This is a genomic window from Ruegeria sp. YKSF070 (genome assembly GCF_059612725.1).
In genome coordinates this window covers 1-85,834 of the sequence record NZ_JBXWRD010000015.1, presented here as the reverse complement: position 1 = coordinate 85,834, position 85,834 = coordinate 1, and the positions used below count along the sequence as shown (strand labels likewise).

Below are 85,834 nucleotides of genomic sequence, written 5' to 3'. Positions count from 1 at the left end.
TCCGCGCCCCTTCCGAGTTTTCGATGACTTTCGGCTGGGCGCCGTCCATGATGGCTACACACGAGTTGGTGGTGCCCAGGTCGATACCGATAACTTTACCCATTTGTTCGATCCCTTTCTCTTCAAGGCGATGGCTCGAGACCTGAACCCGTTTTGGCATTCCGGCCCCGATCTGTTTGCGCAATGGCCTACACCACGGCGCGTCCCGGCGTATATAGGGGGCGGAAACAGGTGCTGCAAGCATGCAGAATTGCAGGTTTTCGCGAATCTGCATGCTTTTTGACAAGGCTTCGTCAAGGAAAGGGTCTGGCAGGGAATGACCATGTTGAACCTGCGCGGTGTCGAAATTCGCAAGGGCGCGCTCGACGGGCCGGCCCAGGCACGGCTAATCGAGGCGCTGCGCCCGGTTCTGAAGGCCGCGCCGCTGTTTACGCCCACCATGCCGAACGGCAAACCGCTCTCGGTACGCATGACCTCGGCCGGGCCGTTGGGCTGGGTGACGGACAAGGGTGGCTATCGCTATCAACCGACCCATCCCAAGGGCATGGCCTGGCCCGCGATCCCGCCCGAAGTGCTGGATCTGTGGCATGGGGTCACCGGGCAGGACCACGTTCCGGATTGCTGCCTGATCAACTACTATGGCGAGGGCGCCCGGATGGGCCTTCACCAGGATCGCGACGAGGCCGATCTGACTTGGCCCGTCGTGTCGCTGTCTCTTGGCGACGATGCGCTGTTTCGGATCGGGAACACCACTCGCGGCGGAAAGACCGATTCTGTCTGGCTCAATTCCGGCGATGTGGTGGTGATGGGTGGGCCGGCGCGGCTGATCTATCACGGCATCGACCGTATCCGGTTCGGCTCGTCCCGGCTGTTGCCCAAGGGTGGGCGGCTTAACCTGACGCTGCGGGTGGCGGCCTAGTCCGCCAACAGCGTGCAGCAGCCAGCATAAAGCGATCCATTCAGCATCAGCCCCACATCCAGCCCATAGGCCCGGTCGGACATGCCGTCATGGCACTGCATCTGTCGCAGGATGGCAACGTTGTGGCCCAGTGGCAAAGCGAACCGGTCGATCACTCCCACTCCGGGTTGAAGCAGACCGGCAGGCAGGTGCTGTTCGGCCTCGCCCATGACCTGAAATCGCGCCGCCACCCCCTGTTCAACGGTCAGCGACCAGAACGGCTCAGTCCCCGAACAGACAAAGCGCGGAGTCATCCAGACCTCGGCCGCATCGGGCTGCCGCCGCATGTATCGCATGGAAACCCAGCCACTCATCTCGTTCACATTCACCCGGCCCCATTTGCCGTCAAGGGTCAGATCGACAACTTCGACCCCGACCGCATCGGGCGCCAGCGAGCCGATCACCCCGGAACTGGCCGAGGGCTCTGCCCGCACGTTGAGCACATCGTCGGCGGCAACACCGGTTACGTCATAAAGCGCCGGCACCGGATTGGCGGCAAGCGGCCCGGCCAGAACCAGCAGGAGGGCAAAAAGCCACCTCATCGCCGCGCGTACCAGCTGGCCGAGACGTGCCGGCGCGTATAGAATTCGCCCATCAGCCCGATCATGATCAGGATGATCCCCAGCCACAGCGCATAGTGCCAGTTGCTGTTGTGCGGGAAATAGTTGCGGAACACGAAGCCGCGACACTGGTCGATAGCGTGAAAAAGCGGGTTCCAATCGAACATGGCCAGCATGTAACCCGGCAAGGTATTGGCCACGAACATCTTGCCCGAGGCAATCATGTTGGCGCGCTGATAAAGCGTGGTCATCACCCCCACCAGCATCGGCGCCCAAGGTTTGATCGACAGAAAGACCAGTCCGACCGCAAATCCAGTGAACCAGGACAGCATCAACATGCCAAACGCACCGGCAGGATCGGCGATCTCGATAGGCTTGAATATCACGTGATAGCCAAACAGGATCAGCAGCAGCGTCAACAACTGCATATAGAGCGACCCCAATGCCGCCGAGAGGATGGCAACGATCGTATTCATGGGAGCGTGTTTCATCATGGCGCTGTTGGGCCCTTCGGCGCCGGCCACCGCGCCAACCGTCTTGATATGCGTCATGAACAGGAAGATGCCGGACATGATGTAGAGCAGGAAATCGCCCCGGATCGCCGATCCGCGCAGCCCCAATATCTGGAACATCAGGTAGAACACCATGACAAATACCAGAATCTGCATCATGTTCTTGGCCATCGCCAAATAGGCGTTGGAATGGCCCTGGCGCACACTGCGAACCGCGTTGTGAAAAATGAGCTCGGCCATGGTGATGGCGCCGCTCAACATTGATTTGTGTCGCCGATATCGAAACACGTTGCTGCTTTCTGTCGAATTGCCCAAGCCTTGCACGGAATTCTTGCCGTTCCGTTGCCATCACAGCATAAGGGCACCTGCATCTTGGATCAACAAATCCCACGATCGGAGCATTTTTGTGACCTACGAGGAACTAATTCCTGTCATCCGGCGGCTCGCGCTCGAAGCGGGCGACAAGATCATGTCGATCTATGACGCCGACGATTTCGCGGTAAAGGTGAAATCCGATTCCAGCCCGGTGACCGAGGCGGACGAGGCCGCCGACGCGCTGATCTCGGCCGGGCTGCGCACGGCATTCCCCGATATCCTGCTGGTGACCGAGGAACAGGCGGCCTCGCACAGCCAGACAGGCGACACCTTCCTGATCGTCGATCCACTGGACGGGACCAAGGAATTCATCAACCGGCGCGGCGATTTTACGGTGAATATCGCGCTGGTCGAGAACGGCGCGCCCACGCGGGGCGTGGTCTATGCCCCGGCCAAGCGACGGATGTTCTACACGCTGGCCGATGGTTCGTCGGTCGAAGAGACTGGAGCGCTGGACAAGCATTTGCCCGGCGTTCTTAACACGATCCGGGTAGCCGAGGCCGATAATGCCGCGCTGATGGTGGTGGCGTCCAAGTCGCACCGCGACCAGGCGACCGAGGATTACATCGGAAAATACGCCGTCAAGGACAGCAAGAGCGCCGGCTCCTCGCTGAAATTCTGTCTGGTGGCCACGGGCGAGGCGGATCTTTACCCGCGTGTTGGCCGCACCATGGAATGGGACACCGCCGCCGGTCACGCCGTTCTGGCCGGAGCCGGGGGCAAGGTGGTACGTTTCGACAATCACCAGCCTTTGACCTACGGCAAGGAAGGCTATGCCAACCCGTTCTTCATCGCCTACGCGCCGAGCGTCACCCTCAAGGAAGCCTGAATGTCCGTCCTCATCGCCATTCCCGCCCGCTATGCCTCGACCCGCTATCCCGGCAAGCCTTTGGTCAGCCTGACCGGCGCCAGTGGCAAGGAAATGACGCTGATCGAACGCTCGTGGCGGGCGGCGATGGCGGTACGTGGCGCCGACCGGGTGGTGGTCGCCACCGATGACGACCGCATCCGCGAGGTGGCCGAAGGGTTCGGGGCCGAGGTTGTCATGACCTCGTCCAACTGCGTCAACGGCACCGAGCGCTGCGCCGAGGCGCATGCTGCGCTGGGCGGTGGGCACGACATCGTGGTCAACCTGCAAGGCGATGCGCCGCTGACGCCGCACTGGTTTGTCGAAGACCTGATTTCGGGGCTGCGCGCCGCGCCCGAGGCCGACATCGCCACGCCGGTGCTGCGCTGCGACGGGATGGCGCTGAACAGCTTTCTGAACGACCGCAAACATGGCCGCGTCGGCGGTACCACGGCGGTGTTCGCCACCGACCGCAGCGCGCTGTATTTCTCGAAAGAGGTGATCCCCTATACATCGGAGGTCAATGCCGACGACGCCCCCACCCCGGTGTTTCACCATGTGGGCGTCTATGCCTATCGGCCCGGCGCGCTGGCGGATTATCCGACCTGGCCGATAGGGCCACTGGAAACCCTCGAAGGGCTGGAACAGCTGCGCTTCATGGAAAACGGGCGCAAGGTTCTGTGCGTCGAGGTCGAGGCGCGCGGGCGCCAGTTCTGGGAGCTGAACAACCCCGAGGACGTGGCCCGGATCGAAGAGATGATGGCCGCGATGGGGCTGGACTGACACGAGGGACCGGATGACCAGCAGCCCCGCACCGCCGCTATCGCCGATCGGATGGGCCGATGCCTATCGGTTGCGGTGGAAACGGCGGCGGTTGCTCTGGCGCGCTTTCCGCAGCCGCCACGCGCTGACCGCGCTGTCCGACCGAACCGCAGCGATCCGACCGGGTCAGGTTCTGGCCGTTACCACGCTCAGGAACGAGGCGCTGCGCCTGCCCTGGTTCCTGGACTACTACCGCAACCTCGGTGTCGATCATTTTCTGATGGTCGACAACGGCAGCGACGATGGCAGCGACGAGCTGCTGATGGCGCAGCCCGATGTCTCGCTCTGGCGGACCGGGGCCAATTACCGCGACTCCCGCTTCGGGCTCGACTGGATGACATGGCTTCAGATGCGCCACGCGCACGGGCATTGGTGCCTGATGGTCGATGTGGACGAGCTGCTGGTCTATGCCCATCATGACCGCCGCGACCTGCATGCATTGACTGGCTGGCTGAATGGGCAAGGGCGGGACAACTTTGGCGCCCATATGCTGGACCTTTACCCCAAGGGGCCGGTCGCGGCGCAGATCCATGCGCCGGGCGACGATCCGCTGGATGTGCTTCACTGGTTCGATGCCGGCCCCTATCGCGCCCAGCGCCAACAGCCACTGGGGAACCTGTGGGTTCAGGGCGGCGCGCGCGAGCGGATGTTCTTTGCCGATGAGCCGCGCCGGTCACCGACACTGAACAAGATACCGCTGATCCGCTGGGACAGACGTTATGCCTATGTGAACTCGTGTCATTCCGCCCTGCCCCGCCGACTGAACGCGGCCTATGGCGGGCCGGGGGACAGCGCGCCCTCGGGCGTGCTGCTGCACACCAAGTTTCTGCCCGACATTGTTTCCAGATCGGCCGAAGAAAAGACGAGACAGCAGCATTTTCACACGCCTGCCGATTTCGACCATTACTATGACGAGCTGACCGCCTCTCCCGATTTCTGGACATCATCCTCGACCCGGTTCGCGGGCTGGACGCAATTGAGTGCGCTCGGGCTCCTTTCGCCCGGAGGTTGGGACTAGAGCCAGAATACAACCGAGACCGGGGGAAAGTCACGGTTGCGGCATCAGGATTGATGTAACGCTTTCTAAACCCGTTGCTTCCATAGATGTTTCAGTGACATAAACGGTCAATACCAATTGGGTTTGTTGGTTATAAGTACCGGGCATGCTCGCGTCATAAGAAGAGTGGATAGCAGCGTGAGCCTTTGGGAGTCCTATCGGATGAGAGTGCGGCGCAAGCGCCGTCTTTTGCGTTGCATCCGCAAGTCCCGTGAATTGCGCGCCGTTCAGAACAATACCGCCGCAATTCGACCCGGCGACGTGCTGCTTGTCAGCACCGTGCGGAACGAAAAGATCCGCCTGCCCTATTTCTTGCGTTACTATCGGGAACTTGGGATCGACCATTTCCTTTTCGTGGACAATGACAGCACGGACGGCACGCTCGATTATCTCAACGGACATCCCGATGTGTCGGTCTGGCACACCACGCACAGCTACAAGTCCGCCACATTCGGCGTTGACTGGATGAACTGGCTCAAGCGGAGCTATGCCCACGATCATTGGGTTCTGGTTGTCGATCCCGACGAATTCTTTATCTATCCTTTTTGCGATACCCGCCCGATACAGGCGTTGACAGACTGGCTCGACAATTCCTCGATCCGGTCTTTCAGCGCGATGCTGATCGATGTCTATCCAAAGGGTCGGATCGACAGTGTCCCCTATGCCGAGGGGCAGAACCCGCTGGAGATAGCCAACTGGTTCGACAGTGGAAATTACTCGATCAAGAAGAACCCCGAATACGGAAACCTGTGGATCCAGGGCGGGCCGCGCAGCCGAGTGTTCTTTTCCGACAACCCCAAGAAGGCACCTGCCCTTAACAAGACCCCGCTGGTGAAGTGGAACCGGCGCTATGCATACGTCAGTTCAACCCATACCCTGTTGCCGCGCGGCCTGAACCAGGTTTACGAGGAATGGGGTGGTGAAAAGGCCAGCGGCGCGCTGTTGCACACCAAATTCCTCGACACGCTCACCGCCAAGGCGGCCGAAGAGCTGACACGCCGCCAGCATTATTCCAACTCGGTGGAATACAAGGCCTATGCCGAAAAGGTCGAGAGCCAGCCCGACCTGTGGTGCAAATGGTCCGAGAAATACATCAACTGGCGCCAGTTGGAGATTCTCGGCCTCATGTCCAAGGGGAACTGGGCATGAGCACGGTCGGCATCGTCATGCTGGTGCATACCGCGCTTGATAGGGCGCAGCAGGTGGCCCAGCACTGGACTGCTTCGGGCTGCCCGGTGGTGATCCATGTGGACCGCAACGTGTCGCGCAAGACGTTCAAGGCGTTTCACGATGCCTGTATCAAGGACCCGCTGATCCGCTTCAGCACCCGGCACCGATGTGAATGGGGCACCTGGGGGATCGTCGCCGCGTCACAGGCGGCCTCTGAGCAGCTGCTGGCCGAGTTTGCCGATGTCCGGCATGTCTATCTGGCCTCCGGCTCGTGCCTGCCGCTGCGCCCGGTGCAAGAACTGATCGACTATCTTGCGGCCCGACCGCGCACCGATTTCATCGAAAGCGCGACCACCGCAGATGTGCCATGGACGGTGGGCGGTCTCGACCATGAGCGTTTCACGCTGCGCTTTCCCTTTTCGTGGAAGAAGCACCGCTATCTGTTCGACAGATACGTTAACCTGCAACGGCGACTGGGGTTCAAGCGCCGGATACCCGCCGGACTGGTCCCACACATGGGCAGCCAATGGTGGTGCCTGACGCGGCATACGCTTTCAGCGATCCTTCAGGACCCCGAGCGCGACACTTATGACCGCTATTTCCGCAAGGTCTGGATACCTGACGAAAGCTATTTCCAGACCCTCGCCCGCCAGTTCTCGGCCAATATCGAAAGCCGCTCACTGACGTTGAGCAAGTTCGATTTCCAGGGCAAGCCGCATATCTTCTACGACGACCACCTGCAATTGCTGCGCCGTTCCGACTGTTTCGTTGCCCGCAAGATCTGGCCGCGCGCCGAGCGGCTGTACCAGGCTTTTCTGACAGATCAGGCCGGCGCGATGAAACGGACCGAGCCGAACCCGGGCAAGATCGACCGCATCTTTGCGAAGGCGGTCGAGCGCCGGACCCGCGGGCGCGATGGTTTGTACATGCAAAGCCGCTTTCCCCGCCACGGTAACGAGAACGGCCTGACCTCGAACCCGTATTCGGTGTTCCAGGGCTTTACCGAACTTTTCGAGGACTTCGAACCCTGGCTGGCCAAGGCCACCGGCACCCGCGTGCATGGGCATCTCTTTGGTCCCGACCGCGCGGAATTCGCCGGGGGCGAGCGGTTGATCAACGGTGCGCTCAGCGACAGCGCGATGTTGCGCGACTACAATCCCACCAGTTTCCTGACCTCGCTGATCTGGAACACGCGCGGGGAACGCCAGTGTTTCCAGTTCGGCCCTGCCGACAATCAGGAGATCAACTGGCTTCTGGCGCGTGATCCCAACGCCCAGATCTCGGTCATTACCGGCGCCTGGGCGGTGCCGCTGTTCAAATCGAACCGGAATTTTGCCGACCTCCGCAAGGAGGCCGCGCGCCTGCAACGGATCGAAAGTAAGCAACTGGAGATCCTGCGCTCGGTCTGGACCAAGGCACGGGTGCGGATCTGGACCATGGCCGAGTTTGTCGAGGCCCCGATGGAACCGATCCAGACCATCGTCGACGAAATCGGGCAATCCAGCCCGCGCCGCCTGACCGAGGCGCCGACAATGGTCGATCTGACCGGCTTTGGACAGTTCCTTCAGAACCTCAAGAATCAGGGCATGCACCCCTATCTGATGGGTGACTTCCCGGTCGAACCGGCCCTGGTCAATAACCCCAAACCGACACGCAAACCCTATTTGGTGCGATAAGGACGTATGAGCAGCCCTTTCGATTACTTCGTAGTCTTCGCCGAGATGCGGACAGGCTCCAACTTTCTCGAGGCGAACCTGAACGCGCTGGACGGGGTGGCCTGTGTCGGCGAGGCGTTCAACCCGCATTTCATTGGCTATCCCAACAAGACAGAGATTCTTGATATCAGCCAAGACATGCGAGACGCCAACCCCCAATGCCTGATCGACGCGGTGCGGGACGCGCGCGGGGTGCTGGCCGGGTTCCGGTTCTTTCACGACCACGATCCGCGCGTTCTAGACCTCGTCCTGTCTGATCCGCGCTGCGCCAAGATCATCCTGACCCGAAATCCGCTCGACAGCTATGTCTCGTGGAAGATCGCCAAGGAAACCGGACAGTGGAAGCTGACCAACATCAAGCGTCGGAAAGAAGCGCAGGCCCGCTTTGATGCAGAGGAATTTGCGCGTCATGTCGAGGCGTTGCAGGATTTCCAGGTCTTTCTGCTCAACAGCCTGCAGCGCAGCGGCCAGACCCCGTTCTATGTCGCCTACGAGGATCTTCAGGACCTGGCGGTGATGAACGGGCTGGCGCAATGGCTGGGCGTGCCCGCGCGGCTGGACCAACTGGATGACAACCTGAAGCGCCAGAACCCCAGCCCCGTCACCTCCAAGGTGGTGAATGCGGGCGAGATGGTCGAGGCCCTGAGTGGGCTGGACCGTTTCAACCTGACACGGACTCCCAATTTCGAACCGCGCCGTGGCCCCGCGGTACCGACCTATGTTACCGGCGCGGTGACACCTTTGATCTATCTGCCGGTGCGTGGCGGCCCCGAGGACGAGGTTCGCCGCTGGATGGCAGATCTGGACGGTGTTGTCGATGCGGCGCTGGGCACCGGCCTGAACCAGAAACAGGTACGCGGCTGGCTCAAGGGTAACGAGGGACACCGCTCGTTCACGGTGCTGCGTCACCCTTTGGCACGTGCGCATTCGGCCTTTTGCCATCGCATCCTGAACAAGGGGCCGGGCTGTTTCACCAAGATCCGCAACACCCTGCGCCGACAGTTCAACCTGCCGATACCCGAGGACAGCCCCGGCCCGGATTACGGACGCGCCGATCACCGCGCCGCGTTCGAGGCCTTTCTGGAATTTGTCCGCATGAACCTCGCCGGGCAGACAGCGATCCGCATTGACGGATCCTGGTGCAGTCAGGCTCACGCACTAAACAGCTTTTCCGACTTCGTCAGTCCAGACCTGATCCTGCGCGAAGACGAAATCGCGAGCGATTTGCCTGCGCTGGCCCGCCGCTTCGGCCATGCCGAACCACCCGAGCCGCCTCGTGCCGCCCCCGATACGCCGATCCCGCTGGGCGATATCTATGATGACGCGCTCGAGGCGCTGGTCGCCGACATCTATCAGCGCGACTATGTCCTGTTCGGGTTCGGGAAATGGGCCGGCAGCCAGGCGTGACACAGATTGGCTAGGCCCCGAGATCTGGCATGAGATCAGCGCAATCTTGCGCCACCCATTCCCGAAACGCCCGCAGATGGGGTTCGTCCCAACGGTCACGCATACCGATCAGGACATATCCCCCTTGTGGTGTGACACAGGTCATCTCGGGAAAGGGAAGCACAAGCGCTCCATTCCGCAGTTCTTCGTGACACAGAGCCAGGTCCGCCATCACAACGCCTGACCCCATCGCCGCCGCCCTTGCGGCCATATCCAGATTCGGAAATGTCGGTCCGCTTGCCGCATCAATCCCGCGTATCCCAAAGCTGGCCAGCCAATGCGCCCAGTCCCGGCGCTGCGGAGATTCATGCAACAAGACCATCCGCGCAAGATCTGAAGGTGTCCTGAGGGACTGTTGACGTAGCAAAGCCGGGGAACAGGCCGGGGACAGCACCATTGGGAACAGCGGCATGCTGGTGATACCCGCTGGCCGTCCGTGGACATGTTCGACCGACACACCGAGATCATATTCGGTACCGTCAAATCCCTTGGCGCCGTAAAACTCTGTGGTCATCCGGACACGGATGCCGGGATGCGCTGCCTGGAAGTTCTCCAGTCGTGGAAACAGCCAGCGAATTGACAACGCCGGCGGACAGATGATCCGGATGTCCTGAGTCACGGAAGAGATCTGTTCGGCTTCTCGTCCGATCCGGGCAAACGCCTCGGTCAACACAGGCAGCAACTGCCGCCCCGCCGCGGTCAGATCGACCCCGCGGTGGTTTCGGTGGAACAGGGCAACGCCCAGATGCTCCTCCAACAACTTGATGTGACGGCTCACAGCACCTCGGGTCACGCAAAGCTCCTCGGCGGCCGCAATGTACCCATTGTGACGCGCGGCAGCTTCAAATGCGCGCAGAGCATTCAGCGGCGGCAATCGCATGTGCAAACCCTTTGGATTAGAATTCCTAATCCAAGTTACGAGAAAGCTTGCGTTGAAGGCAAGAGATCGAGGGTCCAGCTTTGGTTATGACCAGATAACCAAGGGGAAAATATCATGAATTCTTGCGGCGTTTACGAAAGCCCTGTGAATGCCACCAAACCGGGATTGCGCGCCTGGTTCTTTCGTTGGATCAGCATTATTGATCGAAAGAGAGAGCGGGAGCGTGCGGTGCTCGAAGCGGATCTGATCCGCCTCGCGGAAACCGCGCCGCATCTGCTGGCGGATATCGGATTTGCGGTGGATCCGCTGCGCAGCAACACAGCAACAACAGTGTGGGTCTCGCCCGACAACGATCTGGCCTTTGAACAACCGGGGCCAGCTGCGATCACGCGCGCAGGGTGATCACCGTTCCGTCGCGCACCATGGCATAAATCTCTTCAATCTCTTCATTCCTGACGGCGATGCAGCCTGCGGTCCAATCCGGTTGTTTCTTCGCCTTCTTGCGGTCGCGCAACAGGTTGGGTTGCCCATGAATGAAGATCTCGCCGCCCGGCTTCTTGCCCATCGCCTGGGCATAGGCCACGTCGCGGGCATTGGGATAGGATATGCCCAGCGACAAGTGGAACGCACTGTTGGGATTGCGGCGGTCGATCAGATAGGTGCCTTCGGGCGTCTTGCCATCGCCTTCGAACTGTTTGTGCCCGGCCGGGGCAAAGCCCAGATCGACCTTGTATTCCTTCAGCACCTTTTCGTTGTTCAACAGGTACATCTTGCGTGCACCCTTGTTGATCACGACCGAGGTGACCGCAGGTCCGTAATAGCGGCGGAACTTGCTGTCCTGACTGCCGCAGGCCGACAGGCCAAGCGCGGCAACCGCACCAAGACCAAAATGCCGACGATCCATAATCACTGCCTCGTTCTTTTTCTCAATGGTCCCCCGAATACCCCGGAATCGGGGCCGGGCAAAATCACTTTTTGGTTTCACCCAATGCGCCAAGCCGCTGTTCGATCTGCTCCAGACGGGCCAGAACCTCGTCCCGATAGGCATCGGTGCGGACACCGTCCTCGGCATGATGGGCGTCCTGCATCGAGTTCACGATCAGACCGACCAGCAGGTTCACCACCGCAAATGTGGTGATCATGATGAAGGGGACAAAGAACAACCAGGCATAGGGATAGACCTGCATCACCGGTCGAACGATGCCCATCGACCAGCTTTCCAGCGTCATGATCTGGAACAGCGTATAGGCAGACAAGCCCAGGTCGCCGAACCAGTCGGGGAAAGAGGTGGCAAAGAGCTTGGTCGCGATCACCGAACCGATATAGAAGATGATGGTCATCAGCAGGAAAACGCTGGCCATGCCGGGCAGCGCGGTGATGAAGCCTTCGACCACGCGGCGCAGGCGCGGCGCGACCGAGATAACGCGAAGCACCCGCAAGATGCGCAGCGCCCGCAGCACCGACAGGCCCCCAGCGGCGGGGATCAGGGCGATGCCCACGATCACGAAATCGAACAGGTTCCAGCCATTGAGGAAAAAGCGCTGCCGCTGCGCCATCAGCTTCAGCGCGATCTCGACGATGAAGATGCCCAGACAGATACGGTCGGCGGCCAGGATCAGCCCGCCCCACCGCTCCATCAGATAGGGCGAGGTTTCCATCCCCAGCACAACGGCGTTCAGCATGATCACGGCGGTGATGAACCGGCCAAATCCGGGCCGGTCGATGAATGCCTGCAATCTCTGCATCGCGCGCTCCTTGTTGCTCAGCCGCCGATATGGACCCGCGAGAAGGACGCCGCAAGCTCCACATGCGCCGACCAGCGGAACTGATCGACCACCTGCACCCAATTCAAGCAATAGCCAGCCTGAACCAGCGTTTTGGCATCGCGGGCAAAGGTCACCGGGTTACAGCTGACATAGGCGATGACGGGTGGTTTGGCGCGGGCCAGCTCGGCCACCTGCGCCTCGGCCCCGGCGCGGGGCGGGTCCAACACCACCGCGTCAAAAACGGCGAGTTCGTCGGGCAGCAGAGGGCGGCGGAACAGATCACGCGCCTCGGTGGTCACGCGTTTCAGGCCCTGCGCACGACGCCAGCCCCGATCCAGCGCGGCGGTCATCGTGGCCTCACCCTCGACCGCATGCACCTCGGTGATCTCGGCCAGCGGCAGCGCAAACGTGCCGCAACCGGCAAACAGATCGGCGACCCGCCTGGCATTGCCCGCAATCTCTCGTACCGCTGCCAACAGCGCCTGTTCACCATCGCGGGTGGCTTGCAGAAAGGCGCCCGGCGGCGGCACGACCGCCGCCTTGCCGAACCGTTGCGTGGGCGGCTGTCGCATGGCGATCACCTCACCCTCCCAGGCCAGCCGGGCCAGCCCCTGCGCCTCGGCCAATTGGCCCAGCGCCACCTCAAGCGGGCCATCAAGCGGTTTGCCACCGCGCACCGCCACGTCCAGCCCGGCGTCGGAGAGGGTCAGTGTCACCGCCATGACGCCCTTGCGACTGCCACCCAGCATGGCCAGCGCCTCGGCCACCGGAATAGCGGCAAGCAGCGCGGGGTCGAGCAATTGGCAATCCGGAATCTCGGTGATCACGTCCGAGGCGCGGCCATGAAACCCGGCAAGCGCACCCTTCTTGGTGCGGCGCACCGCAATGGTTGCCCGACGGCGTGACTGCGGCGGCGAGGTATGAACGGGGCGCATCACCGCCTCGATCCCTTGCGCCGCCAATGCGGCGCACACCACCTCTTGCTTCCACTCGGCGACGAACCGGTCCGAGGCATGCTGCAACTGGCAGCCGCCGCAGGCGCGGTAATGGCGGCAGGGCGGCGCCACTCGATGCGGCGACGGTGTCACCACCCGCATATCGGCCAGCCTGTCGCCCTCGGGCGTGCCGCTGACCACCTCGCCCGGCAGGCTGCGCGGTACATAGATCGGGCCGGGGGCGATCCCGTCGCCCTGATGGCCCAGCCGCGTAATGGTTATCTCTTGTGTCATGGCCGCCTGATACAGGGGCGCGCGCAAGGCGAAAAGCCCTTACTCGGCCGCTTGCGTGCGGATGAACCCGCCGGATTGCCGATGCCAGAACCGGGCATAGAGACCATTGCGGGCCAACAGCGCCTCGTGCGTGCCACTTTCAACGATCCGGCCCCGGTCCAGCACAACGATCCGATCCATTTCAGACAGGGTCGACAGGCGGTGCGCGATGGCCAGTACGGTTTTACCCTCCATCACGCGATGCAGCGCGGTCTGGATCGAAGCCTCGACCTCGCTGTCGAGCGCGCTGGTAGCTTCGTCCAGCACCAGAATCGGGGCATCCTTGAGGATGGCGCGGGCCAGTGCGATCCGCTGCCGCTGACCACCGCTCAGCTTGACTCCGCGCTCGCCCAGATGCGCATCGTACCCCTTGCGCCCCCTGGCGTCGGCCAGATCCTGGATGAATTCATGTGCCTCGGCCTTTTGAGCGGCGGCAATCAACTCGGCCTCGGTCGCGTCGGGGCGGCCATAGAGGATGTTGTCACGGGCAGACCGGTTGAACATTGCGGTTTCCTGCGTGACCAACCCGATCCGTCGTCGCAGGCTGTCTTGCGTCACTGTTGTAATGTCTTGCCCGTCAATGCGGATTTCGCCATTTTCCGGCTCGTAGAGCCTGAGGAGAAGCGAAACCAGCGTCGATTTCCCTGCTCCCGAGGCGCCGACGATCCCCAGTTTCTCGCCCGGCTCGACAGTCAGCGTCAAGGCATCCACCCCACCGGTTTCCCGCCCATAGGCAAAGCCGACATCGGCGAATTCGATCTTACCACTGCCTGCAACCAGCGGTTGGGCATCGTGCATATCCTCGATCCGCTCGACCCGCGCGAGGCTGTTCATGCCGTTCTGAACCTCGCCGAGATTCGCATAAAGGCTCATCAGCGTGAAACTGACCCAGCCGGACATCTGTGCGATACGGATCGAAACCGATCCCGCAACCACCACATCGCCCGCGCTGGCGCCCCCCGCACGCCATAAAAGCAGTGCCGATCCGAGCAGGATCACCGGCAATAGCCCGGCCAGCAGCATCAGGAAGAACCGGAAACTGGCAGAGAGCCATCCGAAATCCAGCGACCGCTCGCGCAAGTCGGCCATGGCATCACGCGCCGCCACATCTTCGGCATCGGCGTGGGCGAACAGCTTGACCGTCTTGATGTTGGTGATCGTATCAACGACATGACCCGATACCATCGCCCGGGCCCCGGCCCGAGCTGCCGACCGTTTGCGCACCCGTGGCAGATACCAGCGGATGAGCAGAAAATAGGCGCAAAGCCACAAAGCAAAGGGCAACATCACCAGCGGATGAATAGACCCTAACAAGGCCAAACTGCCGACAAGAGAAGCCAATGCAAACACAATCGCGCTGATTGTCTCGGACACGACGGAGGTGAGCGCGCTTGCGGTCTGCATCTGTTTCTGCGCGATCCGACCGGCAAAATCGTCGTCAAAGAACCCGACCGACTGGCCCAGCGTCCATCTATTCAGCTTGGCCAACACCAGCGGCGGGATATTGGGCATGACGACATAGTTGTTCGACAGTGCCGACAGGCCAAAAGCAACCGGTCGGATCAGCACAAAGAACGCCCCTGCGGCCAGGATTGCCCCCAGATTGGTCCCGTCAAAAAACCCTTCGGGACCAAGTTCGACCGCCCGGTCGACCACCTGCCCCAGTATCCACGCGGTTATCGCCTCGAACATACCCGCCATTGCCGAAAACAGCGCGGCGGCAAACAAGACCGGCCAGGCACCGCTGAGCGCCCAGCGGATGAACGCCCCCAGCCGTCGGGGTGGGGGCGTATCCGTGTCACGGAACGGGTCGATGAGGTCAGCAAGCCTCATCCATCGACCTCGACATTCAGGAATCCGCCCGATTGCCGTGCCCAGAACTGGGCATAGAGCCCGCCCTGCGCCAGCAGATCGGCATGATCGCCCTCTTCAACGATCCGGCCCTGATCCAGCACCAGGATACGGTCCATCTGCGCGATAGTGCTCAGCCGGTGAGCGATGGCGATCACGGTCTTTCCTTCCATCATGCCGTAGAGCGTGTCCTGAATGGCGGCCTCGACCTCGGAATCTAGCGCGCTGGTCGCCTCGTCCAACAGCAAAATGGGCGCATCCTTGAGGATGACCCGCGCCAGGGTCACCCGCTGGCGTTGCCCGCCGCTCAGCTTGACGCCGCGCTCGCCCACATGGGCATCATAGCCGCGCCTGCCCTGCGGATCTTCGAGGTCCAGGATGAAGTCATGCGCCTCGGCCTGTTTGGCAGCGGCGATCATCTCTTCCTCACTCGCGTCGGGACGCCCGTATAGCAGATTGTCGCGGACCGAACGGTGCAACAGCGCGCTGTCCTGCTGCACCATGCCGATATGGCTGCGCAGGCTGTTCTGGGTCACCCGGGCGATATCCTGCCCGTCGATCAGGATACGACCGCTGTCTGGGTCGTAGAACCTGAGCAGCAGCTTGACCAATGTCGACTTGCCCGCGCCCGAACGCCCGATCAACCCGATCTTTTCACCCGGCGCAATGGTCAGGTCCAACCGGTCCAAACCACCGGCGCCGCGCCCATAGTGATGCGACAGCTGTTGCAGCTCGATCCGGCCCTCGGTCAGCTCCAGCGGCCGGGCGTCCGGCGCATCCACCAGGTCGATGGGCTGGGCAATGGTCTCCATCCCCTCGGCCACCACACCCAATTGGCGAAAGAAACTGGTCAGCGCCCACATGATCCAGCCGGTCATCGCGTTCAGGCGCAGGGTCAGGGCCGAGGCAGCGGCCACCAGACCGACACTGGCCTGCCCCTGCATCCAGAGCGCGATGGCCCAGCCGACGACACCGACGATCAGCAGCCCGTTCAGGGTGACCAGCACCACATCCATGATGGTAAAGATCCGCATTTCCACCTGAAAGGTGCGGCGCGTTTCCTCGATCGCCTCTCGTGCATAAGCCAGCTCGCGATCATCGTGGGCGAACATCTTGACCGAATGGATGTTGGTATAGCTGTCCACCACCCGGCCCGTCACGGTCGAACGCGCATCCGAAGCCGCCTGCGACGCCGGCCCCACCCGCTGGATCGTCCAGCGCACCAGCAAGGCATAAAGCGCGAACCAGATCAGCAATGGCAGCAACAGCCGGATGTCGGCGGCCATAAGCAAGATCGCCGCGCCCAGCAGATAGGCCAGCGAAAACGAGATCGCGTCGAAAACCTGAAAGATCACCTCGCCCGCCGCCGGGGGGGTCTGCATGATCCGGTTGGCGATGCGCCCGGCAAAATCGTTCTCGAACCAGCCGACCGACTGGCGCAACACGTGTTTATGCGCGCGCCAGCGGATCAGGGTGCCGAAATTGGGAAGGATCGCATTGTTCAACAGTAGCACATCGGCCACATGCAGCGCGGGCCGGATCAGCAGGACGAACAGCGCCAGCACGATGAACTCGGTGCCGTAGCGCGCCCAGACCTCGGCCGGTTCGCCGTTCAACACATCGACGACACGACCCATGTAGTAGATCAGCCCGATCTCGACCCCGGCGACGATGATCGACAGCAGCGCGGTCCAGACAAAGACGCGCAGAAACGGCTGGGAGTAATCCAGCATGAAGGGCCACAACCGAGTGGGCGGCGTGTCCGTCTCATCATAGGCGACAAAGGGATCGACAAGATTTTCGAAAAAGCGAAACATAAAGGATGCTCCGTTGAGCAATTAGGGAATATGCGAAAGAGGCGGCGTGCAGGACACCACCCGAACGGGTCGGTCGTCCCAGCCTCAGCTGAACCAGAGCCCGTAATACATTCGCATCCCTCCTATCGGTTTCGCAGCAAACCTAACCTCGCAAGGTTCAGCATGTCACGCAGGATTTGATTGACCTAACGTCAATCTTCTCGAGCCAGCAAATCTGTCCGGCTCAGTGTGAAATCGGATGCGATCCAGCGCGCTTTCAGCGTGGCAAGCCGCGCGCCCAGCGAGGGTCCGGAATAGGCAGGCATCAGATCGCGGGCAGTGACCGGAAACACGGCCGCAGCACCGCGCGCAATCGCGGCGGGCGCATGCGGGTCAAGCGGTTGTTCCAGCAAAGCGGCACGCAATAGAAGCGCATCGCGGGCGGCCTCGGCGCCCAGATCATGCCCCAGCTCTCCGGCCCCGGCTGTGCCCAAAGCAGCGCGGCGCAGCGTGACCAGCGCCGCCATCTGCGCCTTGCTCAACCGGAGCGAGTCCAGTGTTTCGCCGTCGCCAAGTGCAGCCAGCCGCCGGATCGGGTCGGCGCTCAGCCCGTCTTCCAGATGCACCAGCGGCGCCAGCGCCCGATCGTCAGCGCCGGGCAAGAGCTGCGCCAGAACCCCGGCGGCACGCATGGCGGCGACCGAGGGCGCCGGATCGGGCGCGGCAAGCAACTTCAGCATCTCGGCCCCCACCCTCTCGCGCGAGAGGCGGGTCAGCCCGTCGAGATTGCCGGCAATCGCCGCAAGCGCTTCGGCATCGAAACCGGCATCGGCATCGCCATACCATGCGTGGAACCGGAAATATCGTAGCGAACGAAGATAATCCTCGCAAATGCGGTCGGTGGCATCGCCGATGAACCGCACGCGCCGCGCCTGCAGATCGGGCAGACCATCCAGCGGGTCCAGAACCGTGCCGTCGGGCCGGGCATAAAGCGCGTTCATGGTGAAATCGCGCCGCGCGGCATCCTCGTGAATCGAGTCGGAAAAGGCGACCACCGCGCGGCGGCCATCGGTTTCCACATCCCGGCGAAAGGTGGTCACCTCATGCGGAATACCCCCGGCAACCAGCGTCACGGTGCCATGGGCGATGCCGGTGGGCACCGCTTTGATCCCGGCCGCCGCAGCCAGCTCCATCACGCGCTCGGGACGGGCATCGGTGGTTATGTCGATATCGCTGACCGGTGCCCCCAGCAGCGCATTTCGGACACAGCCACCGACGAACAGCGCCTGCGCACCGCCATCTGTCAGGGTCCGGCAGACCCTTTGCGTTGCCGGGTGGGTCAACCAGGCCTCGTTGATACGGGTCACGGCTGCATCCTTTCGGCCAGCCCCCTCAACATCCGAGCGGTGGCGCCCCAGATATAGTAAGGCCCGAAGGGTACGGTGAAATAGTGCCGCCGCTGCCCGCGCCAGCGGCGCGACTGAACCGAATAGTTCTCGGGCCGCATCAGATGCGCAAGCGGCACGCTGAACACCTCTTCGACCTCACCCGGCTCTGGCCGGATGTCGAACGCGCGTTCGATCACTGCTACCACCGGTGTCACGGTAAAGGCGGTCACTGTCTCGTGTGACGGCAGGGTCCCCAGAACGCGCGGCAGGTCTCGTGGCAAACCGATCTCTTCTTGTGCCTCGCGCAGGGCCGCGGCGATGACATCGGCATCGCCTTCGTCCTGCTTGCCGCCCGGAAAGGCGATCTGGCCGGGATGATGTTTCAGCGCCGAGGAGCGTTTGGTCAGGATCACCCGGGGCGCGCCGTGTGCCAACGTCACCGGCACCAAGACCCCGGCGGGGCGCAACTTGCGCCCCTCGGGCAGGACCGTACCGGGATTGAGGTCAAAATCACTCGACCCCGGCCCGGGCCGGGCCAGCGCCGCAAGCAGAGGGTTGACCGGGTCAGTCACCCTGATCCGCCTCGAACCCGACCGAGGCCGGGTCCAGCACGTAATGCGCGCCGCAGAACTGGCAATCAGCGGTCACCGTTCCCTCATCCGTGGTCATGTGACCAATATCCTTGGCGGAATAGATCGACAGGCTCTGGCGTACCCGCTCCTCGGAGCAGGTACAGCCAAACCGCACCGACTGTGCATCGTAGACACGGGGTTGTTCCTCGTGAAACAGCCGTACCAGCAGGTCGGTCGGCGGCAGCGCCGGGCCGATCAACTCAAGATCCTCGACCGTGTCGAGCAGGATATTGACCCGGTTCCAGTTCTCGCCCTCGTCACCGTCCACCAGATCGGCGGCGGTCAGAATATCGCCAGAACCCGGCCCGCCGGCGGCAAAGGGCGAGGCCTTGGGCATGTGTTGCAACATCACGCCACCGGCGCGCCAATGCTCTGGCACACCCGGTTCGGTGGATCTTCCGAACCGCAGCTGAAACCGTGTCGGCAGCTGTTCGGATTGCGCGAAATAGGCCTCGGCACAGGCGCTCAGCGACCCGCCCGCCAGCGGGGTGATGCCCTGATAGGGCTGGGTCCCCTTGCCCTGGTCGATCAGGATCGCGAAATAGCCCTCTCCCACCTGATCGAAGGGGGCGCCATCGGTCAGCCGGTCGCGATCGAAACTAGCATAGGCACGGATGCGCGCCGGCTCGCCCTCGACCTGCGGGGCATAGTAATCGGTGGCGATCATCCGCACCGCGCCCTTGGACTGTACCTGCAACGACAGTTTCCAGCGCAGGCCGATGGTCTGGCCAATCAGCGCGGTCAGCAAGGCCATCTCGGCCACCAGGGCCTCGACCACGGTGGGATAATCATGCTGTTTCAGAATGCCGTCCAGCACACCGTCCAGCCGCGCCACGCGGCCACGCATGTCGGGCAAATCGAGCTGAAAGGGCAGGACCGTGTCGTCCCACGCGATTTTGGTTCCGAGTGTCATGGGTTTCCTTGCACGCCAAGTCTTGGCATATCGCGACCATATAGGGTCGGACAAGCCGCGTTGAAAGGGCCTCTACATGATCAGACGTTTTGGGGAAAGCCCCGAGCCGGGGCGCCGCTATATCCCCCGGGTGGGGGCCTATGCCCTGCTTCCGCGCGGATCGGACCTGCTGCTGACCAGCCAATATGACCCCGATCCCGATCTGCAACTGCCCGGCGGCGGCATCGATCCGGGCGAATCGCCGGTCACAGCGCTGCATCGCGAGGTTTACGAGGAAACTGGCTGGCTGATTGCCGCGCCGCGCCGGGTGGGTGCATTCCGCCGCTTTGCCTATATGCCGGAATACGATCTCTGGGCCGAGAAGATCTGTCTTATCTATCGCGCCCGGCCCGTGCGTCGTATCGGCCCGCCGACGGAACCCGACCACGCTGCCCTGTGGATGCCGGCGCTGGACGCTGCGGGCTTGCTGGGTAATGCCGGTGATCGCCATTTCGCCGCGTGGCACCTGGCGCAGATCAGGGCCCGTTGAACTCGAAGAACGTGGCCGAGACATCGTCCTCAAGCCCGTGTTCGGGCGACATCACCTGCGTCAAGCGCCAGAACAGGTCATCCAAAAACTCCTGCCCGCCCTGTTCCGGATTACACTCGTTGACCAGTGCAAGCAGCCCCTCGGGCTCCAACATCTCGCCATTGGCGAGACGGCACTCGGTAAACCCATCGGAATATAGAAGCAGCCGGTCGCCAACCTCCATCTGCGCCTCGACCTGCGTATAGGGAATGCCCGGCAACAGGCCGATGGGTACGCCGCCCTCGCCGATGAATTCCGCCGTGCCGTTCCGGCGCAAAAGCAGAGGATGCGGGTGGCCAGCCTGCACCATCCGCAACATGCCACTACGCAGGTCCATGATCGCATAGACCATGGTAAAATACTCTTCGATCCCGGTATCGGCGATCAGGCGCGAGTTCAGGGTTTCGGCCACATCCTGCGGCTGGCGCAGGGCGTAGAACTTGTTGAACCGTTTCTCCATCGCGACGTTCTGATCGAAGTACCGGCTGGACAGATAGCCGCCCAGCCGCGCGGTCATCATCGCCGAGGTGATACCGTGGCCCGAGACGTCGATGCTGTAGAATCCGACACGATTCGGTCCGGGCGAGAACATGCCGACGAGATCACCACCGATATGACCGCAGGGTTTCAGCAACAGGCTGATGCGTGACGAACCAAAATCCTGGCTGAAATCGGGCACCAGCGATTCCTGGATCTTGCGCGCCTGAATCAGGTCCTTGTCGATGGCATCGTGGGCGCGTTTCAGGTCGTCCAGAGCCTGTTCGATAACCTCGTTCTTGGCCGAAAGCTCTCGCTGCATGCCGATCACGCGGTCCCCGGCCGAAATCCGCGCCCGCAGCTCGTCCGAACTGACCGGCTTGATCAGGAAATCGTCGGCCCCGGCGTCAAGTCCTTGCGCCACCTCGTTCTTTTCGCTCTTGGATGTCAGCAGGATGAAATAGCAGTATCGGTCAGAATTCAGTTGCCGGAACGCCTCGCAGAAGTCGACGCCGCTCATCCCCGGCATGACCCAATCGCTCAGCACCAGATCGGGCATGGCGCGAGCGCAGATTTCCATCGCCTCCTCGCCGCTATCGGCCTCGATCACCTCGAATCCCCATTTCTTCAGCGAGCTCGACAGGATGCGGCGTTGCAATCGGCTGTCATCGACAACCAGCACCCGGCGGATTGCGCCCAGTTCCATTTCGGTCTGGGCCTCCATTTCCCTACCATGCAACACTGTCGTCTGTCCCGAATTCACCAAGGCCAAGGATACTGGCACGCTAGACAGGCCTCCGTTAACATCTCATGAAAGTGCAAATTGCCGCTTTTGCACCTGCCTCTCTTTACCGGCTGTTTACCCTCGATCTCCTAATGATGGGTGAATTGGGCAGACAGAACGGAGGTGCGCCATGATTCACTGGCCCCGCGTGACCCAATTGCGGGAAGAGGTCGGTGCGGAGGATTTCGACGAGGTTGTAGACCTGTTCCTGGAAGAGGTCGAAGAGGTGATCACGCGTCTTCGCCAGACACCGGACCGCAACTTGCTTGAAAAGGACCTGCATTTCCTCAAGGGCAGCGCGCTCAGCCTTGGGTTTCAGTCCTTTTCCGCCCTGTGCCAAGATGGCGAGCGGCAATCGGCCGCCGGCCATGCGGACGCGGTCGACCTGGATGCAATCATCAACAGTTTCGAGGCGTCGAAATCGGTGTTCCAGTCGGAACTGCCCGGTCATATCTGACCGCGTTCAGATCACGAACTGCGCCAACGTCTCGTTGCGCGTGATGTCGGTATAGGTGAACCCGGCCTCGTCCAGACGAGCGTAAAGGCGCTCGAAATTCTCGGGCTGGGCGGTTTCGATTCCGATCAGGACCGATCCGAAATTGCGCGCCGATTTCTTCATGTATTCGAACCGGGCGATATCATCATCGGGCCCCAGAATGTTCAGAAATTCCTTCAGCGCGCCCGGTCGCTGCGGCAGACGCAGCAGGAAGTATTTCTTGACCCCCGAATAGCGTTGCGCGCGTTCCTTGACCTCGGGCAGTCGTTCGAAATCGAAATTGCCGCCCGAGGTGACGCAGACAACCGTCTTGCCACGGATAAAGCTTTGCACATCCGCCACCGCCTCGACCGACAGGGCGCCTGCGGGTTCCAGCACGATCCCCTCGACATTCAGCATCTCGATGATGGTGGTACAGATCCGATCCTCGGGCATCACCAACACATCGGACATGTGCCGCGATTTCAGCAGTTCGAATGTCTTTTCGCCGATCCGGCCCACCGCTGCGCCATCGACGAAATTGTCCACATGGTCGAGCTTTACCGGATGCCCCGCCGCCAGCGCTGCGCGCAGGCACGCGCCGCCCTCGGGTTCGACAAAGATGCAGTGGCTGCGATCCCCGAACCAGGTTGCCACCCCCGCAGACATCCCGCCGCCACCCACCGGCAGCACCACATGGTCCGGCACGCCACCCAGCTGTTCCTCGATCTCGACGGCCAGCGAGGCCTGCCCCTCGATCACGTCCTCGTCGTCGAATGGCGACAGGAAATGCCCGCCCTCTTGCGCACACCAGGCCTGTGCGGCAGCCAGCGTCTGGTCAAAATAGTCGCCGGTCAGATGAATCTCGACCTGATCGCCACCGAACATCCGGGTTTTTTGTATCTTCTGCTGCGGTGTGGTCACCGGCATGAAGATCACCCCGCGCACCCCCATGTGCCGGCACATATAGGCCACGCCCTGGGCATGGTTGCCGGCACTTGCACAGACGAACAGCGCCTGCCCCGGCTGCTTGCGCATCGCGTTGAACGCGCCGCGGATTTTGTACGACCTGACCGGGCTCAGATCCTCGCGCTTGAGCCAGATATCGGCGCCATAACGCGCCGACAGATGGTCATTGCGCTGCAACGGCGTGGCGGGGAAGACATCGCGCATCGCCTGTTCGGCGGCGCGGGCACGGGTCATGAAATCGCTCATTCCGCCTGACTGCCGCAACCCCGCGCCCGAGGCAAGGAATACATTGGTGTGCTGGACTACTCCCACCGATTTCGCCGCAGTTCGGATGCCGCAACTTGCCCCCAACCGCAAAAACCGCTACGGCCCTTGCGTCATACGTAAATGGGGAAGTCCAATGTCCGCGCCCAAGAAAGTTGTCCTGGCCTATTCCGGTGGCCTCGATACCTCGATCATCCTGAAATGGTTGCAGACCGAATATGGCTGCGAGGTTGTCACCTTTACCGCCGATCTCGGTCAGGGAGAGGAACTGGAACCCGCTCGCAAGAAGGCTGAGCTGCTGGGCATCAAGCCCGAGAACATCCATATCGAGGATGTGCGCGAAGAGTTCGTGCGCGACTTTGTCTTCCCGATGTTCCGCGCCAATGCAGTGTACGAAGGGTTGTATCTGCTGGGCACCTCGATTGCGCGGCCGCTGATCTCGAAACGTCTGGTCGAGATCGCCGCCGAGCATGGCGCAGACGCGGTGGCCCATGGCGCCACCGGCAAGGGCAATGACCAGGTGCGGTTCGAACTTTCCGCTTATGCGCTGAACCCCGAGATCAAGGTGATCGCGCCCTGGCGCCTGTGGGACCTGACCAGCCGCACCCGCCTGTTGGAATTCGCCGAACAGAACCAGATCCCGATTGCCAAGGACAAGCGCGGCGAGGCGCCGTTCTCGGTCGATGCGAACCTGTTGCACACTTCGTCCGAGGGCAAGGTGCTGGAGGATCCGGGCGTCGAGGCGCCCGATTACGTCGCCCAGCGCATCGTCGCGGTCGAAGACGCCCCCGACACGCCCGAGTTCATCGAGATCACCTTTGAAAAGGGTGACGCGGTGGCGATCAACGGCGAGGCGATGTCGCCCGCGACCATCCTGACCCGTCTGAACGAGTTGGGTGGCAAGCACGGTATCGGCCTGCTGGACTTTGTAGAGAACCGCTTTGTCGGGATGAAATCGCGTGGCGTCTACGAGACCCCCGGCGGTACCATCCTGCTCGAGGCGCATCGCGGCATCGAACAGATCACGCTGGACAGCGGCGCGGGCCATCTGAAGGATTCGATCATGCCCCGCTATGCCGAGCTGATCTATAACGGCTTCTGGTTCAGCCCCGAGCGCGAGATGTTGCAAGCCCTGATCGACAAGAGCCAGGAACATGTCACCGGCACCGTCCGGCTGAAACTCTACAAGGGCTCGGCACGCACCGTCGCCCGCTGGTCCGATCACTCGCTTTATTCCGAGGCCCACGTGACCTTCGAAGAAGACGCGGGCGCCTATGACCAGCAAGACGCCAAGGGCTTCATCCAGCTGAATGCGCTGCGGCTGAAACTGCTTGCGACCCGCAACCGTCGCGTTGCTGGCAAGTGAGCGGCGAAGACGATTTTGACGATGATGACGAACTGGACATGTTCGTCGAGGCGCAGGACACCGTCTGGCCCGATGTCCTGCGCGAACTGACCCAAGGACAGAAGACGAGCCACTGGATGTGGTTCGTCTTTCCGCAACTGGCCGAACTGGGCCAGTCGCATATGGCGCAGCTTTACGGGATCGGGGATCTGGACGAGGCGACCGCCTATCTGGCCCATCCCGCATTGCGCGCCCGCCTGATCGAGGTCAGCCGCCTGATGCTGACCCATGCCGGTAAACGGCCCGAAGATATCCTGGGCAGCATCGACGCCAAGAAGCTGCGTTCTTCCATGACGCTGTTCGCCGCGGTGCCGGACGCGCCGGGCGAGTTTCGCGCGGTTCTGGAGGCGTTCTATGACGGATCGCCCTGCCCCCTGACCCTGCGCGCGCTGGGTGCCTGACCCTGCCGCTTGGTCAGGCTTGCCAAGCGCGGGCCGGTTTCTTACCGCTTTTCCCAGCAACATGAGGGGCGCAACATGCTTCAGGATATCGCCGACAAGATGCAAACCGAACTGGCGGGAAAAAGCTTTGACGGATCGCTGAAATTCGATTGCGGCGACGATGGTGTGATCGTTCTGGCTGACAACACCGCCAGCACCCAGGACCGCGACACCGACTGCACCATCCGCCTGAGCCAGGACAACCTGATCAAACTGCTGACCGGCAAGCTCAACCCGATGACCGGCGTGATGATGGGCAAGCTCAAGATCAGCGGCAACATGTCCGTGGCGATGAAACTGGGACAATTGCTGGGCTGATCGCGCCTCAGATCTTCTTCGCCCGCATACGTTCATAAAACGGCATCGCGACCTGCAAGACCGGCTGCAACACCTCTGGAACCTCGGGAAGTTCGCCCTCGGGTCCGGCAAAGCCGGTCGAGTTCCAGACCGCCCCGTACCAATGCCGTGCCCAGACGCCATCATCCTTGTGACCACCCCTGGGCCAGCTCAGCATATGCGGCGACCACGGGACGCCAATCCGGTCGCAGAGCCGTTCCAGCATTCGCGCCGGATCTTCGCGGATATCGTGACTGTCGATGACCACCGGGTCGCCTCCCCAGCCAGACACCTCGTCAAACAGTTCTGCCTGCTGACGAAAGCCGATATCCTCCAGCGTCGGGTTCTCGCGCTTTTCGGCATAGCTGGCGATCACCCGTGCCGGATGGCGGATCAGGAACACGTTTCGCACCGCCCGCATCCAGTCACGCGGGATGCCGGGGATCATGTGCTGGGTCATGTGTTTCTGGTACCAGAACGGCCGCGCACCGGGATTGGACCCACTCAGCGTCGCCGCCACTACCTCTGGGTCCTGTGGCTGTGCGGCCAGCACCTCTTCGCGCATCGGGTGGTTCAGCCCCGTCATCGCCAGATAGGCGGCATAGAAGGGCTCGTCGATCACCGCGCAATCGGTCCGGGCGCCAAAGGCGTACATCATCGCCGTCGACAGGTTGCGCGGCCCCGACCACATGGCGATTTTCATCTACTGCCCTCCGTTTGCGGGTATTCGCCGCACGCTATCGCCCCGCCCGGCGGGTTCCAAGGGGTAAACACCGCATCAACAGCGCGTGACATTCGATGACGGAACCTTGCCGCAAATCCGGTTGCAGGGCAGCCTGATCAGGAACGGAAATGGAGGATCATCATGTTCCCTATCCAGACGCTCAAACCCGTCGCATTGGTGGTTGCCATGGTGCTGGCAACGATCCTGCAAGGGGGCAAGGCCGAGGCCGCAGAGACCGAAACCCTGACCGTTGCAGGCGGTTGTTTCTGGTGCGTCGAGGCCGATTTCGAGAAAGTACCCGGCGTGCTGGGTGCGGTGTCCGGTTATACAGGCGGAACGCTCGACAATCCAACCTACAAGCAGGTCTCGCGCGGCGGCACCGGGCATTATGAGGCTGTGCAGATTCTGTTTGACCCCGACAAGGTTTCGCGCGAACGCCTGCTGCATCTCTTTTTCCGCTCGGTCGACCCAACCGATGCAGGCGGCCAGTTCTGTGATCGCGGTGACAGCTATCGCACCGCGATATTTGTCTCTAACAAGGCAGAAAATGCGCTTGCAACTCAGGCCAAAGTCACCGCAGAAGCGGAATTGGGGCAAGCAGTCGTGACTCCGATCCTGGAAGAAACCCGTTTCTACCCGGCCGAGGCCTATCATCAGGACTATGCCAAGGGCGAAAAGCTGGTACTGACCCGGTTCGGCCCGAAACGACAGAACGAGGCCTATAAACTCTATCGCAAATCCTGTGGTCGGGATGCGCGGGTGAAACAGCTATGGGGTGATGCGGCGCCCTTTGCGGGCAGTTAGAACCGCGCCTCCAATACCTCTTTCAGATCGGGGATCACATCGGCCGTGCCGTGACGCATCACCATCAGCGCAGCGGCGCGCATCGCCTGAGCAATCGCCTGCGGCATCGGCAGGCCGCGATCCATCCCCGACAGAACATAACCGGTAAAGGTATCACCTGCCCCGGTTGTATCGACCGCCTTGACCTTGTGGGCGGAATATTCCGCCGTTTTCCCCTGATTAGTGTCGAAATAGCGCGCGCCTTTCGATCCCAGGGTCACGATGACATGCTGCACCGGCAATTGATCCGGCGACAGGCCGGTCGCCTGTTGCAGCTGCTCGGCCTCAACCGCGTTCAGGATCAGGAAATCGAGCCACGGCAGGACATCCCGCACCGCCTGAGCATCAAAGGGGGCTGCGGCATAGCACACTGTCAGACCGCGCTCCTTGCCCAGCCGCGCCGCTTCGACCTGGGCGCTGGTTTCGTTCTGCATCACCAACAGGTCGCCCGGCGCGGCGTCGGCCAACACGCTGGCGACCCGCTCGGGCGACATCGCCCGGTTGGCACCGGGCAACAGAACGATCAGGTTTTCGCCGCCCGGCTCCACCGCGATGATGGCATGGCCGGTGGGCGCCTCCAGCGTCGCGATATGGCGGGTATCGACGCCATATTCGGTCAGCCGGTCGATGGCCCAGCGCCCATCCGGCCCAACGGCGCCGATATGGCGCACCTGCGATCCGGCGCGGGCGGCGGCCACCGACATATTGGCGCCCTTGCCGCCCAAAAACCGCTCCATCCCCGAAGCGGCCAGCGTCTCGCCCGGCCCCGGCAGATGCGGCACGGCATAGACCATGTCCGCATTGATCGAACCAAGGTTCCAGATCGCCATGGCCTAACCGATCTCGGCCGAGGCCAGCACCGCCATGTTCAGGATGTCATTGGCGGTGGAGACGGTCGAACAGATCTGGATCGGCTTGTCGACACCGGTCAGGATCGGGCCGATCACCGTGGCGCCCGCCATCTCCTGCATCAGCTTGGTCGAGATCGAGGCCGAGTGCCGCGCAGGCACGATCAAGATGTTCGCGGGGCCGGTCAGACGCGAGAAGGGGTAGGCCTCTTTCGAGCGCGGGTTCAGCGCCACATCGACGGTCATCTCGCCTTCGAACTCGAAATTCACCCCGCGCTCTTCCAGCACCTTGGGCGCCTTCGTCAGCTTCTCGGTCCGCTCCGAGATCGGATAGCCGAAGGTCGAGAAACTGACAAAGGCCACGCGCGGCTCCAGCCCCATATGACGCGCCACGTCTGCGGCGCGTTCGGCGATGGTGGCCAGATCGTGCTCGTCGGGCCACTCGTGCACCAGCGTGTCGCCGATCAGCACGATCTTGCCCTTGTGCAGCAGCGCGGTGATCCCTGCCGCCCCATGTGCGGCATCGGCGTCGAACACATGGCTGATCTGGTGCAGCACATGCGCAGATTTCCGGGTCGCGCCGGTCACCAGCCCGTCGCCATGGCCATGCGCCAGCATCAGCGCCGAAAACACGTGCCGGTCGCGCGCGGCCAGTCGGTGTACATCCTTGTGATCAAAGCCCTTGCGTTGCAGGCGCGAGTACAGGAACTCCTTATAGGTCTCCAGATGCGTGGTGTTGGCGGCGTTCACCACCTCAAGCTCACGCACCGCATCGCCCAGGCCTGCGGCTTCAAGCTTGGCCTTCACGTCGTCATGACGGCCCACCACCAGCGCCTTGCCATAGCCCGAGCGCTGATAGGTGACCGCTGCGCGCAGCACGCGGGGATCATCGCCCTCGGCAAAGATCATCCGGCTTTGCGCCTTGCGGGCGCGGGCGTTGATGCCGCGCAGGATGCTGGCGGTCGGGTCCATCCGCGATTTCAGACCCAGCTCATAGGCATCCATGTCGATGATCGGCCGCCGCGCCGCGCCGGTATCCATGCCAGCCCGCGCCACGGCGGGCGGAATGCGGTGGATCAGACGCGGGTCGAACGGGGTCGGGATGATGTAATCGCGGCCAAAGGTCAGGCTTTTGCCATAGGCCATCGCGACCTCATCCGGCACATCCTCGCGCGCCAGCCCCGCCAGCGCATGGGCACAGGCGATCTTCATCTCGTCATTGATGGCGCGGGCATGAATGTCGAGCGCACCGCGGAACAGATAGGGAAAGCCCAACACGTTGTTGACCTGGTTGGGATAGTCGCTGCGCCCGGTGGCAACGATGGCGTCGGGGCGAACCTCGTGCGCCTCTTCCGGCGTGATTTCCGGGTCGGGGTTCGCCATGGCAAAGATGACCGGGTTATCGGCCATGCTCTGCACCATTTCCTGCGTCACCGCGCCCTTGACGCTGACGCCCAGGAACACGTCGGCCCCCTTCATCGCCTCTTCGAGGCTGCGCAACTCGGTCTTGATGGCATGGGCCGATTTCCACTGGTTCATGCCTTCGGTACGGCCCTGATAGATCACCCCTTTGGTGTCGCAGACGATGCAGTTTTCATGCCGCGCGCCCATGGTTTTCAGCAGTTCGATACATGCGATGCCTGCCGCCCCTGCCCCGTTCAGCACGATCTTCACATCTTCGATCTTCTTGCCCGAGATATGCAGCGCGTTGATCAAGCCCGCCGCGCAGATCACCGCCGTGCCGTGCTGATCGTCGTGAAAGACGGGGATGTCCATCTCTTCTTTCAGGCGCTGCTCGATGATGAAACACTCGGGCGCCTTGATGTCTTCGAGGTTGATGCCGCCGAATGTCGGCCCCATCAGCTTGACCGCTCGACAGAACTCGTCCGGGTCCTCGGTGTCCAGCTCGATGTCGATCGAGTTCACGTCGGCAAAGCGCTTGAACAGCACCGCCTTGCCCTCCATCACCGGCTTGCCGCCCAGCGCGCCCAGATTGCCCAGGCCCAGAACCGCCGTCCCGTTCGAGATCACCGCAACCAGGTTCCCTTTGTTGGTATAGTCATAGGCCAGCCCTGGATCGGCCGCGATCGCCTCGCACGGAACGGCAACACCCGGGGAATAGGCCAGCGACAGATCGCGCTGCGTGGTCATGGGAACGGTCGCCTGCACCTCCCACTTGCCGGGGGTCGGTTCCAGGTGAAAGGCCAGCGCCTCTTCGTTCGTTATCTTCGCTTTGGGCATGGAATGGGTCGTTTCTCTGCTATCCGGACTTTCAGCCTCATAGCCCTGAATGCAGCGCATCTCAACCGTCGAGACTGTGTGCTCGGAATCGAAAAATATGGTAACGTGCCAACAGTGCGGCACCCGAACATCCCTACGCCAAATTTATCTCTAGGCAATCCCACATTCGATAGGTCCGCGCCTGAGAGCCGGACGCTACAAGTACTCCAAGCAAGGATATTCAATATCAAACCACAAGGAGAACCAAGATGACCCCAGATGTGTTCATTTTTCACGACAACGACTCTTCGGATGGTGAGAGAGTGCGCGGCATCACAATCTCAACGGCACATGTCGAATATGCACATGCAGCAAATATCGAGATCTCATCTGGTGGAACTTTGTACTACGACACCTCGGGTCAACATGCGCCTAGTTTCGGCGAATTTTATGTCTTGATTGAAATTGAACAAGACAACGCACCGGTGCCGCCCGAAGATTTGATATGGACGATAGATATGCTTCCGGGCTTCTCGAGCCCACCGACGGATACAACACCGACATTTTTGGATTTTCTTTTCTGAAGGATTGTAGTCTTTCGCGTTCTGTCTCGGAACAGTAAGTTTCCCCCAATTTAGTATTGGGGGAAATATGAACGCAATCACGCCCATGATGGCCCAATACCTCGAAATCAAAGAGGGCCATGCCGACGCCCTGCTGTTCTACCGGATGGGCGATTTCTACGAGATGTTCTTTGACGACGCGGTGGCCGCAGCCGAGGCGCTGGATATCGCGCTGACCAAGCGCGGCAAGCACGAGGGCGAGGATATCCCGATGTGCGGCGTCCCGGTCCACGCCGCCGAGGGCTATCTGCTGACCCTGATCCGCAAGGGATTCCGCGTCGCTGTCTGCGAACAGATGGAGAGCCCCGCTGAGGCGAAGAAGCGCGGCTCGAAATCCGTGGTGCGGCGCGATGTAGTGCGACTGGTTACTCCTGGCACCCTGACCGAGGACGCATTGCTGGAGGCGCGCCGCCACAATTTCCTGGTCGCCTATGCCGAGTTACGCAGTGGCGCGGCGCTGGCCTGGGCTGATATCTCGACCGGCGATCTCCACGTGATGCCGATAATCCGCGCCCGACTCGGCCCGGAGCTTGCGCGGCTGGCCCCCTCTGAGCTGCTGGTTGTCGATGAACCGATATTCCAGCAATTGCGCCCACTGGCAGACGATCACCGCATTCCGTTGACCCCGCTGGGCAAGGCCAGTTTCGACAGCATGGCCGCCGAAAAGCGCCTGTGCGAGCTCTACAAGGTCGGCTCACTCGACGGGTTCGGTACATTTGGGCGCGCCGAACTCTCGGCCTTGGGTGCGCTGATCGACTATCTGGAGATCACCCAGAAAGGCAAACTGCCACTGCTGCAACCTCCGGTGCAAGAGGCCGAGGACCGGGTGATGCAGATCGACGCCGCCACACGTCGCAATCTCGAACTGACCCGTTCCCTGTCCGGCGAACGCGGCGGATCGCTCTTGTCGGTGATCGACCGCACCGTCACTCCGGGTGGCGCCCGCCTGCTGGAACAGCGCATCGCCAGCCCGTCGCGCAACCTCGATGTGATCCACGCCCGGCTTTCGGCGCTGGACTTCTGCATCGACCAATCAACCCTGGCCGCAGAACTGCGCGCGGCCCTGCGCAAGACGCCTGATCTGGACCGCGCCCTGTCGCGGCTGGCGCTGGACCGGGGCGGGCCGCGCGACCTTGCCGCGATCCGCAACGGGCTGGGCCAGGCCGAGGCGATTGCCGCCCTCTGCGACGGGCTCGATCTGCCAGAACTCATTGCCAATGCCCGCACCGATCTGAACGGGTTCGACGACCTGCTTGGCCTGCTCGACACTGCATTGGTGGCCGAGCCGCCGTTGCTGGCCCGCGATGGCGGCTTCATCGCGCCGGGCTATGACAGCGAATTGGACGACGCGCGCGAGTTGCGTGACAAGGGCCGTGGCGTCATCGCCGGGATGCAGCAGAAATATGCCGAACATACCGGTATCGCCGCGCTGAAGATCAAGCATAACAACGTGCTGGGTTATTTCATCGAAACCACCGCCACCCACGCGGCCAAGATGCTGAACCCACCCCTGAGCGAGACCTATATCCATCGACAGACCACTGCCAACCAGGTGCGCTTCACAACGGTCGAGCTGAGTGAACTGGAAACCCGCATCCTGAACGCGGGGAACCACGCGCTCGAGATCGAAAAGCGGCTCTATTCCAGTCTTTCTGGCGCGATTTTGGATCAGGCGGCCCGCCTCAATGTCGCCGCACGCGGCCTGGCCGAGCTTGATCTGGCCACCGCGTTGGCCGATCTGGCGCGCGCCGAGAACTGGTGCAGACCCAGCGTCGACACCTCACGCGCCTTCGCCATCGAGGGCGGACGGCACACGGTGGTGGAACACGCCTTGCGCCGACAGGGCGGCGAGCCGTTCGTGGCCAACGACTGCGACCTCACCGCCGACAAGGGCGCCGCGATCCGCCTGCTGACCGGCCCCAACATGGCCGGTAAATCGACCTATCTGCGGCAGAATGCGCTGATTGCTCTGCTGGCACAGATGGGCAGCTATGTACCCGCTGACAGAGCCCATATCGGGGTGGTCAGCCAGCTCTTCAGCCGCGTCGGCGCCTCGGACGATCTGGCGCGGGGTCGCTCGACCTTCATGGTCGAGATGGTGGAAACCGCCGCCATCCTGAACCAGGCGGACGACCGAGCGCTGGTGATCCTCGACGAGATCGGGCGCGGCACCGCCACCTATGACGGGCTTTCCATCGCCTGGGCCACGCTGGAACATCTGCATGCAACCAATCGCTGCCGCGCTCTGTTCGCCACCCATTACCACGAATTGACCGCGCTCGCCGGCACGCTCGACGGGGTCGAGAACCTGACCGTCGCGGTCAAGGAGTGGGAGGGCGAGGTGATTTTCCTGCACGAGGTGCGCAAGGGCGCCGCCGACCGCTCTTATGGTGTGCAAGTTGCCCAGCTGGCGGGCCTGCCGCCGTCGGTGGTCGCGCGCGCGCGCGTGGTTCTTGACCAGTTGGAGAAATCCGAACGCGAAGGCGGCAAGCAAAAGGCGCTGATCGACGATCTACCGTTGTTCTCGGCCGCGCCGCCACCCCCGCCGCCCGCGCCGAAAACCTCACCCGCCGACGCGATGCTCAAGGACATTCACCCCGACGAGTTGACTCCTCGCCAGGCGTTGGACGTGCTCTACAAACTGAAAGAGGCGGCCCGATCCTGACCGCCCCTTTATTCCGCTGAAAGTACTCCCGCCGGAGGCTTGGCTTCGCCCGGCGAAGCCAAATCAGCTTGCGGGCATCGACGACACACCGACCTGCGCCGGACGCAGCAGACGGTCGTGCAGCATGAAGCCCTCGGCGGAAACCTGAATGATATCACCCGCCTTGGTTCCCGGCACCGGTGCCTCGAACATTGCTTCGTGCATCTGCGGGTCAAACTTGTCGCCCACCTGCGGCGACAGCACCTGAATGCCATGCTTGCCGAACACATCCAGCAGCGCCCGCATCGTCAGTTCGATTCCCTCGATCAGTGCACCCGACACCTGGCGCTGTTCGTCGGTCATGGAGTCCAGCGCGCGCTTCATGTTGTCATAGACCGGCAACATGTCGCGGGCCAGTTTCGACCCGCCATATTGCTCGGCCTCGCGCCGGGCCCGCTCGCCCCGCTTGCGTACGTTCTCGGCGTCTGCCAATGCGCGCATGAACTTGTCCTTGAACGCGTCCCGCTCGGCCCGCAGCGTATCCAGCTCTGCCGCCTCTTCGCTGATCTCGGCCATTTCCTCGGCCAGTTCTTCGGCCAGTTCTTCGGCCTCGGCGGTTGCGATATCGTCCAGAAACTCTTCGTTGTTCGGCTTTGCCATCTTTCTACCTCTAACTCCGATCGGAAATCAGACGTCCGACCAGCTGTGCCGTGTAATCCACGATCGGAACGATGCGACCATAGTTCAGGCGCGTCGGGCCGATCACCCCCACCGCTCCGATTATCTTTCGATCCGCGTTCATATAAGGAGACACCACCAAAGAGGAACCCGAAAGTGAGAAAAGTTTGTTCTCCGAACCAATAAAAATGCGCACACCTTCGCCGTCCTCAGTCAGTTGCAGGAACTCGGCGATATCGCGCTTGCGCTCCAGATCGTCGAACAGCACCCGAATACGCTCCAGCTCCTGTTCCTGGCCAGTACCCTCTAACAGATTCGCGCGCCCGCGCACGATCAGCCGGGCAGCATCCTCGCCCTCGCGGTCCCAAACCGCCAAGCCACTTTCGACCATCTGACGCGCCAGCTGGTCGATTTCCTGCTGGCGAACGCCGATCTCGGTCTGCATCAGGCGGCGCACTTCGCTCAGGGTCTTGCCCTCGATCAACGCGTTCAGGAAATTGGCCGCCTCGCGCATTGAACTGGGGGTCTGCCCCGGCGGCGGTGCAAACAGGCGGTTTTCCACATGGCCATCCGAAAACACCAACACCACCAACGCCCGGTCCTGCGCCAGCGAGACAAACTCGATATGACGGATCTCGGCCTCGTGCTTGGGCGTCAGAACCAGCGAGGCGCCTTGAGTAACCCGGCTGAGCGTGGCGCTGATCCGGTCCAGTGTTCCGCCCACATCGCCCGCATTTGTGCCCAACGTCGCGTCCAGCTTGGCGCGATCATCCAGGCTCAGATCCGCGACCTCGAGCAACCCGTCGACAAACATTCTCAGCCCCATCTGGGTCGGGACCCGCCCCGCACTCACATGGGGACTGTCGAGCAGGCCCAGGTATTCGAGATCCTGCATCACGTTGCGAACGGTTGCGGCGCTGACTTTTTCACTCAGGGTGCGGGTCAGGGTGCGGCTGCCGACCGGCTCGCCACTGTCCAGATAGGACTCGACGATCAGGCGAAACACCTCGCGCGAGCGGTCGTTCAGATCGTCCAGTATTTTGCGCGCATCGCTCATGGCATCCCTTGGGCAATCCCCGGCTGAGAGGCCATTAAATCCCCTGCCCCGAAAAGGTCAATCGGGCTTGCATCCAAGCCCTTGCGGGCGGTATCCCCACCGCAACAGACAAAGGATGACCCATGCGACCCTCTGGACGAGATCTAAGCGAAATGCGCCCGGTTTCAATCGAAACCGGTTTCACAAAACATGCCGAAGGCTCGTGCCTGATCAAGATGGGCGACACGCATGTGCTGTGCACCGCTACCATCGAGGATCGTGTGCCGCCGTTTATCAAGGGGTCGGGCCTGGGCTGGGTCACCGCCGAATATGGCATGTTGCCGCGCGCGACCAACACCCGCATGCGGCGCGAGGCCGCCAGCGGCAAGCAAGGCGGCCGCACGGTTGAAATCCAGCGCCTGATCGGCCGCGCCCTGCGCGCCGGCGTCGACCGGGTGGCCCTGGGCGAGCGTCAGATCACCGTCGACTGTGACGTGATCCAGGCCGATGGCGGCACCCGCTGCGCGTCGATCACCGGTGGTTGGGTCGCCCTGCGTCTGGCGGTGAACAAGCTGATGAAGACAGGCGACGTAATTTCCGACCCGCTGGTCGATCCGGTCGCCGCCGTGTCCTGCGGCATCTATGCCGGCCAGCCGGTGCTGGACCTCGATTACCCCGAGGACAGCGAGGCAGGCGTCGACGGCAATTTCATCATGACCGGGTCCGGCAAGCTGATCGAGGTGCAGATGAGCGCCGAAGGTTCGGTCTTCAACCGCGCGCAGCTGGATCAACTGCTGGGCCTCGCCGAAAAGGGCGTGGGCGAACTGGTTGCCGCGCAAAAGGCCGCCACCGCATGACACGGGCGTTCGACGGCGACACACTGCTGATCGCGACCCATAACAAGGGCAAGCTGGAAGAGATGGCACATCTCCTCCAGCCCTTTGGGGTCAAGGTCGTTGGCGCCGCCGAAATGAACCTGCCCGAACCGGAAGAGACCGAGGATACCTTTGTCGGCAATGCCCGGATCAAGGCGCATGCCGCGTCCCGGGCCACCGGCCTGCCCGCGCTGTCCGATGACAGCGGCATCACCATCGACGCGCTGGATGGTGCACCGGGGGTCTATACCGCCGATTGGGCAGAAACCGGCAATGGGCGCGATTTCATGATGGCGATGACCCGCGCCCATGACTCGCTCGAGGCCAAGGGCGCCCCGCATCCCCGGCTGGCACAATTTCGCTGCACGCTGGTGCTGGCTTGGCCCGATGGCCATGACGAGGTGTTCGAAGGCGTCGCCCCCGGCCATCTGGTCTGGCCCATTCGTGGTGCGGCTGGGTTCGGCTATGACCCGATGTTCGTGCCCGAGGGCTATGATGTCACCTTTGCCGAGATGGACCGTTGGGAAAAGAACAAGATCAGCCACCGCGCCCGCGCGGTTGAGAAATTCGTAAAGGGTTGTTTTGGCGGATGACTGGCAGCATGGGGGTTTTGGCCTCTACGTGCATTGGCCCTTTTGCCAGGCCAAATGCCCCTATTGCGATTTCAACAGCCATGTTGCCCGTGAAATCGATCAAAAGGCCTGGGTTAGAGCCTATATCGCAGAGCTTGAACGCTCTGCCGCCGAACTGCCGGGCCGGGTACTGAACACCATCTTTTTCGGCGGCGGTACCCCGTCACTGATGATGCCCGAAACGGTCGCGGCGGTGATCGAAACCGCCCGCCGGCTTTGGCCCACCTCCAACGACATGGAAATCACGCTGGAGGCCAATCCAGGTTCCGTCGAGGCGGGGCGCTTTGCCGCTTACCGTGATGGCGGGGTCAATCGCATCTCGATGGGGGTGCAGGCGCTGAACGACCGCGACCTTCACCGGTTGGGCCGTATCCACAGCGTCGCCGAGGCGCGGGCCGCGTTCGACATTGCCCGGCACTGTTTCGATCGGGTCAGTTTCGACCTGATCTATGCTAGGCAGGACCAAACCTCCGACGCCTGGCGCGCCGAGTTGAGCGACGCGCTGACCATGGCCGTCGATCACCTGTCGCTCTACCAGCTGACGATCGAGGACGGCACCGCATTTGGCGACCGCTATGCGCGGGGCAAGCTGCGCGGTCTGCCCGCCGATGACGACGCCGCCGACATGTACCTGATCACGCAAGAGGTCTGCACCGCCCATGGCCTGCCCGCCTACGAGGTCTCGAACCACGCCCGCCCCGGCGCGGAGTCCCGCCACAACCTGATCTATTGGCGCTATGGCGATTATGTCGGCATCGGCCCTGGCGCCCATGGCCGCATCACCATAGGTGGTCAGCGCTACGCCACCGAAAGCCCACTAAACCCCAGTGCCTGGCTTTCGTCCGTGACGAAAGGGTCTGGTGAATTGAACCGCATTCCCCTTTCGCTACTAGATCAAGCCGATGAATACCTTATGATGGGACTTCGCATAGCCGAAGGGCTAGATATCGCTCGATACGAGGCACTTTCGCCGCAGTCCCTAGACCGGAACCGCCTTGCCCATCTGACCGAACTTGGCATGATCGAGATCGACGGCGCGCGGCTAAAGGCAACAGCTCAAGGGCGCGCAGTTCTGAACGCGGTCATTCTGGACCTGATGTCGGAGTAGAGAATGCAGTTTATCTGGGCAGCTTTTGGACTGGTTTGCGTTGCCCTAGCGTTGTTTGGAGTTGTCCTGCCGCTCCTCCCCACGGTTCCCTTTCTGCTCCTCGCCGCGTTCTTCTTTGCCCGCTCGTCCGAGCGCCTGCATACTTGGCTGCTGACACATCGCCTATTTGGCCCGATGATCGTTGACTGGCAGCAATCTGGCGCCATACGCCCAAGCGCAAAAAAGGCGGCAACCCTGTCGGTTGCCGCCGTCTTTGGCCTGTCGGTTCTTCTCTCGGCCCCCCCCCATGTCCTGGCCATTCAAGCCGTGGTTCTGGGGGGAGTACTGATCTTTATCTGGACCCGCCCTAGCGGCTGAGCTTGGCGCAAAGATCGTCCAGCTGATCAAGGTTCTCATAAGTCAGGATCACATGTCCGGTTTCCGTACCCGCCTTGTGGTTGATCGTCACCTTCATCGCCAGAATCGCCGACAGATCCTTTTCCAACGCTCGGGTATCTGCATCCTTGTCCCCGCCGGAGGATTTCGGGCGCGCCGTCGCTGTGGGCTTCTCGCCTTCCGACTGCTTCTTGACCAAGGCTTCGGTCGCGCGCACCGACAGCCCGTCACGCACCACGATCTTGGCCAGTTCCGACGGATTATCGCTGGTAATCAGGGCTCGGGCATGTCCGGCTGACAGCTTTCCTTCGACCACCATCTGCTGAACGTCATCCGGCAAGGACAGCAGGCGTAGAAGGTTCGCGATATGACTGCGGCTTTTGCCCAGGGCTTCGGCCAGCTTTTCCTGCGTATGGCCAAACTTTTCCATCAACTGCCGATAGCCCGCGGCCTCTTCTACCGAGTTCAGGTCGGCGCGCTGGATATTCTCGATGATCGCGATTTCCAGAACTTCGGTTTCGTCCAGATCGCGCACCAGCACCGGAACTTGATGCAGTTGCGCCAGTTGCGCGGCCCGCCAGCGCCGTTCGCCCGCAACAATCTCGTACATATCTCCGTCTACCGGCCGCACGATCAGCGGCTGCAAAATACCCTTTTCTTTGACCGAGGCTGCAAGCTCTTGCAGCGCCTCTTCGGCAAAGGTGCGGCGCGGCTGGTTCGGGTTTGCGCGCAACTTTTCGATAGGCACGGTACGATCAGGGCGACGCGCGGACTCACCACTGGTCGCTTCTGGCGCCTGCGTCACATCGGCCATCAAAGCGGACAGTCCGCGTCCCAGTCCCCGAGGCTTGTTCGAAACCATGTGTCGCTCCTCTCTACCGCGTTCAGGCGGCGATCTTTTTATGTTTCTTCATCAATTCGGCAGCCAGGTCACGATAAGCCAACGCGCCCAGAGAGTTCGGATCATAGCTAAGCACGGGCATTGCAAAAGATGGCGCCTCGCTGACTCGCACATTGCGCGGTATCTTGGTCTCGAACACCAGATCACCCAGATTGTCGCGCGCATCCTTTTCGACCTGCTGCGACAGGTTGTTGCGGCGGTCGTACATGGTCAGCACGATACCCTCGATCCGCAGATTGGGGTTCGCCGCCTGACGCACCTCGCGGATGGTCAGCATCAGTTGCGACAAGCCCTCTAGCGCAAAGAATTCACTCTGCAACGGTACCAATACGGAATGCGCGGCGACCATTGCATTGACCGTCAACAGGTTCAGCGACGGCGGGCAATCGATCAGGATATAGTCCCACAAGTAGGCATCCATTGCTGTCTGACGCAGTGCATCATGAAGCAGGAAGCTTCGTTTCTCGTTCGAGATCAATTCAATATCCGCCGAGCTGAGATCGACTGTCGCCGGAACGATCGCAAGTCCTTCGATGTTGGTTTCTTGGATAACGGAATTCAGTGGCGCGTCATCCACCAGCAACTCATAGGTCGTCAGGTCACGTTCATCCACGCCCAACCCGGTCGATGCATTCCCTTGTGGATCGAGGTCGACCACAAGAACGCGCTGGCCCGCTTCGACCAGCGCTGCAGCAAGGTTGATGGCTGTTGTGGTCTTTCCCACGCCGCCTTTCTGGTTGGCGACCGCTATGATCCGGGGTCCGACTGGACGGGAAAGATCAGACACGCGTGACTCCTGTTATCTTCAAAAGAACGGCCTGGGGCTCGGTTAAACTAGTAACCGCGTCGTAGGAGAAATTCCATTGCTTCGCGGCATCTTGTATCTCTTTTTTCCAGTTGGCGCCCTTGGGGAACAGCGCAGTTCCACCAGATTTCAGGTGCCTTTCGGCGAAACCCAGCAACCCTGTCAGATCAGTCAGAGCACGGGCAGAAAGTATATCTGCGTTCAGTGGATCCAATGCCTCGATACGTTGCGAGATTACTTGGCAGTTTACGCCACACTCCCTGGCGGCACTACGAAGAAACGCGGACTTTCTCTGGTCGCTTTCTACACAGACAAATCGTGTATCCGGCATCTCCTCGGCACCAAGAATGGCGCAGATCATGCCGGGAAATCCGCCGCCGCTGCCCAGATCAACCCAAAGCCCACCAACTGGTGCATTGCGAAACACCTGGATTGAATCGATGATATGACGCGTCCAGAGGTCATCCAGGCTGCGTTTGGAAACCAGATTGATGCGCGGATTCCACTTTTTCACCAGCTCGGCAAAGATCGACAGCCGGTCGAATGTTTCACGTGAAACATTCAAGCTTTCCGCGTTGTGGGTTGTCATGCGGTGCGTACCTTGTCGATCTTTCGCAGATGGGCCAGGATCAAAGCAAGCGCCGCTGGCGTCATCCCCTCAACCCGCCCCGCCTGAGCGATATTCTCGGGTCGTGCGGAAGTGAGTTTTTGCTTCAACTCATTCGACAGCCCGTCAAGTACCAGAAAGTCGAAATCTGCGGGGATCACGAGCGCCTCGTCTCGTTTCATTGCTTGGACATCACGCTCTTGCCGGGTGATATAGTTTGCGTATAGCGCGTCACGCTCCACCTGCGACCGTGTCTCTTCGTCGGTGTCAGCAAGTTCGGGTAGCAATGATGCAATTTCAGCGAAGCCGACATCAGGAAAAGCAAGAACCGCAAGGCCGTTTCGCCGATTCCCATCCTGGCTGATAGTGATCCCAGCCGCAGCGATTTCCTTGGGGGTAAAGCTACTCTCCTGGAGAATGGTGGTGACCTTGGCGAGCTTCTCGGATTTCAGTGCAAAAGCCGTGCGCCGACGCTCTCCGACACAACCAACGTCAATCCCCATCGGCGTCAGCCTTTGATCGGCGTTATCCGCCCGCAACGACAACCGAAATTCGGCCCGAGAAGTGAACATGCGGTAAGGTTCAGCGACACCGCGCGTTGTAAGGTCGTCAATCATCACGCCGATATAGCTATTCGCTCGGCTGAAAGGGACTGGATCACGGTCGAGGATCATCGTTGCCGCATTCAACCCGGCGACCAAACCCTGAGCGGCGGCCTCTTCGTAACCGGTTGTCCCATTGATTTGACCAGCCAGATACAGGCCAGGCACATCAGGTAGCGAAAGCTGAGAAGTCAAAGAACGTGGATCAACATAGTCGTATTCGATCGCATAGCCTGGTTGAAGAATTTCGACATTCTCCAGGCCGTGAATCGAGCGGACATAACTCTCTTGAACATCCACCGGCAGCGAAGTCGAGATACCGTTCGGATAGACCGTGTGGTCCTCCAATCCTTCGGGCTCAAGGAATATCTGATGCGATTCCTTCTCGGAGAAGCGTACGATTTTATCCTCGATCGACGGACAATACCTGGGACCGACCCCCTCGATATGCCCTCCGTACATCGCGGAACGGTTCAGGTTCTCGCGGATGATGTCGTGGGTTCGGGCATTCGTATGCGTAATCCCGCAGGCGATCTGGCGGGCGAAAACACCTTTGGAGAGAAAGGAGAACAACACGGGCTCCTCGTCTCCATCCTGCCGCTCCAATATCGACCAGTCTATGGTACGGCCATCAAGGCGAGGCGGTGTCCCTGTCTTGAGGCGCCCCATTGGCAAATCAAAACCAGCGAGACGCTCAGCCAGCTGTATCGAAGGTCGATCTCCCATTCGCCCACCGGGACGTGAGACATCCCCGATGTGAATGATCCCTCGCAAGAATGTTCCCGAGGTCAGAATCACAGCTTTTGATGAAATCTCTGATCCGTCTGCCAGGACAACACCAGCGACGCGATTTCCCAGCATTCGAAAGTCGGTTACCTCACCCTCGATGAGGGTCAAACCGGATCGATTGCGTGTCTCCTCTTGCATCGCGAGGCGGTAATGCTTGCGGTCAGCTTGCGCCCGAGGTCCTTGAACTGCTGGGCCCTTGCGCCGGTTCAACAGGCGAAACTGGATCCCCGCCTTGTCCGCCACGCGCCCCATCACGCCATCCATCGCATCGATCTCGCGCACGAGATGACCCTTGCCGAGCCCACCAATGGCGGGATTACAGGACATCACGCCGATATCACGTTCGGACAAAGAGACCAGTGCCGTCCGCATTCCCATGCGTGCGGCGGCATGCGCTGCTTCGGCACCGGCATGCCCGGCTCCGATTACCAAGACATCAAAATCCGAATGTTTCACGTGAAACACTCCTTATTTACCAAGGCAGAAGGACGCAAAGATTTCGTCCAACAAGGTTTCCACACCTATGCGTCCGACCAACGACTCCAACGCACGAATAGCTGTTCGCAGCTCTTCTGCGGCAATATCATACAGGTCCGGACCTGATTCCAGAACAGCACCAGTGCGCTCCAAAGCATCCAATGCCGATTTCATCGCAACGCGGTGACGTTCACGGGTGGCTATCCCAGCACTCGCAGAGCGGGTCTTGAGTACTGTCGATATTTGTTGGACCAGTTGATCCACCCCCTGCCCCGTAACACCCGACACCGCGTTTTCCGCGGTCGGCCTCTGATCGGCTTTCGGCAAGACGTGCAAATCGCCGGGCTGCCGCGTCACGCCCATAGCGGCGATATCCTCGGTCAAGAATACGCGCAGGTCGGCCCGATCTGCGCGACGGCGAGCCAAGGCGATGCCCATCCCTTCGACCAGATCGCCGGTTTCGCGCAGACCCGCTGTATCGAGCAGAGTGACCGGCAAACCACCCAAGTCCATCCGAACCTCGATCACGTCGCGGGTGGTTCCCGCCACTTCTGACGTGAGCGCCGCCTCTCGACCCGCCAACATGTTCAACAAGGTAGACTTTCCAGCATTCGGCGGACCGATGATCGCAACTTCGAAACCCGTACGAATACGCTCGGCTATGCGAACCCCGGCAATCTCTCGTTCGAGATCCGAACGCACCTTTGTCAACAATTCCCGCACCTCGGGGCTGACGTCTGTTGGTACCTCTTCATCGGCAAAGTCAATCACCGCTTCCAACAGGGCTGCGGCGCGAATCAGCTTTGCGCGCCAACTCTCTGCCAGCTGACCCAAGGCTCCTGACAAGATCGCCTGTGCCTGTTTGCGCTGCGCCTCGGTTTCAGCATCAATAAGATCGGCAAGCCCTTCGACCTGCGGCAAGGTCATCTTGCCGTTTTCCAGCGCACGACGGGTGAATTCTCCGGGCTCAGCCAAGCGCAAACCGTCCTGGTCACCAAGGCATCGCAAGACAGCTTCCGTTGTTGCAAGGCTACCGTGGATTTGGAATTCGGCGACATCCTCGCCGGTGAAACTGGCAGGTGCGGCAAAGGTCAGCACCACACCATCATCCAGGCGGGCGCCCTGCGAATCCTTAAGCTGCCGGACAGACAGGCCCCGCGACGGCAGGTCGGACCCCGCCAGCAGGCAGGCGGTCTGATAGGCGCGCGGACCCGACAGGCGGATGACTGCAACACCCGCCTTGCCCTGCGCCGTGGCCAAGGCAAAAATAGTGTCCATATCCTTGCCCTCGCGTTGCTGGGATACCGGATCAGGTATTCATCGAATCGAAGAATTCGCCGTTTGTCTTGGTCTGTTTCAGCTTAGACAGCAGGAACTCGATCGCATCTGTTGTGCCCATAGGATTGAGGATCCGCCGCAGGACAAAAGTCTTTTGCAGATCACTCTTGTCAACCAACAGATCCTCTTTCCGGGTGCCGGATTTCAGGATGTCGATAGCCGGGAATACCCGCTTGTCGGCGATTTTCCGATCCAGCACCAGTTCGGAGTTACCGGTACCCTTGAACTCTTCAAAGATTACTTCGTCCATCCGGCTGCCGGTATCGATCAGCGCGGTTGCGATGATGGTCAGCGAGCCGCCCTCTTCGATATTCCGGGCCGCACCAAAGAACCGCTTGGGCCGTTGCAGCGCGTTTGCATCCACACCACCAGTCAGAACCTTACCCGAGGACGGCACAACGGTGTTAAAGGCCCTACCAAGTCTTGTGATCGAGTCGAGGAGGATAACAACATCTCGTTTATGTTCGACCAGACGCTTGGCCTTTTCGATCACCATTTCCGACACCGCCACGTGACGCGCGGCCGGTTCGTCAAAGGTCGAGGACACCACCTCGCCCTTGACCGAACGCTGCATGTCGGTGACTTCTTCGGGGCGTTCGTCGATCAGCAGAACGATCAGATAGCACTCCGGATGGTTCTTCTCGATCGAGTGGGCGATGTTTTGCAGGATCACGGTCTTACCTGTCCGCGGCGGCGCCACGATCAGCGAACGCTGCCCCTTGCCGATCGGCGCGACCAGGTCGATCACCCGGGCCGAGCGGTCCTTGATGGTCGGATCCTCAATCTCCATCTTCAGCCGCTCATCCGGGTAAAGCGGCGTCAGGTTGTCGAACGCGATCTTGTGCCGCGCCTTTTCGGGATCTTCGAAATTGATCTTGGTGACATTGGTCAGTGCAAAATAGCGCTCGTTGTCGTCAGGCGCCTTGATCTCACCCTCGACCGTGTCACCGGTACGCAAGGAATACTGGCGGATCATGTCGGGCGAGACATAGATGTCATCGGGACCCGGCAGATAGTTCGCCTCGGGAGAGCGCAGGAACCCAAAGCCGTCCTGTAGCACCTCAAGCACGCCATCGCCGCCGATGGTCCATCCCTCATCCGCGCGCTCGCGCAGAATCTGGAACATCATCTCGCCCTTGCGCATGGTCGAGGCGTTTTCGATCTCCAGTTCCTCGGCCATGGACAGCAGGTCCTTGGGGCTCTTTGCCTTGAGATCGGCAAGATTCAGGGATTCGATCGTCATCGTATACGGACCCTCTGCCGCCCTGTGGCGGCGCTAGAACGGAATATGTGAACAGGAGACACGGATGCCCGGACGGGCGCGTTGACCCCTAGATAAGCGCGCTGGCAGGCAGAGTCAAAGGGGGATCAGAATTTCACGATCACCGACAGCACGATCACCACCATCAGCAGTGTCGGCACCTCGTTCATCATCCGGTACTGGCGCCCGGTCAATCGGTTTTGCCCTGACAGGAACGCGCGACGGCGCGCGTTGAGCCATCCGTGGAACCAGGTCATCGCAATGACGGACGCACCCTTGGTCCAGGGCCAGACCTCGCCCCAGTCGACGATTCCGGGCGTCAGAACCATGATCAGACCACAGACCCAGGACACGATCATCGCCGGGCGCATGATCACGCGGATCAGCTTCTCTTCCATCTCGTGGAAGATCGCCGGTGCCTCCTGCACCTTCTCAGCCTTTTCGACGTGATAGACAAAGAGCCGGGGCAGATAGAACAGACCGGCCATCCAGCTGATCACGGCCATGATGTGTAGGGATTTGACCCATGGGTACAAGGTGAACAGCAGGTCGGTCATCATGTCTCTCTTCGGGGTCTTGGCCTCGTATCTAATAATAAAAAAGAAAAGAAGAAAGATTGATGGTTTTGTAGGCTGGCCTGTTTTCGTGGATAAATGTTCTCTCCTAGCGGTTTTCCCCAATGTGAGGAAGTTTTTACCTTGTTCCGCGATCCTGTGGAAAATTTTGCCTATATCCTTTAAAAACAGATACTTAAGAAACTTCTCATAGAGGAACAAATTCGGGTAGATACTGGGGAGCTGCGCGTATAGCCAAGGTTATCCCGCAAGCCAGGGTTATCCTTGTCCATACTGGATGGAGCCCGGGCGACTCGGGTGAGATTTCTGCATTTTCCCCGGGCTTGCACGTCAAGCCGAAAAGCATGAAAAACCGTACCAGAGCGATCACCAGATTTCCCACGGGGTTTTCCACATGACTGTCCCCCTCATCCTGGCATCCGGTTCGACCATCCGGGCCCAGTTGCTGGAAAACGCGGCCGTCCCCTTTACCAAGGATGTACCGCGCGTCGATGAAGAATCGGTAAAGGCAGCCCTGCTGGCCGAGGGTGCACCGCCGCGCGATATCGCCGACGCCCTGGCCGAGATGAAGGCGCGCAAGATCAGCGACAAGCATCCCGGCGCCATGGTGTTGGGATGTGATCAGGTGCTCGATTTCCAGGGCAGGCTGTTGTCGAAACCCGACAGCCCCGAGACCGCTCTGGCCGAGTTGCAACAGATGAGCGGTCAGCGGCACATGCTGCTGTCAGCGGCGGTGATCTACGAAAACGGGCAACCCGTCTGGCGCCATGTGGGGCAGGTCCGGCTAAGGATGCGGGTCCTGTCCGACAACTATCTGACCGGCTATGTGACGCGCAACTGGGACAGCATCCGCCACGCCGTCGGCGGCTACAAGCTTGAGGAAGAGGGCGTACGCCTGTTCTCAGCCATTGACGGGGACCACTTTAACGTTTTGGGTATGCCCCTGTTGGAACTGCTCAATTTTCTGGCGTTGCGCGGAGTGATTGACACATGACCGAGAACCGGATTCCGCTGGCTGGCGTGATCGGCCACCCGATTTCGCATTCGAAATCTCCCCGGTTGCATGGCCACTGGCTCAAGACCTATGGCATCAATGGCCATTACATCCCGATGGATGTAGCGCCGTCGGATCTGGCGCAGGTGCTGCGTACCCTGCCCAAGGCCGGGTTCGTGGGTGTCAACATCACCATTCCGCATAAGGAGGCGGTGATGGCGGTTGCCGATCAGATCACCGACCGCGCCACGCTGATCGGCGCGGTCAATACGCTGATCTTTCGCGAAGACGGGCGGATCCTTGCCGACAACACCGATGGCTATGGGTTTATGGAGAACCTGCGCGCCGGGGCCCCCGACTGGGACCCGAAATCAGGGCCCGCGGTGGTGTTCGGCGCGGGCGGTGCCGCACGGGCGGTGATCTCGGCCCTGGCCGAGGCCGGCGTGCCCGAGGTGATCGTCACCAACCGGACCCGCGTGCGCGCCGACAAGCTCAAGGATGATTTCGGCCAGCGGGTCACAGTGGCGGACTGGGTTCAGGCCGGCAACGTGGTCGAGGACGCACGCCTGGTGGTGAACACAACGTCTCTAGGGATGATCGGAAAGCCTGAGCTGCGGGTGCCACTGGACGGGTTGCGCGCGGATGCTGTGGTGACCGATCTGGTCTATGCGCCGCTCAAGACCCGTCTTCTGGCCGAGGCCGAAGAAATGGGATGCACCACGGTCGACGGGTTGGGCATGCTGTTGCATCAGGCGGTGCCGGGATTCGAGCGCTGGTTCGGCGAACGACCGGTTGTCGATGCGGCCACACGGGCGGCCGCGCTCAGATGACATTTCGACTTGGCCTTACCGGCTCCATCGGCATGGGCAAATCCACCACGGCGCAGATGTTCGTGGACGAAGGTTGCGCACTGTGGGACGCGGATGCGGCAGTGCACAGCCTCTATTCCAGGGGCGGCGCGGCCGTTGCGCCGATGCGCGCGGCCTTTCCCGAGGCGGTGGTTGACGATGCGGTCTCCCGCCCGGCGCTGAAACACATCATCGCCCAGGATCCGCAGGCGTTGAAAAGGATCGAGGCCATCGTGCATCCGTTGGTGGCCGACGACCGCGCCCGGTTTCGTGATAGCACAACGGCGGATATCCTTGTTTTTGACATTCCGCTTCTGTTCGAAACCGGGGGTGAGGCTGCGATGGACGCGGTCGCCTGTGTCTCGATCCCGCCCGAGGAGCAAAAGGCGCGTGTGATGGCGCGCGGCACCATGACCGAGGCGCAGTTCGAACAGATACGGGCACAACAGATGCCGAACGAAGAAAAATGTGCGCGGTCCGATTTTGTGATCGTGACCGACACACTGGACCATGCCCGCGCGCAGGTGCAGGATATCGTCAGGCAGATACGGGCGGGGAACAGCCATGCGTGAGATCGTACTCGACACCGAAACCACCGGCTTTGACCCTGAAACCGGCGATCGTATTGTCGAGATTGGCGCGGTCGAACTGTGGAACCACATCGCCACTGGCAACACTTATCACCAGTATATCAATCCCGAACGGATGATGCCCGCCGAGGCATTTGGCGTGCACGGGATCGGACCCGACATCCTGGAGCCGCCGCAACAGCCCGAACCGGGCCAAGTGACCCTGCGGGACAAGCCGGTCTTTGCCAAGGTTGGTCAGGCGTTTCGCGATTTCGTGGCGGATTCCCATTTGGTCATCCACAACGCGTCCTTCGACATGAAGTTCCTGAATGCCGAACTGCGCTGGATGGGCCTGCCCGAGATTCCGTTCGATCGGGCCATCGACACGCTGGGCATGGCGCGGCGCAAATTTCCGGGTTCGCCCGCCACGCTGGACGCTCTGTGCCGCCGGTTCGGTATCGACAACTCGAACCGTGTGTTGCACGGCGCACTGCTGGATGCCGAGATATTGGCCGAGGTCTATCTGGAGCTGATTGGCGGCAAGCAGCCCGATTTCGGACTGTCGACTGTGGCAAGCAGCGGTGGCACCGGTGCAGAGACCGCCTGGCGCCCCTCGCCAAGGCCAACCCCCCTGCCCGCCCGCATCACCGAGGCAGAGCGCGCGGCGCATGCCGAGTTTGTCGAGAAACTGGGGGAAAATGCGGTGTGGAAACGCGCCTGACCCAAGTCAGGCGCGCGTTCCGGATCAGGCGTCGGCCTTTTGTTCGGCCTGCGCGGCTGCTTGCTGGCGGGCCAGCTCCGAGCGGTACAGCGCCATGAAGTCGATATTGTCGAGGTTCAGCGGCGGATAGCCACCGTCGCGAGTGATATCGCTGACGATGCGGCGCAGGAACGGGAACAGCATCCGCGGGCATTCGATCAGCAGGAACGGATGCAACTGCTCGTTCGGCACGCCCTCGACATGGAAGATACCGCAATAGTCGATCTCGAACACGAACAGCACATCGTCCATGCCTTTGGCCTTGGACGTGATGTTCAGCTTGATCGCAACCTCGTACTGATTGTCGGTGCTGCGCTTCTTGGCATCCAGATTGACCTGGACATTTACGTCGGGTTGCACGTCGCCCGAGGCGCCGCGCTGTGCCATGACGTTTTCAAACGACATGTCACGAATGAACTGACCCAATACACGCATCTGGATCTGGGGCGGCTGCTGGGCAGCGGCGGCGTCGGTCTCGGCCATGAAATCCTCCGGCTTTACAAATTCGCCACTGCTTAACAGCTTGGCGCGACCGGCTCAATGCCGGTCCGGTCCCTCGACCCAGCCGGACGGGCCAGCGCCTTGTTCACGGTGAGGACGCACCTCTTCCCATTCGCCGTCGATCACGTCGCCGGTGTCATGATGTGACTGGCTCATTCCCGGTCCCGGCCCCATCTGAAAGCTGGCGACCTGAACGCGCGCGCGCAGATAGCGATAGACCGCGACCCGCACCGCCGGAACCAGCAGCGCAAATCCCAACGCATCGGTGAAAAACCCCGGCGTCAACAGTAATGCACCGGAAAACAGAATCATCGCCCCATGTGCCAGCGGCTCTGTCGGGTCGTCCAACTGATTGAAAGCACGGTTCAATTGGCCCAGCGCCATGCGACCCTGGGTCCGGACCAGCCATGTTCCCAGCACCGCAGTCAACACCACGATGGCAAGGGTCGGCAACAGCCCGATCGACCCGCCAACTTGTATGAACAGGGCGATCTCGATGATCGGAACCAGCAGGAAGGCCAGAAACAGATACATGCAGCGCGTCCTTTCGCCTATGGTCAATGGTGGACTTGCCCCCAACCGTTGCCTACATAGTGGTTCTAAGCCCAGGTTACAAAGTTTCTGGCCCGAGACCGAGGACATAATGAACTCTCCCCTGATCCAGCTTCTTGTGCTGGCCGGCATTGCCATTTTCCTGATTCTGCGCCTGAAAAGCGTGCTTGGAACCCGTGAAGGGTTCGAAAAACCGCCGGTGCCGAAGCAACCGGAAAACCGCGCGCGGCGCGATTTTGAGGTGATCGAAGGCGGCCCCGACCGTGACATCACCGACCATGTTCCCGAGGAAAGCCCGCAAGCCCAGGCGTTGGCGGCGATGAAACGGATTGAACCGGCTTTTTCGGTCAGTGAATTCGTGCAGGGTGCGCGCGGCGCCTACGAGATGATCGTAATGGGGTTCGAGCGTGGCAACCTGGATGAGATCGAGCCGTTTCTGGCCGAAGACGTCTTTGAAACCTTTGTCGGCGTCGTTGCAGCGCGCGAGGATCAGGGTCTTACGATCGAGGCGGAATTCGTCGGTGTGCGGGAAACCGCAATTCAGGACGTGCATTTCGATAAGGACGGCAACCGGGCCGAAATCACCATGCGTTTCGTGGGCGAACTGACCTCGGTTGTCCGTGATCGCGGCGGCGATGTGGTCGAAGGTAGCCCCACGACGGTTAAACGGCAAAAGGACGTCTGGACCTTTGCCCGCGTCATGGGCACCGATGATCCGAACTGGCTGCTTGTCGCTACGGACGCATGATTGGCGCGCTCCGGTCGGCTGTTCTGGCAGGTGCCATTATGACCGCCTCGGCCGGAGCGGCAGAGATTACGCATACCGTTCTCTCCTTTGACCAGCTGGACGGCTGGGCAGAAGACGATCACGCTGCCGCGCTCACCACCTTTCTGAACACCTGCGACCAGTTCAATGACCCCGATTGGCGCAGCCTGTGCGCCATGGCGCGCGAGGCAACGCACGAGACCGCGCGTGGTTTTTTTGAACTGCTGTTTCGTCCCGTTCTTATCGAGGATGGCCAGGATGCGTTGTTCACCGGGTATTTCGAACCTGAACTTGAGGGCGCCCGGTTCCCTTCGTCCCGCTATCGGTATCCGGTTTACAAGATGCCGCCCGAGGCGCGCGCCAGCAATCCATGGCTGGATCGGCGCCAGATACTGACCAGCGGAGTAATGGACAATCGCGGACTCGAGATTGCCTGGGTCGATGACCCGGTCGAGCTGTTCTTTCTGCAAATTCAGGGGTCAGGCCGCATTCGCCTGCCGGATGGGCAAACCGTGCGGCTGGGATATGGCGGCGCGAACGGGCATCCCTATCGGTCGATCGGGGTCGAACTGGTACGGCGCGGCATCTATTCCGCCCATCAGGTGAGCGCCCAGGTGATCAAGAACTGGGTCCGGCGAAACCCCGACGCCGGGACCGAGCTGCTCTATCACAACCCGTCTTATGTTTTCTTTCGCGAGTTGAAGCACCTGCCTTCGGATCTGGGGCCAGTGGGGGCGATGAACCGGTCGGTGACGCCGCTGCGCTCGATCGCGGTCGATCCCGCCTATACGCCGCTAGGTGCGCCGGTCTGGGTCGAAAAGAACGGCGCCGGGCTGATGCGGCGACTGATGATCGCGCAGGATACCGGATCGGCCATCAAGGGGGCGCAGCGGGCCGATATCTTCTTTGGCACTGGCGATGCGGCAGGACAGGCGGCGGGTACGCTGCGCGATCCGGGTCGCATGGTGGTTCTGTTGCCGATCCAGCGCGCCTATGCACTGTTGCCGGATGGGTACTGATGACCCGGAGAAAGCTGACACGGGATGAAATCGACCTCTGGCGCAAGGTCGTCCGGCAGGCCGACCGGCTGCACCCGGAACGTGTCGACGGGGTGCACCCGCAGACGCTGCCCAAACCGAAACCGACCAAACCGCTGCCGATGTCGCTGGAACCTTTCGAGCTAGGTCAATCGGCGCGCGTCAAATCCGCACGCCATGTGCTGACACCCTCGGTCACAGACCGGTTGTCGCGGACGCCGGTGCAGATGGATCCCAAGGCTTATACCCGGATGCGCCGGGGCAAGCTGAAACCCGAGGGAAAACTCGACCTGCACGGTATGCGCGTCGATACCGCCCACCCTGCCCTGACCCGCTTTATCCTGAGCGCCCAGGCCCAGGGCAAACGGCTGGTACTGGTGGTGACCGGCAAGGGCAAGTTTCGCGACGAGCCGGGACCCATCCCCACCCCGCGTGGGGTGCTGCGCCATCAGGTGCCGCAATGGCTGTCGCTACCTCCATTGGCGCAGGCGGTGCTCCAGGTGACACCCGCCCATATCAGCCACGGCGGCGAAGGTGCCTATTACGTCTATCTCCGGCGCAGCCGAAGTTAGCGGTCGTTGTTTTCCATCACCACGTCAAGGTTGTCACGCGCATAGGTGATGATGCCGGGAAAAGCGCGCTCCAGCGGCACATTTCCTGCCTCGAACAGTTCCGTCATGTTGCGTGCTTCGGCGATCATTGCCAGCAGCGTGGGCGAGGTGGCGGCGACGAAATGGCCCGATTCAGCCTCGTCCGAGAACTGGCTAGTATCGATTACCGCGACCGGCAGATCGGTGATCAGCGCCGCCGAGCCGATCTGACCCAGCCGTTCGCTGCTTTGCTTGCCGCGCAGTTGTCGCGACAAATTCAGCACATTGTCCTTTTCCGAAGCCATCACAACAAAGGGCTGTGGCACGGTTTTGATCCTGCGCATCTGGCTGCGGAACACGTCGAGATCCAAGTCGGGCGAGATCAGTATGACCCCGTCCAGATGACGCGCGGACCAGCCCGGAGTGGCGATCTCGATCTGGCGCAACGCCTCCATCAATAGGAAAGAGCCCATCGAATGGGCGACAACCGAGATCCGGTCTATCCGCTGTTCGCCCAGCTGGCGCAGCACGGTCTCCAGCCCGTCGCGGGCAAACACCGTGCTGTCCGCGTCATAGGCGTAGCCCAGTGCATGCCCCTTGCTGGGCCAGGAATAGACCATCAGTGACCCGGACATGTCGATGTCATGGGCCAGCTGGGCCGCCCGATAAGCGGTTTCGGTCTGGGTCGAGTTGAAACCGTGCACGAACAGCGTCAGCTCGCGCTCTCCTGCCGGTTGCCGCGCAAGTTCTTGCTTTAAGCGGGTGCGAAACACCTCGGGGCCGTCGAACACCGTCTGGCCCGCCAGGATGAACTGTTTTTCCGGGTTGGCCCGGCCATAGCCGAAATCGAGCCGCCCGGGTCGGCGGTCGGGCGGGATCGAGACGGTCAGTTCCAGCAGGCTCAGGTTTTCGGCGCGGTCCGGACCAAAGGAGCCGTCGCCCTTTTGCACCCGGGTGGTCGCGGCAAAGATGGTGGCGGGGCTGCCCACCGCCAGCGCCTCGGGCGTGATCGGCGTATAGCTGCGGTCGGTACAGCCCGACAACAGCGCCACACCCAGAATGATTGCAACCCGAAACCGCATCTCAGATCCTCGTTCCGGCGAAGACCTGTCCGCTACAGAACGTACCGGCTCAGGTCGGTCGAACGTGTCAGCTCTCCAAGATTCGTATCGACAAACCCTGCGTCCACCGTCACCGCCTCGCCCGAACGGTCGGGCGCGGTAAAGGAGAGTTCCTCGAATACGCGTTCCATCACCGTATAAAGGCGCCGCGCGCCAATATTCTCGACGCTCTGGTTCACCTCGGCGGCGATGCGGGCCAGCGCCGCGATACCGTCGGGGGTAAAGGCGACGGTCACCTTTTCGGTACCCATCAGCGCGGTATATTGCCGGGTCAGCGCATTGTCGGTCTCGGTCAGGATGCGTACGAAATCCTCTTCGGTCAGCGCGCGCAGCTCCACCCGGATTGGCAGCCGCCCCTGCAATTCGGGCAGCAGGTCGCTGGGTTTGGCAATGTGAAAGGCGCCGCTGGCGATGAACAGGATATGGTCGGTCTTGATCGGCCCGTATTTGGTGCTGACAGTTGTGCCCTCGATCAGCGGCAGCAGGTCACGCTGCACCCCCTCGCGGCTGACATCCGCGCCGCGCGCGTCCGAGCGGGCGCAGACCTTGTCGATTTCGTCCAGGAACACGATGCCGTTCTGCTCGACCGCTTCCAGCGCGGTCTTGTTGACCAACTCGTCATCCAGTAGCTTGTCGGCCTCTTCCCCGATCAGAATTTCATAGCTGTCGGCGACGCGCAGTTTCTTGCGAGTGGTGCGTCCGGCAAAGGCCTTGCCGAACAGGTCGCCCAGATTCATCATCCCCATATTGCCGCCGGGCTGGCCCGGGATTTCGAACATCGACATCGGGTTCGAACCGTCGGCGACCTCAAGCTCGATCACGGTGTCGTCCAGCTCGCCTGACTTTAGCTTCTTGCGGAACATCTCGCGCGTACCCTCGCGGGCGTCCTCACCGGCGATGGCGGTGATCACCCGATCCTCGGCCGCCTTGTGAGCGCGGGCGCGCACCTCGTCCCGCATATATTCGCGGGTTTGCACGATGGCCGCATCGGCCAGGTCACGGATGATCTGTTCCACATCGCGCCCGACATAGCCGACCTCGGTGAACTTGGTTGCCTCGACCTTGATGAAAGGTGCGCGCGCGAGTTTCGCCAGGCGGCGGCTGATCTCGGTCTTGCCCACGCCAGTGGGGCCGATCATCAGGATGTTCTTCGGGTACACCTCGTCGCGCAGGTCGTCAGCCAGCTGCTTGCGCCGCCAGCGGTTGCGCAGCGCCACGGCAACAGCGCGCTTGGCGTCCTTCTGTCCGATGATGAAACGGTCAAGCTCCGAGACGATCTCGCGCGGGGTCAGGTCGGTCATGTGCTCTCAATCTCGTTGTGTCGCCTCGGAACCTAAGCATGGGGGCCGAAAACACAAGCCGGTCACGCGACGTTCACCGCAGGACACGTGCTTTCAGCTATGCGTGAGGGTACCTTTCCGCCTACCGGGCGCCGGTTTATTTCTCGTCTTGCGCATCAGACGCTAAGTCCAATCAAGGGAATTCACCACTCATGATCACCCGTCGTTCTTTGTTTCTCACCGCCGCGGGAACTGCCGTAGCGCTCGCATCCGGCGCCGCCGCCTTTGCGGGCGGGGCCAAGGGTCAGTTCGAAGGCCGTTCCAACCATGTCACCTCCGGCTCGGTGAAGCTGGTGAAAGACGGCGAACGCTATGTGGTCGAACTGGGTGACGATTTCTCTCTCGATGGCGGACCGGATCCGCGCGTCGCATTTGGCAAGGACGGCCACTACGATCCGGACACCAAGCTGGGTGCGCTGCTGTCGCTGACCGGAAAGCAGCGTTATGCGGTGCCGCCGACCTGGGATGTTTCCGCCTATAACGAGGTCTACATCTGGTGCGACGTCGCCGGTGTGCCGCTGGGCGTTGCCAAGATTCACTAACGGGCGCCACCACTCACTCTCTCCGCCCGCGAGGCCGCGTCTTTGACGCGGCCTCACTTATTTAGAGATTGTCTCAACCGTCAGGTTGCCATTGGTATAAACGCAGATATCAGCGGCAATCGCCATGGCGGCGCGGGCCACCTGTTCGGCGTTCTTGTCGCTGTCCATCATCGCCCGCGCGGCGGCCAGCGCGAAATTCCCGCCCGACCCGATGGCGGCCACGTCATGCTCAGGCTCCAGCACGTCACCTGCGCCAGTGATCACGAACATGTCTTGCCCGTCGCTGACGATCAGCATCGCCTCGAGCTTTTGCAGGTACTTGTCGGTGCGCCAATCCTTGGCCAGCTCGACCGAGGCACGGGCCAGTTGCCCGGGGGTCGCCTCCAGCTTGGCCTCCAGCCGTTCGAGCAGGGTAAAGGCATCCGCCGTCGATCCGGCAAACCCCGCGACCACGTGATAGCCACCCGGCGACAGGCGCCGCACCTTGCGGGCGGTACCCTTGATCACGGTCTGGCCCAGACTGACCTGACCGTCGCCCGCGATCACCACTTCGCCGCCTTTCTTGACGCCGATGATCGTGGTGCCGTGCCAGCCCGGGAATTGATCGTCTGCCATGATTGCCTCCATCCTGTGTTGAGCCCGTATATGGGCCGTGGCGGGCGCAAGGGCAAGCTATGCATACTGCCTAGAAGTTATGCACGGATTGCATTTCGGGGCTGTCGAGCGGGCATTTGTAAGACTCGGACCCATCCCCTAGATGAGCCTCACAACCGACGCAGGGTCGGCTGTTTCATTCAAAGGAACGCGCAAATGGCATATACCACCAGCACCACAGCGCCGCTCGGAGCAGTCACCGTTCTCCGCGTGGTGGATTTCTTCTACTCGGCGAAAGAGGCCGTGGCATCCTGGAACGACTCGCGCCGCACCCGCAAGGCGCTGTCGGTTCTGACCGACGCCCAGTTGGACGACATTGGCCTGACCCGTGCCGACATCGCCAAGATCTGATCCATTCCCCACGGATCGACTTTAGAATGGCCGCTCGTGTTTCGGGCGGCTTTTTCTATTCCGGGCTATCGTTCATGTACTGCTATGGGCCGGTTCAGTGTGCAACCGGCCGGCGGCCAGCGCGCTGAGCGCCACCATCACCGCTGCGGTTCCCAGACAGGCGGGTACCCCGCCCAGCTGATAGGTCAGCCCGGACAGCAGTGTACCCAACAGCCGCCCCGCCGCATTTGCCATGTAGTAGAATCCCACATCCATGGTGACCCGCTCGTCCTTGGAAAAGGCGAGGATCAGGTAGGAATGCAGCGAGGAATTGACGGCGAAAAGCGCACCAAACACCAGCAGGCCCGATACCAGAACCACCGTCAGCCAGGGCTGTGGCCCGCCGGCCATCAAGGTCGCGCCCGTCAGAAGTGCCGGAACGAGGGCCAGCCACGCGGCCCAGTTGCGGGCTGCAGCGATCAGATCACCCTCGCCCCGCGATGCGGCGCGCAGCAGGCGCGGGGCCGAGGCCTGAATCGCGCCGTAGAACACGATCCACCCTGCCATGAACCCGCCGATGATGAAAAACGCGGCGCGGTTGCCCGCCTCGCTGCCATCGGACAGGACGGCATAGAAATAGACCGGGATGCCGACCACGAACCACACGTCGCGGGCGCCGAACAGAAACACCCGCGCCGCCGAGAGCCAGTTGATATTGGCGGATTTGGAGAAGACCTCGGAAAACTTGGCGCCCTTGCGGCCCTTGGGCAGGCCGGGGGGCATAGCGATCAGCACCGCCAGCAGGATCACCGCCAGAATGGCCGCCATGCCCAGTGTTGCAGCAGTGAATCCGGCGAACCCAAGCAGCACGGCGCCCAGAAGGAACCCCACGCCTTTGACCGCGTTCTTTGAGCCTGTCAGCACTGCGACCCAGCGAAACAGCCCGTCACCCTCTTTCGGGGCCAGCAGCTTGACCGCCGATTTCGAGGACATCTTGGCCAGGTCCTTTGCCACGCCTGACAGGCCCTGCACGACCATGACAAAGGCAACCGAGGTGGTGATCTGCCAGCCCGGATCCAGTTGCGACAAGGCCACCAGCGCGCCCACCTGAAGCGCCAGCCCGGCATAGAGCGTGGCCGCCAGCCCGAACCGGGCGGCGATCCAGCCCGCTGACAGGTTGGTGACCATGCCCGCGACCTCGTAGAGCACAAACAGATAGGCCAGTTGCACCGGGCTGAAGCCCATCATGTGGAAATGAAGCAGCACCAGCATGCGCAGGGCGCCATCGGTCAGCATAAAGGCCCAATAGGCGGCGGTGACGGCGAAATAGGCCGACAGCCCGCCGCGCTCGGACGGGGCCCGGGTCACAGGCTGTCACCCACCATGCAGGCCACATCGACCAATCGGTGGGCATAGCCCATCTCGTTGTCATACCAGGCATAGATTTTGACCTGGGTGCCATTCACCACCATGGTCGAAGGCGCATCCACGATCGAAGAGCGCGGATCGTTTGTATAATCGGCCGAGACCAGTGGCCGCTCTTCATATCCCAAGATTCCGTTCAGCGGCCCCTCGGCGGCGGCCTTGAACAGCGCGTTGACTTCTTCGGCGCTGGTCTCGCGGGCGACTTCGAACACGCAATCGGTGATCGAGGCATTCAGCAAGGGCACCCGCACCGCATGGCCGTTCAGCTTCCCCTTGAGTTCGGGATAGATCAGCGTGATCGCGGTGGCGCTGCCGGTGGTGGTGGGGATCAGCGAATTCAGTGCCGAGCGTGCCCGGCGCAGGTCCTTGGCGGGGCGGTCGACGATGGTCTGGGTATTGGTGACATCGTGGATCGTGGTGATCGAGCCGTGCCTGATCCCGATCCCCTCGTGCAGGACCTTGACCACCGGCGCCAGGCAATTGGTGGTACAGCTGGCGGCGGTGACGATCCGGTGGCGCGCGGGCTCATAGATATCGTGGTTCACGCCATAGACGATGTTTGCCGCATCGCCGTCCTTGACCGGGGCCGAGACCACCGCCTTTTTGACGCCCGCATCGAAATAGGGGGCCAGTTTCGCTTCGGTCTTGAAGACGCCCGTACAGTCGATCACCACATCCACCCCATTCAGCGGCAGGTCCTCGATCCGGCGGCTGGTGTGGACCGGAATGCGGGTGCCGTCGATGGTGATCGACTGGTCATCCCAGCCGAATTCGGCCTGCCAGCGCCCATGTACCGTGTCGAATTCCAGCAGATGCGCGAACATCTCGGGGCTGCCCACCGCATCGTTGATCCAGGCGATTTCTGCGCCGCGCTCCAGCAGCGGTTTCAGGGCCAGCTTGCCCATACGGCCAAGTCCATTCAGTGCGTAAACGGTCATGATAATTCCTTTGAAAAAACGGATCGGATTGTGTCAGGCCTCTCGGCTCAGATCATCGACAGCGCGTTGCAGGGAAATCCGGTCAAGCTGCTCGAAAGGCAGGTTGGCAAAGGCCTGAATGCGGTTCTTCAGCGTGCCATAGACCTGCTGAAAGGCGAGGCTTTTCTGCGCGTCATTGCCCTCGGCCTTGACCGGGTCAGGCATGCCCCAATGGGCCGAGATCGGTTGTCCCTGCCAGGCCGGGCATTCCTCGTTTGCGGCGCGGTCGCAGACGGTAAAGACGAAATCGAACTTTGGCGCCTCGGGGGTGGTGAACTCGGCAATGTTCTTGGCGCGCAATCCGGTCACGTCATGACCCTTGGCGCGCAGCACCTCGACCGCGTGAGAGTTCAGCTCGGAATAGGGCCTGGTCCCTGCGGAAAAGACGTTGAACCGGTCACCGCCTTCGTCCCGCAGCAGGGTCTCGGCAAAGATCGAGCGGGCGGAGTTGCCGGTGCAGATGAACAGGACATTGTATGTCGGGTGGGTCATGAGTGGGCTCGTCGCAAGAGGAGAGAAATCGGTTGGCGCGCACAATTCAGGGCGACCCCGGCAGCAATCCAGGAACAGCGCGTTCATCGTCTCACGCATCCCGTCCATATCCACCTGGTAAAGCAGCGAAGTGCCCTCGCGGGTCTGGGTCACCAGCCCCACCTGCACCAAAGCAGAAAGATATGACGATAATGTGCTGGGCTTCACATCCAGTGCGGCGCCGATTTCACCAGCGGCGACGCGTCCCGGATAGCGGCGCATCAGCAGGCGGAATACGGCCAGCCGTTGCGGATGCCCAAGGGTGGACAGGCGGAGGGGAATCGTTATTTCCATATTTCGCGTTTTATCGAAATAAAGGATTCGCGCAAGCCCCTTTGCGCTGTTCCTCCTGTTCACGCCCGGTTGAGGGTCGCTCAGGCCGGATCGTGCCGCATCAGCTGATATTTGCCCGCAAGGGAGGGCAGGAACGCCTCGATCGCGGCAGTTGCCACGACATGGTGGGTTCCGGTATCCGGGTCCGCCACGTCCAGCCCGCCCAGCACCGCGCGCAAAGTGGCAGCTCCGCGCTGCAGTTCGGCGGCGACGGCCTCGCAATCGACCTGATCAGGTCTCTGCACACCGATGGTCACCTGCACCCGCATCTGTCCGTGATCGATCCCCAGTTTCGAAATCAGCGTGATCGAGGAATGGTGCAGAGCGTCCTGAACCGCCCGCCGCGCCGCCTTGGTATAGTCCTGGCCATAGAGATCATTGCCGGTGCCCATCTCAAGGATCATCCGATGATCGCTCATCCCGCCGCCTCCATGTCAAAGGAAACGACCACCGCCGCATTGGCGATGACCGTGCGTCCGCCGCCCTGCGGCTTGTCGATATCCAGCCCGCCTTGCCGGACCGTGATATTGGGCTGGCCATAGGGAAAGATGGCGGCAAGCGCGGCCGTATCCACGGCCTCAGGTCGCTGTACGCCGATTTCTGCATCGACGATCATCGCCTCTTTCGGAAAGCCGAACAACTCGGCCATGTTGACCGAGTTGTGCCACAGCGCGTCCTTGAGAGCGCGCAGCGCCGCCTCCGTATTATCCTCGCGCCTGAGCGACGTGCCCATGCCGAATTCCACCAATACGCGCGTCTTAGCCATTCTGCCTCTCCTGCCATCGCCCGGAATTGGAACGAAAAAGAGGCGCCCGATACGGGGCGCCTCTTGGTTCATACCGTGAAACCGGCCTCAGATCGAGCTGTCGATCCAGTTCTGCAGTGCCGCCTTGGGCGCCGCACCAGCGCGGTTCGACACAACCTGACCGTCCTTGAAGATGAACAGGGCCGGAATACCCCGAACGCCCATCGCGGCGGCGGCATTGGGATTGCTGTCCACATCGACTTTGGCGATCTTCACCTTGCCGGCATATTCGGTTGCCAACTCTTCCAGGGCGGGGCCGATCTGTTTGCAGGGGCCGCACCATTCGGCCCAGAAATCCACCACTACGGGGATGTCCGAATTCTTGACTTCGGCGTCGAAGGTTGCGTCGGTGACGGCTACGGTGGACATGGTCTGTCTCCAAAAAGGGATGCGCTTGGGCCGGAAAGGTAGGTTCCCGATGGGGGGAGGTCAAGATATCTGGATGCGACCCAGGGCAGCGGCCACAAGATCGTGAGGCAGCCACATGATCTGTGCGGTGCGAGTCCAAAGGATGCCGGTGCGGATGGTGCGGCCGGGATAGACCTGTTCCAGCGCATGCGCATAGGCGCCCATCTGCCGCAACAGCCCTTCGGGGCAGGCTTCGGGCCCGTCTGGCACCACCGCGTTGCTTTTGAAGTCGACGACGCCGATTTCACTATCACCGATCAGCAACCGGTCGATCACTCCGTGCAAGCGCCTTGCCCCCAGCGGCGCCGTAATCGGCACCTCGGCCAGGGTACCGGGGGCAAAGATCTCGGCCAGCGCCGGGGCGCTGAGAACGCCGCGTGCCTCGTTCAGCAAATCTTCGCGCAAGGGGGCATCAAGGCCTGGCAACAGGCGCAAGGCGTGATCGGTCCAAGTCGCCGGTTCGGTTCCGGGCAGATGTTCCAGCAACAGGTGCAGCCCGCTGCCGCGCGCTTTGGCGGCTTCTTCGTCCAGACCGGCTTCTCCCGGCAGGGCCTTGGCGCCGCCCAGATCCGAGGGCGCAATGGTTTTGGATGCGGATACGGGATCGGGCGCAGGGCGGACCACCCAATCGGGCAGTGTGACCGTCATGTCGGGCGCAGAGCTCTCCTCGACCAATGGTGGCCCGGTCCAGTCGCCATGCTCCAGCCTCAGGATATCACCCGCGACCCCGGTCGCCCCGGCCTCGACCATAGCGTCCGAAACCGCCTGGTACCAGCTGTTGCCATCGCTGCCCAGATCACCCGCCGCCGCCACGATCAACCACTTTTCCGCCCGAGTCAGGGCCACATACAACAGCCGCAACCGCTCGTTCATCTCACGTGTCTGCGCGGCCTCGCGCGCAGTCGAGAGCAACGCCGGAGAGCTGTCGCGCGAGACCCGCCACAGTGGTGTACCCTCGGCCAACATGATCTCGGCATCGCGTGGCGCGCGGCGCTGGGCGGTGTCGGGCAGGATCACGATGGGCGCCTCCAGCCCCTTGGAGCCATGTACCGTCATCACCCGGATCATGTCGCCCACCCCGGTCATCTGGCGCTTGATCTCCAGATCGTCAGTCTGCATCCAGACCAGGAACCCGGTCAGGCTGGGAATGTCCGAGCGTTCATAGGCCAGCGCCTGGCTGAGCAGGGCGTTGATCCCGTCCTCGGCCTCGGCGCCCAATCGGCCCAGCAGCTTGCGGCGCCCGTCATGCCGGGTCAGGATCCGCTCGATCAGGTCATAGGGGCGCAGAAAGTCGGTCTGCCCGCGCAGGTCGTCGAGCATCTCGAGCGTCTCGGGAAACTCGGCCCGGCGCGCCCTGAGCGCCGCCCACAGGTAGCGGTCCGTCCGGCGATGTGCCAGATCGAAGAGTTGCTGTTCGCTCCACCCGAACAGCGGCGATTTCAGCACCGTGGCCAGCGACAGATCATCCTCGGGCGTGGCCAGAAAGTTGAGCAGGGCGGCAAGATCCTTGACCGCCAGTTCGGCCCCGACCTTGAGCCGGTCGGCCCCCGCGATGGGAAGGCCCGCCGCCTTGCAGGCGCGGATCATCTCGGCAAACAGATCGGATCGGCGCTGAACCAGGATCAGGAAATCGCCGGGCCGCACCCGTCGCCGCGCGAACATACCGGGTGTTGCGCCATCAATCGGGATGGTTTCGCCCCGGTCGATCATCTCGCGGATCTGCCCGGCGACCTGCTCGGCCAGAATCACCGCGTGATGGCGCGCGCCGGGCCGGTCCACCGGGTCGGTCCAGTCGCCGTCTTCCTCTTCCTCTACCTTGTCGATCAGCGGCCAAAGATCGACCCGCCCGGGCAGGTCGGACTTGAAGGCGCGGTGCAATGCCTCTTTGCGGAACCCGGCCTGTGCCCGGTCCCGGAACACCAGATCGACCAGTCCAAGGATCGCGCTGGACGAGCGGAACGAGAATTCAAGCGTCAAATCTTCCAGGTTAGTGCCTGAATCGCGCAGCTTACGCCCGAATTCGGCCTGCATGCGGTCAAACGCGTCCGGGTCGGCGCCCTGAAAGGAATAGATCGACTGTTTCTTGTCACCGACAACAAAAATGGTGCGCTCGACACCCGAGCGCGCGCCTTCGCCGCTGGTGAATTCCTGCGCCAGCTTTTCGATCACGTCCCATTGTTCGGGGCTGGTATCCTGCGCCTCGTCCACCAGGATATGATCGATGCCGCCGTCGAGCCGGTAAAGCACCCAGGCCGCGACGCTCGGATCGGTCAGCAATTGCCGCGCCTTCAGGATCAGGTCGTCAAAGTCGAGCCAGCCGCGCAGCTGCTTGCGCCGGGCATATTCCGGCAGGAACACGGCTGCGAACCGGTGCAACGCCTGCGATTTCTCAGCGGCAGCCAGCGCAAGGCGCTGGTCACGCGCTGCCTCGACCCGCAACATCAGTGCTTCGAGTTGCGGCATCTGTCCGGCCAGCGCGCCCTGGCGCAGACCCTTGGTGGGAAACCCGTCGATCTTGGCCGAAAACGGCGATTTCGCGCTGACACCGGTCAGCAGAACCTGTTCCAGCACGATCAGCCCGTCGAGTGTCGGCCGGGTAAAGGCTGCAAGCCGCGCGGCGGCTTTCTGGTCATTGGCACCGCTTCCCATCAGTGTGGGCAGGAGGGAGCGGATCAGCTCGACCTCGCCCCCCAGAAAAACCGAGGCCAGCAGCCCTTGGGTATCGAACCCCTCGGGCAGATCGAACAGGGTCAGCAGCCCGGCCCAGTCCAGCGGGTGGGCAAAGGCCGCGCGTTGCTGGCAGATGGCGGCGGTCAGGCTGGCGAAATCGGTATCGGTGATATGGCGGGCCAGATCCGAGATCAGCGCAGCCTGCGGACCGGCGGCCAGATCCTCGACGATCTCTTCGCGCAGCAGGGCGGCGGCGCGGTCCTCCATTTCCGAGAATTGCGGGCTGACCCCCGCTTCAAGCGGGAACCGGCGCAAGAGCGTGGCGCAGAACGAGTGGATGGTCTGGATCTTGAGCCCACCAGGCGTTTCGATGGCGCGGGCGAACAGGGTGCGGGCATGGGCCAGCCGCGCATTGTCGATCGCCCCCGGCACCCCAAGATCGGACAGTTGCGCCCTGAGCGGCGCATCCGCCAGCATCGCCCATTCGCCCAAACGTTTGAACAGGCGGTTCTGCATCTCGCTGGCCGCTGCCTTGGTATAGGTCAGGCACAGTATGTGCTGAGGCTGCACATCGCTGAGCAACAGCCGCGCCACCCGGTCGGTCAGCACCTTGGTCTTGCCCGACCCGGCATTTGCCGCCAGCCAGGTCGAGGCGTCGGGCCGCGCGGCCTGTACCTGTCGTTCTGTTGCTGCGTTGCGGGCGCTCATGTCAGATCCTCGGCTTCGGGTGTGGCGCTGCGGTCCCATTCGCCGAACCGGGCCAGATGATCGTAATCGCCGACATCGCTGTCCTTGTGTAACATCCGGCGCGAGGTAAAACCCTGATCTGGCTCGAAATAGGCGCCAATCAGCTGGTGCAGTTCAGCCCAAACCTTGGCCGGGGGCTCGGCGTCGAGCGGGGCTGGCACCTCTTTGTAACTGCCGCCCATGCCGATAAAGACCGCGCGCGCCACCGGGGCCGGGTCGATCCCCTCGAACCCGCCTTCCTCGGCCAGTGCGGCCTCGATCAACAGCTGCCGGTCGAATTTCGCCTGCTGCTTTTCGCTGGGTGGTGCCCCTGTCTTGTAGTCGTAAAGGCACAGAGAGCCGCGTTCGGTGCGGTCGATCCGGTCGGCCCGCCCGGTCAGGGTGAAATCCAGCCCGTCGAGCTGTTTGCGCATCCGCGCCTCGAAGGCGATCGGGCCTGCATCGGTGCGTCGGGCCTCTTCGGACAACAGGAAGGCATCGGCCACCCGGTCGAGCCGCGCCAACCACAGCGCCCGCGCCGTGGGCCAGGCAACCAGCTCCTCCAGCATCGTGGCCGCGCGTTTCAGGAAGGTGTCGCGGTTGAGCAGTGCCATGTCCAGCACGCTGTCGCGCACGAAACTCTCCAGGATCTCGTGGATCACGATCCCCCTCAACAGCGCGTCGGGCGCCTGCACCAGCGGGTCCAGCGGTTTCAGCCGCAGCACATGCCGGGCATAGATCGCGTAAGGATCGCGGATCAGTCTCTTGATCTCGGTCACCGACAATTGCCGGGGCCGCGCGGCCAACGGGGGCCGGGGCGAAGGGCGCGGGGCCGGGGCGCTGCGCGGGGCCTCCTCCAGCGCCTCGGCCATGGATAGCCAGCGGCGGCCACGCGCCCGCATCTCGGACAGCGCCGCGGCGCCGCCCTGATCGGGCAGGCCCTGCAACAGGTTGGTCAGCCGGTTCAGCCAGCGCGAGGGTACGGTTTCGGCATCATCCGAGCGTTTGGCGCGGGTCAGCCAGACCTCGGGCGCGCCGATGGCCTGCTGGAAATCATGCGCCGACAGGCCGATGCGGCGTTCCGGCAGCAACAGGCCCGCATCATGGCGCATGCGACGGTTCAGCCAGGGGTCGGGGGCAGGGGACTCGGGCCAGCTGCCTTCGTTCAGCCCGCCCAGGATCAGCAGCTCGGCCCCCATCACCCGTGCCTCGAGCGTGCCCCAGATCATGATGCCGGGATAGGGCGCATCGCGGTCGCGCACCTCGCCCGTGGACAACAGCCCCCCCAGCAGATCGGCGAAATCGCGGGCATCCAACTCGCCGCCATGCGGGGCCTCGTCGGCCAGAGCGGTGACGATGGCCAGCGCCTCTTGCCCGGCCTTCTGTTCCCAGAGGCTGCCGGTGCCGCCCTCGGCGCCTGCCGACAGCGCCTCGGCCAGTTGGCGCAGGCGGTCGACCCATTCGGACAGCGGCAGGGCGCGGGTGACATGCTGGTCGCAGAAACAGCGGGCGACCCAGTTGGTCCAGCCTTCGGGCACCTCGCGGCGCGTGGTGAAAGCGGCGAGGTCTTCGGCACCGGGAAAGGGCGGTCCGTTGCGGCGCAGATCCAGCTCCAGATCGCGGGTGTGGAGCAGGTGTTCGTTGCGGCCCCCGCCGGTGTGACACAGCGGGTGTTTCAGCAAGCTCAGCAAGGCCTCGCCATCCAGCCGCGCGGAAAACAGCGCCGCCACATGACGCAGGAACCGGCCCGGAGGTGACAGGTGCAGCGGCAGGCCGGCGCTGTCATCGGGCAGGATGTTCCAGCGGTCAAGCGCGGCGCTGACCTGCCGCGTCAGCATCCGGTCAGGGGTGATCAGCGCCGCGCTTTGCCCATCCTCGGCCGCTTGGCGCAGGCGTAGGGCGATGGCCTGCGCCTCGTCCCGCGGGCTCGCCGCCTCGATCAGGGTGATCTCGCGGGTGGCGGTGTCGATGCCCTCCAGCTGCGGCCCCTCGCTCATCCAGGCGTCGGTCACCGGTGCGGGGCGAAGCGCCAGCGAGATCAGCCTGTTGCGGGCGGGGCAGGGGGCGATGTCATCCGACCAGGGTGCGATCTGATCCGGCGTCAGGTTCAGCCGCGCCATCAGCCGGGCAAAGCGAAACTGGGGATGATCCTCGGTGGTCAGCGCGTCCTCGAGCCCGTCCCAGACCCGCTCCGGCTGATCAAAGTCATAACCCGGCAGCACCACGGCGCCCTGCGGCAGGCGGGCCACCGCCTCCATCAGCAGCATGGTTGTGCCGCGCGATCCGGTCGAGCCCGCCAGGATCACCGGATGCGCGGGTGGGCGCTGCGCCCATTCAGAGACCAACGCCTCGACCACGCGCCTTTGCCGGGCCTGCACATCCAGTTCGTCGTCACCGCTGCGCAAATAGCGCTCGGCTATGGCGATGAATTGCTGCGCGCGTGCCCAGTGGCCAGACTGGTCGCTGACATCCAGCGCCCGAATGGCAGCGGGTGTGACGCCTTCGCCCTGCATCTCGTCGATCAGAGAGGCCAGGCTGTCGGAAAGGTCGAAAATCGAGGCCCGCGCTGCCAGATCGGGCTGCTGGTCCAAAAGGCGCGTGATCAGCTGCACCAGTTCCAGCCGCCGCCGCAGCGGCGGTATGGCGAGCGGCAGATGGGTGACCGCGCCCAGCGCCGTCAGGTCGGTGACCAGCGACACCCGCGGCAACAGAGCCGCCGGCCCGGCATCGAACAGCGCACGGATGCGCCGCTCCATCCGGTGGGTGTTGACCACCACCTGCGCCCGCGCCAGAACATGCGGCGCCTGCCCGGCAGCGCGCTGGCGCAGCCCCTGCACCAGCGCCCGCGGGAAATCGACGCCGGGTGGCAGGGCAAAGACACGGGGGTGCGGGCTGGGGTCAAACATCGCGCAGCATCTCCTCGGCCAGGGTGATCCCGCCGGGATGGCCCACATCGCACCAGCGCCCTGGGTATTCCAGCGCAAAGAGCCGCTCCGACGCCCCGATCCTGTTCCACAGAAGGTTCAGCGAAAAGGCAGGCAAGTCAAAGCTGTCCAACCCGCCGGTCTTGACGATCTGCACCCCGCCATAGACCAGCCCCGGCCCGCGTTCGATCCGTCCCTGTGCGTCACGGCTGAAATCGCCAGTCCCGGAATGACCGATGGCCTTGTCAACCGCTACGCACATCAACAGCGCGTCCATACGCGCTGGATCCCACGCTTCGGCCAGCAGGGCAAACGGATTCGGCCCCGACCAAATCGCATCGGTATTGCTTGTAAACACCGTTTCGGCCCCAAGCATCGGCAAGGCTTGCCGCAACCCGCCGCCGGTATCGAGGATATCGGGCTGCTCCTCGGACATCAGCACACCCAGTGGGGCCAGGTGCGCCGCCAGCATCGGGGCCAGGTAGTGCAGGTTCGCCACGATCCGGGGCGGGGAAACTGCGCGGGCCAGATCCAGTGTGTGATCTATCAGAGGGCGACCCGCCACCTCGATCAGGGGTTTCGGGCGGGCACGGGTCAGGTCGCCCATACGGGTGCCGAACCCGGCGGCAAACAGCATTACGGGCAGGTCGGATGGTGTCATCTCGGGTGCAGTCGGGCCAGATTTTCAGGAGAGGGTGGTGGTAGCGTTTGGCGCAGCATGTCCGCGATACCCGCCATGGCCGGATGCTCCAGATCGCGCATCACGTGACGCCAGACTGCCGCCATCAGCGCCAGGTACCGGGTCTTGCCCATCTCGCGCGACAGCCGGGCAAAGACGCCCAGAATGCGCAGGTTCCGCTGCACGCCCAGCACCGCATAGGCAGTGCGGAATTCGTGGTCGTCCGCACCGGTCTCGGCTATGAACCGGTCGATCATGCGCATTTCGATCCGGGCCGGCACATCTCGGCGGATGTCCTGCAAGAGGCTGACCAGATCATAGGCCGGGTGGCCCACGACCGCGTCTTGGAAATCGAGCAGCCCGACCCGGGCCATCCCGGCGCGATCCGGCAGCCAGAGCAGATTCTCGGCGTGATAGTCCCGCAGGATCAGCACTTTGGGTCCCTGGATCGTCCGGTGCAGGACGCCACCGAACCGGTCGATGAACCGATCCCGCATCTCGGTGGTGTCAGTGCCTGTGATCCCGCTCACATAGTGATCAAATGCGATATCGGTCTTTTCGGCCAGCGGTGCCGGGCCATAGCTGTCCAGTCCGGCCATGAGCGGCATGTCACGCAGCGCCACCAGCAGATCGGTCGCTGCCTCGTAAAGCGGCACTTCTTGCGACGGGTCGCGGGCGATGACGCGGGTAAAGAGGTCGTCGCCCAGATCCTCGATCAGTAAAAACCCCTGCGCTGGATCCTCAGCCAGGATCTCCGGCGCGCTGAGGCCCTGGGCGCGCAGGTGCCGCGCCACCTCCACAAAGCGGTGCACCGTTTCGCCCTGCGCGGGCGGTGCATCCATCAGAACGGCGGTCTGGCCGGTTTCCGGGTTGGTCAACCGCTCATAGCTGCGAGCCGAGGCATCGCCGGCCAGAGGTGCGCGCGAGGCGCCGGCCCAGTCGGTTTCGGCCAGGAAAGCGGTGGCAAGCGCGCTTCGGTCACTCATTTCAGCGCCTCGATGCGTGGGGTCCATTTTGGATCGGTCCAAGACAGGGTCAGGCGGCGTTTCAACTCGTTCTGAGGGTCGGTTTCGAAATGCAGATGCAGGGCATGATCCGGTGTCAGAGGGCCCAGCCGGTCTGGCCATTCAACCAGCGTGATCGCTTCCGAGAAGGCCTCTGACAGGCCCAGTTCCTCGATCTCGTCCAGTCCGGTCAGGCGGTAGAGATCGCTGTGCCAGATCTCGCCCCGGGTGCTGTCATAGACCTGTACCAACGTGAAGGTGGGCGAGGGGATATCCTCGGCAACAGGCAGCAGGGTCTGGATCAGGTGACGGGCGAAATGGGTCTTGCCGCTGCCGATCTCGCCCGACAGCAGAAGGCAATCGCCTGGCGCCAAAGCGGCACCGAGAACCACCGCCAGACGGGCGGTTTCATCGGGGCTGTCAGGGTGCAGGATCAGGGGCGAAGCGGTCATGGCGCCACAATGACTGCGGTGCATTCCGGCTGCAAGGCGGTATCACCCCCCGGCGTGGGCGGGGCCGCGCGCGGCTGTCTCTGCGGGCGACGAAAAGGATACCAGGGTAGAGCCGTTCTGGATCGGACTGACGGTGCAGATCAGATACGCGCCGCTGCGCAATTGCACGCGCCCCCCCCATTCGGCCCGGTTTTCGCGGCTTTCGACAAAGTCTCGGATATCACCCCAAAGCGGCGTCGCGGCGCAAAGGTCCTGCCAGGTTCGGGTCGCATCCACGATCGTCACCTGTGCAAAGCTGAGATCGGGATCGGATTTCCACAACCGGTGATGGGCGGCGTTGGAAAAGGCCAGCGACCCGTCGGCGGCGAACACCGCAATCGCCGCATCCAGATGGTCCAGCACTGCCTGCCCCAATTCCAGCTCTGATCGAAACCGGCGAGTCAGGGTGATCTCTGCGGTAATATCCTCGAACAGGAAGGCCACCGCGCCGTCGGGATGGGGCCGCCCGCTGACCGAATAGACCGAGCCCGAGGGCAGCGACCAGGTTTCCTGATAATTGCCGCTCGATGCCGCGTGCAGCAGGTCGTTCATCTGCTGGCGCCAGCCGCCGTAATTCTTGGGCTCGGGCATCATATTGAGGTTGCGCAGCCGGTCAAAGAAGCTCGAGACCTCCGGCCGGCTGCTGAGGAAATCGGCAGGCAAACAGGTCAGGTCGATCAGGGCGGGATTGAACAGTGCCAGTTGCCGGTTGCGGTCAAATATCGCCAGCCCGATGGACAGTTGGGCAAAGGTCTTGGCAAGGGTCTGCACGAAATTGCGCTGGGCGACTTCGGCATCGACGACCGCGTTGATGTCCATCGCGTAGCAGAGACAGCCTTCGTCCTGCGGGACGATCACGACGTCGAACCATAGTTTGGTGCCGGTATCGCCGGTCGCGATGGAGATCCGGGTTTTCTTGCCCGGCGCGCCTATGTCCGAGACGTCGGGAAACAGCGGGTCGAACAGTTCTGGCGAGCGCCCTCGCACCTTTCGGGCGAGAACCACATAGGCGGCGTTACACCATCGGATGCCGCCATCCCCGCCCAGATACCAGACCGGATAGGGCGCCTGATCCATAGCAAGTCGCAGCGGGTCGGTATCGGGGTTCTGCCGTTTACCGTCTTGTGTGTGGCAATGCCTGCGCAGTTCGACCCGAACGATGCCGTCGATCCATTCGCAATAGACATCGCGGTCAGCCCGTCCATCGATCGCGGTGACGACCAATTCTCCTTGCTGTTCCACATGCTCGGGATCCGATGGGAATCCGGGGAATTCGTCAGCAAGCCTGTCGCGCAGGCCGTGCCAGTCATGAATACCTCTGTCGGTGCCCTGATGTGAGGCACCGATCAGGTCGGTGCCTTCAAATAGAAACACATGCCCTTGCCCGCCGCCCGGTTCGAAAACCCGTCCTACTGGTTTGCCCTCGCGCATCGAGGCAATCAGGAGCCGTCCTGTCAGGCCCGCAGACAACAGGGTAATTGCCGCCAGAGCCAGCCAATCCGCCATATTCGCAACCCGCCTTGTCTCGTCCGAATGGATCGATCCTGAGGGTCAGAGGTTAACACAAGTTTAACTAAACTTGAAACTGCTCATTCAACCCTAGCGGGACAGGATTCTCGCCGGTCTGAGCGTCGATCTGCGACCGGGGCCACACGACCAGAACGATTGCACCACGGCGTTCGGACTGGTCGGTAAGCGTCTGGTAGGGGTCCGACCCGTTGGCAAAGCTCAACTCGGCTCCACTGCGTTCCAGCAGCGTCTTGGCGATGAACAGACCCAGGCCCATGCCTTCGTATTCCGGCCGGGTGCGGCGGTCGATCTCGGCACGGCGACGGCGCACGAAAGGATCGCCGATGCGACCGATCATGTGGCCGGGATAGCCGCGACCGTCGTCCATGATTGAAACCGTGATCGTCTCGGCTGTCCATTCCGCCTCGACCCAGACATTGGCGCGCGCGAAATCGACCGCGTTCTGGATCAGGTTGCGCAATCCGTGGATGACTTCGGGCTTACGCAGGATCGACGGCTGTTGCAGGTCGCCGCCCTCACCCGGACCTTCGTCGAAATGCACGGTTTTGCCGCGGTGCAAATGCGGTTCAGCGGCCTCGTGGATCACGGTAGACAGCGGAGCCTGGCGCAGATGCAGATCGTCCTTTCCCGCCCGGCCCATGTCACGCAGGATATCGCGGCAGCGATCCGCCTGCTCGCGGATGAGCGCCGCATCCTCGCGCAGGTCGGGGCGGTCATCCAGCTCTTCGACCAGCTCGGAACTGGCCAGTTTGATCGTCGCCAGCGGCGTGCCCAGCTCATGCGCGGCGGCGGCCACCACGCCACCCAGATCGGTCAGCTTCTGTTCTCGCGACAGCGCCATCTGAGTCGCGGCCAACGCCTCGGACATCGATTGCACCTCGGAGCTGATCCGGTAGGAATAGGCTCCGAGAAAGATGATCGCGATTATGATCGCTGTCCAATGGCCAAAGACGAACACATCCGGAATGCGCAGGACAAAGCCCATCTCGGTTCTCAACGGAACGTGATAGAGGCCCAGCAGCGTGACCAGAACGATGGCGGTGGTACCTATGAACAGGGTCGAGCGCAGGCCCATGACATTGGCCGAGATGATCACCGGCCCGACCAGAAGCAGTGCGAACGGGTTGTGCAACCCGCCGGTCAAATACAGCAGGAACCCCAGCTGCAACAGGTCGAACAGCACCATCAGAAAGTTCTCGAACTCTCCCAAGCGCTTGTTTTCAGGGAAAAGAAAGATCGCCAGCAGATTGCCGACGGCTGAAATACCGATGGCCAGATAGCACAGGCCCAGGTTCAGTTGCAGGTGATAGCTGTGCTGTGCGACCAGAATCGCGGCGACCTGCCCGGCAATGGCCACCCACCGGAGCAGGATCATCGTGCGCAGACGGATCCAGCTGCTGCGCTCTTGTCCGAGCACGAGGTTGATATTGGAGTCCGGCATCGCGCGCCTATGTCCAGTTGCAACGGCTGGCTATCTTGATAGGTGTCCGGGCCGAGACGATCAACATCTCTGACCTTGAGGCCGAAAATGACCCGACTCTATGCCTTTCTCGCCGCGGTGGTCGCTGCCACCGCACTGGGCGCCACCTGGATCGCTACCCGAGGCGGTGATGGAGATGATCGGTTCGCCCAATGTCGCGCGGGGCAGATCGCGGGTGGGGCCGAGACCATCGGGGGCCCGTTCGAACTGGTCAATGCCAAGGGCGAGACCGTCACCGACAAGGATGTGATCACAGAGCCTTCGTTGCTCTATTTCGGCTATACGTTCTGTCCTGATGTCTGCCCGCTGGATACCTCGCGCAATGCCGAGGCGGTGGACCTTCTGGAAGGCCGGGGCCAGATGGTGACCCCGATCTTTATCTCGATCGACCCCGACCGGGACACCCCCGAGGTGGTTGGCGATTTCGCAGCCAACCTGCACGAGCGCATGATCGGCCTGACCGGATCGCCCGAACAGGTCAAGGCCGCAAGTCAGGCGTACAAGACCTATTACCGGGCACAGGACAAGAGCGACGAGTACTACCTGGTCGACCATTCGACCTTCTCTTACCTGGTGCTGCCCGAGCACGGCTTTGTCGAGTTTTTCCGCCGCGACGAGACGGCAGAGCAAATGGCCGACCGGATCGGATGTTTTCTGGACGCCATGTGATCACGACAGAGGCGTTTGACCTTGCCGCAGTCGCTGTTAATACTCGCCCTTAGGCAAAAACACGAAAAACAGCGGAAAGAATGAGCATGGTCGACGCCCCCCAGCCCAATATCGGACCCGACAAGTCGCTGTTGCTGGTCGATGACGACGAGCCGTTTCTGCGCCGGTTGGCCAAGGCGATGGAAAAACGCGGCTTCGAGATCGAGACCGCCGGTTCGGTTGCCGCCGGGCGCGCCATTGCCACCGCCCGGCCACCAGCCTATGCGGTGGTCGATCTGCGGCTCGAGGATGGTAACGGTCTGGATGTGGTCGAAGTGTTGCGCGAAAAGCGGCCCGATTGCCGGGTCGTGGTCCTGACCGGTTACGGTGCCATCGCCACTGCGGTCGCGGCGGTCAAGATCGGGGCCACCGACTATCTGTCGAAACCTGCCGATGCCACCGACATCACCAACGCTTTGCTGGCCACCGGCGACGAATTACCTCCGCCGCCCGAAAACCCGATGAGCGCGGACCGGGTGCGGTGGGAACATATTCAGCGTGTCTATGAACTCTGTGATCGTAACGTTAGCGAAACCGCGCGCCGGCTAAACATGCACCGCCGGACCCTGCAAAGGATTCTGGCCAAGAGAAGCCCGCGCTGAGAGGTTCATTATGGCGCACGCGCCTGAACTCGACCCCAATGATCCGGCGACGCAGCCACAGCCCGATGGCGGCTGGTCCGAGGGGCTGACCACACTGAACGACGCCATTGTCGTCCCTCCAACGGTCAGCGATTTCACCCAAGAGGCAGGCGTGCTTTACAGCGATGGCCGTTACTGTCCGCAAGGTGCCTTGTGGCGCCGCTATCGCCCGCTGACAACCGAGCCGCCGTTGCCGGACGATGTGCCGGAAACCCTGTCCGGCCGCTGGCTTTGGGGCGGAGTGCTATGGGCGCATTTCGGCCACTTCCTGGTGGAAAGCACCGCGCGGCTCTGGGCGTTGAATCATGTCGAAGGGCCAATCGACGGGGTGTTGTTCATTCCGAAACGCCCGCGCGTCGGCGACCAGATCCGTGGATATCAGCGCGATTTCATCGACCTGATGCGCCCCGGCCTGCCGATTCATGTAGCCACTGCGCCAACCCGTGTCGAGGAACTGATCGTGCCCGGGCAGGGCTTTGGCCTGGGTCCGATCACGCAGGGCACGCAGAAATTCCGCGACGCGATCCATGCCGGGTTCGGCAAATCGGTAGACCCGGACGGACCCAGCAAGTTATATATCTCACGCTCTGCATTGGGCCTCGGCAAGGGTGGCATGCTGGGAGAAGAGCGGTTGGAGGATCTGCTTCGGGCCGAAGGTTACGACGTCTTTCACCCCGAGAAATACAACCTCGAAACCCAGTTGGCCCGTTACAAGGCCGCAACCCATGTGATCGCCGCCGACGGTTCGGCGCTGCATCTCTATGCCATGGTCGGACGACCCGATCAGAAAGTGGCGATGATCCTGCGTCGCAAGGCCGGGGCCGCCAACCTGTTGGCCAAGAACGTCGCCCATTTCTGTGAATGCGACCCGCTGGTGATTGATGCGCTCTATACCGAATGGGTGCGGGGGGAGGGCGGCAGATCGAACCGGCTCTCCTTTGGCGAGCTGGATCACGCGGTGATCGGGCGCGGTCTGGCAATGGGCGGGTTTGTGCGCCCGGACGTGGACTGGCCGCGCGCAACCGATGAAGAGCGCGCCCAGATGTTCCGAGACAAGGGTCTGGATCAGGCCGGTGATTTTGTCGAGAGCGAAGAATACCGGAAACGCCGTCGCCGTATCATGCGGCAGGAGCGGCGTGCGCGGCGCGCCGCGCACGAGGATGGGGCGGATCAGACTGCGGAAATCAAGGCCTCGTAGCGGGCGGTAAAGGCGGTGCGTGTTTCCAGCGGTGGCCGCAGACGGATATCCAGCCCCTGCATGAGTTCTGGCCGCTGTCGGCCAAAGAACTTGTTCGCCTCGGCCTCGGTAAACCCGGCGATCCGTGTGGCCTCCAACCAGGCGCTGACCCGGTCGGCGCGCTTGATCTGTTTCTTGATCTGCACCGGCAGCACGGCAGGCAGGCCGAACCGGATATGGATTGCCGCTGTCAGCCGTGCGTCAAGCAGCCCGTAATCGGCCCCGACCGCCGCCTTGACCGGAGAGATCATGTCGCCGATCACATATTCAGGCGCGTCGTGCAGCAGCGCCGCCAGTCGCCACTTCGCACCTGCACCGGGCACGATGCGGGCAAAGATATCCTCGACCAGCAGCGAGTGTTCAGCCACGGAGTAGGCAAATTCCCCTCGTGTTTGCCCGTTCCAGCGTGCGACAAAGGCTAGCCCATGGGCGATATCCTCGATCTCGATATCGACCGGAGTCGGGTCCAGCAGATCCAGCCGCCGCCCCGACAGCATCCTTTGCCAGGCTCTGGGTTGTGTTGCCATTGTGCCACGTCCCCTTTACGTGCCATGTTTTTGCCACATTCCGGGCGCAGCCTGATCCCTGTTCCGATCACATGCTGCCAGCCCAATGATCAGGTGTCGCGTTCGCGGCCCGGTGGCTTGATCGGTCTATCGAAGAGCGGGGGGCGTGTTATCTCCTCCCGGCACGTCCCCCAACAGATCCGTTCCTCTATGCGAAAGGAGCTTGCGATGATCAAGCCTCTGTTGGGAGCATTGGCCGGCTTTGGCCTGATCCTGTCCGCCGGGACGGCCACCGCGCAATCCTGTGCCGCGCGCGCGGCGATCGTCGACCGGTTGCAGCAAAAATACTCTGAACGCCTCGCCGCCGGTGGCTTGCAACCCCTGTCGGATGGCGCTTCGGTGATCGAGCTTTGGGCCTCGTCCGAAACCGGCACCTTTACCGTGCTGCTGACCCGGGCCACTGGCATCAGCTGTATCGTCGCTGCGGGCACCGACTATTTCCAGACCTCGGACACCCAGACGGTGCCCGATATCCCCAGCTGAGCCACAGCCGCGATCATTCCCCCTGATCCTCGTTGCCAGTCGAAGGCAGGGGTGATAGGGCCTCTGGCGACCGAATTTGCCGGAATGGAGTGACAGATGGCCGGGGATTATATCGTCAAGGACATTTCGCTGGCCGGGTTTGGCCGCAAGGAACTGGATATTGCCGAAACCGAGATGCCGGGCCTGATGGCGCTGCGCGAGGAATATGGCGAGGCGCAGCCACTCAAAGGCGCGCGGATTGTCGGTTCGCTGCATATGACCATCCAGACCGCCGTTCTGATCGAGACGCTGGTGGCGCTGGGCGCCGATGTGCGCTGGGCCTCGTGCAATATCTTCTCGACCCAGGACCACGCGGCGGCAGCGATTGCGGCGGCGGGCATCCCCGTCTTTGCGATCAAGGGCCAGACGCTGGAAGAGCATTGGGACTACCTCGACAAATCCTTCCTGTTCGAGGACGGCCCCAACATGATCCTGGATGATGGCGGCGACGCGACGCTTTACATCCTGCTTGGCGCTCGCGCCGAGGCGGGTGAGGACATCATCCCGGTTCCGTCCTCGGAAGAGGAAACCGTGATCAAGGCCCAGATCAAGAAGCGCATGGAGGCCAGCCCGGGCTGGTTCACCAAGATGCGTGACCAGATTCAGGGCGTGTCCGAGGAAACAACCACCGGCGTCAACCGCCTGTACCAGCTGGTCAAGGACGGCCATCTGCCCTTCCCGGCGATCAACGTGAACGACAGCGTGACCAAGTCGAAATTCGACAACAAATATGGCTGCAAGGAATCGCTGGTCGACGGTATCCGCCGCGCCACCGACACCATGATGGCCGGCAAGGTCGCCGTGGTTTGCGGGTACGGCGATGTGGGCAAGGGCTCGGCCGCGTCTCTGCGCGGCGCCGGTGCGCGCGTGAAGGTGACCGAGGTCGACCCGATCTGCGCCCTTCAGGCCGCCATGGACGGGTTCGAGGTGACCACGCTGGAAGACGAAGTCGCCAGCGCCGACATCTTCATCACCACCACCGGCAACAAGGACGTGATCCGCATCGAGCATATGCGCGAGATGAAGAACATGGCCATTGTCGGCAACATCGGCCATTTCGACAACGAGATTCAGGTCGCCGCGCTGAAGAACCACAAATGGACCAACATCAAGGAGCAGGTGGACATGATCGAAATGCCCTCGGGCAACAAGATCATCCTCTTGTCCGAAGGCCGCCTGCTGAACCTGGGCAATGCCACCGGCCACCCTTCGTTCGTGATGTCGGCCTCGTTCACCAACCAGGTTCTTGCGCAGATCGAACTGTTCACCAAGGGCGACCAGTACGAGAACAAGGTCTATATCCTGCCCAAGCACCTGGACGAGAAAGTGGCCCGCCTGCACCTGGCCCGGATCGGTGTCAAGCTGACCCAGCTGAGCCCCGATCAGGCCAGCTATATCGGGGTCAAGCCCGAAGGCCCGTTCAAGCCGGAGCACTACCGCTATTGAGTGTCGGCGCCAGCCGATGCCCAACCGTTCTGACTGGCCGCCCTGACATGATCGGGGCGGCCTTTTCATACCGATCGCTTGATCCGACAAAGCTTGACGCGTTAATCCCCAGTCCGCTTATCTCATGCAACTGTGCCGAGCCCTCAGGCGGCATGCACCTCTAGGAATGTGATATGCGTATGAAGTTTCTTTCGATCCGCCTCTTGGTCAAATCGCTGTGTGTGGCGGTGTTGGGGCTCTCATTCGGTGCGGTGATGGCCGAGGCGAAACCCAAGGTTACGGTTGTGAACAAGACCTATGTGGTGAATGCCGCCACAGCGCAGGATCTGATCCGGGAGATGGATGCGCGGGGGCCCAACGGGTTCTGGGCCTATACGGACTGGTATGTGAAATGGTCCGGCAGTTGCGACCTGTCAGTCAGTATCACCTATACGATGCCCAAGCATAAGAACGAGGCCAAGCTGGATCCGGAGCTGCGCAAAAGCTGGAAATCCTTTGTCGCGGCTCTGAAGAAACACGAGGAGTTGCACGGCGCGCATGGTGTTCAGGCAGCGCAGGAAATTGAACAGACCAAATGCGCTGACGGTGACGCCGTTATCAGAAAATGGTCCAATCAGGACAAGGTTCTCGACAAGCGCACCGACCACGGCAAGAAGGATGGCGTGGTCTTGAAGTGAGGCGGCCCGTCGCGTTGTCTCTCGCCTCGGGGCTGACTTGACGCGATGACAAGGCCGATCACGGCGACTTACAGGGAAAACTGGCCAAGTTTTCCCTTTGTGCACGACCCGGCTGCCGCTACGCTCTCGCCAGTGCCGGATAGACTGGCCGAAAACAGAAAAACTCGGGAGAGTGAAGAGATGGGAAAACGCGACGACCTGATCGCCCAATATGCAGACGATCTGAAGAACAAGTGCGGGATGGAACCCGACATGGACCTGCTGACCAAGGTGACCATTGGCTGCGGTCCGGCAATTTATGATGCCGATGCCTCGACCGTCGCGTCGAGCCAGCCGGGTGAGCTGGAAACCGTCAAGAACAATTTCCTGATCAAGAAACTGGGCCTCGCCGACGGGCCGGAACTCGACGCCGCCATTGCCAAGGTGGTGGACACCTATGGCAAGTCCGAGCGCAACAAGTATCGCGCCGTCGTCTATTACATGCTGACCAAGCATTTCGGCAAGGAATCCGTCTACGGCTGAGCCAACAGCATGCTGTACACGCAAGCGCCCGCATTCGCGGGCGTTTCGCATTTTATGAATATTGTCAAAGCTTTGCCTTTGCGCAGGAAGGGGTATCGGGCGTATAAGTAATATATGACCAGGACGGTCAGAACCTCGGTACAGAATTCGCGTGTGGTGTGTTGGGAGCACGCGGGGGTAGGGGAGGGTTCTGAGCCGTCGGAACCTTCCCCTTTTTTGTTGTGCCGCAGCCCGTGATCCGGGTTCTAGAACAGCGTCAGGATCAGACCCATCACCGCACAGGCCAGTGTTGCATAACCCCCGTCGATCAGGCTTAGCCGCAAGGGGCGCATGGCATAGAGGTTGTTGAGCGTGATCCAGGGAGCGATGAAGAACAGCCCGACTCCAACTCCCGCGACGATCCCGGCGCCCGCGCTGTCGATACCCGAGAGGGCAAAGACATGGCGCATCATTCCCGCCACGATCAGTAGCAGCAGAAAACTGGCGGCAAAGATGCCCGGTGTCATGCCGCCTTCGGGTTTGCCGTTGGGGCCGCGCGGCACCTTGGCATCCTGCATCCAGGGTTCCGCCAGAACCATGTACCAGACCGATCCCAGCGCAAAGGCGCCAAACGCGGCCGCCAGAACATTCAACAGTTCCATCCTTGCCTCATCGAGTATCCGCGATGCGGCCAGAATGCATGATCAGTCGGGATCTGTCTGCCCCATCGCGCAGATTGCGCGCCATTCCGCCTCGGTCACCGGCTGCACGGACAGGCGCGAATTGCGCACCAGAACCATCTCGGACAGGTGCGGATCGGCCTTGATCTGCTCCAGCGTCACCGGTTGCTGGAAGGGGCGCACCGCCTTGATGTCCACACATTCCCAGCGCGGGTCGCCTGCCTTGCTGTCGGGGTGCACCTCGGCGCAGACCTCGACGATACCGACTACCGCCTTGTCGCTTTGCGAGTGGTAGAAAAAGCCTCGGTCACCCAACGCCATTTCCCGCATGAAGTTGCGCGCTTGATAATTGCGCACGCCATCCCATTCCTCGCCCGCGTCGCCCTTGGCGACCTGATCGTCCCAACCCCAGGTCTCGGGTTCCGATTTGAACAGCCAATAGGCCATCAACCGATCACCTTTTTCCACGGGATCAGTTGCACCGACTGGAACAGCCCCGCCTTGGCATAGGGGTCATTGGCGGCCCAATCCTCGGCAGCGGCCAGATCGGCCACGTCAAGGATGACCAGCGAACCGATCATCGCGTCACCGTCCAGAAGCGGCCCGGCCTGCGCGACAACGCCGGTTTCCTCGATATAGGCCAGATGTGCTGCGCGATTGTCGAGACGGGTTTGCAGGGCGCCGTCCTTGTCGCGGGCGATCAGGGCAACCAGCATGTCATTCCTCCTTGAGCGGTCGGTTGAGCAGCGAACGCATCGCTTCGGCGACACTGTAATCGCCGTTTGACAGCTGCGCCACCGTTGTGCTGATCGGCATCTCGATCAAGTTATCGCGGGCCAGTTGTGCCACCGCATGGGCGGTGGCGACACCTTCGACCGTGGTGGAGCGGTCGAACGGTTCCTGGCGACCGAGCGCCAGACCAAACCGATAGTTGCGCGACAGGTCGGACGAGCAGGTGAGCATCAGATCGCCAAGGCCAGACAGGCCCATAAGGGTCTCGGGCCGGGCGCCTTTCAGCGCCGCCAGCCGCTGCATCTCGGCAAAGCCACGGGTCAGCAGCGCGGCGCGGGCGCTGTCGCCCATCCCGGCACCGATGCAGGCGCCGCAGCCGATTGCGATCACGTTTTTCAGCGCGCCGCCCAGCTCTGCCCCGACCGTGTCGGTGGTTCGATAGAGCCGCAGGTTGGCGGTGGTCAGCTGCGTCTGCAAATCACGGCCAAGATCGGCTTCGGCACAGGCCAGCGTCAGTGCCGTCGGCAGGCCGCGCGCGATATCTTGGGCAAAGCTGGGTCCGGTCAGCAACGCGGTGCGGGTGTCTGGCAGGATTTGCGCCATCACTGCCAATGGGCCCAGCCCGGTATTCAGTTCGATCCCCTTGCAGCAGGCAACCAGAACCCGCCCGCGCAGTGCGGTGGCGTTCTCGGATAGCATGCCGCGCAACTTCTGCATCGGTACCGCCAAAAGCAGCGTGTCGCATCGCGTGGCCTGATTCAGATCGGCGGTAACGCTCAGCGCTTCGGGTAGCGGCAGGCCGGGCAGGCGCTGGTGGTTCTCGCGGGTCTGCTGCATCTGTCGCGCCTGTTCTGGGGATCGTGACCACAGCGTGACCGGACCCTTGCCCGCCAGCGATATTGCCAGAGCGGTGCCGAATGCACCTGATCCCAGAACCGCGATACTCATGCCTTGGCGCCCTTCTTGCCGCTGCCCAGCATCGCCGGGCTGCTTTGATCAAGTGGCCAGCGCGGCCGCGCGGTCAGGTCCAGCCCGTCGCGGGCGCCTCCGAGGAACCGCTCCAGCCCGGCATAGGCGATCATCGCCGCATTGTCGGTGCACAGATGCAGCGGCGGCGCGGTGAACCGGGCACCCGCCTCGGCGCAGACCGTTTCCAGCGCCGCGCGGATGGCGGCGTTTGCCGCCACCCCGCCGGCAACCGCGACAACCGGCTCCGTCGGCGCCGCGTCCAGATAAAGCGCCAGCGCGCGTCGGGTCTTTTCCGCCAGGGTATCCACCACGGCGGCCTGAAACCCGGCGCACAGATCGGCGCGATCCTGCCGGGTCAACCCGCCCTGTTCGCCGACCAGCTGGTCGCGCATCCGCATCAGCGCCGTCTTCAACCCTGAAAAGGACAGGTCGCAATCGGGCCGGTCCAGCAAGGGCCGGGGAAAGCGGAACCGCTTGGGATCACCCTGCCGCGCCTCGCTCTCGACCGACGGACCGCCCGGCTGGAGCAGGCCCAATAGGCGCGCGGTCTTGTCAAAGGCCTCGCCCGGGGCGTCGTCGATGGTCCCGCCAAGCCGTGAGAACTGTTCGGGCCCGTGGGCGATCAGGTATTGGCAATGCCCGCCAGACACCAGCAGCATCAGATAGGGATAGGCGATCTGGTCGGTCAGGCGCGGGGTCAGCGCGTGGCCCGCCAGATGGTTCACCCCGATCAGCGGCAGGCCGGTGGCGGCGGCGATCCCCTTGGCGCACATCACCCCCGACATCACCCCGCCGATCAGGCCCGGCCCGGCGGTTACCGCCACCGCATCCAGATCGGCCAGGGTAACGCCAGCCTCGGCCAGCGCCTGGCGCACGCAGATATCAAGCTTTTCGGCATGCGCGCGGGCGGCGATCTCGGGCACCACGCCACCATAGGCGCTGTGCAGGTCGGTCTGGCCATGCACGACCGAAGACAGGATCTCGGCCGGTTGCCCCTCGGTCTGGCGCACCACCGCGGCGGCGGTATCGTCGCAACTGCTTTCCAGCCCGAGTATCGTCAGGGTTTGCGCCATCGGCCCCACCGTTGCATGATGTTCGGCGAGCGGGGTATCACCCCCGCGACCCGCAAACAATCCCGCCACGCAGGAGCGCGCCGCTGATCTATCTGCTGATGACCCGCCCGCGTGGCGCCTCGGAACGGTTTGTCGCCGGGTTGCGCCCCGAGATCCGGGAGACGCTGAGCGTGGTCTATGCCCCTCTGCTGCGGATCGAACCAACTGTCGAGACGCTGGATTTCGGACCGGCGGCAGGGCTGATCTTTACCTCGTCCAATGGGGTCGGCATCGCCGCGCGGCTGAGTGCCGACCGGTCGCTGCCCTGTTTCTGCGTCGGGCGCGCAACCACCCGGATGGCGGCGCAGGCAGGCTGGTCCGCCACCATGGTGGGCGAGAGCGCCGAGGCGCTGATCGCGGGGATACTGGCACGGCGCCCGGATACGCCGCTTTTGCATCTGCGGGGCGAACATGGGCGCGGTGAGGTGGCGGCAAACCTGACCCGGATGGGGATCAGAACCGAGGAACAGGTGATCTATGCCCAGCGTTTGCTGCCCTTTTCCGACGAGGCACAACGGGTTCTGACGGGTGACAAACCCGTTATTGCACCGGTTTTCTCACCCCGGACCGCGCGACAATTTGCCGGGCTGTTGAACGGCACGCCGTCGCTCAGCGTCGTCGCGATGAGTGAGGCAGTGAAAAAACCCTTTGAAAACATGAAGCTTTCCGATCTGATTGTCGCCAAGACTCCGGATGCCGACGCCATGCGGGACGCGATTGAATTTGCTGTTACGCGTGCCATTCGGGTTGAGGGGCGTCCGGGCGCGCATTAGTGTCGAACGGCATCCGGTATTTGAAGATTTTCAGATTCGAAAGGGACAGCGCGGTGGCCGAGAAGAAAGACCCAGAGCTGGAAACCGTCACCGACCCTATGTCCGAGACCAAACAGGAGTTGCCTGAACCAACGGTTGACGAGGCGAAGGCGGATACAGAGGCAGCTTCCGAAGCCGAAGCCGAAGCCGAAGCCGAAGCCGAAGCCGAAGCCGAAGCCGAAGCCGAAGCCGAAGCCGAAGCCGAAGCCGAAGCCGAAGCCGAAGCCGAAGCCGAAGCCGAAGCTACCCACGCGACCGAGCATGACCCACAGCCTGCGCCACGGGCCGAGCCGCGGCGCGGTGGTTTCGCCCCGGCCCTGATCGGCGGCATCGTCGCGGCAGTGCTGGGTTTTCTGGCCGGACGTGCCGACCTGATTGACCCTCTGCTGCCCCCAGGCCTGCGCGTATCGGACGGTGCCGAGGCTATTGCTGCGCTTCAATCGAAACTTGATCGGCAGCAGGCAGAGCTGAGCGCCCTGAAATCCGATATCGGCAAGATCGAAATGCCCGATACCTCGGGCCTGTCCGCACAACTGGGCGATCTCTCCGCCCAGCTTGCACCGCTTGCCTCCACTGCCAAGGACCTGACCAGCCGTACCGATAGCCAAGCGCAGGACCTGACGGCACTGGCTGCCCGCCTGTCCGAGATTGAAACCCGCCCGGTCGCCGAAGGTGCCTCGCCCGAGGTAGTTGCCGCCTACGAGGCCGAACTGGCCCGCACGCGCGAGGCGCTGGCGGCGCAGCGTGCCGAGGTCGAACAGATGGTGGCCGATGCGCAGGCGCTGAAGGCAACCGCCGCCGCCGATGCGCAACTGGCCGCCAATCGCGGTGCTCTGGCGCAACTGCGTGGCCAGCTTGAGGCAGGTGCACCCTATGCCGAACCGCTGGCGGCGCTGACCGCTGCCGGGATCGACATCCCCCCGGCATTGTCCGGCCCGGCCGCCGACGGAGTCGCCTCGCTGGCTGTGTTGCGTGACACCTTCCCGCCCGCCGCCCGGGCCGCGCTCGCCGACCTGCGGGAAACGACCAAGGGCACCGGCCTGTTGGCTTTCCTGGAACGCCAGACCGGCGCCCGCTCGGTCACGCCCCGCGCGGGTGATGACCCCGACGCGGTGCTGTCGCGGGCCGAGGCGGCGGTGACCTCTGGCGATTTGGCATCGGCGCTTGATCTTGTCGCGGGCTTGCCCGAGACGGCGCAGGCGGCCCTTGCTGACTGGGTTGCCCAGGCCAGCAGCCGCCACCAAGCGATTGCGGCAGCGGATACGCTGGCGCAAAGCCTGAACTCGAACTGAAGGACAGCCCATGCTGTGGTCATTGCTCAAGATCCTGGTTTTCGTCGCGATCATCGCATTGCTGGCACTGGGCGCCGGTTTCCTGATGGAGGCAAGCGGCGGTGTTCAGATCACTGTCGCAGGCACCGAATACACGCTGGGGCCGCTGCAATCGGTGATCGGTTTCGGTCTGCTGGTGGTGGCGGTCTGGCTGTTCTTCAAACTGCTGACGCTGCTGATCGCCACGCTGAAATTCCTCAACGGCGATGAAACCGCCCTGTCGCGCTATTTCGACCGGGGGCGTGAACGACGCGGCTATCAGGCGCTGACCGAGGGGCTGATGGCGCTGGCCTCGGGCGAGGGGCGTCTCGCCATGGCCAAGGCCGCGCGCGCCGAGAAGCTGTTGCAGAAACCGGAACTGACCAATCTGCTGGTGGCGCAGGCCGCCGAGATGACTGGCGACACCAAGAAGGCGGCAGAAACCTATCGCAAGCTGGTCACCGATCAGAGCACTCGGTTTGTCGGGGTGCGCGGGATCATGAAGCAGAAACTGGCCGAGGGCGATGACGAGACCGCCCGCAAGCTGGCCGAAAAGGCGCTGGCACTGAAACCCCGCCACGAAGAAACCCAGGACGTGCTGCTGACGCTGCAGACGCGGGCGCAGGACTGGGCCGGCGCGCGGGCAACTCTGACCTCGAAGCTGAAGACGGGCACGCTGCCGCGAGACGTGTACAAGCGCCGAGATGCGGTGCTGGCGCTGTCGGAGGCGCGCGATCTTCTGTCCGAGACTGCAAGTGTCGACCAACAGGAACGCGCCATCGAGGCCAATCGCCTGTCCCCCGACCTGATCCCGGCGGCGGCCATGGCGGCCCGCGCCCATATTGCCAAGGGCAAACCAAAATACGCGGCCAAAATCCTGACCAAGGCCTGGCAGGTGCAGCCGCATCCCGATCTGGCCCATGCTTTTGCCGAGATCGCACCGGATGAGACGCCCGCCGCGCGGATCAAGCGTTTCGCCGCCTTGGCCAAGGCACATCCGCAGCACGCAGAAACCCGGCTGATGATGGCCGAGCTGAACATCGTCGCCGAGGATTTCCCCGAGGCGCGCCGGGCGCTGGGCGATCTGCTGGAACACTCCCCCGATGCGCGTGCCTATACGCTGATGGCCGCGATCGAGCGGGGCGAGGGCGCCTCGGACGCGGTGGTGCAGGGATGGCTGGCGCGCGCGTTGACCGCGCCGCGTGGGCCGCAATGGGTTTGCGATAACTGCCAGCATATCCATGCCGCATGGGCGCCGGTCTGTGCCCATTGCAACAGCTTTGACACGCTCAGCTGGCGGGCACCGCAGGACACCGATGCCAGCGCGACGACGACGGCGAACATGCTGCCGCTGATTGTTGGCGCCATCGAACAGAAGGCGCCCGAGGCTGATGAAGTGGAGTTCGAGTCGGAGGTCGCCGCCGAAGACGCGGTGGAGGCGGTGGCCGAAGAAGATAAAGAGGCCAGCGAATCAGCCACCCGGTGAGGGTCTCACAGACCCGATGCCGGTGGCGCCATCCAAATGATGAGCCCGCACCCTTCGTGACCGGCGCCCGTTTTGGGCGCCGGTTTGGGTTCAGTATAGGCCTCAGTAGACGACGACGGAGCGGATGCTTTCGCCGGCATGCATCAGGTCGAAGCCCTTGTTGATCTCGTCGAGGCTCAGCGTGTGGGTGATCATCGGGTCGATCTCGATCTT

Annotated in this window: 89 protein-coding genes; 39 read left to right on the top strand and 50 right to left on the bottom strand. The window is 62.3% G+C overall.

What is annotated here, in order from left to right:
• Positions 1-274 (bottom strand): Hsp70 family protein (locus AC2FL1_RS10585; RefSeq protein WP_496876886.1); only part of this gene is annotated, 274 nt, incomplete at its 3' end.
• Between the two features lie 42 nt (positions 275-316).
• Between AC2FL1_RS10585 and AC2FL1_RS10580 the strand changes: the two genes are divergently transcribed.
• On the top strand, positions 317-919 hold the full coding sequence (locus tag AC2FL1_RS10580; protein ID WP_496876885.1) for an alpha-ketoglutarate-dependent dioxygenase AlkB family protein: 603 nt from the start codon (positions 317-319) through the stop codon (positions 917-919).
• Here the strand turns inward: AC2FL1_RS10580 and AC2FL1_RS10575 are convergent.
• Entirely contained in the window at positions 916-1,500 is a 585-nt protein-coding gene (locus tag AC2FL1_RS10575) for a COG3650 family protein (RefSeq protein ID WP_496876884.1), read from the bottom strand. The genes AC2FL1_RS10580 and AC2FL1_RS10575 overlap by 4 nt on opposite strands.
• Positions 1,497-2,270 carry an ABC transporter permease gene (locus tag AC2FL1_RS10570; protein WP_496827269.1) on the bottom strand — a complete coding sequence of 258 codons (774 nt, stop codon included), beginning with the start codon at positions 2,268-2,270 and terminating at the stop codon, positions 1,497-1,499. Before AC2FL1_RS10570 ends, AC2FL1_RS10575 begins: the two co-directional genes overlap by 4 nt.
• Before the next feature lie 166 nt (positions 2,271-2,436).
• On the opposite strand from AC2FL1_RS10570, the gene cysQ reads away from it, so the two are divergent.
• The 6 genes from cysQ to AC2FL1_RS10540 all read left to right on the top strand — a co-directional run bounded on the left by cysQ (position 2,437) and on the right by AC2FL1_RS10540 (position 9,423).
• On the top strand, positions 2,437-3,234 hold the full coding sequence (gene cysQ / locus AC2FL1_RS10565; protein WP_496876883.1) for a 3'(2'),5'-bisphosphate nucleotidase CysQ: 798 nt from the start codon (positions 2,437-2,439) through the stop codon (positions 3,232-3,234).
• Positions 3,235-4,035: a 3-deoxy-manno-octulosonate cytidylyltransferase gene (locus AC2FL1_RS10560; protein WP_496876882.1), complete on the top strand. Its 801-nt coding sequence runs from the start codon at positions 3,235-3,237 to the stop codon at positions 4,033-4,035.
• A 13-nt stretch (positions 4,036-4,048) separates the two neighbouring features.
• A complete protein-coding gene (locus AC2FL1_RS10555; RefSeq protein ID WP_496876881.1) occupies positions 4,049-5,092 on the top strand; it encodes a glycosyltransferase family 2 protein in 1,044 nt (347 codons plus the stop codon).
• A 201-nt stretch (positions 5,093-5,293) separates the two neighbouring features.
• Positions 5,294-6,280 carry a glycosyltransferase family 2 protein gene (locus tag AC2FL1_RS10550; RefSeq protein WP_496876880.1) on the top strand — a complete coding sequence of 329 codons (987 nt, stop codon included), beginning with the start codon at positions 5,294-5,296 and terminating at the stop codon, positions 6,278-6,280.
• Complete coding sequence (locus AC2FL1_RS10545) at positions 6,277-7,977, top strand: DUF5927 domain-containing protein (protein WP_496876879.1); 1,701 nt, start codon at positions 6,277-6,279, stop codon at positions 7,975-7,977. Before AC2FL1_RS10550 ends, AC2FL1_RS10545 begins: the two co-directional genes overlap by 4 nt.
• Before the next feature lie 6 nt (positions 7,978-7,983).
• A complete protein-coding gene (locus AC2FL1_RS10540; protein ID WP_496876878.1) occupies positions 7,984-9,423 on the top strand; it encodes a sulfotransferase family 2 domain-containing protein in 1,440 nt (479 codons plus the stop codon).
• A gap of 10 nt (positions 9,424-9,433) precedes the next feature.
• On the opposite strand, the gene AC2FL1_RS10535 is transcribed toward AC2FL1_RS10540, so the two are convergent.
• Positions 9,434-10,342: a LysR substrate-binding domain-containing protein gene (locus AC2FL1_RS10535; RefSeq protein ID WP_234163334.1), complete on the bottom strand. Its 909-nt coding sequence runs from the start codon at positions 10,340-10,342 to the stop codon at positions 9,434-9,436.
• A 165-nt stretch (positions 10,343-10,507) separates the two neighbouring features.
• On the opposite strand from AC2FL1_RS10535, the gene AC2FL1_RS10530 reads away from it, so the two are divergent.
• Positions 10,508-10,744: a hypothetical protein gene (locus AC2FL1_RS10530; protein ID WP_234177620.1), complete on the top strand. Its 237-nt coding sequence runs from the start codon at positions 10,508-10,510 to the stop codon at positions 10,742-10,744.
• Here AC2FL1_RS10530 and AC2FL1_RS10525 read toward each other — a convergent pair.
• The 8 genes from AC2FL1_RS10525 to hslO all read right to left on the bottom strand — a co-directional run bounded on the left by AC2FL1_RS10525 (position 10,728) and on the right by hslO (position 19,956).
• Positions 10,728-11,246 (bottom strand): L,D-transpeptidase family protein, encoded by a 519-nt coding sequence (locus tag AC2FL1_RS10525; protein ID WP_234145323.1) that lies wholly within the window; start codon positions 11,244-11,246, stop codon positions 10,728-10,730. The two genes, AC2FL1_RS10530 and AC2FL1_RS10525, sit on opposite strands and share 17 nt — an antisense overlap.
• Before the next feature lie 64 nt (positions 11,247-11,310).
• Positions 11,311-12,087 carry an ion transporter gene (locus tag AC2FL1_RS10520; RefSeq protein WP_496876877.1) on the bottom strand — a complete coding sequence of 259 codons (777 nt, stop codon included), beginning with the start codon at positions 12,085-12,087 and terminating at the stop codon, positions 11,311-11,313.
• A 17-nt stretch (positions 12,088-12,104) separates the two neighbouring features.
• Entirely contained in the window at positions 12,105-13,337 is a 1,233-nt protein-coding gene (locus tag AC2FL1_RS10515) for a class I SAM-dependent RNA methyltransferase (protein WP_496876876.1), read from the bottom strand.
• A gap of 39 nt (positions 13,338-13,376) precedes the next feature.
• Complete coding sequence (locus tag AC2FL1_RS10510) at positions 13,377-15,209, bottom strand: ABC transporter ATP-binding protein (protein ID WP_496876875.1); 1,833 nt, start codon at positions 15,207-15,209, stop codon at positions 13,377-13,379.
• Positions 15,206-17,044, bottom strand: coding sequence for an ABC transporter ATP-binding protein (locus AC2FL1_RS10505; RefSeq protein ID WP_496827248.1), 1,839 nt, complete (start codon positions 17,042-17,044; stop codon positions 15,206-15,208). Before AC2FL1_RS10505 ends, AC2FL1_RS10510 begins: the two co-directional genes overlap by 4 nt.
• A 191-nt stretch (positions 17,045-17,235) precedes the next feature.
• Positions 17,236-18,390, bottom strand: a complete 1,155-nt coding sequence (locus AC2FL1_RS10500) for a CCA tRNA nucleotidyltransferase (protein WP_496876874.1) — start codon at positions 18,388-18,390, stop codon at positions 17,236-17,238.
• Positions 18,387-18,983 carry a CoA pyrophosphatase gene (locus tag AC2FL1_RS10495; protein ID WP_496827244.1) on the bottom strand — a complete coding sequence of 199 codons (597 nt, stop codon included), beginning with the start codon at positions 18,981-18,983 and terminating at the stop codon, positions 18,387-18,389. The genes AC2FL1_RS10500 and AC2FL1_RS10495 overlap by 4 nt, the downstream gene beginning before the upstream one ends.
• Positions 18,976-19,956 (bottom strand): Hsp33 family molecular chaperone HslO, encoded by a 981-nt coding sequence (gene hslO, locus AC2FL1_RS10490; protein ID WP_496827242.1) that lies wholly within the window; start codon positions 19,954-19,956, stop codon positions 18,976-18,978. Before hslO ends, AC2FL1_RS10495 begins: the two co-directional genes overlap by 8 nt.
• A 76-nt stretch (positions 19,957-20,032) precedes the next feature.
• Between hslO and AC2FL1_RS10485 the strand changes: the two genes are divergently transcribed.
• Positions 20,033-20,485, top strand: coding sequence for an NUDIX hydrolase (locus AC2FL1_RS10485; protein WP_496876873.1), 453 nt, complete (start codon positions 20,033-20,035; stop codon positions 20,483-20,485).
• On the opposite strand, the gene AC2FL1_RS10480 is transcribed toward AC2FL1_RS10485, so the two are convergent.
• Positions 20,472-21,725: a PP2C family protein-serine/threonine phosphatase gene (locus AC2FL1_RS10480; RefSeq protein ID WP_496827238.1), complete on the bottom strand. Its 1,254-nt coding sequence runs from the start codon at positions 21,723-21,725 to the stop codon at positions 20,472-20,474. The two genes, AC2FL1_RS10485 and AC2FL1_RS10480, sit on opposite strands and share 14 nt — an antisense overlap.
• A gap of 190 nt (positions 21,726-21,915) precedes the next feature.
• Here AC2FL1_RS10480 and AC2FL1_RS10475 point away from each other — a divergent pair, with 190 nt between their 5' ends.
• Positions 21,916-22,242: an Hpt domain-containing protein gene (locus tag AC2FL1_RS10475; RefSeq protein ID WP_496827236.1), complete on the top strand. Its 327-nt coding sequence runs from the start codon at positions 21,916-21,918 to the stop codon at positions 22,240-22,242.
• Between the two features lie 6 nt (positions 22,243-22,248).
• Here AC2FL1_RS10475 and ilvA read toward each other — a convergent pair whose 3' ends face one another.
• Entirely contained in the window at positions 22,249-23,475 is a 1,227-nt protein-coding gene (gene ilvA / locus AC2FL1_RS10470) for a threonine ammonia-lyase IlvA (RefSeq protein ID WP_496876872.1), read from the bottom strand.
• A gap of 154 nt (positions 23,476-23,629) precedes the next feature.
• On the opposite strand from ilvA, the gene AC2FL1_RS10465 reads away from it, so the two are divergent.
• The 3 genes from AC2FL1_RS10465 to AC2FL1_RS10455 all read left to right on the top strand — a co-directional run bounded on the left by AC2FL1_RS10465 (position 23,630) and on the right by AC2FL1_RS10455 (position 25,656).
• A complete protein-coding gene (locus AC2FL1_RS10465; protein WP_496827232.1) occupies positions 23,630-24,859 on the top strand; it encodes an argininosuccinate synthase in 1,230 nt (409 codons plus the stop codon).
• The gene (locus AC2FL1_RS10460; RefSeq protein WP_496876871.1) at positions 24,856-25,299 is read left to right on the top strand and encodes a DUF1810 domain-containing protein; all 444 of its coding nucleotides are present in this window, start codon (positions 24,856-24,858) and stop codon (positions 25,297-25,299) included. The genes AC2FL1_RS10465 and AC2FL1_RS10460 overlap by 4 nt, the downstream gene beginning before the upstream one ends.
• Positions 25,300-25,374: 75 nt before the next feature.
• Positions 25,375-25,656: an SCP2 sterol-binding domain-containing protein gene (locus AC2FL1_RS10455; RefSeq protein WP_496827228.1), complete on the top strand. Its 282-nt coding sequence runs from the start codon at positions 25,375-25,377 to the stop codon at positions 25,654-25,656.
• A 7-nt stretch (positions 25,657-25,663) separates the two neighbouring features.
• Here the strand turns inward: AC2FL1_RS10455 and AC2FL1_RS10450 are convergent, their stop codons facing one another.
• Positions 25,664-26,377 carry a sulfotransferase-like domain-containing protein gene (locus AC2FL1_RS10450; RefSeq protein WP_496827227.1) on the bottom strand — a complete coding sequence of 238 codons (714 nt, stop codon included), beginning with the start codon at positions 26,375-26,377 and terminating at the stop codon, positions 25,664-25,666.
• Between the two features lie 162 nt (positions 26,378-26,539).
• On the opposite strand from AC2FL1_RS10450, the gene msrA reads away from it, so the two are divergent.
• Complete coding sequence (gene msrA / locus AC2FL1_RS10445; protein ID WP_496827225.1) at positions 26,540-27,202, top strand: peptide-methionine (S)-S-oxide reductase MsrA; 663 nt, start codon at positions 26,540-26,542, stop codon at positions 27,200-27,202.
• Here msrA and AC2FL1_RS10440 read toward each other — a convergent pair.
• Together AC2FL1_RS10440 and AC2FL1_RS10435 are read right to left on the bottom strand one after the other, a co-directional pair.
• Positions 27,199-28,071 carry a ribokinase gene (locus tag AC2FL1_RS10440; RefSeq protein WP_496876870.1) on the bottom strand — a complete coding sequence of 291 codons (873 nt, stop codon included), beginning with the start codon at positions 28,069-28,071 and terminating at the stop codon, positions 27,199-27,201. The genes msrA and AC2FL1_RS10440 overlap by 4 nt on opposite strands.
• 3 nt (positions 28,072-28,074) lie before the next feature.
• Positions 28,075-30,330, bottom strand: coding sequence for an NADP-dependent malic enzyme (locus tag AC2FL1_RS10435; RefSeq protein WP_496827221.1), 2,256 nt, complete (start codon positions 30,328-30,330; stop codon positions 28,075-28,077).
• Positions 30,331-30,578: 248 nt separating this feature from the next.
• Between AC2FL1_RS10435 and AC2FL1_RS10430 the strand changes: the two genes are divergently transcribed.
• Positions 30,579-30,893, top strand: a complete 315-nt coding sequence (locus AC2FL1_RS10430; RefSeq protein ID WP_496876869.1) for a hypothetical protein — start codon at positions 30,579-30,581, stop codon at positions 30,891-30,893.
• A 67-nt stretch (positions 30,894-30,960) separates the two neighbouring features.
• Positions 30,961-33,597, top strand: coding sequence for a DNA mismatch repair protein MutS (mutS, locus tag AC2FL1_RS10425; RefSeq protein WP_496876868.1), 2,637 nt, complete (start codon positions 30,961-30,963; stop codon positions 33,595-33,597).
• A 63-nt stretch (positions 33,598-33,660) separates the two neighbouring features.
• Here mutS and AC2FL1_RS10420 read toward each other — a convergent pair whose 3' ends face one another.
• Together AC2FL1_RS10420 and hrcA are read right to left on the bottom strand one after the other, a co-directional pair.
• On the bottom strand, positions 33,661-34,236 hold the full coding sequence (locus AC2FL1_RS10420) for a nucleotide exchange factor GrpE (protein ID WP_496876867.1): 576 nt from the start codon (positions 34,234-34,236) through the stop codon (positions 33,661-33,663).
• Positions 34,237-34,246: 10 nt separating this feature from the next.
• Positions 34,247-35,311: a heat-inducible transcriptional repressor HrcA gene (gene hrcA, locus AC2FL1_RS10415; protein ID WP_496827213.1), complete on the bottom strand. Its 1,065-nt coding sequence runs from the start codon at positions 35,309-35,311 to the stop codon at positions 34,247-34,249.
• A 122-nt stretch (positions 35,312-35,433) separates the two neighbouring features.
• On the opposite strand from hrcA, the gene rph reads away from it, so the two are divergent.
• Genes rph through AC2FL1_RS10395 form a run of 4 tightly spaced genes read left to right on the top strand, consistent with a single transcriptional unit; the run spans position 35,434 to position 38,262 of the window.
• On the top strand, positions 35,434-36,147 hold the full coding sequence (gene rph / locus AC2FL1_RS10410; protein WP_496876866.1) for a ribonuclease PH: 714 nt from the start codon (positions 35,434-35,436) through the stop codon (positions 36,145-36,147).
• The gene (gene rdgB, locus AC2FL1_RS10405) at positions 36,144-36,758 is read left to right on the top strand and encodes an RdgB/HAM1 family non-canonical purine NTP pyrophosphatase (RefSeq protein WP_496876865.1); all 615 of its coding nucleotides are present in this window, start codon (positions 36,144-36,146) and stop codon (positions 36,756-36,758) included. Before rph ends, rdgB begins: the two co-directional genes overlap by 4 nt.
• Entirely contained in the window at positions 36,748-37,905 is a 1,158-nt protein-coding gene (gene hemW, locus AC2FL1_RS10400; protein ID WP_496876864.1) for a radical SAM family heme chaperone HemW, read from the top strand. The genes rdgB and hemW overlap by 11 nt, the downstream gene beginning before the upstream one ends.
• Positions 37,906-37,908: 3 nt before the next feature.
• Positions 37,909-38,262, top strand: coding sequence for a YbaN family protein (locus AC2FL1_RS10395; RefSeq protein WP_496876863.1), 354 nt, complete (start codon positions 37,909-37,911; stop codon positions 38,260-38,262).
• On the opposite strand, the gene AC2FL1_RS10390 is transcribed toward AC2FL1_RS10395, so the two are convergent.
• The 7 genes from AC2FL1_RS10390 to AC2FL1_RS10360 form a co-directional block, all read right to left on the bottom strand.
• Positions 38,252-39,142 carry a ParB/RepB/Spo0J family partition protein gene (locus AC2FL1_RS10390; protein ID WP_496876862.1) on the bottom strand — a complete coding sequence of 297 codons (891 nt, stop codon included), beginning with the start codon at positions 39,140-39,142 and terminating at the stop codon, positions 38,252-38,254. The genes AC2FL1_RS10395 and AC2FL1_RS10390 overlap by 11 nt on opposite strands.
• 22 nt (positions 39,143-39,164) lie before the next feature.
• A complete protein-coding gene (locus tag AC2FL1_RS10385; protein WP_496827209.1) occupies positions 39,165-39,968 on the bottom strand; it encodes a ParA family protein in 804 nt (267 codons plus the stop codon).
• A complete protein-coding gene (rsmG, locus tag AC2FL1_RS10380) occupies positions 39,961-40,575 on the bottom strand; it encodes a 16S rRNA (guanine(527)-N(7))-methyltransferase RsmG (protein ID WP_496876861.1) in 615 nt (204 codons plus the stop codon). Before rsmG ends, AC2FL1_RS10385 begins: the two co-directional genes overlap by 8 nt.
• On the bottom strand, positions 40,572-42,440 hold the full coding sequence (gene mnmG / locus AC2FL1_RS10375; protein WP_496876860.1) for a tRNA uridine-5-carboxymethylaminomethyl(34) synthesis enzyme MnmG: 1,869 nt from the start codon (positions 42,438-42,440) through the stop codon (positions 40,572-40,574). Before mnmG ends, rsmG begins: the two co-directional genes overlap by 4 nt.
• A 12-nt stretch (positions 42,441-42,452) precedes the next feature.
• Positions 42,453-43,739: a tRNA uridine-5-carboxymethylaminomethyl(34) synthesis GTPase MnmE gene (gene mnmE / locus AC2FL1_RS10370; RefSeq protein ID WP_496876859.1), complete on the bottom strand. Its 1,287-nt coding sequence runs from the start codon at positions 43,737-43,739 to the stop codon at positions 42,453-42,455.
• Positions 43,740-43,770: 31 nt separating this feature from the next.
• Complete coding sequence (gene rho / locus AC2FL1_RS10365) at positions 43,771-45,042, bottom strand: transcription termination factor Rho (RefSeq protein WP_496827203.1); 1,272 nt, start codon at positions 45,040-45,042, stop codon at positions 43,771-43,773.
• Positions 45,043-45,167: 125 nt separating this feature from the next.
• On the bottom strand, positions 45,168-45,617 hold the full coding sequence (locus tag AC2FL1_RS10360; RefSeq protein ID WP_496827201.1) for a CopD family protein: 450 nt from the start codon (positions 45,615-45,617) through the stop codon (positions 45,168-45,170).
• 412 nt (positions 45,618-46,029) lie between these two features.
• Between AC2FL1_RS10360 and AC2FL1_RS10355 the strand changes: the two genes are divergently transcribed.
• The 4 genes from AC2FL1_RS10355 to dnaQ are packed head-to-tail and all read left to right on the top strand — an operon-like array spanning position 46,030 to position 48,767.
• Positions 46,030-46,629: a Maf family protein gene (locus tag AC2FL1_RS10355; protein ID WP_496827199.1), complete on the top strand. Its 600-nt coding sequence runs from the start codon at positions 46,030-46,032 to the stop codon at positions 46,627-46,629.
• Complete coding sequence (locus tag AC2FL1_RS10350) at positions 46,626-47,459, top strand: shikimate dehydrogenase (RefSeq protein WP_496827197.1); 834 nt, start codon at positions 46,626-46,628, stop codon at positions 47,457-47,459. The genes AC2FL1_RS10355 and AC2FL1_RS10350 overlap by 4 nt, the downstream gene beginning before the upstream one ends.
• A complete protein-coding gene (gene coaE, locus AC2FL1_RS10345) occupies positions 47,456-48,049 on the top strand; it encodes a dephospho-CoA kinase (protein WP_496876858.1) in 594 nt (197 codons plus the stop codon). The genes AC2FL1_RS10350 and coaE overlap by 4 nt, the downstream gene beginning before the upstream one ends.
• A complete protein-coding gene (gene dnaQ / locus AC2FL1_RS10340) occupies positions 48,042-48,767 on the top strand; it encodes a DNA polymerase III subunit epsilon (RefSeq protein ID WP_496827193.1) in 726 nt (241 codons plus the stop codon). The genes coaE and dnaQ overlap by 8 nt, the downstream gene beginning before the upstream one ends.
• Before the next feature lie 24 nt (positions 48,768-48,791).
• Here dnaQ and secB read toward each other — a convergent pair whose 3' ends face one another.
• A complete protein-coding gene (secB, locus tag AC2FL1_RS10335; RefSeq protein ID WP_496857123.1) occupies positions 48,792-49,289 on the bottom strand; it encodes a protein-export chaperone SecB in 498 nt (165 codons plus the stop codon).
• A gap of 54 nt (positions 49,290-49,343) precedes the next feature.
• A complete protein-coding gene (locus AC2FL1_RS10330; RefSeq protein ID WP_496827189.1) occupies positions 49,344-49,841 on the bottom strand; it encodes an FxsA family protein in 498 nt (165 codons plus the stop codon).
• Positions 49,842-49,950: 109 nt separating this feature from the next.
• On the opposite strand from AC2FL1_RS10330, the gene AC2FL1_RS10325 reads away from it, so the two are divergent.
• The 3 genes from AC2FL1_RS10325 to AC2FL1_RS10315 are packed head-to-tail and all read left to right on the top strand — an operon-like array spanning position 49,951 to position 52,234.
• Positions 49,951-50,607: a Tim44/TimA family putative adaptor protein gene (locus tag AC2FL1_RS10325; RefSeq protein ID WP_496827187.1), complete on the top strand. Its 657-nt coding sequence runs from the start codon at positions 49,951-49,953 to the stop codon at positions 50,605-50,607.
• On the top strand, positions 50,604-51,644 hold the full coding sequence (gene mltA / locus AC2FL1_RS10320; RefSeq protein ID WP_496827185.1) for a murein transglycosylase A: 1,041 nt from the start codon (positions 50,604-50,606) through the stop codon (positions 51,642-51,644). The genes AC2FL1_RS10325 and mltA overlap by 4 nt, the downstream gene beginning before the upstream one ends.
• Positions 51,644-52,234, top strand: a complete 591-nt coding sequence (locus AC2FL1_RS10315) for a Smr/MutS family protein (RefSeq protein ID WP_496876857.1) — start codon at positions 51,644-51,646, stop codon at positions 52,232-52,234. Before mltA ends, AC2FL1_RS10315 begins: the two co-directional genes overlap by 1 nt.
• On the opposite strand, the gene AC2FL1_RS10310 is transcribed toward AC2FL1_RS10315, so the two are convergent.
• Positions 52,231-53,334 carry an alpha/beta hydrolase gene (locus tag AC2FL1_RS10310; protein ID WP_496827181.1) on the bottom strand — a complete coding sequence of 368 codons (1,104 nt, stop codon included), beginning with the start codon at positions 53,332-53,334 and terminating at the stop codon, positions 52,231-52,233. The two genes, AC2FL1_RS10315 and AC2FL1_RS10310, sit on opposite strands and share 4 nt — an antisense overlap.
• Before the next feature lie 32 nt (positions 53,335-53,366).
• Positions 53,367-54,674, bottom strand: coding sequence for an ATP-dependent protease ATPase subunit HslU (gene hslU / locus AC2FL1_RS10305; RefSeq protein ID WP_496876856.1), 1,308 nt, complete (start codon positions 54,672-54,674; stop codon positions 53,367-53,369).
• A gap of 191 nt (positions 54,675-54,865) precedes the next feature.
• On the opposite strand from hslU, the gene AC2FL1_RS10300 reads away from it, so the two are divergent.
• A complete protein-coding gene (locus tag AC2FL1_RS10300) occupies positions 54,866-55,255 on the top strand; it encodes a DM13 domain-containing protein (RefSeq protein WP_496827177.1) in 390 nt (129 codons plus the stop codon).
• Positions 55,256-55,312: 57 nt separating this feature from the next.
• Here AC2FL1_RS10300 and hslV read toward each other — a convergent pair whose 3' ends face one another.
• Entirely contained in the window at positions 55,313-55,870 is a 558-nt protein-coding gene (gene hslV / locus AC2FL1_RS10295; RefSeq protein WP_496827176.1) for an ATP-dependent protease subunit HslV, read from the bottom strand.
• Between the two features lie 195 nt (positions 55,871-56,065).
• Between hslV and AC2FL1_RS10290 the strand changes: the two genes are divergently transcribed.
• Positions 56,066-56,260 carry a DUF1127 domain-containing protein gene (locus tag AC2FL1_RS10290; protein WP_234139135.1) on the top strand — a complete coding sequence of 65 codons (195 nt, stop codon included), beginning with the start codon at positions 56,066-56,068 and terminating at the stop codon, positions 56,258-56,260.
• Between the two features lie 72 nt (positions 56,261-56,332).
• Here the strand turns inward: AC2FL1_RS10290 and arsJ are convergent, their stop codons facing one another.
• The 13 genes from arsJ to regB form a co-directional block, all read right to left on the bottom strand.
• Positions 56,333-57,607, bottom strand: coding sequence for an organoarsenical effux MFS transporter ArsJ (gene arsJ / locus AC2FL1_RS10285; RefSeq protein WP_496876855.1), 1,275 nt, complete (start codon positions 57,605-57,607; stop codon positions 56,333-56,335).
• Positions 57,604-58,602, bottom strand: a complete 999-nt coding sequence (locus AC2FL1_RS10280; protein WP_496876854.1) for an ArsJ-associated glyceraldehyde-3-phosphate dehydrogenase — start codon at positions 58,600-58,602, stop codon at positions 57,604-57,606. Before AC2FL1_RS10280 ends, arsJ begins: the two co-directional genes overlap by 4 nt.
• 33 nt (positions 58,603-58,635) lie before the next feature.
• On the bottom strand, positions 58,636-59,466 hold the full coding sequence (locus tag AC2FL1_RS10275; protein ID WP_496876853.1) for an arsenate reductase/protein-tyrosine-phosphatase family protein: 831 nt from the start codon (positions 59,464-59,466) through the stop codon (positions 58,636-58,638).
• 80 nt (positions 59,467-59,546) lie between these two features.
• Positions 59,547-59,924 (bottom strand): Lin0512 family protein, encoded by a 378-nt coding sequence (locus AC2FL1_RS10270; protein ID WP_496876852.1) that lies wholly within the window; start codon positions 59,922-59,924, stop codon positions 59,547-59,549.
• Positions 59,921-60,271 (bottom strand): Lin0512 family protein, encoded by a 351-nt coding sequence (locus AC2FL1_RS10265; protein ID WP_496876851.1) that lies wholly within the window; start codon positions 60,269-60,271, stop codon positions 59,921-59,923. The genes AC2FL1_RS10270 and AC2FL1_RS10265 overlap by 4 nt, the downstream gene beginning before the upstream one ends.
• Before the next feature lie 87 nt (positions 60,272-60,358).
• Positions 60,359-60,679 (bottom strand): thioredoxin, encoded by a 321-nt coding sequence (trxA, locus tag AC2FL1_RS10260; protein WP_011049545.1) that lies wholly within the window; start codon positions 60,677-60,679, stop codon positions 60,359-60,361.
• A gap of 60 nt (positions 60,680-60,739) precedes the next feature.
• Positions 60,740-64,096, bottom strand: coding sequence for a double-strand break repair helicase AddA (gene addA / locus AC2FL1_RS10255; RefSeq protein ID WP_496876850.1), 3,357 nt, complete (start codon positions 64,094-64,096; stop codon positions 60,740-60,742).
• Entirely contained in the window at positions 64,093-67,020 is a 2,928-nt protein-coding gene (gene addB, locus AC2FL1_RS10250; RefSeq protein ID WP_496876849.1) for a double-strand break repair protein AddB, read from the bottom strand. Before addB ends, addA begins: the two co-directional genes overlap by 4 nt.
• Positions 67,013-67,699, bottom strand: coding sequence for a nucleotidyltransferase family protein (locus AC2FL1_RS10245; RefSeq protein WP_496827164.1), 687 nt, complete (start codon positions 67,697-67,699; stop codon positions 67,013-67,015). The genes addB and AC2FL1_RS10245 overlap by 8 nt, the downstream gene beginning before the upstream one ends.
• Entirely contained in the window at positions 67,696-68,703 is a 1,008-nt protein-coding gene (locus AC2FL1_RS10240) for an aminoglycoside phosphotransferase family protein (RefSeq protein ID WP_496827162.1), read from the bottom strand. Before AC2FL1_RS10240 ends, AC2FL1_RS10245 begins: the two co-directional genes overlap by 4 nt.
• A complete protein-coding gene (tsaE, locus tag AC2FL1_RS10235; protein ID WP_496876848.1) occupies positions 68,700-69,173 on the bottom strand; it encodes a tRNA (adenosine(37)-N6)-threonylcarbamoyltransferase complex ATPase subunit type 1 TsaE in 474 nt (157 codons plus the stop codon). Before tsaE ends, AC2FL1_RS10240 begins: the two co-directional genes overlap by 4 nt.
• Positions 69,174-69,215: 42 nt before the next feature.
• Positions 69,216-70,718: a PAS-domain containing protein gene (locus AC2FL1_RS10230; RefSeq protein ID WP_496876847.1), complete on the bottom strand. Its 1,503-nt coding sequence runs from the start codon at positions 70,716-70,718 to the stop codon at positions 69,216-69,218.
• A gap of 67 nt (positions 70,719-70,785) precedes the next feature.
• Positions 70,786-72,183 carry a sensor histidine kinase RegB gene (gene regB, locus AC2FL1_RS10225; RefSeq protein ID WP_496876846.1) on the bottom strand — a complete coding sequence of 466 codons (1,398 nt, stop codon included), beginning with the start codon at positions 72,181-72,183 and terminating at the stop codon, positions 70,786-70,788.
• Between the two features lie 87 nt (positions 72,184-72,270).
• Here regB and AC2FL1_RS10220 point away from each other — a divergent pair, with 87 nt between their 5' ends.
• The 3 genes from AC2FL1_RS10220 to AC2FL1_RS10210 all read left to right on the top strand — a co-directional run bounded on the left by AC2FL1_RS10220 (position 72,271) and on the right by AC2FL1_RS10210 (position 74,769).
• On the top strand, positions 72,271-72,891 hold the full coding sequence (locus tag AC2FL1_RS10220) for an SCO family protein (protein ID WP_496876845.1): 621 nt from the start codon (positions 72,271-72,273) through the stop codon (positions 72,889-72,891).
• Between the two features lie 86 nt (positions 72,892-72,977).
• Positions 72,978-73,532: an ActR/PrrA/RegA family redox response regulator transcription factor gene (locus tag AC2FL1_RS10215; RefSeq protein WP_496876844.1), complete on the top strand. Its 555-nt coding sequence runs from the start codon at positions 72,978-72,980 to the stop codon at positions 73,530-73,532.
• 10 nt (positions 73,533-73,542) lie between these two features.
• Complete coding sequence (locus AC2FL1_RS10210) at positions 73,543-74,769, top strand: glycosyltransferase family 61 protein (RefSeq protein WP_496876843.1); 1,227 nt, start codon at positions 73,543-73,545, stop codon at positions 74,767-74,769.
• Here AC2FL1_RS10210 and AC2FL1_RS10205 read toward each other — a convergent pair.
• A complete protein-coding gene (locus tag AC2FL1_RS10205; protein WP_496827150.1) occupies positions 74,742-75,335 on the bottom strand; it encodes an HD domain-containing protein in 594 nt (197 codons plus the stop codon). The two genes, AC2FL1_RS10210 and AC2FL1_RS10205, sit on opposite strands and share 28 nt — an antisense overlap.
• Positions 75,336-75,542: 207 nt before the next feature.
• Here AC2FL1_RS10205 and AC2FL1_RS10200 point away from each other — a divergent pair, with 207 nt between their 5' ends.
• From AC2FL1_RS10200 to AC2FL1_RS10185, 4 genes are all read left to right on the top strand, one after another.
• Positions 75,543-75,857, top strand: coding sequence for a hypothetical protein (locus tag AC2FL1_RS10200; RefSeq protein ID WP_234139119.1), 315 nt, complete (start codon positions 75,543-75,545; stop codon positions 75,855-75,857).
• Positions 75,858-75,953: 96 nt separating this feature from the next.
• Positions 75,954-77,342, top strand: a complete 1,389-nt coding sequence (ahcY, locus tag AC2FL1_RS10195; RefSeq protein ID WP_496876842.1) for an adenosylhomocysteinase — start codon at positions 75,954-75,956, stop codon at positions 77,340-77,342.
• A 173-nt stretch (positions 77,343-77,515) separates the two neighbouring features.
• Positions 77,516-78,019 (top strand): DUF922 domain-containing protein, encoded by a 504-nt coding sequence (locus tag AC2FL1_RS10190; RefSeq protein WP_496876841.1) that lies wholly within the window; start codon positions 77,516-77,518, stop codon positions 78,017-78,019.
• A gap of 180 nt (positions 78,020-78,199) precedes the next feature.
• Entirely contained in the window at positions 78,200-78,541 is a 342-nt protein-coding gene (locus AC2FL1_RS10185) for a DUF2853 family protein (RefSeq protein ID WP_234145376.1), read from the top strand.
• Between the two features lie 245 nt (positions 78,542-78,786).
• Here AC2FL1_RS10185 and AC2FL1_RS10180 read toward each other — a convergent pair whose 3' ends face one another.
• The 5 genes from AC2FL1_RS10180 to tsaD are packed head-to-tail and all read right to left on the bottom strand — an operon-like array spanning position 78,787 to position 81,974.
• Positions 78,787-79,182 (bottom strand): DUF1761 domain-containing protein, encoded by a 396-nt coding sequence (locus AC2FL1_RS10180; protein ID WP_496876840.1) that lies wholly within the window; start codon positions 79,180-79,182, stop codon positions 78,787-78,789.
• A 42-nt stretch (positions 79,183-79,224) separates the two neighbouring features.
• Positions 79,225-79,647, bottom strand: coding sequence for an EVE domain-containing protein (locus AC2FL1_RS10175; protein WP_496876839.1), 423 nt, complete (start codon positions 79,645-79,647; stop codon positions 79,225-79,227).
• Positions 79,647-79,916 carry a YciI family protein gene (locus AC2FL1_RS10170; RefSeq protein ID WP_496876838.1) on the bottom strand — a complete coding sequence of 90 codons (270 nt, stop codon included), beginning with the start codon at positions 79,914-79,916 and terminating at the stop codon, positions 79,647-79,649. The genes AC2FL1_RS10175 and AC2FL1_RS10170 overlap by 1 nt, the downstream gene beginning before the upstream one ends.
• Before the next feature lies 1 nt (position 79,917).
• Positions 79,918-80,880: an NAD(P)H-dependent glycerol-3-phosphate dehydrogenase gene (locus AC2FL1_RS10165; protein WP_496876837.1), complete on the bottom strand. Its 963-nt coding sequence runs from the start codon at positions 80,878-80,880 to the stop codon at positions 79,918-79,920.
• A complete protein-coding gene (tsaD, locus tag AC2FL1_RS10160) occupies positions 80,877-81,974 on the bottom strand; it encodes a tRNA (adenosine(37)-N6)-threonylcarbamoyltransferase complex transferase subunit TsaD (RefSeq protein ID WP_496876836.1) in 1,098 nt (365 codons plus the stop codon). The genes AC2FL1_RS10165 and tsaD overlap by 4 nt, the downstream gene beginning before the upstream one ends.
• 98 nt (positions 81,975-82,072) lie before the next feature.
• Between tsaD and AC2FL1_RS10155 the strand changes: the two genes are divergently transcribed.
• From AC2FL1_RS10155 to AC2FL1_RS10145, 3 genes are read left to right on the top strand one after another with little or no spacing between them, the layout of a single operon-like run.
• Positions 82,073-82,786, top strand: coding sequence for a uroporphyrinogen-III synthase (locus AC2FL1_RS10155; RefSeq protein WP_496876835.1), 714 nt, complete (start codon positions 82,073-82,075; stop codon positions 82,784-82,786).
• A 53-nt stretch (positions 82,787-82,839) separates the two neighbouring features.
• Complete coding sequence (locus tag AC2FL1_RS10150; protein ID WP_496876834.1) at positions 82,840-84,117, top strand: COG4223 family protein; 1,278 nt, start codon at positions 82,840-82,842, stop codon at positions 84,115-84,117.
• 10 nt (positions 84,118-84,127) lie between these two features.
• A complete protein-coding gene (locus AC2FL1_RS10145; protein WP_496876833.1) occupies positions 84,128-85,621 on the top strand; it encodes a heme biosynthesis protein HemY in 1,494 nt (497 codons plus the stop codon).
• The last annotated feature ends 213 nt before the right edge of the window (positions 85,622-85,834 follow it).

Excerpts from the sequence above, each read along its gene's own strand:
- AC2FL1_RS10575 (WP_496876884.1), bottom strand. The coding sequence starts at position 1,500 with ATGAGGTGGCTTTTTGCCCTCCTGCTGGTTCTGGCCGGGCCGCTTGCC.
- AC2FL1_RS10510 (WP_496876875.1), bottom strand. The coding sequence starts at position 15,209 with ATGAGGCTTGCTGACCTCATCGACCCGTTCCGTGACACGGATACGCCC.
- AC2FL1_RS10310 (WP_496827181.1), bottom strand. The coding sequence starts at position 53,334 with ATGCGGTTTCGGGTTGCAATCATTCTGGGTGTGGCGCTGTTGTCGGGC.
- msrA (WP_496827225.1), top strand. The coding sequence starts at position 26,540 with ATGTTCCCTATCCAGACGCTCAAACCCGTCGCATTGGTGGTTGCCATG.
- AC2FL1_RS10355 (WP_496827199.1), top strand. The coding sequence starts at position 46,030 with ATGACTGTCCCCCTCATCCTGGCATCCGGTTCGACCATCCGGGCCCAG.
- rho (WP_496827203.1), bottom strand. The coding sequence starts at position 45,042 with ATGACGATCGAATCCCTGAATCTTGCCGATCTCAAGGCAAAGAGCCCC.
- AC2FL1_RS10190 (WP_496876841.1), top strand. The coding sequence starts at position 77,516 with ATGCGTATGAAGTTTCTTTCGATCCGCCTCTTGGTCAAATCGCTGTGT.
- rdgB (WP_496876865.1), top strand. The coding sequence starts at position 36,144 with ATGACACGGGCGTTCGACGGCGACACACTGCTGATCGCGACCCATAAC.
- AC2FL1_RS10420 (WP_496876867.1), bottom strand. The coding sequence starts at position 34,236 with ATGGCAAAGCCGAACAACGAAGAGTTTCTGGACGATATCGCAACCGCC.
- rsmG (WP_496876861.1), bottom strand. The coding sequence starts at position 40,575 with ATGACAACCCACAACGCGGAAAGCTTGAATGTTTCACGTGAAACATTC.
- hslO (WP_496827242.1), bottom strand. The coding sequence starts at position 19,956 with ATGACACTCGGAACCAAAATCGCGTGGGACGACACGGTCCTGCCCTTT.
- AC2FL1_RS10205 (WP_496827150.1), bottom strand. The coding sequence starts at position 75,335 with ATGGCAACACAACCCAGAGCCTGGCAAAGGATGCTGTCGGGGCGGCGG.
- AC2FL1_RS10300 (WP_496827177.1), top strand. The coding sequence starts at position 54,866 with ATGATCACCCGTCGTTCTTTGTTTCTCACCGCCGCGGGAACTGCCGTA.
- secB (WP_496857123.1), bottom strand. The coding sequence starts at position 49,289 with ATGGCCGAGACCGACGCCGCCGCTGCCCAGCAGCCGCCCCAGATCCAG.
- AC2FL1_RS10390 (WP_496876862.1), bottom strand. The coding sequence starts at position 39,142 with ATGGTTTCGAACAAGCCTCGGGGACTGGGACGCGGACTGTCCGCTTTG.
- AC2FL1_RS10505 (WP_496827248.1), bottom strand. The coding sequence starts at position 17,044 with ATGTTTCGCTTTTTCGAAAATCTTGTCGATCCCTTTGTCGCCTATGAT.
- tsaD (WP_496876836.1), bottom strand. The coding sequence starts at position 81,974 with ATGGCGCAAACCCTGACGATACTCGGGCTGGAAAGCAGTTGCGACGAT.
- AC2FL1_RS10280 (WP_496876854.1), bottom strand. The coding sequence starts at position 58,602 with ATGACCGTTTACGCACTGAATGGACTTGGCCGTATGGGCAAGCTGGCC.
- coaE (WP_496876858.1), top strand. The coding sequence starts at position 47,456 with ATGACATTTCGACTTGGCCTTACCGGCTCCATCGGCATGGGCAAATCC.
- AC2FL1_RS10545 (WP_496876879.1), top strand. The coding sequence starts at position 6,277 with ATGAGCACGGTCGGCATCGTCATGCTGGTGCATACCGCGCTTGATAGG.
- AC2FL1_RS10580 (WP_496876885.1), top strand. The coding sequence starts at position 317 with ATGACCATGTTGAACCTGCGCGGTGTCGAAATTCGCAAGGGCGCGCTC.
- AC2FL1_RS10485 (WP_496876873.1), top strand. The coding sequence starts at position 20,033 with ATGATCAGACGTTTTGGGGAAAGCCCCGAGCCGGGGCGCCGCTATATC.
- AC2FL1_RS10560 (WP_496876882.1), top strand. The coding sequence starts at position 3,235 with ATGTCCGTCCTCATCGCCATTCCCGCCCGCTATGCCTCGACCCGCTAT.
- addB (WP_496876849.1), bottom strand. The coding sequence starts at position 67,020 with ATGTTTGACCCCAGCCCGCACCCCCGTGTCTTTGCCCTGCCACCCGGC.
- AC2FL1_RS10220 (WP_496876845.1), top strand. The coding sequence starts at position 72,271 with ATGACCCGACTCTATGCCTTTCTCGCCGCGGTGGTCGCTGCCACCGCA.
- mltA (WP_496827185.1), top strand. The coding sequence starts at position 50,604 with ATGATTGGCGCGCTCCGGTCGGCTGTTCTGGCAGGTGCCATTATGACC.
- AC2FL1_RS10440 (WP_496876870.1), bottom strand. The coding sequence starts at position 28,071 with ATGGCGATCTGGAACCTTGGTTCGATCAATGCGGACATGGTCTATGCC.
- ahcY (WP_496876842.1), top strand. The coding sequence starts at position 75,954 with ATGGCCGGGGATTATATCGTCAAGGACATTTCGCTGGCCGGGTTTGGC.
- AC2FL1_RS10155 (WP_496876835.1), top strand. The coding sequence starts at position 82,073 with ATGACCCGCCCGCGTGGCGCCTCGGAACGGTTTGTCGCCGGGTTGCGC.
- AC2FL1_RS10200 (WP_234139119.1), top strand. The coding sequence starts at position 75,543 with ATGATCAAGCCTCTGTTGGGAGCATTGGCCGGCTTTGGCCTGATCCTG.
- hslU (WP_496876856.1), bottom strand. The coding sequence starts at position 54,674 with ATGACCGACCTGACCCCGCGCGAGATCGTCTCGGAGCTTGACCGTTTC.
- AC2FL1_RS10525 (WP_234145323.1), bottom strand. The coding sequence starts at position 11,246 with ATGGATCGTCGGCATTTTGGTCTTGGTGCGGTTGCCGCGCTTGGCCTG.
- AC2FL1_RS10170 (WP_496876838.1), bottom strand. The coding sequence starts at position 79,916 with ATGCTGGTTGCCCTGATCGCCCGCGACAAGGACGGCGCCCTGCAAACC.
- AC2FL1_RS10520 (WP_496876877.1), bottom strand. The coding sequence starts at position 12,087 with ATGCAGAGATTGCAGGCATTCATCGACCGGCCCGGATTTGGCCGGTTC.
- tsaE (WP_496876848.1), bottom strand. The coding sequence starts at position 69,173 with ATGACCGCTTCGCCCCTGATCCTGCACCCTGACAGCCCCGATGAAACC.
- AC2FL1_RS10435 (WP_496827221.1), bottom strand. The coding sequence starts at position 30,330 with ATGCCCAAAGCGAAGATAACGAACGAAGAGGCGCTGGCCTTTCACCTG.
- AC2FL1_RS10165 (WP_496876837.1), bottom strand. The coding sequence starts at position 80,880 with ATGAGTATCGCGGTTCTGGGATCAGGTGCATTCGGCACCGCTCTGGCA.
- dnaQ (WP_496827193.1), top strand. The coding sequence starts at position 48,042 with ATGCGTGAGATCGTACTCGACACCGAAACCACCGGCTTTGACCCTGAA.
- rph (WP_496876866.1), top strand. The coding sequence starts at position 35,434 with ATGCGACCCTCTGGACGAGATCTAAGCGAAATGCGCCCGGTTTCAATC.
- addA (WP_496876850.1), bottom strand. The coding sequence starts at position 64,096 with ATGAGCGCCCGCAACGCAGCAACAGAACGACAGGTACAGGCCGCGCGG.
- ilvA (WP_496876872.1), bottom strand. The coding sequence starts at position 23,475 with ATGAGCGATTTCATGACCCGTGCCCGCGCCGCCGAACAGGCGATGCGC.
- AC2FL1_RS10290 (WP_234139135.1), top strand. The coding sequence starts at position 56,066 with ATGGCATATACCACCAGCACCACAGCGCCGCTCGGAGCAGTCACCGTT.
- AC2FL1_RS10430 (WP_496876869.1), top strand. The coding sequence starts at position 30,579 with ATGACCCCAGATGTGTTCATTTTTCACGACAACGACTCTTCGGATGGT.
- hslV (WP_496827176.1), bottom strand. The coding sequence starts at position 55,870 with ATGGCAGACGATCAATTCCCGGGCTGGCACGGCACCACGATCATCGGC.
- AC2FL1_RS10275 (WP_496876853.1), bottom strand. The coding sequence starts at position 59,466 with ATGGAAATAACGATTCCCCTCCGCCTGTCCACCCTTGGGCATCCGCAA.
- AC2FL1_RS10315 (WP_496876857.1), top strand. The coding sequence starts at position 51,644 with ATGACCCGGAGAAAGCTGACACGGGATGAAATCGACCTCTGGCGCAAG.
- AC2FL1_RS10240 (WP_496827162.1), bottom strand. The coding sequence starts at position 68,703 with ATGAGTGACCGAAGCGCGCTTGCCACCGCTTTCCTGGCCGAAACCGAC.
- AC2FL1_RS10175 (WP_496876839.1), bottom strand. The coding sequence starts at position 79,647 with ATGGCCTATTGGCTGTTCAAATCGGAACCCGAGACCTGGGGTTGGGAC.
- AC2FL1_RS10515 (WP_496876876.1), bottom strand. The coding sequence starts at position 13,337 with ATGACACAAGAGATAACCATTACGCGGCTGGGCCATCAGGGCGACGGG.
- AC2FL1_RS10330 (WP_496827189.1), bottom strand. The coding sequence starts at position 49,841 with ATGTATCTGTTTCTGGCCTTCCTGCTGGTTCCGATCATCGAGATCGCC.
- AC2FL1_RS10185 (WP_234145376.1), top strand. The coding sequence starts at position 78,200 with ATGGGAAAACGCGACGACCTGATCGCCCAATATGCAGACGATCTGAAG.
- AC2FL1_RS10570 (WP_496827269.1), bottom strand. The coding sequence starts at position 2,270 with ATGGCCGAGCTCATTTTTCACAACGCGGTTCGCAGTGTGCGCCAGGGC.
- AC2FL1_RS10180 (WP_496876840.1), bottom strand. The coding sequence starts at position 79,182 with ATGGAACTGTTGAATGTTCTGGCGGCCGCGTTTGGCGCCTTTGCGCTG.
- AC2FL1_RS10325 (WP_496827187.1), top strand. The coding sequence starts at position 49,951 with ATGAACTCTCCCCTGATCCAGCTTCTTGTGCTGGCCGGCATTGCCATT.
- AC2FL1_RS10360 (WP_496827201.1), bottom strand. The coding sequence starts at position 45,617 with ATGACCGACCTGCTGTTCACCTTGTACCCATGGGTCAAATCCCTACAC.
- AC2FL1_RS10245 (WP_496827164.1), bottom strand. The coding sequence starts at position 67,699 with ATGACACCATCCGACCTGCCCGTAATGCTGTTTGCCGCCGGGTTCGGC.
- mnmE (WP_496876859.1), bottom strand. The coding sequence starts at position 43,739 with ATGGACACTATTTTTGCCTTGGCCACGGCGCAGGGCAAGGCGGGTGTT.
- AC2FL1_RS10210 (WP_496876843.1), top strand. The coding sequence starts at position 73,543 with ATGGCGCACGCGCCTGAACTCGACCCCAATGATCCGGCGACGCAGCCA.
- AC2FL1_RS10265 (WP_496876851.1), bottom strand. The coding sequence starts at position 60,271 with ATGGCTAAGACGCGCGTATTGGTGGAATTCGGCATGGGCACGTCGCTC.
- trxA (WP_011049545.1), bottom strand. The coding sequence starts at position 60,679 with ATGTCCACCGTAGCCGTCACCGACGCAACCTTCGACGCCGAAGTCAAG.
- AC2FL1_RS10550 (WP_496876880.1), top strand. The coding sequence starts at position 5,294 with ATGAGAGTGCGGCGCAAGCGCCGTCTTTTGCGTTGCATCCGCAAGTCC.
- AC2FL1_RS10555 (WP_496876881.1), top strand. The coding sequence starts at position 4,049 with ATGACCAGCAGCCCCGCACCGCCGCTATCGCCGATCGGATGGGCCGAT.
- AC2FL1_RS10480 (WP_496827238.1), bottom strand. The coding sequence starts at position 21,725 with ATGGAGGCCCAGACCGAAATGGAACTGGGCGCAATCCGCCGGGTGCTG.
- mutS (WP_496876868.1), top strand. The coding sequence starts at position 30,961 with ATGAACGCAATCACGCCCATGATGGCCCAATACCTCGAAATCAAAGAG.
- AC2FL1_RS10270 (WP_496876852.1), bottom strand. The coding sequence starts at position 59,924 with ATGAGCGATCATCGGATGATCCTTGAGATGGGCACCGGCAATGATCTC.
- AC2FL1_RS10350 (WP_496827197.1), top strand. The coding sequence starts at position 46,626 with ATGACCGAGAACCGGATTCCGCTGGCTGGCGTGATCGGCCACCCGATT.
- AC2FL1_RS10145 (WP_496876833.1), top strand. The coding sequence starts at position 84,128 with ATGCTGTGGTCATTGCTCAAGATCCTGGTTTTCGTCGCGATCATCGCA.
- AC2FL1_RS10535 (WP_234163334.1), bottom strand. The coding sequence starts at position 10,342 with ATGCGATTGCCGCCGCTGAATGCTCTGCGCGCATTTGAAGCTGCCGCG.
- AC2FL1_RS10475 (WP_496827236.1), top strand. The coding sequence starts at position 21,916 with ATGATTCACTGGCCCCGCGTGACCCAATTGCGGGAAGAGGTCGGTGCG.
- AC2FL1_RS10215 (WP_496876844.1), top strand. The coding sequence starts at position 72,978 with ATGGTCGACGCCCCCCAGCCCAATATCGGACCCGACAAGTCGCTGTTG.
- AC2FL1_RS10395 (WP_496876863.1), top strand. The coding sequence starts at position 37,909 with ATGCAGTTTATCTGGGCAGCTTTTGGACTGGTTTGCGTTGCCCTAGCG.
- AC2FL1_RS10455 (WP_496827228.1), top strand. The coding sequence starts at position 25,375 with ATGCTTCAGGATATCGCCGACAAGATGCAAACCGAACTGGCGGGAAAA.
- AC2FL1_RS10465 (WP_496827232.1), top strand. The coding sequence starts at position 23,630 with ATGTCCGCGCCCAAGAAAGTTGTCCTGGCCTATTCCGGTGGCCTCGAT.
- regB (WP_496876846.1), bottom strand. The coding sequence starts at position 72,183 with ATGCCGGACTCCAATATCAACCTCGTGCTCGGACAAGAGCGCAGCAGC.
- hrcA (WP_496827213.1), bottom strand. The coding sequence starts at position 35,311 with ATGAGCGATGCGCGCAAAATACTGGACGATCTGAACGACCGCTCGCGC.
- AC2FL1_RS10230 (WP_496876847.1), bottom strand. The coding sequence starts at position 70,718 with ATGGCGGATTGGCTGGCTCTGGCGGCAATTACCCTGTTGTCTGCGGGC.
- AC2FL1_RS10540 (WP_496876878.1), top strand. The coding sequence starts at position 7,984 with ATGAGCAGCCCTTTCGATTACTTCGTAGTCTTCGCCGAGATGCGGACA.
- AC2FL1_RS10450 (WP_496827227.1), bottom strand. The coding sequence starts at position 26,377 with ATGAAAATCGCCATGTGGTCGGGGCCGCGCAACCTGTCGACGGCGATG.